The 115343-nt window shown below is 59.2% G+C and carries 91 protein-coding genes and 21 pseudogenes (1 of these 112 running past the window's edge); 45 read left to right on the plus strand and 67 right to left on the minus strand.

Going from position 1 to position 115343, the window contains the following annotated elements:
- On the plus strand, positions 1 to 1286 hold a 1286-nt coding region (gene groL, locus NKH78_RS25395; protein ID WP_352884558.1), incomplete at its 5' end, for a chaperonin GroEL.
- A gap of 645 nt (positions 1287 to 1931) precedes the next feature.
- Here groL and NKH78_RS25400 read toward each other — a convergent pair.
- Entirely contained in the window at positions 1932 to 2669 is a 738-nt protein-coding gene (locus NKH78_RS25400) for a helix-turn-helix transcriptional regulator (protein WP_352708899.1), read from the minus strand.
- A 954-nt stretch (positions 2670 to 3623) separates the two neighbouring features.
- On the opposite strand from NKH78_RS25400, the gene NKH78_RS25405 reads away from it, so the two are divergent.
- Entirely contained in the window at positions 3624 to 4436 is an 813-nt protein-coding gene (locus NKH78_RS25405; RefSeq protein ID WP_352884559.1) for a hypothetical protein, read from the plus strand.
- Between the two features lie 146 nt (positions 4437 to 4582).
- Here the strand turns inward: NKH78_RS25405 and NKH78_RS25410 are convergent, their stop codons facing one another.
- Both NKH78_RS25410 and NKH78_RS25415 read right to left on the minus strand, forming a co-directional pair.
- The gene (locus tag NKH78_RS25410) at positions 4583 to 4861 is read right to left on the minus strand and encodes a hypothetical protein (protein WP_352884560.1); all 279 of its coding nucleotides are present in this window, start codon (positions 4859 to 4861) and stop codon (positions 4583 to 4585) included.
- On the minus strand, positions 4858 to 5928 hold the full coding sequence (locus tag NKH78_RS25415) for an acyltransferase family protein (protein WP_352884561.1): 1071 nt from the start codon (positions 5926 to 5928) through the stop codon (positions 4858 to 4860). Before NKH78_RS25415 ends, NKH78_RS25410 begins: the two co-directional genes overlap by 4 nt.
- 67 nt (positions 5929 to 5995) lie before the next feature.
- Between NKH78_RS25415 and NKH78_RS25420 the strand changes: the two genes are divergently transcribed.
- The 3 genes from NKH78_RS25420 to NKH78_RS25430 are packed head-to-tail and all read left to right on the plus strand — an operon-like array spanning position 5996 to position 7852.
- Positions 5996 to 6586 carry a hypothetical protein gene (locus NKH78_RS25420; RefSeq protein ID WP_352884562.1) on the plus strand — a complete coding sequence of 197 codons (591 nt, stop codon included), beginning with the start codon at positions 5996 to 5998 and terminating at the stop codon, positions 6584 to 6586.
- Between the two features lie 59 nt (positions 6587 to 6645).
- Complete coding sequence (locus NKH78_RS25425) at positions 6646 to 7152, plus strand: hypothetical protein (RefSeq protein WP_352884563.1); 507 nt, start codon at positions 6646 to 6648, stop codon at positions 7150 to 7152.
- 1 nt (position 7153) lies between these two features.
- Positions 7154 to 7852 (plus strand): transglycosylase SLT domain-containing protein, encoded by a 699-nt coding sequence (locus NKH78_RS25430; RefSeq protein WP_352884564.1) that lies wholly within the window; start codon positions 7154 to 7156, stop codon positions 7850 to 7852.
- 42 nt (positions 7853 to 7894) lie between these two features.
- On the opposite strand, the gene NKH78_RS25435 is transcribed toward NKH78_RS25430, so the two are convergent.
- Together NKH78_RS25435 and NKH78_RS25440 are read right to left on the minus strand one after the other, a co-directional pair.
- Positions 7895 to 8227 (minus strand): hypothetical protein, encoded by a 333-nt coding sequence (locus NKH78_RS25435; protein ID WP_352884565.1) that lies wholly within the window; start codon positions 8225 to 8227, stop codon positions 7895 to 7897.
- A gap of 145 nt (positions 8228 to 8372) precedes the next feature.
- The gene (locus NKH78_RS25440) at positions 8373 to 8825 is read right to left on the minus strand and encodes a helix-turn-helix domain-containing protein (protein ID WP_352884566.1); all 453 of its coding nucleotides are present in this window, start codon (positions 8823 to 8825) and stop codon (positions 8373 to 8375) included.
- Positions 8826 to 9632: 807 nt separating this feature from the next.
- Here NKH78_RS25440 and NKH78_RS25445 point away from each other — a divergent pair.
- From NKH78_RS25445 to NKH78_RS25455, 4 genes and pseudogenes are all read left to right on the plus strand, one after another.
- On the plus strand, positions 9633 to 9890 hold the full coding sequence (locus tag NKH78_RS25445) for a hypothetical protein (RefSeq protein WP_352884567.1): 258 nt from the start codon (positions 9633 to 9635) through the stop codon (positions 9888 to 9890).
- Between the two features lie 989 nt (positions 9891 to 10879).
- Positions 10880 to 11164, plus strand: a pseudogene (locus NKH78_RS32695) (DUF7146 domain-containing protein); the annotation flags it as partial.
- 31 nt (positions 11165 to 11195) lie between these two features.
- On the plus strand, positions 11196 to 11630 hold the full coding sequence (locus NKH78_RS25450) for a toprim domain-containing protein (RefSeq protein ID WP_352884568.1): 435 nt from the start codon (positions 11196 to 11198) through the stop codon (positions 11628 to 11630).
- Positions 11631 to 11844: 214 nt separating this feature from the next.
- A pseudogene (locus NKH78_RS25455) lies at positions 11845 to 12098 on the plus strand (diguanylate cyclase); the annotation flags it as partial.
- A gap of 368 nt (positions 12099 to 12466) precedes the next feature.
- Here NKH78_RS25455 and NKH78_RS25460 read toward each other — a convergent pair.
- Positions 12467 to 13828 (minus strand): DUF7986 domain-containing protein, encoded by a 1362-nt coding sequence (locus NKH78_RS25460; protein WP_352884569.1) that lies wholly within the window; start codon positions 13826 to 13828, stop codon positions 12467 to 12469.
- An 869-nt stretch (positions 13829 to 14697) separates the two neighbouring features.
- On the opposite strand from NKH78_RS25460, the gene NKH78_RS25465 reads away from it, so the two are divergent.
- From NKH78_RS25465 to NKH78_RS25475, 3 genes and pseudogenes are all read left to right on the plus strand, one after another.
- Positions 14698 to 14949, plus strand: coding sequence for a hypothetical protein (locus NKH78_RS25465; protein ID WP_352884571.1), 252 nt, complete (start codon positions 14698 to 14700; stop codon positions 14947 to 14949).
- A gap of 40 nt (positions 14950 to 14989) precedes the next feature.
- Entirely contained in the window at positions 14990 to 15388 is a 399-nt protein-coding gene (locus tag NKH78_RS25470; RefSeq protein WP_352884572.1) for an NUDIX hydrolase, read from the plus strand.
- 399 nt (positions 15389 to 15787) lie between these two features.
- Positions 15788 to 15900: pseudogene (locus NKH78_RS25475) on the plus strand (LysR family transcriptional regulator); the annotation flags it as partial.
- A gap of 72 nt (positions 15901 to 15972) precedes the next feature.
- Here NKH78_RS25475 and NKH78_RS25480 read toward each other — a convergent pair.
- From NKH78_RS25480 to NKH78_RS25505, 6 genes and pseudogenes are all read right to left on the minus strand, one after another.
- Positions 15973 to 16548 carry a flavin reductase family protein gene (locus NKH78_RS25480; RefSeq protein ID WP_352884573.1) on the minus strand — a complete coding sequence of 192 codons (576 nt, stop codon included), beginning with the start codon at positions 16546 to 16548 and terminating at the stop codon, positions 15973 to 15975.
- Positions 16506 to 17924: an FAD/NAD(P)-binding protein gene (locus tag NKH78_RS25485; protein ID WP_352884574.1), complete on the minus strand. Its 1419-nt coding sequence runs from the start codon at positions 17922 to 17924 to the stop codon at positions 16506 to 16508. The genes NKH78_RS25480 and NKH78_RS25485 overlap by 43 nt, the downstream gene beginning before the upstream one ends.
- Positions 17921 to 19095: pseudogene (gene ssuD, locus NKH78_RS25490) on the minus strand (FMNH2-dependent alkanesulfonate monooxygenase). Before ssuD ends, NKH78_RS25485 begins: the two are co-directional and overlap by 4 nt.
- Positions 19096 to 19128: 33 nt before the next feature.
- Positions 19129 to 20376, minus strand: coding sequence for an SfnB family sulfur acquisition oxidoreductase (locus NKH78_RS25495; protein ID WP_352884576.1), 1248 nt, complete (start codon positions 20374 to 20376; stop codon positions 19129 to 19131).
- Positions 20373 to 20696 (minus strand): annotated as a pseudogene (locus tag NKH78_RS25500) (ATP-binding cassette domain-containing protein); the annotation flags it as partial. The pseudogene NKH78_RS25500 and the gene NKH78_RS25495, both read right to left, overlap by 4 nt.
- A gap of 80 nt (positions 20697 to 20776) precedes the next feature.
- Positions 20777 to 22186, minus strand: a complete 1410-nt coding sequence (locus tag NKH78_RS25505; RefSeq protein ID WP_352884577.1) for an ABC transporter substrate-binding protein — start codon at positions 22184 to 22186, stop codon at positions 20777 to 20779.
- Positions 22187 to 22520: 334 nt separating this feature from the next.
- Here NKH78_RS25505 and NKH78_RS25510 point away from each other — a divergent pair, with 334 nt between their 5' ends.
- Positions 22521 to 23330, plus strand: a complete 810-nt coding sequence (locus NKH78_RS25510) for a Crp/Fnr family transcriptional regulator (protein WP_352884579.1) — start codon at positions 22521 to 22523, stop codon at positions 23328 to 23330.
- Between the two features lie 19 nt (positions 23331 to 23349).
- On the opposite strand, the gene NKH78_RS25515 is transcribed toward NKH78_RS25510, so the two are convergent.
- From NKH78_RS25515 to NKH78_RS25530, 4 genes are read right to left on the minus strand one after another with little or no spacing between them, the layout of a single operon-like run.
- The gene (locus tag NKH78_RS25515) at positions 23350 to 24306 is read right to left on the minus strand and encodes a HEAT repeat domain-containing protein (RefSeq protein ID WP_352884580.1); all 957 of its coding nucleotides are present in this window, start codon (positions 24304 to 24306) and stop codon (positions 23350 to 23352) included.
- Between the two features lies 1 nt (position 24307).
- The gene (locus NKH78_RS25520) at positions 24308 to 24541 is read right to left on the minus strand and encodes a 4Fe-4S dicluster domain-containing protein (RefSeq protein ID WP_352884581.1); all 234 of its coding nucleotides are present in this window, start codon (positions 24539 to 24541) and stop codon (positions 24308 to 24310) included.
- A gap of 10 nt (positions 24542 to 24551) precedes the next feature.
- On the minus strand, positions 24552 to 26288 hold the full coding sequence (locus NKH78_RS25525) for a fumarate reductase/succinate dehydrogenase flavoprotein subunit (RefSeq protein WP_352884582.1): 1737 nt from the start codon (positions 26286 to 26288) through the stop codon (positions 24552 to 24554).
- Positions 26281 to 26586 carry a gamma-butyrobetaine hydroxylase-like domain-containing protein gene (locus NKH78_RS25530; protein ID WP_352884583.1) on the minus strand — a complete coding sequence of 102 codons (306 nt, stop codon included), beginning with the start codon at positions 26584 to 26586 and terminating at the stop codon, positions 26281 to 26283. Before NKH78_RS25530 ends, NKH78_RS25525 begins: the two co-directional genes overlap by 8 nt.
- Before the next feature lie 236 nt (positions 26587 to 26822).
- Here NKH78_RS25530 and NKH78_RS25535 point away from each other — a divergent pair, with 236 nt between their 5' ends.
- Positions 26823 to 27293 (plus strand): GAF domain-containing protein, encoded by a 471-nt coding sequence (locus tag NKH78_RS25535; protein ID WP_352884584.1) that lies wholly within the window; start codon positions 26823 to 26825, stop codon positions 27291 to 27293.
- Here NKH78_RS25535 and NKH78_RS25540 read toward each other — a convergent pair.
- Positions 27265 to 27699, minus strand: coding sequence for a hypothetical protein (locus NKH78_RS25540; RefSeq protein WP_352884585.1), 435 nt, complete (start codon positions 27697 to 27699; stop codon positions 27265 to 27267). The two genes, NKH78_RS25535 and NKH78_RS25540, sit on opposite strands and share 29 nt — an antisense overlap.
- Positions 27700 to 27757: 58 nt before the next feature.
- Here NKH78_RS25540 and NKH78_RS25545 point away from each other — a divergent pair.
- Positions 27758 to 28564 (plus strand): annotated as a pseudogene (locus NKH78_RS25545) (EAL domain-containing protein).
- 171 nt (positions 28565 to 28735) lie between these two features.
- On the opposite strand, the pseudogene NKH78_RS25550 reads toward NKH78_RS25545, so the two are convergent.
- The 4 genes and pseudogenes from NKH78_RS25550 to NKH78_RS25565 all read right to left on the minus strand — a co-directional run.
- Positions 28736 to 29343, minus strand: a pseudogene (locus NKH78_RS25550) (ISKra4 family transposase); the annotation flags it as partial.
- Between the two features lie 320 nt (positions 29344 to 29663).
- Positions 29664 to 30095: an IS1096 element passenger TnpR family protein gene (locus NKH78_RS25555; protein ID WP_352884700.1), complete on the minus strand. Its 432-nt coding sequence runs from the start codon at positions 30093 to 30095 to the stop codon at positions 29664 to 29666.
- A complete protein-coding gene (locus NKH78_RS25560) occupies positions 30025 to 30255 on the minus strand; it encodes an IS1096 element passenger TnpR family protein (RefSeq protein ID WP_352884702.1) in 231 nt (76 codons plus the stop codon). The genes NKH78_RS25555 and NKH78_RS25560 overlap by 71 nt, the downstream gene beginning before the upstream one ends.
- A 233-nt stretch (positions 30256 to 30488) precedes the next feature.
- Positions 30489 to 30854: a transposase gene (locus NKH78_RS25565; protein ID WP_352884586.1), complete on the minus strand. Its 366-nt coding sequence runs from the start codon at positions 30852 to 30854 to the stop codon at positions 30489 to 30491.
- 946 nt (positions 30855 to 31800) lie between these two features.
- Between NKH78_RS25565 and NKH78_RS25570 the strand changes: the two genes are divergently transcribed.
- Positions 31801 to 33099, plus strand: coding sequence for an ATP-grasp domain-containing protein (locus NKH78_RS25570; RefSeq protein WP_352884587.1), 1299 nt, complete (start codon positions 31801 to 31803; stop codon positions 33097 to 33099).
- Between the two features lie 326 nt (positions 33100 to 33425).
- Positions 33426 to 33648, plus strand: a pseudogene (locus tag NKH78_RS25575) (transposase); the annotation flags it as partial.
- A 113-nt stretch (positions 33649 to 33761) separates the two neighbouring features.
- Here the strand turns inward: NKH78_RS25575 and gfa are convergent.
- The 10 genes and pseudogenes from gfa to NKH78_RS25625 all read right to left on the minus strand — a co-directional run bounded on the left by gfa (position 33762) and on the right by NKH78_RS25625 (position 45217).
- The gene (gene gfa / locus NKH78_RS25580) at positions 33762 to 34337 is read right to left on the minus strand and encodes an S-(hydroxymethyl)glutathione synthase (protein ID WP_352884588.1); all 576 of its coding nucleotides are present in this window, start codon (positions 34335 to 34337) and stop codon (positions 33762 to 33764) included.
- 67 nt (positions 34338 to 34404) lie between these two features.
- Positions 34405 to 35524, minus strand: a pseudogene (locus NKH78_RS25585) (S-(hydroxymethyl)glutathione dehydrogenase/class III alcohol dehydrogenase).
- Positions 35525 to 35593: 69 nt separating this feature from the next.
- Positions 35594 to 37045, minus strand: a complete 1452-nt coding sequence (locus NKH78_RS25590) for an aspartate ammonia-lyase (RefSeq protein ID WP_352884589.1) — start codon at positions 37043 to 37045, stop codon at positions 35594 to 35596.
- Positions 37046 to 37105: 60 nt separating this feature from the next.
- Complete coding sequence (locus NKH78_RS25595) at positions 37106 to 38422, minus strand: aspartate aminotransferase family protein (RefSeq protein ID WP_352884590.1); 1317 nt, start codon at positions 38420 to 38422, stop codon at positions 37106 to 37108.
- A gap of 92 nt (positions 38423 to 38514) precedes the next feature.
- Positions 38515 to 39057: a flavin reductase family protein gene (locus NKH78_RS25600; RefSeq protein WP_352884591.1), complete on the minus strand. Its 543-nt coding sequence runs from the start codon at positions 39055 to 39057 to the stop codon at positions 38515 to 38517.
- Between the two features lie 49 nt (positions 39058 to 39106).
- The gene (locus NKH78_RS25605; RefSeq protein ID WP_352884592.1) at positions 39107 to 40288 is read right to left on the minus strand and encodes an acyl-CoA dehydrogenase family protein; all 1182 of its coding nucleotides are present in this window, start codon (positions 40286 to 40288) and stop codon (positions 39107 to 39109) included.
- A gap of 154 nt (positions 40289 to 40442) precedes the next feature.
- A complete protein-coding gene (locus NKH78_RS25610) occupies positions 40443 to 41327 on the minus strand; it encodes a branched-chain amino acid ABC transporter permease (protein WP_352884593.1) in 885 nt (294 codons plus the stop codon).
- 9 nt (positions 41328 to 41336) lie between these two features.
- On the minus strand, positions 41337 to 42041 hold the full coding sequence (locus NKH78_RS25615; protein WP_352884595.1) for an ABC transporter ATP-binding protein: 705 nt from the start codon (positions 42039 to 42041) through the stop codon (positions 41337 to 41339).
- Positions 42042 to 42057: 16 nt separating this feature from the next.
- Positions 42058 to 43221, minus strand: a complete 1164-nt coding sequence (locus tag NKH78_RS25620; RefSeq protein ID WP_352884597.1) for an ABC transporter substrate-binding protein — start codon at positions 43219 to 43221, stop codon at positions 42058 to 42060.
- A 130-nt stretch (positions 43222 to 43351) separates the two neighbouring features.
- Positions 43352 to 45217 (minus strand): branched-chain amino acid ABC transporter ATP-binding protein/permease, encoded by a 1866-nt coding sequence (locus NKH78_RS25625; RefSeq protein WP_352884598.1) that lies wholly within the window; start codon positions 45215 to 45217, stop codon positions 43352 to 43354.
- 186 nt (positions 45218 to 45403) lie between these two features.
- Here NKH78_RS25625 and NKH78_RS25630 point away from each other — a divergent pair.
- From NKH78_RS25630 to NKH78_RS25640, 3 genes and pseudogenes are all read left to right on the plus strand, one after another.
- Positions 45404 to 46680: pseudogene (locus NKH78_RS25630) on the plus strand (IS701 family transposase).
- Between the two features lie 220 nt (positions 46681 to 46900).
- Positions 46901 to 47521: a hypothetical protein gene (locus NKH78_RS25635; RefSeq protein ID WP_352884599.1), complete on the plus strand. Its 621-nt coding sequence runs from the start codon at positions 46901 to 46903 to the stop codon at positions 47519 to 47521.
- A 461-nt stretch (positions 47522 to 47982) separates the two neighbouring features.
- Positions 47983 to 48897 (plus strand): MurR/RpiR family transcriptional regulator, encoded by a 915-nt coding sequence (locus NKH78_RS25640; protein WP_352884600.1) that lies wholly within the window; start codon positions 47983 to 47985, stop codon positions 48895 to 48897.
- A gap of 29 nt (positions 48898 to 48926) precedes the next feature.
- Here the strand turns inward: NKH78_RS25640 and NKH78_RS25645 are convergent, their stop codons facing one another.
- Positions 48927 to 50093, minus strand: coding sequence for an NAD(P)/FAD-dependent oxidoreductase (locus tag NKH78_RS25645; RefSeq protein ID WP_352884602.1), 1167 nt, complete (start codon positions 50091 to 50093; stop codon positions 48927 to 48929).
- A gap of 597 nt (positions 50094 to 50690) precedes the next feature.
- Here NKH78_RS25645 and NKH78_RS25650 point away from each other — a divergent pair.
- A complete protein-coding gene (locus NKH78_RS25650) occupies positions 50691 to 51812 on the plus strand; it encodes an aminomethyl transferase family protein (protein WP_352884603.1) in 1122 nt (373 codons plus the stop codon).
- 381 nt (positions 51813 to 52193) lie between these two features.
- The gene (locus NKH78_RS25655; protein WP_352884604.1) at positions 52194 to 53108 is read left to right on the plus strand and encodes a MurR/RpiR family transcriptional regulator; all 915 of its coding nucleotides are present in this window, start codon (positions 52194 to 52196) and stop codon (positions 53106 to 53108) included.
- A 26-nt stretch (positions 53109 to 53134) separates the two neighbouring features.
- Here NKH78_RS25655 and NKH78_RS25660 read toward each other — a convergent pair whose 3' ends face one another.
- From NKH78_RS25660 to NKH78_RS25670, 3 genes are all read right to left on the minus strand, one after another.
- A complete protein-coding gene (locus tag NKH78_RS25660; protein WP_352884606.1) occupies positions 53135 to 54022 on the minus strand; it encodes a MurR/RpiR family transcriptional regulator in 888 nt (295 codons plus the stop codon).
- A 106-nt stretch (positions 54023 to 54128) separates the two neighbouring features.
- Positions 54129 to 54818, minus strand: coding sequence for a cysteine hydrolase family protein (locus tag NKH78_RS25665; protein ID WP_502899844.1), 690 nt, complete (start codon positions 54816 to 54818; stop codon positions 54129 to 54131).
- Complete coding sequence (locus NKH78_RS25670) at positions 54808 to 55578, minus strand: N-formylglutamate amidohydrolase (protein ID WP_352884608.1); 771 nt, start codon at positions 55576 to 55578, stop codon at positions 54808 to 54810. The genes NKH78_RS25665 and NKH78_RS25670 overlap by 11 nt, the downstream gene beginning before the upstream one ends.
- A gap of 350 nt (positions 55579 to 55928) precedes the next feature.
- On the opposite strand from NKH78_RS25670, the gene NKH78_RS25675 reads away from it, so the two are divergent.
- From NKH78_RS25675 to NKH78_RS25710, 7 genes and pseudogenes are all read left to right on the plus strand, one after another.
- On the plus strand, positions 55929 to 57242 hold the full coding sequence (locus NKH78_RS25675) for a glutamine synthetase family protein (RefSeq protein ID WP_352884610.1): 1314 nt from the start codon (positions 55929 to 55931) through the stop codon (positions 57240 to 57242).
- Positions 57243 to 57274: 32 nt separating this feature from the next.
- Positions 57275 to 58354, plus strand: coding sequence for a GlxA family transcriptional regulator (locus tag NKH78_RS25680; protein ID WP_352884611.1), 1080 nt, complete (start codon positions 57275 to 57277; stop codon positions 58352 to 58354).
- 43 nt (positions 58355 to 58397) lie between these two features.
- Positions 58398 to 58553: pseudogene (locus tag NKH78_RS25685) on the plus strand (arginase); the annotation flags it as partial.
- Positions 58550 to 59534: pseudogene (ocd, locus tag NKH78_RS25690) on the plus strand (ornithine cyclodeaminase). The pseudogenes NKH78_RS25685 and ocd, both read left to right, overlap by 4 nt.
- A 252-nt stretch (positions 59535 to 59786) precedes the next feature.
- Positions 59787 to 60278: an Lrp/AsnC family transcriptional regulator gene (locus tag NKH78_RS25695; protein WP_352884612.1), complete on the plus strand. Its 492-nt coding sequence runs from the start codon at positions 59787 to 59789 to the stop codon at positions 60276 to 60278.
- Positions 60279 to 60412: 134 nt separating this feature from the next.
- Positions 60413 to 61337, plus strand: a pseudogene (locus NKH78_RS25700) (aldehyde dehydrogenase family protein); the annotation flags it as partial.
- 1084 nt (positions 61338 to 62421) lie between these two features.
- Positions 62422 to 63650 (plus strand): annotated as a pseudogene (locus NKH78_RS25710) (ATP-grasp domain-containing protein).
- Positions 63651 to 63739: 89 nt separating this feature from the next.
- Here the strand turns inward: NKH78_RS25710 and NKH78_RS25715 are convergent.
- From NKH78_RS25715 to NKH78_RS25745, 7 genes are all read right to left on the minus strand, one after another.
- Complete coding sequence (locus NKH78_RS25715) at positions 63740 to 64594, minus strand: aspartate/glutamate racemase family protein (RefSeq protein WP_352884613.1); 855 nt, start codon at positions 64592 to 64594, stop codon at positions 63740 to 63742.
- Positions 64591 to 64983: a DUF4147 domain-containing protein gene (locus NKH78_RS25720; protein ID WP_352884614.1), complete on the minus strand. Its 393-nt coding sequence runs from the start codon at positions 64981 to 64983 to the stop codon at positions 64591 to 64593. The genes NKH78_RS25715 and NKH78_RS25720 overlap by 4 nt, the downstream gene beginning before the upstream one ends.
- Before the next feature lies 1 nt (position 64984).
- Complete coding sequence (locus NKH78_RS25725) at positions 64985 to 65953, minus strand: 2-hydroxyacid dehydrogenase (RefSeq protein WP_352884615.1); 969 nt, start codon at positions 65951 to 65953, stop codon at positions 64985 to 64987.
- Positions 65954 to 66020: 67 nt separating this feature from the next.
- Positions 66021 to 66920, minus strand: coding sequence for a succinate--CoA ligase subunit alpha (sucD, locus tag NKH78_RS25730; RefSeq protein ID WP_352884616.1), 900 nt, complete (start codon positions 66918 to 66920; stop codon positions 66021 to 66023).
- Positions 66921 to 66932: 12 nt separating this feature from the next.
- The gene (locus NKH78_RS25735) at positions 66933 to 68117 is read right to left on the minus strand and encodes a malate--CoA ligase subunit beta (protein ID WP_352884618.1); all 1185 of its coding nucleotides are present in this window, start codon (positions 68115 to 68117) and stop codon (positions 66933 to 66935) included.
- Between the two features lie 13 nt (positions 68118 to 68130).
- Entirely contained in the window at positions 68131 to 69096 is a 966-nt protein-coding gene (locus NKH78_RS25740) for an HpcH/HpaI aldolase/citrate lyase family protein (RefSeq protein ID WP_352884619.1), read from the minus strand.
- A gap of 24 nt (positions 69097 to 69120) precedes the next feature.
- Entirely contained in the window at positions 69121 to 70311 is a 1191-nt protein-coding gene (locus tag NKH78_RS25745) for an aminotransferase class V-fold PLP-dependent enzyme (protein WP_352884620.1), read from the minus strand.
- Positions 70312 to 70358: 47 nt separating this feature from the next.
- Between NKH78_RS25745 and NKH78_RS25750 the strand changes: the two genes are divergently transcribed.
- The gene (locus tag NKH78_RS25750; RefSeq protein ID WP_352884621.1) at positions 70359 to 70799 is read left to right on the plus strand and encodes a hypothetical protein; all 441 of its coding nucleotides are present in this window, start codon (positions 70359 to 70361) and stop codon (positions 70797 to 70799) included.
- 166 nt (positions 70800 to 70965) lie between these two features.
- Here NKH78_RS25750 and NKH78_RS25755 read toward each other — a convergent pair whose 3' ends face one another.
- The 5 genes and pseudogenes from NKH78_RS25755 to NKH78_RS25775 form a co-directional block, all read right to left on the minus strand.
- Positions 70966 to 71586 (minus strand): response regulator transcription factor, encoded by a 621-nt coding sequence (locus tag NKH78_RS25755; RefSeq protein WP_352884622.1) that lies wholly within the window; start codon positions 71584 to 71586, stop codon positions 70966 to 70968.
- An 83-nt stretch (positions 71587 to 71669) separates the two neighbouring features.
- Positions 71670 to 73002, minus strand: a pseudogene (gene glyA, locus NKH78_RS25760) (serine hydroxymethyltransferase).
- A gap of 42 nt (positions 73003 to 73044) precedes the next feature.
- Positions 73045 to 74103: a phosphoenolpyruvate carboxylase gene (locus NKH78_RS25765; RefSeq protein WP_352884623.1), complete on the minus strand. Its 1059-nt coding sequence runs from the start codon at positions 74101 to 74103 to the stop codon at positions 73045 to 73047.
- On the minus strand, positions 74043 to 75791 hold the full coding sequence (locus NKH78_RS25770; RefSeq protein WP_352884624.1) for a phosphoenolpyruvate carboxylase: 1749 nt from the start codon (positions 75789 to 75791) through the stop codon (positions 74043 to 74045). Before NKH78_RS25770 ends, NKH78_RS25765 begins: the two co-directional genes overlap by 61 nt.
- 154 nt (positions 75792 to 75945) lie before the next feature.
- A complete protein-coding gene (locus NKH78_RS25775; protein WP_352884712.1) occupies positions 75946 to 76158 on the minus strand; it encodes a hypothetical protein in 213 nt (70 codons plus the stop codon).
- Here NKH78_RS25775 and NKH78_RS25780 point away from each other — a divergent pair.
- A pseudogene (locus NKH78_RS25780) lies at positions 76136 to 76280 on the plus strand (IS6 family transposase); the annotation flags it as partial. The gene NKH78_RS25775 and the pseudogene NKH78_RS25780 sit on opposite strands and share 23 nt — an antisense overlap.
- Before the next feature lie 363 nt (positions 76281 to 76643).
- Here the strand turns inward: NKH78_RS25780 and NKH78_RS25790 are convergent.
- Positions 76644 to 77030, minus strand: a pseudogene (locus NKH78_RS25790) (IS110 family transposase); the annotation flags it as partial.
- A gap of 704 nt (positions 77031 to 77734) precedes the next feature.
- Between NKH78_RS25790 and ltrA the strand changes: the two are divergent.
- The 5 genes and pseudogenes from ltrA to NKH78_RS25815 all read left to right on the plus strand — a co-directional run bounded on the left by ltrA (position 77735) and on the right by NKH78_RS25815 (position 82385).
- Positions 77735 to 79165 carry a group II intron reverse transcriptase/maturase gene (gene ltrA / locus NKH78_RS25795; protein ID WP_352884626.1) on the plus strand — a complete coding sequence of 477 codons (1431 nt, stop codon included), beginning with the start codon at positions 77735 to 77737 and terminating at the stop codon, positions 79163 to 79165.
- 50 nt (positions 79166 to 79215) lie between these two features.
- Positions 79216 to 79821: pseudogene (locus NKH78_RS25800) on the plus strand (site-specific integrase); the annotation flags it as partial.
- An 11-nt stretch (positions 79822 to 79832) separates the two neighbouring features.
- Positions 79833 to 80465 (plus strand): tyrosine-type recombinase/integrase, encoded by a 633-nt coding sequence (locus NKH78_RS25805; RefSeq protein WP_352884627.1) that lies wholly within the window; start codon positions 79833 to 79835, stop codon positions 80463 to 80465.
- Positions 80462 to 81397: a tyrosine-type recombinase/integrase gene (locus NKH78_RS25810; RefSeq protein ID WP_352884628.1), complete on the plus strand. Its 936-nt coding sequence runs from the start codon at positions 80462 to 80464 to the stop codon at positions 81395 to 81397. The genes NKH78_RS25805 and NKH78_RS25810 overlap by 4 nt, the downstream gene beginning before the upstream one ends.
- A complete protein-coding gene (locus NKH78_RS25815; protein ID WP_352884630.1) occupies positions 81390 to 82385 on the plus strand; it encodes a tyrosine-type recombinase/integrase in 996 nt (331 codons plus the stop codon). The genes NKH78_RS25810 and NKH78_RS25815 overlap by 8 nt, the downstream gene beginning before the upstream one ends.
- A 716-nt stretch (positions 82386 to 83101) precedes the next feature.
- Here the strand turns inward: NKH78_RS25815 and NKH78_RS25820 are convergent.
- Complete coding sequence (locus tag NKH78_RS25820) at positions 83102 to 83341, minus strand: hypothetical protein (protein ID WP_352884631.1); 240 nt, start codon at positions 83339 to 83341, stop codon at positions 83102 to 83104.
- A gap of 367 nt (positions 83342 to 83708) precedes the next feature.
- On the opposite strand from NKH78_RS25820, the pseudogene NKH78_RS25825 reads away from it, so the two are divergent.
- Positions 83709 to 85369: pseudogene (locus NKH78_RS25825) on the plus strand (MFS transporter).
- A 502-nt stretch (positions 85370 to 85871) separates the two neighbouring features.
- On the opposite strand, the gene NKH78_RS25830 reads toward NKH78_RS25825, so the two are convergent.
- The 14 genes and pseudogenes from NKH78_RS25830 to NKH78_RS25895 form a co-directional block, all read right to left on the minus strand.
- Positions 85872 to 87047, minus strand: coding sequence for a M24 family metallopeptidase (locus NKH78_RS25830; protein ID WP_352584676.1), 1176 nt, complete (start codon positions 87045 to 87047; stop codon positions 85872 to 85874).
- Positions 87048 to 87099: 52 nt separating this feature from the next.
- Positions 87100 to 87400: pseudogene (locus NKH78_RS25835) on the minus strand (IS701 family transposase); the annotation flags it as partial.
- Positions 87401 to 87542: 142 nt separating this feature from the next.
- Entirely contained in the window at positions 87543 to 88757 is a 1215-nt protein-coding gene (locus NKH78_RS25840; protein ID WP_352884632.1) for an ATP-grasp domain-containing protein, read from the minus strand.
- A 623-nt stretch (positions 88758 to 89380) separates the two neighbouring features.
- Entirely contained in the window at positions 89381 to 90445 is a 1065-nt protein-coding gene (locus NKH78_RS25845; RefSeq protein WP_352884633.1) for a Gfo/Idh/MocA family protein, read from the minus strand.
- 198 nt (positions 90446 to 90643) lie between these two features.
- The gene (locus NKH78_RS25850) at positions 90644 to 91687 is read right to left on the minus strand and encodes an aldo/keto reductase (RefSeq protein ID WP_352884634.1); all 1044 of its coding nucleotides are present in this window, start codon (positions 91685 to 91687) and stop codon (positions 90644 to 90646) included.
- Between the two features lie 64 nt (positions 91688 to 91751).
- On the minus strand, positions 91752 to 92537 hold the full coding sequence (locus NKH78_RS25855) for an aspartate/glutamate racemase family protein (RefSeq protein ID WP_352884635.1): 786 nt from the start codon (positions 92535 to 92537) through the stop codon (positions 91752 to 91754).
- 848 nt (positions 92538 to 93385) lie between these two features.
- Entirely contained in the window at positions 93386 to 95305 is a 1920-nt protein-coding gene (locus NKH78_RS25860) for an HAD-IA family hydrolase (RefSeq protein ID WP_352884636.1), read from the minus strand.
- Positions 95306 to 95607: 302 nt separating this feature from the next.
- The gene (locus NKH78_RS25865; protein ID WP_352884637.1) at positions 95608 to 96630 is read right to left on the minus strand and encodes a hydroxymethylglutaryl-CoA lyase-like TIM-barrel protein; all 1023 of its coding nucleotides are present in this window, start codon (positions 96628 to 96630) and stop codon (positions 95608 to 95610) included.
- A gap of 46 nt (positions 96631 to 96676) precedes the next feature.
- On the minus strand, positions 96677 to 97480 hold the full coding sequence (locus NKH78_RS25870; RefSeq protein ID WP_352884639.1) for an SDR family NAD(P)-dependent oxidoreductase: 804 nt from the start codon (positions 97478 to 97480) through the stop codon (positions 96677 to 96679).
- A 115-nt stretch (positions 97481 to 97595) separates the two neighbouring features.
- The gene (locus NKH78_RS25875; RefSeq protein WP_352884640.1) at positions 97596 to 98372 is read right to left on the minus strand and encodes an SDR family oxidoreductase; all 777 of its coding nucleotides are present in this window, start codon (positions 98370 to 98372) and stop codon (positions 97596 to 97598) included.
- 224 nt (positions 98373 to 98596) lie between these two features.
- Positions 98597 to 98989 carry an ATP-binding cassette domain-containing protein gene (locus NKH78_RS32700; protein WP_502899848.1) on the minus strand — a complete coding sequence of 131 codons (393 nt, stop codon included), beginning with the start codon at positions 98987 to 98989 and terminating at the stop codon, positions 98597 to 98599.
- 84 nt (positions 98990 to 99073) lie between these two features.
- Positions 99074 to 99469: an oligopeptide/dipeptide ABC transporter ATP-binding protein gene (locus NKH78_RS25885; protein ID WP_352884642.1), complete on the minus strand. Its 396-nt coding sequence runs from the start codon at positions 99467 to 99469 to the stop codon at positions 99074 to 99076.
- A 228-nt stretch (positions 99470 to 99697) separates the two neighbouring features.
- The gene (locus NKH78_RS25890) at positions 99698 to 100471 is read right to left on the minus strand and encodes an HpcH/HpaI aldolase family protein (RefSeq protein ID WP_352884643.1); all 774 of its coding nucleotides are present in this window, start codon (positions 100469 to 100471) and stop codon (positions 99698 to 99700) included.
- A gap of 396 nt (positions 100472 to 100867) precedes the next feature.
- Positions 100868 to 101213 (minus strand): annotated as a pseudogene (locus NKH78_RS25895) (DDE-type integrase/transposase/recombinase); the annotation flags it as partial.
- A 208-nt stretch (positions 101214 to 101421) separates the two neighbouring features.
- On the opposite strand from NKH78_RS25895, the gene NKH78_RS25900 reads away from it, so the two are divergent.
- From NKH78_RS25900 to NKH78_RS25935, 8 genes are all read left to right on the plus strand, one after another.
- Positions 101422 to 102564 carry an amidohydrolase family protein gene (locus NKH78_RS25900; RefSeq protein WP_352584740.1) on the plus strand — a complete coding sequence of 381 codons (1143 nt, stop codon included), beginning with the start codon at positions 101422 to 101424 and terminating at the stop codon, positions 102562 to 102564.
- Positions 102565 to 102576: 12 nt separating this feature from the next.
- Positions 102577 to 103029, plus strand: coding sequence for a Rieske (2Fe-2S) protein (locus NKH78_RS25905; RefSeq protein ID WP_352884645.1), 453 nt, complete (start codon positions 102577 to 102579; stop codon positions 103027 to 103029).
- Between the two features lie 242 nt (positions 103030 to 103271).
- A complete protein-coding gene (locus NKH78_RS25910) occupies positions 103272 to 104858 on the plus strand; it encodes an ABC transporter substrate-binding protein (RefSeq protein ID WP_352884647.1) in 1587 nt (528 codons plus the stop codon).
- 7 nt (positions 104859 to 104865) lie between these two features.
- Entirely contained in the window at positions 104866 to 105816 is a 951-nt protein-coding gene (locus NKH78_RS25915; protein WP_352884648.1) for an ABC transporter permease, read from the plus strand.
- Between the two features lie 8 nt (positions 105817 to 105824).
- Entirely contained in the window at positions 105825 to 106649 is an 825-nt protein-coding gene (locus NKH78_RS25920) for an ABC transporter permease (RefSeq protein WP_352884649.1), read from the plus strand.
- Positions 106642 to 108279, plus strand: a complete 1638-nt coding sequence (locus NKH78_RS25925; protein ID WP_352884651.1) for an ABC transporter ATP-binding protein — start codon at positions 106642 to 106644, stop codon at positions 108277 to 108279. The genes NKH78_RS25920 and NKH78_RS25925 overlap by 8 nt, the downstream gene beginning before the upstream one ends.
- 714 nt (positions 108280 to 108993) lie before the next feature.
- Positions 108994 to 110424, plus strand: coding sequence for a M20 family metallopeptidase (locus NKH78_RS25930; protein WP_352884652.1), 1431 nt, complete (start codon positions 108994 to 108996; stop codon positions 110422 to 110424).
- A 553-nt stretch (positions 110425 to 110977) separates the two neighbouring features.
- Positions 110978 to 111970 carry an IS481 family transposase gene (locus tag NKH78_RS25935; RefSeq protein WP_352884653.1) on the plus strand — a complete coding sequence of 331 codons (993 nt, stop codon included), beginning with the start codon at positions 110978 to 110980 and terminating at the stop codon, positions 111968 to 111970.
- Here NKH78_RS25935 and NKH78_RS25940 read toward each other — a convergent pair.
- From NKH78_RS25940 to NKH78_RS25955, 4 genes are all read right to left on the minus strand, one after another.
- The gene (locus tag NKH78_RS25940; RefSeq protein WP_352884654.1) at positions 111967 to 113388 is read right to left on the minus strand and encodes an aldehyde dehydrogenase family protein; all 1422 of its coding nucleotides are present in this window, start codon (positions 113386 to 113388) and stop codon (positions 111967 to 111969) included. The genes NKH78_RS25935 and NKH78_RS25940 overlap by 4 nt on opposite strands.
- Before the next feature lie 114 nt (positions 113389 to 113502).
- On the minus strand, positions 113503 to 114477 hold the full coding sequence (locus NKH78_RS25945; RefSeq protein ID WP_352884655.1) for an aldo/keto reductase: 975 nt from the start codon (positions 114475 to 114477) through the stop codon (positions 113503 to 113505).
- A gap of 186 nt (positions 114478 to 114663) precedes the next feature.
- Positions 114664 to 115020 (minus strand): non-heme iron oxygenase ferredoxin subunit, encoded by a 357-nt coding sequence (locus NKH78_RS25950; RefSeq protein WP_352884656.1) that lies wholly within the window; start codon positions 115018 to 115020, stop codon positions 114664 to 114666.
- Between the two features lie 21 nt (positions 115021 to 115041).
- Positions 115042 to 115343, minus strand: partial view of an NAD(P)/FAD-dependent oxidoreductase gene (locus tag NKH78_RS25955; protein ID WP_352884657.1) — the 3' end only. 916 nt of this gene lie beyond the right edge of the window; only the last 302 of its 1218 coding nucleotides appear in the window; its start codon lies beyond the right edge, outside the window; its stop codon occupies positions 115042 to 115044.

A 115343-nucleotide genomic window follows, 5' to 3' on the forward strand; every position in this document is an offset into this window, starting at 1 on the left:
ACCTCGCCGTCGCCGACGTCGTCGCGACGCTGATCAAGAACGCCAAGAAGATCAAGACCTCGGAAGAGGTTGCCCAGGTCGGCACCATCGCCGGCAATGGCGACGTGTCGGTCGGCTCGATGATCGCGGAAGCGATGCAGAAGGTCGGCAATGAGGGCGTCATCACCGTCGAGGAAGCCAAGACCGCCGAGACCGAGCTCGAAGTCGTTGAAGGCATGCAGTTCGACCGCGGCTATCTCTCGCCCTACTTCGTCACCAACGCCGAGAAGATGGTTGCGGATCTGGAAGACGCCTACATTCTTCTCCACGAGAAGAAGCTCTCCAACCTGCAGGCCATGCTGCCGATCCTCGAGGCCGTCGTGCAGACCTCGAAGCCGCTGGTCATCATCTCGGAAGATGTCGAAGGCGAGGCCCTGGCCACGCTGGTCGTCAACAAGCTGCGCGGTGGCCTGAAGATCGCTGCCGTCAAGGCGCCGGGCTTCGGTGATCGCCGCAAGGCCATGCTGGAAGACATCGCCATCCTCACCGGTGGCCAGGTCATCTCCGAAGACCTCGGCATCAAGCTCGAGAATGTCGGCCTCAACATGCTCGGCCGCGCCAAGAAGGTGTCGATCTCCAAGGAGAACACCACCATCGTCGACGGCGCCGGCAAGAAGGAAGAAATCCAGGGCCGCGTCGCCCAGATCAAGCAGCAGATCGAGGAGACCACCTCGGACTACGACAAGGAGAAGCTGCAGGAACGTCTCGCCAAGCTGGCGGGCGGCGTTGCCGTCATCCGCGTCGGCGGTGCGACCGAAGTGGAAGTCAAGGAAAAGAAGGACCGCGTCGATGACGCCCTCAACGCGACCCGTGCCGCCGTCGAAGAAGGCATCGTTCCCGGCGGCGGCGTCGCCCTGCTGCGCGCTTCGCTGGCCATCACCGTCACCGGCGCCAACTCCGACCAGACCGCGGGCATCGCAATCGTGCGTCGCGCGCTGCAGGCTCCGGCCCGCCAGATCGCGGCCAACGCCGGTGCGGAAGCATCGATCGTTGCCGGCAAGATCCTTGAGAACAAGGGCGCGACCTTCGGCTTCAACGCCCAGACCGGCGAATATGGCGACATGATCGCCATGGGTATCGTCGATCCGGTCAAGGTTGTGCGCACGGCTCTGCAGGACGCGGCCTCGGTCGCCGGCCTGCTGGTCACCACCGAAGCCATGATCGCCGAGGCTCCGAAGAAGGAGTCGGCTGGCGGCGGCATGCCTGGCGGCATGGGCGGCGGCGGCATGGGCGGTATGGGCTTTTAAAGGTCCTCGCATGTCGACAATTTCGAAAGGGCGGCAAGGAATGCCGCCCTTTCTTCGTGCCCATTGCGCCGGTTGTCGGCGACCCGCAAGCCGGGGTATATGCCCGCCAAGGGTTGTGCTTATGTTTGGACGGATACTGCCTTTTTTCCTGGGGCTGGCTTTACTGTTGGGCAGCGGCTGCGCGCGCAGCGATGATGGTACGGTGGTTATTCCGCGATCGCTTGATGCGAGGCGATTCTTTGACAAAGAGCCGCCATCCCTGCAGCAGCCACAGATCGAAACCAGCGTGTTTCCGGTTGCGCCACAGGAGCCGGAAAGGCTCGAACCGCGCCGTACGGCAAGTCTCAAGACATCAAACAGACGTGCATCGCGGGTCGTAAGTCCTCCGCTCTCCTCTTCCGAGCCGCACAAGCTGCTTGTCTGCAAGAACGTCAGCGAGCCCGGCAAGCGGTACCGTATGGTTTGCGAATAGGGCACTTGGTTTGGCCAGCATTCTACCCTCAGAGGGTCGCGGCGCCTTTCCGGATGAGGTTGTCCAGAGCGACGTCCCCCTTCTTTCCTCATGATCCAGTCATTCTATCATTCCCAGCTTCACGAAACCGAACGAATTTGCCGGCGGCTTCCCGCGAAGCGCTTGGCTAGCGATCAGAACCGTCTTTGGAAGAAAAGGCCACGCTCGGCCGCGATCGCAACCGCATGCGCCAAGCTTTTGGCACCCAGCTTGGCCCGTGCCAGATCAAGATGAAATCGGACCGTGCGAGGGGATAGCGACAGTATCTCTGCGGTCCGTTTGACCTTCTCTCCCCTCGCGTACCATTTCAGGCATTCGATCTCTCTATCGGAGCATACCGTCTGATGGCGTGGCCTTCCTTGGATTCGACCGATAGCATTGTGAAATTCGCCGGCGAGATGCTGGAAGTCGCGAACCTCGGATTTGAGAAACGCCTGCCACGCCGCTGCGTTCTCGTTGCTCGTCACGCTCAGAATGCCGCGGTCGCCGTCGACACCCCTAACTGGGAACGTGACGCCATGCTTTCCGGCCCCATGTTCCCTCGCTTCACCGAAGAATGTCCGCACAGCCTTGTCCGATAGGTCGATCTCCTTCCAATCAACCAATGTCACAGCACGCAGCCCGCAGGGAAGCACGGGATCGATTTCGAAAAAATCCTTCTCGATGTAGCGTTTCACCCAGTCAGGCGAATAGGTGGTCACGTAGAACGGCTTACTCGGTTCCTCATAAACCGGCCTGACGGTAAGAAAGGCCGCCGTCTCCAGGCCGTAACTTTCGACAATTGTGTTCAGAAGGTCCGTTGCGTCCGCAGGAGAGGCAACTGCTCGAATACCCTCAGTCATGTCATCAAAATTTGAGTCAAATTGCGCCATACCCAGCTTACCTCCTTGCTATCGACGTGCCTCTCCAAGCCATTCGCGCGGGCTATTTAACTAGGTTGCTCCTCGCTGGATTCCAGCGTCTCGCGACCTGTCAAAAGTGACAGGCGAAACCGCCAGTATACTTAGGTTGCAACCCCCTTTATTCCAGATTGCATGGCCACAACCGGCGTGGAGGAAACGCCTTGGATACGATCGTACTTTCGTCAAACGATGTGGGTCGGCGGACTAACCCTACGCGTGCCTCGCGCCGTGCATCACATCGGAGTTCCGGAACGACCGACCACGAGGTTTGCCGTTTCTGTTCGGAGCTGGAACAATTAGACGCTGATAGGGATGCTCTCTTTGCTTTGTCCCCTCCACCTGTGCCGGGCAACCCTGCGCAGAGCAAGCAGTTCTTCACAAAGCTGAATGCGATTACGTCTCGCTATTTGGCGCTCGAACAGCGGCTTCGAGAGGCTCGCAGCGACATTAGGCAAGGCTACCCACGAAGCCGCTGAGTTCGTCCAGTCGGATGCCGCTGCATAGCGCGCATTCAGAGTATCGATTGCCTGATGGTACCAGCCCTTGCCGAAATCCAGAAAGTCAGACCGCCCCGCGCCAACTCTACACCGAGGCCCCTACCCGGCCCATCGTGCACCGATCCGGATACGAGCACCCTCCTCCCCTCGCTGGATATGAGTCAGAGACACTTGCACGGCGATTTGCAAGATAGTTTATTGATTCAATGAATCTGAAGAGGAGTGATTCATGGGAACCAGCAATCAACTTGTCGTGCACCTATCGCGGCGTCGACGGCTGCGACCTGGGCCAGACCGCGACGCTGGGAAAGCAGACGTGGCCTTGTCGCCATGGCATGGCTCGTAACCGCCACCTTGAAAAAATGGGTTGTCTGCTCGCCGATCCGGAAAGACGAGGCTATCGTCCGGGCGTTGTGCAACCAGCGAAATGGCCGACGTCGCCGGCGAGAGGCTGAAAGCAGGCGTAGCCGTCACCCTCCCCGATGATCCCGATCGTCGCATCCCCCTCTACGCCCAGATCGGGCGCGAGGCTCGCAAAACCCATCGCGGCATTTCGGCCAGCCCCTTCCAGATGCCTTGGCTCTACCGGAAATCCTCACCTGCGAAACCCATGACCCTCGAGGACGATATGCGTACCTTTCGTCACATCCTCCCCATCGTCGCATCCGCGGCCTTGCTCGCCGGTTGCGCCGGGCGAGTGCCGGATGCTGCACATTCGGCCCCGCGTGGACACGTTTCGGCTACGGACGCCTATTGGAAGCCCGATCGGGTCAGTCGCAGCCGGCAGGAATATGCGCCTGACTGGGGCCGCTTCCCGCCGCTCATTACCCAGCGTACCGGCTACCCAACCGAAGCTCAGGCGAATAACGCCTTGCGCCGCTCGCATTGGAGCTCTGTGCCCGTGCGCACGCTCATCACGAAGGAAGGCATCAAGACGATCTCCGTCCCTGCGGAAGCCCCGGACACGATCGCTGCAGGCGTTCGCGTCTTTGCCTGCCGGCCAGGAGCGCTCAATGGCTATACCGGCCGCGTGCAATATTACGACGGCCCCGTCGTCGCCTGCGCTTCCGACCTCCTGTCTGCCGATGGTCGCGTGCTCGCCCGAGTACCCCTCAATTTCTACTACTGGCAGCAGGCTTGGCGCGTCCAAGACCCGAGGCCGTCCTACAAATCCGTCCCGTGGGCTTATCAGGAACCCTCGCCACCCAAGAGCAAGGGCTGGTTCGGCAACCGCTACTAAGCGGCGGCCGTCACACTACCGCGCGTGTCGGCAGGCCAGATGCGCACAGAAGCCGACGGCCCGCGGGTATCGTGCATTCAGGATTCCGGGGGATCGAGCGGTACGCTGCACAGCCTCCCAACACCGTAGCTACTTCACGGTCGAGGTCATCTACCGGTTAGGTTCTGCTCTTCTGCTGGGGGCTCGCATCGCACGAACACCTCCAGCACTTGCGCGATATCTACCCCTGACGGCGATCCGTTGCGCACCATACCCCTCGATACCGCCGAGCGCATGGCTCCAATGACGCAGCATGCCGCGACCAGCGCTGCCAGGGCATCGCCGTCGGTCTCGGTCAATAGCTGCTCCGCAAGCGCCCTCGCTCCTCGCGGAATTTGATCGGCATCTTCACCACCAACCGACCACTGACGATTTTCTTCTGTCACGGCGACACCTCCCGGACTGTTCGATTTGACCATTGGCGGCCGAGTTGGCGGAGCGGATCTCCGATCGCCGCTGTCAGCACATGAGACAGCCCGATCGCAATCACGATCGAGAGCGTTGCCGTCGCCGGAGCGCCCAGGAATTGGCCAAGGGACCAATTGAACATTGCCAGCACCGGCAGATGGATCAGATAGAGGGCATAGGAGATGTCTCCTAGGTGGCGCAGCATCCGCCCCGGCCAGTTCACAGAATCATTCCGCAAGGTCGCCCTTGTCACGATCCACCCGCACATCAGCGCCAGTGCGGCAGTCGCCACGCCATGTGTCGCCGGCGGCAAGATCGACAGCATGAAGGCCCCGGCCGTCATCCAGAACCCCGCTTCCATGTTACCGATCGCCCGCAGGTGTTCCGCCAGTCGTGGCCACGCGCTTTTGCCCATGGTTGCTCCGATCGCCAGCCCGACCGCGATTGCATCGATGCGGAACGTCCAAAGCGTCCCGCCCCATGGCCGCAGCGTGAACGTCCCGACCACGAGAACGAGTCCGGCCAGCGCGACGAGCGCCCGTCGCGGTAGCAAGAACACCAGGAGCGGAGCCAGTAGATAAAATTGCATCTCGGCGGCGACCGACCAGAATGGCCCAAACGCAAAGGCGTTCCCGCATCCTGTAGCGCCACCGAAACAGGGCGCCCAATGCGCATTCGAGATGAAGGCAAATGCCGCCTTCGCGTCTGCAGGCTCAACGCCGCTTCCCGGGATGATCAACCCGATCGAGAGGAAGGCGCCGACGCACCAGGCTAGCGGCACGATCCGCATAGCACGCCTGACATAGAAAGCGGAGGCCGCCTCGAGCGCTCCGAACTCGAGCCGCAGGCTTCGCAATGAGCGTTCCACCAGCAGGCCGGAAATCACAAAGAACAAGTCGACCCCGACGCTCCATGCCGGCGCAAACAGCAGAGCGGCGCTCGTCCCGCCCTCTCCGAAGACCGGCCCGACATGCGACAGCACCACCAGCCCGATCGCCAGACCACGCAATTCATCCAGCCCCGATAGGCGAGCTTCCTGGTTCATTCAAATATCACGCTCGACAATCACTAAGACATTGATTTAATCATAATGAAGAAAAGCGAGACAAGGAATGCACGAACGCCTGACATTTGTCGCAGTCGCGACTGCCCTTACATTGGCGCCCCACGCTTCGGCTCAGTCGCTCACGCATGATCCGAACGCCTGGCGCGCCGTCGCCTACGCCGATCTCGAGCTCCCGAACTCGGAAGCTGTGCCCTACGCCTCCCTATGGGCCGACCGGCTGAAGAAGAACAACGACGCCTATATGGCCAAAGGCGATACGCGCTTTGCGGTCGCCAACGCGCCGGCTTCCGAGAGTCACATCGTGGTGCGCAGCCCGACCAAAACCGTCGTCCTCTCGGTCCTGCACACGCTCACCGGCTGCTCGCCGATCCGCACCGATCCTGTCGGCAATGCCACGCTGAAACGATGCCCCATGCGCCTGGCGATCTATCAGAATGGTCGATCCACGGTCGCTGACGCTGGCTCCGGCTGTTTCATCGAATATGGCGCGCAACCGAATAACGTCCGCCCCGACCTCGCTCGGAATGGTGCAATGGGTGCATATGATGTTCAGGCCAAAAGCATTCGCGCCGGCATCGTATTCGAAGGTGAAATCGCCCCGGAATGCCAATTCCGGGTCCCTGTCCCGCAGCCCTAGGGGAAGCCGCGATCCCCGGTGTGTTTCCGGCAACCTCGATATTCGGAAGGAGCGCAACCATGATCGACATGGAAAACCTAACCTTATTCAGTACACCAGCCTGCCACCGGCCATCGCCACCGGATCAAGGCTTCCCTCACGGCGCGCGATGCGCGGCCTTGACCGCGGCTCCTGCCGGCGGCCGCGGCGGGATGACGTTCAGGAGATCTGCCATGGCCAGCCCGACAATCTTCACGACTCTAGCCGTCTTGATCTCGCCGGCAATCGCGCAAGCGCTTGATCCGCTCAAGGCTCCGCAGGGATCATATGTAGCGTCTACACACAGATGTGCCGATCTCGACCAAGGCGTGGGCGCTCTCGAACTTGCCGAGTTTGACGGCGACGCAATCACCGTCGGCGCAAGCACCTGCAAGATAGCAGGCACCCGTCATGCAGGCGATGCGTTCCAAGCCTCATGTACAGAGCGTGGCAGCTCCCCGGTCATCACGCCGATGAAGATTACGCGCCCATCCAGCGACGCGCTCTCCATCAATGGCACCATCTATAATTTCTGCCCGGGGAAGTAAGATGCTGCGTAACTTCCCAATACTCCTCTCCGCGCTCCTGGTCGTCGGACAAGCGCCTGGTGCACAAGCGAATTCCTTTGACCAGGATACAAATTCTTGCGACCTCAATGACAACACGACCTTGCGTTCGCTTTGTAAGAACGGAGCGGGTCTGCCGAGCTATCCGTCCACGCAAGTGATGATGGAGCGCAGCCCGAACATCGCCAATATGATTGTAGACGCCGCGAACAAGTATGGCGTTGATCCCAAGCTTGCTCTTGCCGTGTCCGCTCACGAAGGCGCGATGTCAGCATGTGCCGGCTCCTTCAGTGGCGTTCTTGGACCGATGCAGCTTACGGGGGCGACCGGCCGTGCCTACGGAATGGATCGGGGCATCTTGTCCGAAAACATTGAAGGCGGCGTAATGACGCTTCGCGATGCCGTCAAATCGTGCGGCGGCACGTCAAGTATTCGCTGCCTCGCCGATCGTTACAACGGCAGCACTGAAAGCCAGCGCCGTAACTGGACGAACGACGTAAACCGCCGCTATGCCGGCCTCAATTCGGCCGGTCAATCCATTCCTCAGGGATGCGGCGCGCAAGCGGTCTGCCAAATGGGACCAGGCGACTTTCAGACGCCCAACGGTGGTGACACAAAACTCGCTTCATCCGCTCCCGGTCCCGCCGGCAGCGACATCAACGTTGCCTCTGGTCAGGTGTGACCCCGTCTCCCCATTGAGGGCCACGCCGTCGGCCAGCCGCCTTCAATGGGAGAGATTGCGCGACGAGAGCTTTCCAAATCCCCGTTTCAGATGGCTTGCCAGCTCCTGGCGCACATCATCAGGCCATTGCTCCATCCCACCGCAGTTCACTTCGGCCGCAACCAGCGACCAGTACAGCAGATCCGCGTGTCGTCCTTCGAACAGGGCCGCCACGATGAACTGTCCGATCACCAACGTGATCGTCTCGGGCTTGCCTTTCTTCCGCAGAAATTCCGAAACCTCTTCCACCCATGGTTTCGGGTGGCAATCGACGAACGCCGCCGCTTCCTTATAGAGCGCATTGTCTCCTGCGACTTGCCAGATATTCGCTTGCATCGTGAACCCTTCAGCAAAATGATGCCGTTGCATCGACGCTGGCGGATTTTCTAATGCCAGTCAAAGAAATATAAAGCAGATTTTCAGTCTATCGTAGCAAATGAATCTACGCCGATTGTTTAGAAGCGTCTAGATTTCTTGTATGCTACTGTCTTGTCCTGCGTCTCTTTTTGGCCGGAGGTAGCTGCTTCTTCTCGGAGGTTGCCCCAGCGGGGATGGCTGCCTCTTTCAAAGAAGGTACACCACTGAATTCCGTCATCGAGCGCTTCACAGCACGCGTGGCCTCAATATGCCGCGCAATCTCGTTGAAGTTGAAGCCGAACGTCTCGACGTCCCGCTTCACGCTGTCGTCGTCACCAGTACGCCCAATGAGCGTCCACACCGGCACCTTCAGGTGCCGTGCCAGCCGCTCCAGGGTGACGAATGTCGGGTTCCCCTTCCCCGTCCGCAACTGGTAGAGCGTGCCGCGCGATAGCCCCGTAGCGTCGGCAAAACTCGCATAGTCCGGGTACTCGTTCTCGATTTGGCGAAGTCGCAGGGCGAGCAGGATCGAAAGCCAACCATCGCTGTCTTCTGTCTTGTTTTTAAATATCGGCACGGTTGCACTCCTGCTTATCGGTCGGAATATGACGGCCATTTTTTGTAAAATGTCTAGTGCTCAGGCTGTTAGCCGAAACGATGACTCATTGCCCCTATTAAAGTGTCGCGGCATCCTCCCCATACTCCCGCAAAGTGACGGCGTACAGCTTTTGGCCGCCGCCAAATCGTTCCCGAGCACGATAGCATTTCGATCTGCATGCGCTGTTGAAATGAATAATTAAATGATCCAGTTTGGATGGCCTGGTCATCCGATTTATGAATTTGTCGTGTAACACCGCATCCGGAGGGACAACCCCTGTTCTCTGCCCCTGCGGCGGGCAGGCCCTGCAATCGTTGCCCCATACCATTTCGAATGACCTGGTTCAGATCGACCAGACGCGAAGCCTCGACGCCGCTGTTCCAAGAGCGTGGATGACTTCCCGGTAGCGTAACGATGTTAGGCGGCTGCGCAGTTCGCGCTTCGCACTGCCGATTACGCTCAAAACGGGCCGCAAGGCTTGGCTCCGCGGAGTCGGCGAGGATCCAATCTCTATCCCTGTTCGGCCTGGAAACGGCGCCGGGTAATACGCCGCACTCTGAAGCCGGCCAAAAGCGGCACCATGCCCCAGCCGTCGAAAAACGCTTGATCCATGAGGAGCATCCTATCTCTATTGACCATTATAATGACTCACCTGATATGTGATATTGTAATGATCAACATCGAAATAGGAGGGTCTGTGTCATGCTCATGAGGTTCGCGTTCGCAATTTTCGCCGGCGGCGTGCTCGCTTTCTTCGCCCTGCCCGATCAGGAAGCCGGCCTTCGCATGCTCAGCTTTTCCACTGCTTTCTTGATCCTGTCCCTTGCCGCCGTCTGTGTCATCGAATTTCGAACTCACAGTATCGGACGTTATCGTCTTCGCTCGTCGTTACAGCCGTCGCGCTGTGATGACGATCTTCCTTTGCATGACGCTGCAAAGTTCGAGCGCTCCGCCTGGTCGACGTCCGGCGTCAACCCTAAGGATCCGAACGTGGTTTGGCAGTACCGCCTCAACGATCAGCGCCTTGGCCGCCTCAAGCTTTAACAGGCCTGCCGTACCAGGATCTGCTCAATCACGCGCACAGACGGTCGTCCTGTTCCGTCAGGTCTGCGATCTCCTGATACGGTAGCCCAAAATGATTCGACGCTTGCGCACGGCGGCGTCCCGAATTCCCAAAAGGCCGATACCGAGACGCCAAGGGGCGCCGCCAATGTGCCGATCGTCTGAAGGTCGGGTTCGCGCGCCCGCGCGCAGTGATAAAGCGTTCCTGCGCAGACACCACTATGCTGCGGTTCGCACGCAAGTGGTTCTCGTAATTACCTGATGCAACGGCTCCTGGTCGCCAATCTCGAGGTTTGCGAATGGCGCTCTCAGCGATGCAGGCTTCGGCCACCCGGCCGAGGCGATCCTGCGGTCACGAGAGCTAAGTCCTGGCCCTTGCTCTCTTGTCCCAGATGCCGGATGCCCAGCGCGGCGGGCGGCGCGAGGAAAACCCCCTCGCCTTCCTTTCCCCTCCTTTACACGTTGATCGGCGGGTATCCAGCCGCCCGGCCCGAAGGTTCTCGCCGCTGTCCTCGTTCGGCGCGAAGAACCGTGCCCCGAGAAGGTTATGCGCCATTGGTCGCACGAGCGCGGTTATGCCATCTGCTGGGAACTGGTCAGCCGGAAGCCCATTCGGCGCCGGAGTCCCGAGGCACGCGCCAGCGGTGCCGCAACCTTGCGAAGAGGTTGGAGCACAACGTACCGCGGTTCGCGGACCTATTCCATGCGGGAGAACGCGTGAAGCGCCCCGGCTATTTCGCCGGGGATGTTCGACGCGCTATCAGATCATTCTATTGATCCGATAGCGGCTTGGCGGCATTATCAGGCCCATGACAAAGGTGTCATGGCCAAGCGCTGCCCAGGTATATCGCGCCTTGGGAGGATTCCCGGCGCGCGGGAGCTACTTGTGCCGTTGCCCAGTACCAAGTCACGGGCAAGGGAAAGGCGACCGCCATCCCTCCCTCTCTGTTCGTGACGGGGATTATCGTCTTATGCTCCACTGCTTTGCGGGCTGCGATCCCGTCGACATCGAGACCGCCCTTGCGGACCTGGATTTGTCGAAGCGCGCGGCCGAGCCTCTGCGTCGTGTTCGTCCGGCTGCGCCCAAAACCACGGCAGCGGACGCGCTCGCGCTCTGGTCGGGAGCGATTGCGCTCGCCGGCACGCACGGCGAAGCTTATCTTGCCTCTCGCCGTCTGCCGGCGACGTTGCCAACGTTGCGCTTTCTGCCGGATTATCGATTGGGAAAGAGGCGCTTTCCAGCGCTGGTGGCTGCTCTGCAGGCCCCAGGACCGTTCGATCTGTTCGGTGCAGCTCACCCTCTTGCACCCGACACGGCCAGAAAAGGCGGCGCTGGACGAGCCGCGCCGCATCATCGGCCCCAGCCGAGGCTTTGCCTTGCGGCTCGCCCCAGCGGCCGACATCCTTGGCATTGCCGAAGGTTACGAGACCGGCCATGCCGCAATGCTGCGCTACGGCCTGCCCGTATGGTGCTCACTAGGAGCGCCCCGCCTGCCTTTCCTTCAGATGCCCGCGAGCGTAAAGCGGGTCGTCGTCTTCGCCGATCCAGACAAGCCCGGCCTTAGCGCGGCCGAACGCGTTCGCGAAGCCAACCCTGGGCGCCAGGTCCTCATTCACAGACCGCCCGATGATCGCGATTTCGCGAAGTTGTGGGAGGACGATCCGACCTCCGAGATCTTATCCCTGGATCTTCTGCTGCGCAAAACACTCGCCACCACCTGAAGTCTCGGCGGCCAGCTTGCCGTCACCTGTAATCGCCGACCTAGCATCACTTGTTCTGGCGAAGGGTGAGGCCGCGCGCATCGGGACCTACTCAACCCTATGCAGCGGGCCGCGAGCGCCGGATGGCCGGTAATTTCCTCTTAAGCTCGGCCCTCTAAAAATTGGGCATAGATGAGATTTTAGGAAGCTTTCCCATCTGTACGATACGCCCGTAATGGCGGCGGCGTATGACAGCTTCGATCGCCTCCGCTACGCGAACCAAGCGTTTCGTTCGGCGTTTTTCATTGAGGCCGATCAGATGCCATTTTGGTCGGATCTGATGCGCCACAATTTTCACGCCGGCAGAGGCACCGTTATCCGCGAGCGGGATTTCGAACCCTGGTTGGTCTCCACGCAGTCGAGGCGCGGCAAAACGGTTTCAGAGCATTTGAGACGCACCTTGTAGACGGCCGCTGGCTCTGGATGACCTGACCGACACCCAGGTGCATCATTTGGTGAGCATGCTCGCCACGGAACCGGAAGTGGTGCGCGGCATGACCTTCGCCAACATCCCCCCAAAATGTCATGCCGGCTGATCGTTACGCGACCGTTGCAGACCTGCCCGAATTGCGTGTCTGACCACGAGGATCCGAGGCCGATTTTGTGAAGCCAGTTGCTGGGGTGGCGTTTCACATGCCCTTTGTGTGGAGGCTGTGCCAAGTCAGTGGCGAGCACGACGATCTCCCCTCCCCTTTCCGCTTTCCGCCAATATCGCAACGCGGCTCTTCGAGGCGAAAAGCTGCTCAACAACCTGGACGGCTCCAGTACATTATAGGGACGCAGATATACGGTAGCGATTATCGGCGAAGATTTTCGATACCGAGTTCGGCCCAGATCCATCGGAAATTATAGGTCGCCATGGGATCGTGGGGGTCAGGCTGGCTTGAAGAACGGTTTTCAAGATATTTGAGCCATTCGGCGGCCTTCTTGCGGCCATTGGCGGTTTTGATGGCCTCGCGCGGGGAAATATTACCCAGCATTCCGACGGGCTGATCGAGGGTTTCGCGATACTGTTTGTCCAAAAACTCATGAACGACTTTTGTGGCGATCTCGGGAGGCAGCTCCGGACCAGCCGTATCCTTGTCACGGACCGGCCTTTCGGCCATCATTTGCTCGACGGTACGGATTTCGGTGAGCGGCCTTCCAACCAGATCGTTCAGCGCCCCCTGCATCAGCGCCGTTCCTTTTTCGGCTCGGGCGGCGGAATTCGTCGACAGATGCAAGGTGCGACCCTTCATTTCGACATTTCCGAGAACCCGCGCGCCGTCCTCCATGGTAGTGTCCCATGCGAGGTTCCCAGATTTGCCGGCCTTGAGCCTTCCCTTCGGGATGTCGCCAAGCCAGTTCCAGAATTTCGCGTTCTCCTGCCGCAGAGCCGGGACTGTCTTCAGCCGGGCGGCAACGTCTTTCTGGGTGACCCCGGATGCCAACGGAAAGCGGACATCGTGGAAGACGATTGCGTCACCGTCGCCATTCTCGAAGGTGGTCTGCTCCATCCGCATTCTCCGGTCCAGGCAGTCAAACAGCCATGAGAGGGTAAATACCGGCGCGGCCTGTTGAAGTTCTTCGTTTGTTGGTACGGGCAGTTTTTTGGACCGCGCCTTGCCAAAGATCGCCCGCAAACCATCGAACAGCGCGTCGGAAGCTTCCGGCGTGAACGGCAGCAATCCTCCGCCAATGATGTTTTTGCCCGTGACGGGAACGATCCTGGCTGCAACCCGATCCCATTGCTGCAATGTCTTCGTGGCAGTGCCCTCGCTGACCAGGACAGGATCTCCGCCGCGGATGAGATCGCGAGCCATCAGCGATTTGCCCGACACGATGTCGCTGACTTCGTAGAGGCTCATGACCGACGTCCGGAGCGCCTTCATATAGGTTTTCGCCTGGGCGCCTTCCTTCCAACCGCGCCGCTTCAGATACTCGTCGACGATATTGCCGCCCTCGACGTCGAAATCCTGAGTGAGGAAATCCTCGAAGGCGCAGCCCCAAAGCGTCATTGCCCAATGATCGCCGAGCATCTCGGCCAGATCATCGAAGTCCATGTTGCTGGCGTCGAGAATCGGCCCGAAATGATCGTCGAGAACATCTTCGAAACAATCGCGCCATTCGTCGCGGGAGAGGAACTTCATCAGACCCTTGAGGTCGTGGCTGTTGGGCATGGCCTTTTTCCACTTTTCGTCTGTGCTCGGCGATAATTCTCGATACCGTCGGCTGGCTGACTTCGTAGAGCCGCGCCATTTCAGCGGCTGACTTGCGTCCGGACAAGACGCTCTCGGCGATTTCCAGCCGTTTCTTTGGATTGAGCGTCTTGCGGCGGCCGCCGATCCTGCCTCGGATCGTGTCGGGTTCCAGCAATGCCACCTGGCCGCCAGCCACTCGACATGAAGAAGGTCCATGCGGCGATAAAACTCGTCGGTGCTGGAACGTCACCAGCTGAAGCCGCAAAGCAGCGCTGCCTCGGCCGCTCCATCGTTTTTGAAATGCGCCGATTGGGGGTCGGGCGGCGATGGCCTGGGCAATCGCGGCGATGCTCGGCCCGATCTTAGGCGGAACCATAGACGAACTGTTCGGCTGGCGAGCGATCTTCGGCGTTCTCGCGGCCTTGGCGTAGCCGTCCTGTTTCTTTCGATGCGGGAGCTGAAAGAAACTGCATCACTGTCGTCCAGGCCGACCGGGACATTATCTCAGTTCATACTGGCAACTTAGTTTCGATCCGCTTTTGGGCGTATGTCCTTTGCATGGGGTTTTCGACCGGAACGCTCTACATATTCCTGGCTGGCGCGCCTCTCGCCATTGGCGGATCAAGCGCAGTGCTTGGCCTCTATATGGGCATGGTTCCTGCCGGCTTCATTTGCGGAAGCTACCTGACCGGTCGTGTTGGGGCCCGAGTACCACGAGGCGCGCTCTTGATATCGGCTCGCCTGCTGACTTGCGCTGGACTGTTGGCTGGCCTCATCCTCGCATCTCGGGGCGTCACGCACGCGCTCGCATTCTTCGGCTCTTGCATGTTCATCGGCATCGGCAACGGTTGACCTTGCCCGCCGCGAACATGGGCGCGATGTCGGTGCGCGACGGTCTGGCTGGCACCGCAGCCGGGCTGGCCGCAGCCATGTCTATTGGAGGCGGAGCGTTGATCGTTTCGATCGCAGGCCTGTTCTTGGAAGGCGCGGTCGCGGTTGAAATGCTTATAAGCGGGATGTTCGTCGCCGCATTGCTTGCATTGTTGGCTGCGATATTTGCCGCTCTGGTGGAGCGGCGGCGCTCCAGGTCAGTTTTGTAGTAACGCTCAAATTGCGTTCGATATCGACGAGGAGATCAAGATGATCCGCAAAAGAGTGGCAGCGAGCGCCGTAGTCCTCCATGAAGAAGGACGCCTCCTGCTGGTCCAGCGCGCTCATCAGCCCGATAAGGGCTGCTGGACGCTACCCGGCGGCTGCGTGGAAGCCGGAGAAACCCTGGAACAAGCCGTCATACGTGAAGTCGCCGAGGAGACAGGATTGGCTATCCGCGTTGTGCGGGAGGTCGGACAACTCAAGGTGCCGGATGGCGACAGCGGCGTCTACGAGATTCATGATTTCCTTGCCGAGAGGATCAGCGGCGAGGCGATCGCTGGCGACGATGCCGCAGATATTGGATGGTTCGCCAAGGAGCAACTTGTAGACCTTGTGCTTACACCGGACTTGCTGCTCTATCTGAGGCGGTATGGCGTCTATCCGTAACGCTTCATCGGCGGGCCAATGCCAATTTCGCTCCCACCGAAATAAGAAGTTCAGCGCACCTTTGTGTTCGCGATTTGCTCTCCCTTGGCGTTGTTTAGCGGGAAACCAACGCTATGCCCTCAGCAGCAGACGTGATCAAATGTCCGCCACAAGAGCGGTATGGCAGCCGGGGCTGCGGGGAACTCAGTTCGAATTGGAAGATTTCGGCTGGCTCGACCGCCGGATCGAGCGAGCCTCGGGTAAACGAGTTTCGGAGGCGACACGACAGGGTGCGTGACACCCTCTTGGTCCGGCTCGCCGCTGTCGTAGGTCCGTTCAACGCACTCGCTGACGAAAGGATCGAGGACGCAGACCGCCCGAATGGCAAGGTGTCGCATGCCGATCCAGTTCTTCCTGCCCCGCTATCCCGACGTCTGCCTGGATATGACTTGAGTGACCGGATCGTGAACTTGGTGGACGAAGGTTTCGACCTTGCCCTTCGCGCGATGGCGCGCCGTGGCCCAATGCCAGGCTGATGGCGCTTTACATCGCTCCGCGCGGTTTAGCTTAATCCAGCTGTTTGAAAGGAGCCGAACCCAACAAGCTCACGACGATCCGTATGCGCCGTGATGATAGATCAGCGCCGGGCCGGGCTCTCCGCTCACTACATGCCGGACGCTGCCGAGGATCAGCGCGTGGCTGTGGCGAATAATAGTGTCCTCAACCGTGCAGTCGACCGCGGCAAGCGCCTCGTCGAGTGCCAGTGCGCCGCTTGCAAGGCTGGACCAGCGAGCGCCCTCGTAGCGCGCCGACCCCTTCAGGCCACCGCGCCCGGAAAAGCGGTCGGCAATCGCGATCTGGTCGGCACGCAGCACATTCACGCAGAAATGCCGATGCCGGCTGATGGCTGCCCAGGTAGACGAGTTCAGGTTGATGCTGACAACCATCACCTCTGGTTCGACCGATAGGGAATGGGCGGTGGTAACGGTTGCGCCCGTCCGTTCGTCGCCAACGCCTGCGGTAACCACGGAGACAGCTCCGGCCAAGTGTCGCATCGCAAATTTCAGCGGAATCCGGGTTTCCACCAGGGGAACGCGTTCGGTCAGTGTCATCTGGACAGCCTCAAGTGTTTGCAGCGTCACGACGCCTTGCGACGCAACGCCGTTTGGTACCCCAACCATTGGAGAATTTCGACGGCGATGCGCTCGGCATGCGCGGTGACTTCGGGAATTCCCATCAATTCGCCAACGCTGCCGCGCGCCAGTGGCCCGCTGACGAAAATGCTATCGGTCGGGCGCCCGGATGTGCCGACCGCACGGCCTTGGCTGTCGGTATCCAAACCAAGACCAATCGGATCGAGCCGGACCAATCCCATCCGCGCGAGCGCCGCAATCGCCGTGTTGGTCCGCAAGATATCGGCGTGCGCCGGTCCGGTCGTCACGATCACACTGTCGAAAGCATCGACAACGAGGCTGCGTTGGCCACGCAGCCGCTGCCTGACGCGAATGCATCCGTCTACCTGTTCGGCGCCGACAATCGATGCGGCGCGATAGGAAAGCCTGCCCTCGGCAGCGCGGCGATCGAGCACGGCCGCGATCTGTGGCGCAACGCGGAAGCGATGCACATCCCACAGCGCGCGAAGATGACGCACAACCTGGCGCTGCTCGGCTAGCGGCAAGGCCTGCCAGATGGCCTGTCCCTGACGCCGGACGGCATCGAGCACCGGGTGCCAGTCTTCGCCCTGACGCTTGGCATCAAGAATCGTGGCCCGGATGCGCTTGAACAGTGCCGTTGCGCTGCGTGAAGGAAGGGTCGTGAAATCACCGACTGGATCGGCCGGTATCGAGGCGTGGCTGCGCGAGCGATAGCCATGACGTGACAGCGCGACAATGTGGCCACGATGCCCCTTGCGGTCGAGGGTCGCAATCACGTCCGCCGACGTCAGTCCGGTGCCAACGACCAGGACACGGTCGTCGCGGCCGATCGCTTCCAGCCTCTCGAGATCATAGGGATTGGCCACCAGCCCGGCTGTGCCAGCCACGGACTTCAGGGGCATCGGCAAGGCCGGCGGCGGATGCGTCGTCGCAATCACCACGGCGTCGGCAGCGAGCGTCCCGCCATCAGCGAGGATCAGACGGTAGCCCTCGCCGGTGCGCTCGACCGATGCGACGGCGGACCTGACATGGCGGATCGTTTTGCTGAGCAGAAAGGGCTGGAGATGGGATTCGACATAGCCGCCGAAAACACGGCGCTGCGGGTAGATCGCGCCGTTGGCGGCAATAGCCTCGACATCCCCCACAATAGCGCTGCTCTGCTGCAGCCAGTCGGCGAAGTGGCTATCCTGGCCGGAGATCAGCGTCATCCTCGAGGCCGGCACATTGATGCGGTGTGAAGGATCGGTCGTCGAATAGGCCAGACCATAGCCGAGCCTTTCGCGCGGCTCGACGACCACGATATCGGATGCACTGGCCGGCAGCAGCCGCGCCAGATGAAACGCAGTCGCCGCACCTGAAAAGCCGCCGCCGACAATCGCTATGATCGGTTCGCTGGCGCTCAAGACTGGCTCGCGCGCAGCGACGACGGGCGATGGTCGCCGGCCACCGTTTCGCCGAAGGGGCCCATGTTAACCGCCGTCGGCCGCGTCGAGATTTCGTGATCGAGCGGCAACAGCGGCAGCACCAGTTCGCCGAAGCGATAGGCTTCCTCCAGATGCGGATAGCCGGACAGGATGAAGGTATCGATGCCGATGCGCCGGTATTCGTCGATGCGCTCCGCCACCGTCGCCGCATCGCCGACCAGAGCGGTGCCGGCGCCGCCGCGCACCAGGCCGACACCGGCCCACAGATTCGGACTGATTTCCAGCTTGTCGCGGCGGCCGCCATGCAACCGGCTCATACGCGACTGGCCAACCGAGTCCATGCGCGCGAACACCTTCTGCGCCTCGGCGATCGTCTTGTCGTCGAGACGGCTGATCAGGCGGTCGGCATCGGCCCAGGCTTCGTCATTGGTTTCACGGACGATGACATGCAATCGGATGCCAAAGCTCACCGCGCGTCCCGCCTTCTCGGCAAGGCCGCGCACATGGTCGACCTTTGCGGCGACATCGACCGGTGGTTCGCCCCAGGTCAGATATTTGTCGATCTGCTCGGCGGCGACCGCATTGGCCGCCTCCGACGAACCACCGAAATAGAGCGGCGGATGCGGCGTCTGCACAGGCGGGAACAGCAGCCTTCCGTCCTCGATGCGGAAGTGCTTGCCTTCGAAGGCAATGGTCTCGCCGCTGAGCACGGCCTTGTAGATACGAGGAATTCCCGCGTCACCTCATAGCGCTCGTCATGGCTGAGGAAGATGCCGTCGCCCTTGTTCTCGACCGGGTCGCCGCCGGTGACGACGTTGATGAGCAGGCGCCCGCCCGAAATGCGGTCGAGCGTCGAGGTCATCCGCGCCGCGAGCGTCGGCGACTGCAGCCCGGGACGGACGGCAACGAGGAAGCGGAGCCGCTGCGTCAACGGCGCCAGCGCCGACGCCACGACCCAGCTGTCCTCGCAACTTCGGCCGGTCGGCAGCAGCGCGCCGTAATAGCCGATGGCGTCGGCGGCCTTGGCGACCTGGGTCAGATAGGGGAGGTCGACCGCCCTGCCCCCCTCGGAGGTGCCGAGATAGCGGCTGTCGCCATGGGTCGGGAGAAACCACAGGACCTTGATCCTGTCGGGGATGGCAGTGCTCATGAACAGTCCTTTGTGACTTTACGGCGTTCTCGCTCAGCTCCAGGCGTGGAGCGGCGGATTGACGTCGTTCAGGTAATAGTTGCCGAGGATCGCGTATTTCCAGCGCACCGGATCGTGCAGCGTGTGGGTGCGGGCGTTGCGCCAGTGCCGGTCGAGATTGTGCTCGGCCAGTGTGGATCGCGTGCCGGCGAGTTCGAACAGTTTGTTGGTGGCGTTGATGGCGATCTCGGTGGTGAGGATCTTGGATTCGGCAACCGCGATCTGCGCTTCCGCGACGGTCTTATCGTTCGGATCGGCCACGGCGCGGTCGACCGCCAGCCCGGCCTTGTCCAGAACGGCCTGCGCCGCATTGGCCCGCAGGCGAAGGTCACCGACGGCCTGGATAGTATAGGGATCCTGCCAGGCATGATCGACGCCGCTGTCGATCCACGCGCGCGACTTGGTGCGCACGAAGTTGACGGTTTCGTCGATCGCCGCCTTGGCGATGCCGAGATCGACCGCGGCCTGGATTATCTGGAAGATGGCGCCGTCGGCCGTCGGCCGGTCATAGCCCTTGTAGCCCGGGACGAGATGCGTCTTCGGAACCTTCACATTGTCGAGCAGAACGGTGCCGGACAGTGTCGTCTTCTGGCCGAAGCTCGACCAGTCGTCGATGACCGTCAGTCCGGGCGCGCCGCGATCGGCGATGGCATACCAGGCCCGGCCCTCGTCATCGAGCGCCACGATCGGCACCAGATGGGCGAGCAGCGCGCCGCTGGAATAGAATTTCTGGCCGTTGACGACGACATGGTCGCCGGCGTCGACGAACTTCGTCTCAAAATCGGCCGCCCGCTTGGAGCCGAATTCGGAGAACGCGTTGCCGAACCGCGTGCCGGACAGAACTTCGGCGAAGAGCAGCTTCTTCTGCGCTTCGTCCGAGACGGTGCGGATGGCTGCGACCACGCCGAGATGGTTCTGCGGAATCTGGCCGAGCGACGGATCGGCCGCCGAGATGATGCTGATCACCTTCGACAGCGTCACATAGGAGAGCTCCGGTCCGCCATAGGCCTTCGGCACGTTGATCGACCACAGGCCGCTCTGCGAAAACGCATCGAGTTCTTCCTTCGGCCAGACGCGCTCGCGATCCCGCCTTGAAGCATCCTTGGCGAACTCGGCAGCCAGTTTTTCCGCCACAGCGATCGCCTCGGCGTCGGTCTTGATGACATGCGCTTTGGCCGACGGACGATCGACCGGAGGCACGGCGACGCGAGCGTCGGACGGCTGCTTGGATTGGATGGTCATGCTGCTGTCTCCTTGGGAAAGTGTTGCGGTGGCAGCGGCGCGCCGCCGAGATAGTAGGTTTTGATGTCGGCGCGCTGGCGCAGGTCGGCGGCTGATCCTTCCAACACGCTGACGCCGTTTTCGAGCACGGTGGCGCGGTCGGCATATTTCAGCGCGACCGCCGAATTCTGTTCGGCGACGAGGATCGACAGGCCTTCGTCGCGGTTGAGCCGCTTCAGGGCGCTGCAGATTTCGTCGACGATCAGCGGCGCCAGCCCCATCGACGGCTCGTCCAGCACGAAGAGTTTCGGCCGCGACATCAGTCCACGGCCGATTGCCGTCTGCCAGAGAATGAGGCAGGTGGCGAGAGATCCTGTCCGGCGCAACCAGCGCCCAAGGTGGAAACGCGTCATGGCCAGCCTCAATTGCTGGCCATGATCGAGGCCTTGGCGGCAGCAAAATCCAGCACCTTGCCACCATGATTGTTTGCCCATTTCTCGGCATTTTCCTTTAGCAGGAAGGCGCTGACCTCGCCGCCGTCGGCACGCACGAACCAGGCCTGATTGCCGAGCAGCTTGATGCCGCTTTCACGGTCCTGGGCATAAAATACCCGGATCGATTTGCCCTCACCTTCGATGGCCTTGAGCGCCTTGAATGCGTTTTCCGGCGACGCATAATGTCGCACGAGCGGCTCACCCTGGATCCAAATCTCGGCAACACGCTTGGGATCGCTGATCGCCTCACCGGCAGCATCCTTGGCGTTCAAAGGCAGCTGGGCGTAGTTCTTGAGCGCGGCATCGTAGCCGAGCCCAGATGCCTTGAATGCGGCCCTTATGAACCGCTCGTCGACAAAGCTGTTCACGTCGAGCGACTGGTCGGTCTTTTTCAGGACCCTCAAAGTGTCGATCGCGGTGGCGACAGCCTGGCGGTATTCCGGCTTCCAGGTTAAATCACGGGTCTGAAGCCCGAGCGGTCCATGGAACAGGTAGTCGACCTCGGCTTCGACGCCCGTCACCTTTGCGATCAGTTCACTGTATTTCTCCGGCTCCTTGGCGATCAACTGATCGGCCTCGATTGCGGCGCGAAGATAGGCAACAACGATCTCGGGATATCTTTCGGCATAGTTGGCATCGACCAGAGCACCGTGGAAAGTGGGCGTCTTTGCCTGCGATCCGTCATAGATCTTGCGGGCGAAGCCGCGCCAGGGGAAGAGTTCGGCAAATGGGACAAAATCGGCATGCGCCTCGATCTGGTTTGCCTGCAGGGCCGCGCCGGCAACTTCAGGCGCCTGGGTGATGATCTTCAAGTCGCGTTCGGCGTCCCAGCCCTGTGCCTTGACGGCACGCAGCAGCATGCCATGCGAGGTCGATGCGAATGGAACGGAGATGGTTTTGCCCTTTAGCTGCGAGAGCGACTGGATGGGCGTAGCGGTCGGCACGACAATGCCGTTGCCGCTGCCGTTCACGCTGCCGGATAGCACGGTGATGAACAAGCTCTTTCTTCCGGCCTTGATATGGGCGAGACCGTTGAACGAGCCGGGGAAATCCGCCATCACGCCGAAATCAAGCTTTCCGGCGATCTGCTCATTGGTGATCGGCGCGCCGCTCGTGAAGTTCTTCCACTGAATATCATAGGTGACGTCTTTATACTTGCCGTCGTGCGGCAGGTATTTGTCGAGCAGCTTCAACTCACGGATCAGCAATCCGCCCGTGGCGGTATTGATGGTGGTGTCCTGCGTGCCAATCGCCACGCGGATGGTTTCGGCATCCGCGGCAGACGCGAAGCCGGCCGCCACAAGGGCAAGGGCAGCCAAATTTGTCCGAAAATTCATGGGTCCTACCTCGTGATTTGATGCCGGCATACGGCGGCTGGGATTTGCCGACGCAGTGGCGATTGCCAACCGCTGTCCCGCAAATTTATGTGCCGATCGGCTGAAGGCATAAGCAATTACTTGCACGATTTCGGAGCCGGTCTTGGACCGCGGACATCCGGCCGGTTTTCGCGCGGATTAAAAATCGTTTGTAAAACAAGTGGTTAGATGCGCCGTTCGAAATTAGAGCACAAGAATCATCTACGTCAGGCATGAAAGGCGCAACTATATTCCTTTTTTGTCTATAGAATTTATATACTTTTTACGCATTTTCACGACGTGCAAGGAGCCGGATATGAGCCTCGAAATGCTTTCGACCGATTTCGAAGCTGAGCGTAAGAAACATGAGCCGGTGCTCGAACTGCCCGAGCAGGTCGTTCTTCCCGGCGATCGGGCGCTCTTTCTCAGCGAAAGCGTGGAAGGGCTCGACGACGGCGCGCATTTTCTCGATACCCTGACATCAGAGGAGTGGGCGAAACTTAGGGCGCATGGCCGACGTCTCGCTTTTGCGACCGGTCAGGCGATCTTCACCCAGGGCGATAGGCACGGTGGCATTTTCATCATCGAAAGCGGCAAGGTTCACGTGTTCTACACGGCACCGTCAGGACGCGAAATCACCCTCGCCTACTGGACGGTGGGGCATTTCATTGGTGGTCCCGAAATGACCGGCGGTGGAACCCATATCTGGTCCGGAGAAGCATTGAGTGAATGCCGGATGCTGTTCATACCGGCCAATGCGTTGAAGAAGCTCGTCGTCGAGCTTCCGAATTTCGCGCTCTGTCTTCTGCAGGGGCTTGCAGCGAAGGGCAGATGCTATTCGACGATGGCTCAGATGCTCGGCACGCGTTCGGTGATCGAACGTCTGGCGCAATTCCTGATGAATCTCGGCAACCTTCATGGCGTCCGCGATGGACGGGCAATCGTCATCAATGCCAAGGTGACGCATGACCAGATTGCGGCCATGGTCGGTTCCACACGCCAATGGGTGACGATGATGATGAAGCGCTTCCAAAAGGAAGGGCTGGTAACGGTGACGCCGCGCCATATCCGCATCGAACGCCCTCACGCGCTGAAGGAAATGGTTTCGAAGCGCACGGCCGGGTGAGGCCGCGTTTCGGCTTCCACTAACCGAGCCGCGTTAGCGCCCAGCGAACGGTCTTGCGTACGTCTGGATCGGCGTCGCCGATATGCGCCATGAGAGCATCCCGCGACGATGGATCAGCGATTTCACCGAGCGCCGCCGCAGACTCCTTGCGCAGCGAGGCCATGTCGCTCGTCAACAGCTCGGAAATCTCCCGTACCGCCGATTGCGCCTTGAGCTTACCAAGCGCATTCAGGCATTTTTGCCGAACCTGCCAGTATTCGTCGGAAAGGCCGGCGCTCAGTCCGTCGACGGCCGAGGTCTGGCCGATACGAACGAGCGATTCGGCCGCCGCTGCCCGCACCTGCCAGTTCTCATCGTCGAGGGCAGCCGTCACGGCGGCAGCTGCGGCGGGCTGGCTCGTGAAAGACAAGGCGTTGACCGCAACCGACCGAACGGTGGCATCGGCGTCGCGCGTCGCGGCGATGAGGGACGGCAAGGTCTCTTCCAGCTTCAGATAGGCGACGACGCCGAGCGCCTGTGCGCGCACATTGGCATCTTCATCCCGCATCGCCGCCAGAGCGGGGCCGAGTGCCGCACGCGAACGCAACGCTTTCAGCCCGCGAAAACCGGCAGCCCGGACGAAGGCGCGCACATGACTGACGAGCGGCAGAATGGATGCAGCGGCCGCCGGATCCTTCAGTTCAGCAAGGCTATCGGCTGCCGCCTGGGCCACCGTCAAATCCTGATCCGCCGCCAGACGGGCAAGGCCCGCAGCCCCCTCAACGGTGTCGAACTCGGACAGTGCGATCGCCAGTTGCAAACGCACGGTCGCGTCGGGGTCGGCAACGGCAGTCAGGAGATGCGGCAGCACATCCGCGCTCGCCGTCTCGGCAAGGTCGATCACGGCAAGCCGTCGCACGGCCGCGTCTGCATCGTTCAGACGCTCGCCGATTTCCTCGATGTCGCCAAAATCTTCGAAGGGATCGAATCCAGGCATGTCAGCGCAACAGATACGGGATGTTGACGGTTACGGCGCCGGTCGGACAATCCTTCTCGCACGGCATGCAGTACCAGCACTCGTCGAATTTCATATAGGCTTTGCCAGTGAGCTCGCTGATGCGCAGGACATCCAGCGGGCAGACATCGACGCAGACTGTGCAGCCCTTGTCGGCGATGCATTTTGCCTCGTCCACGACGACGGGAACGGTTGTGGGTGAAAGCGCAAGCGGCATGGCTTCCTCGTCAGGCTTGATTGGAAACGCGCAGACGGTCATAGGCCGTGCGCTCGTCGTTCTCGATCGGGATGATGTAGGGTTGGATTGGCCGCTTCTCAGAAACCAGGCGGCCGTCGACCTTGCGGATAAGTGTATGGCAGAACCAGTTGTCGTCATCCTTTTTGGGATAATCGACGCGGTTGTGATAGAGCCCCCAGCGGCTCTCCGTCCGGAAGAGCGAGGCATGGGCCGCCATGTCGGCGCAGTCGAGAATGGACGACACTTCGAGCGAACGCATCAGTTCATGTGCGTCGCGTGCGACAAGGGCGGTTTCGAGATCATCCCTGACCTCCGCAAGCCGCGCCTGGCCGATCTGCATCCTGGCCGTCACCTTGGGCGGCTGCAGATAGTCGTTGACCAGGCGTCGGGCCTTGTATTCCAGCTGGTTGGGCGGGATGCCGTCCTCGCGCCGCGTCGGTGCGAACACCCGCTCGCGCTCCGCCTGAACGAACTCGCTGTCGAAATCCGCAAGGTTGGTTTCCGGCGCGACTTCGGCAGCGTGCTCGCCGGCGACGGCTCCATTGGTGAAGGCGCCGAGCATATAGTTGTGTGGCACGCTCGCCATGTCGCCCGCGGCATAGAGGCCCGGCACCGTGGTCCGGGCGAATTCATCGACGAAAACGCCCGACGCGCTGTGACCCGAACAGAAGCCGATTTCGGAAATGTGCATTTCGATCATCTTTTCGCGGTAATCGGTGCCCCGCGCCTGATGGAACCTGCCACGCGACGGGCGCTCGACGTTGTGCAGGATCTCTTCGATCTCGCCGACCGTGTCGGCATGAAGGTGGTTGAGCTTCAGGAACACTGGCCCCTTGCCCGATTGTAGTTCGTTGTAGAATTCCTGCATCATCTGTCCCGACCAGTAGTCGCTTTCGATGAAGCGATTGCCTTCATTGTTGGCGGTATAGGCTCCGAAGGGGCCGGCGACGTAGGCGCAAGCCGGACCGTTGTAGTCCTTGATCAGCGGATTGATCTGATAGCATTCGAGATTCGCGAGCGCGGCACCCGCGTGATAGGCCATGGCATAACCATCACCGGAATTGGTCGGATTCTCATAGGTTCCGAAGAGATAGCCGGAATGCGGCAATCCGAGCCGGCCCGCCGCCCCCATGCACAGGATCACGCTCTTGGCGCGCAGCACGAGGAATTCAGCCGTGCGCGTGTTCACCGCAGTGGCGCCCGCGATCCTGCCGTTCTTGGCGGTCAACAGGCGCGTTGCCATGAATCGGTTGGAGACCAATATCCTTTCGCGCCTGATCTGCCGGTAGAGCGCCTTCTTGACGGTATCACCATTCGGCATCGGCAGCACATAGGTTCCGAGATGGTGGACCTTCTTCAGGTCGAAATCGCCATTGGCGTTCTTCTGGAAACGGATGCCGAAACGGTCAAGTTCCTGGATGATGTCGTAGCAGCGCGAGGCATATTTGAAGACCGGAGCCTGATCGACAATGCCGTCATTGGCGATGGTGATCTCCTTGGTGTATTGCTCGGGCGTCGCATATCCCGGGACGACGGCGTTGTTCAGCCCGTCCATTCCCATGCAGATAGCTCCGGAACGCTTCACATTGGCCTTTTCGAGCAGGACGACATTCAGAGCGGGATTTTTCTGCTTCGCCTTGAGCGCCGCCATCGGTCCGGCCGTGCCGCCGCCGATCACCAGCACATCGCAGGTGACTTCCGACAGCCCTTCGACAAAATTATCCATTCTCGTTCCTCAAGCCTGAGAATTCGGCGATTTCGCGCAAATAGCTCCAGGGATAGATGCCCCGGTCATGACCATCGGAGAAAACCAGACGTATGGCATATGAACCGATCGCCTCTGCGTTCGCCACGGTGACGGTCTCGAACGAATGTTCGTCGCCCTCAATGTCTGCCCGGACCTGCTGCGCCGCCCGGCTTCGTGCTCGCAGCACGGACGCCGGGATGAGCGAGACCGCACCGTCATCCCATGTAACGGAGAGAAGGCTGCGCGCGACAGTGACTTTTAGCTGAAGAGGTATCACGACGTTCCCTGATGGTTCGCCCCATCCTAGGGAACAGCGGAACATGGACACGCAATAAATTGCCTGCGTCCAGCAGGCTTATTGAAACCGCGATAAGTTCGGCTTGCCACATTGCGTCTGAGGGGGCTTCGAACCGACAGCCTCGCCTTTGCATTTACCTGAAAAATCGGTGGACCGGCAACCGCCTTTCCCGGGCCATCTGCATGGCAGCAGCCGTTATCTTCTGGCTCTGATCAATGGGTCCTGGCCCCGGTTTGTCAGAGGCGAAAGATAACACTTATAAAGAATTACCTGACACTGTCATCGCGTACGCTGCGTCTCCTCAGAGGGATTTCGCCAGGAATGCCTGCAGGGTGCTCAGGAACGCGGATTGGCGGGTTAAAGTGCTGCATCTCCAGAATCTCGAAATGATCGCCAGGGGCGAAACGATCGAAGCGACGACGGACCGTCTTTGCCACCAGATCGAGAAACTGTTGCCGGGCGTCCGGTGTTCCGTTCTGCGCGTTGACGGTAACGGCTTGTTGCATCCCCTCCCAGGTTCCAGCTTTCCGAATGAATATATGGCTCTTCTCGAAGGCCTGATGATCGGCCCGCTTGTGGGCTCCTGCGGCAGTGCGGCATATCTCGGAAAAGCCGTGGCTGCGAAGGACATCGCGACCGACCCGCGCTGGGTCAGCTTCAAGGAGCCGTCCTGGCGCTGGGCCTGAAGGCCTGCTGGTCGAGCCCGATCTGCGACGCAGAGGGCGCTGTGCTCGGCACCTTTGCCCTGTACTTTCCGGAGAAGCGCGGCCCCACCCCGCGCAGGGGAATCGCATATGGCGATTTTGGGGTTGAGTTTAGGCTGAGAAAGGATTCTTTGGAGAGGCAGTTGAGCGCGTCGTAGTCCTTCAGCGCGCCGGAGCGCCCGCCGGCATCGAGAGCACGGCGCGTCATATTCTCGACACTCTGGCTGTGCCCGCCGATTGCGACGGGCACATGATCCTGGCACAGGCTACCATCGGCGGCGCAGTGCTGTCGGCGGGGGACGTCGATGCGAAAAGCGTGCGCCAAAACGCCGATTTCGCGCTCTACCACGATCCTGATTGCGCTGCCGATTCCCGGCGAGTACAGCACGAAGCCGCCTCGCGAAGTTTCCTTGGCGACCCGAATCGAGGTGATCCGCGATGTCGACGTGGCATTGCGCGAAGGCCGGATCGACGCGTTCTATCAGCCGATCCTGCGGCTCGACACCAGCGCGATCGTCGGCATGGAAGCCCTCTGCCGCCTTCGCAAGCCGGATGGCGAGGTCGTTTCCGCCGCTGCTTTTCACCAGGCGACGTCCGATGTCAGCGTCGCTTCGAATCTGACGGAACGCATGATGGCGATTGTCGCAGCGGACGTACGCTCGTGGCTGGATCAAGGTATTCCGTTGCAGCATGTCGGCATCAACATTACCTCAGCCGATTTTCATAGTGGCACCCTTTACGCGCGTCTCGAATCCGCCTTCGGCCGCGAGAATGTTCCGTTGAAGCACATCATTCTGGAGGTCACGGAGTCGGTCTATCTCGGCCAGCGCGATCCGGTCGTCGCTCGGGAGATCAAGGCGTTGCGGGCCCATGGCCTGCGTGTCGCACTCGATGATTTTGGAACCGGCTTCGCTTCGCTCACGCATCTGCTGACGGTGCCGGTCGATATCGTCAAGATCGACAAATCCTTCATTGATCGCCTTGTCTAGGGAGATCCGAGCCTGGCGATCGTCGAGGGCTTGGTCGGCATCGCTCACAAGCTCGACATCCAGGTCATCGCCGAAGGCATCGAGAACGAAGCCCAGGCCGTCTTACTTGCGGAGATCGGGTGCCAGTTGGGTCAGGGGTATCTGTTTTCGCAAGCGGTACCACGTCAAATAGCGAAAGGCCTTCTGAAGCGGTTCGGGCGACCACCTGCTGAGGAGACTAGGGTAGCGAGCGACATAGCGAACCCAATCGACCTGATCGCCTGACAGAAATCCCTCCCTGGGGGCGGCTTGAAGAGGCCGATGCTGCGGCGCCCCGCAGAGAAGTGTCCGAAGAGGAGACAAATATGCGCATGCCATCCGCGTCACAGCTTATTCGCAAAGCTTTTGGTCGCACCGGGTCCGGGCAATCACCGGCAGGCCTGGCTAACCTCGCCAGACGATGCGGCCATCGGGAACAGGCAGGTTCATCCAGTCGCGCGGACAGGCATCCTGCATGAAGGAAACCCGCTCTTCGGTCAGTTCCCGCTCGATGCGCCTGGCGGCCTGCAAGGCGTGCTGCCGAAACGTCGTGGCGTTGGCGCCGCTCTCGAGGGCAGCACATCGGCCAGCAGCTCGGCCGCGGCGGCATAGGGCACAAGCGATGCCCACCGCGTTTCCAGATAGAGGCGCTCGGGCGCAATGTGGTCTGGGATCAGTTTCCGGAGTGGAGAGATCGTTGCTGGACCGTTTCCGCCGACCGAGTGCGGCACGTAGTATCGGGGGCTTTTCAGGCGGACGCCGCCGAACAGGGTATGGAAGGTGATGGGATAGCTTCCCTTGCTACGCAGGCGACGCCCATCCAGCTCGCGGTTTTCGCTCAGCCAAAGTTCCACCTGCGTCTCCACCATCGCCTGCTGTAATTTCGTAAGAAGGCCTTTCGCCTCCGAGAACGACAGACCGAGATCCTCGGCGCCCTTCGTGACCTTCACCAGATCGGCGACGGTTTCGGTTCCGATCGTCTCACCATCGTCACCCATAATCTCCAGAACCAGCCGCGCCCGCATCTCTTGTCCTCGCAATGAGTTTTCCAAAATGACCGGTGTGGAAATGATTGCGCCCGTGACGCCCGTTTCTCCTCTTCGGCCTTGCCGGAAACACTCATAAGGACCATCAGTTAGCACCCGAAAACGTTTGGCAAACCGACATGACCTCGATCAGCAGGCCGCAAACGCCAGCGCAGGCCTTGCTTTCGGGCATCCGGCACACTCGCGGTGATGATGCCGCCCTTCTGGCGGCCAATCTTCTTTCGAAAGATCAGGTCGCCAGGCCCGTCACATCTGCTGGAGCATGAGGATCAGATGTTCGCTCTGCCGCAGGCGATCATTCACTTTCCGCCGCTCGAACGACTGGCCCAGCAGTGTAGCTCGGCCTTTGATCCGAAACAGCAATTCCTGCAATTCCCCAGCGCGGTCCGCATCATCGAGGACCGTAAGGACCGGGTGTCGCCGATTTCCGTGATGAATTCCAATGCTGTGGCGAGATCCTCCTCGAGGTCAGGCCCGAGCGCCTCGTCCCTCTGCCACATCCAGGCTTCTGGTCCACCACAATCCTCAGGCGGACATTTGCCGTCGCCGCCCGTACACGCCGGATAGTGAGCGCCGTGTTCGACAGGCCGGCGCTCCTCTAGCCGGACCTCGTGCTCCCAAGGGATGTTGAGGTCGTACTCGTACAGGAACCGGCTGCCGTTACGCAGTTGCAAATTGCCAAGTGTGACAGCCGGAGAGCGGGCACCGGCCTCCCACGAGCCGTACCGCACCGTGAATGACGAACTGGTAAAGGTGTATGCCTTCCCATCCCATCGCGACCTGAAGGACGCCATGAAACTCGCGTGGCGTCATCGTCGAGGGAACCTGAAACCTACGCCACACCATCGGGCTCACGTCGTGCAGCCAGATGCGGAATTGCAGGATGGAAATCTCATCCTCCTAGGCTGCCGCCTCTCCGGCAGTTTTCGTCGCTGCCCGTTTTGCCCTTTTCACATCCGCCGGCCCCGTCGAAATTCAATGGTTACGACATACTCCGGTCCAGCCCGCCCCACAAATCCTCATGCTTCCGGTGCACAGCCGAACTTGCGCTTTCCAGCCGATGTCGCGAATGACTTTTGGCAGCGCCTCGATCCGGTCGACCTTGTGCCGGCCGATGCGCGGCCTCATCCTGTAAGCCCAGGCGCCCTCGACCAGCGCGCGCCGGCATGAGTGTTGCCGGTCTTGGTGATGCCGCCGCGCCAGACGGTCTCACCACTCGATTGTTCTCCGGGGACCAGGCCGAAATAGGCCATGAGCTGGCGTGGGTTTGAGAAGCGTGTGAAGTCACCGACCTCCGCGACCAGCACCACGGCATTAATCAGCGCGATGCCGCGCATCGCCTGCAAGGAGTCAACGACCGGGCGCTGGTTCCATTCCGGGAGCAGGCTGAGTATCTGTTCCTCGACCTGCTGCAGGCGCCGTTCCGCATCCATGACGGCATCGACGTAGTCCTGAAATGCGATCTGCTGAGCGGGATGGTCGAAGGCCAATGTCGAAAGCCATCGCCGGTAAGCCTTTCGCCAGGCCGTCCCACGTCATGCTTGCGCCCGTGACGCAGCAGAACTTGAAGATGTTGGCGCGCTCGCGTCACCACCTGTCGCACGACGCTGCGCAGCCGGATCAGGTCACGCATGGCTTCATGATCGGCGTCGGGCACCCACACAGGCGTCAACTCTCCGGCCCGATTGAGGCGGGCGAGCATGGTGGCGTCGCGGCGGTTCGTCTTCACCCGATCGCCAGGCTTCCGCGGAATCAGCGACGGCGCCACTACGTCGCACCGATGGTCGAGGCGCGTGAGTTGGCGATGAACGCCATAACCGCACGGGGCCGGCCTCATAGCAAAACGCCAGCGGCTTGCCGGACCGCCCGAGACGATCGCACAGCTTGCTCATGGCATCAGCGTCATTGGCAATCTCGCCGAGATATTCCACCGACCCAGAGCGTCCGCTCTCCGCCACCGCGATCGAGATCCGTTCCTTGTGAATATCCAAACCGACAAATCTGATATGTTCCATATGGCCCGTCTCCTATGCATGAGGCTCTGTGCCGGCTAGCCGACTCAACCCTCGTACCGTTGCATATCGGATGACGGGCCACCCTCAGGCCCAGCAATCATTGGGACTAGATAGAGGGCAGGTTGCACGTATCGGCCATTCGCCGTAGCGGCAAGATCGGATGAGGCTGTGTTCGCCATCCATGACGCGCTGGCGGGGCCGGATTGGCCAGGACAAGCTGGAGGAACTGTTGGCCGAGGTCGTCTCCAGGAGACGCGTATGAGCCCCACTCTGGCGTTGTAACAAAGGCGTCATATAACTTTACGGAACCTTTGCGGTCGCAAACTGGCGGCCATGATACACGTCGCCCGTCCGAGGGATCTGTCGAGGCTAAACTGTTGCACATGGTCCGCTCGCCGCTCGCAACTCGGAGTTACGACCAATGGCAGCAGGAGCCCTCATCTTGGTTGAAGGCGATACATTGGGTACCGGGCTGCTATACGTTCAAGCGGCCCGACGTCTTCGCCTTCACCCAATCGTTCTGTCGGCTGATCCGAGTCGGCACGGTTACCTGGCTGCGGAAGGGATTGAGGTAATCCACGCCGACACAAGTGATCTCGATGCCTTAATCGCCGAATGTTGTCGGCTAAGTGCAAGGTATAACATTGCAGGCATTACGAGCTCCGAAGAGCCGTTCTATGCGACGATTGGCAAGCTCTGCCGGCATTTCGCCCTACCCGGGCCGAACCCCACGTCTGTCGAGCGATGCTGCAACAAATTCACTCAACGTCAACTTCTTTCGCAGGCGGGACTTCCGATTCCTGCTTATCGCTTGGCAACCAATGTGGCGGGCGCAATAAGCTCTGCCGCCGAAATCGGGCTGCCGGTGGTTCTCAAGCCGGCCGTGGGCACTGGAAGTGTCGGCGTCCGACTGTGCTGCAACAACGATGAGTTATCTGACCATGCGACCCATCTCTTGGGCGGGGCGCGCATGCATCCTCCTGGTACGTCTTCGCCAAACCTACTTGTCGAAGAACTGGTTCAAGGCCCCCAATACATTGTTCATATGATGGCAGATGAGGTCATTGGAATTGAAGCCGCTGAATTCAGACCACCTCCCCATTTCGTCTATCATGAATTCACCTTTCCGGCGTTGATGACTGATGGTGAACACGAGCATATTTCCGATGTATCGCTAAACTGTTTGCGAGCGCTAGGCCTTGGCTGGGGACCAACAAACATTGAATTCCGTTGGAGCACGCTCGGACCAGTGATCATCGAAGTCAATCCACGCATTGCAGGCGCTCCCGAGCCTCAGCTGGTTCAGCTGGCATGCGGTGTCGATCTCATTATGGAGCACATCAAGCTTGTCATCGGTGACGAATGGGACTTGCGCAAGACTCGTTCACATTCTGCGGGCGTTCGATTTCTGACTTCTGACGGCGATGGGGTCCTGGACTGGATCCATGGCGCCAGTCGGGCGGCGGCTCTATCGGGTGTCGCTGAGGTCAAATTGTATGTTGAACCCAAGACGCCGATCGTTCGGACAGGCGATTACCGAGACGTGATGGGCCATGTCGTCGCCGCTTCGCCCAGTCATGCTCGGACCCAGATGATACTTCGGCGTGCCGCCGAGGCAATTGGCTGGTCAATGACCCCATTTCCGGGACTCGACGAACCGGACGAGCGTGCAGGACCTTGCCTCGCCGCGCGAGCACAGGCGACGCCAAGCAATACGTGATGCACAGAAATCTCTTCGAATGTTACAACGTTACTCAATCAGAAAGTCGCGGTACCGGGAGGATTCGCGCTGGTCGCGGATTGTTTGGATGCTGCTTGGCAGATATCAGTAAGTATCGGTGACGTGGGCATGGCCGAGGTAGGTGCTAAGCGCGAAGACATAGCGGCCGAGTCGCAATCATGGCGGAATTGCTCCAGAGAACGCACGGCAAAAGTGTGCCAAGGCCCATCTTCCTTTGCTTGCGGCTGCGTCTTCTGAGCAACCTCCGTTTGCTTACAGCTGCAGAGACTAATCTAAGTGTCCGCTCCAAAAAGATGCGGGGCGCTCTGCAAAAGATCGGCAAGTTCACGATTGAGATCGTCAAGCGGTCGGACAGCGCCAAAGGCTTCGAAGTCCTGCCGCGCCGATGGGTCGTTGAGCGGACCTTCGCGTGGCTGGGCAGATGCCGAAGGCTGGCCAAGGACTTCGAGCGATCCATCGAATCCGCACCGGCCGGGGTCTTCATCGCAAAACATTCGCATGCTCACCCGATGGCTCGCAAGGACCTGAAAACACGGCGGTCATTCCGATTCAGACATGAGGACTGGCCACTTCTCACACCACGCTCATATTGTCGAGGGGCCGGAAACACGTCCGGCCCCAAACCTGAAATCTCACGACTGTCAGGCCGGCAAGGCTCCAGACTTCTTCGCAGTCCACGTCGCGATGAAATCCATCAGGCCGGGATTGAGGCAGTCATAGGGTTCCAACCCGATCCCCTTCAGCTGCGCGCGGATGCCGTCCATCCGCTTCGGGTCGACACCGGATTCAATGATTGACGAGACAAAGGCGGTGAAGCCCGGCGGCGACCAGCCGTCCTCCTCGAAGCGCTCGGGATGGATGAAGGACAGGCCCTTGAACGCATGGTCGCGCTCGACCGGCCCATGCATGTGGACGCCGCAGCCGGTGCAGGCATGACGCTGGATCAGCGCGCTGGGGTCGACCACTTTCAGCTTGTCGCCATTCTCGGTGACGGTGACGGTGACGGCGCCGGTGCCGGCCACGGCAACGACCGAGAACACCGCGCCCTCCGGCTTCCAGCATTTTGTGCAGCCGCAGGCATGGTTGTGGGCGATCTGGCCCTTGACCTTCACCTTGACTGGCTTGCTGGTGCAGGCGCAGACCAGCGTGCCGCCGGCAAAGCTTGCGCTTTCCCTGGGCAGCCCAGTGTCGATTTTCGGATGCAGTTTTTCCGCCATTCTTTTTTCCTCCCAGTTGTGAACCACAGAGGTCGCAGGCCGGTTGGTCGGCGGCTTGTGGTCTTCCTCAGTAAACGACGACGCTTCGGATCGACTTGCCCTCGTGCATGAGGTCAAAGCCCTTGTTGATGTCCTCGAGCTTCAGCGTGTGGGTGATCATCGGGTCGATCTGGATCTTGCCGTCCATGTACCAGTCGACGATCTTCGGCACATCGGTGCGGCCGCGCGCGCCGCCGAAGGCGGTGCCCATCCAGGTCCGGCCGGTGACCAGCTGGAACGGCCGCGTCGAGATCTCCTGGCCGGCACCCGCCACGCCGATGACGACCGATTTGCCCCAACCGCGATGCGACGCTTCGAGCGCCTGCCGCATCACCTTGGTGCTGCCGGTGCAGTCGAATGTGTAGTCGGCGCCGCCGATCTGGTCGGCGCCGCGCTTGGTCATGTTGACGAGGTGGGGAACGACATCGCCGTCGATCTCCTTCGGATTGACGAAATGCGTCATGCCGAATTTCTCGCCCCATTCCTTCTTGTCGTTGTTCAAGTCGACGCCGATGATCATGTCGGCGCCGGCAAGTTTCAGACCCTGGATGACGTTGAGGCCGATGCCGCCGAGGCCGAAGACGACGGCCGTCGCACCTTGCTCGACCTTGGCCGTGTTGATCACCGCACCAATGCCGGTGGTGACGCCGCAGCCGATGTAGCAGATCTTGGGCGTCGGGATTGACCTTGGCCAGGGCGATCTCGGGCAGCACGGTGAAGTTCGAGAAGGTCGAGCAGCCCATATAGTGAAAAATCTTGTCCTTGCCGATCGAGAAGCGCGACGAGCCGTCGGGCATCAGCCCTTGCCCCTGCGTGGCGCGGATCGCCGTGCACAGATTGGTCTTGCGCGACAGGCAGGACGGGCACTGCCGGCATTCCGGCGTATAGAGCGGGATGACGTGGTCGCCCTTCTTGACGCTAGTGACGCCCTTGCCGACATCGACGACGACGCCGGCGCCCTCATGGCCGAGGATGGCCGGAAACAGGCCTTCGGGATCGGCGCCCGACAGGGTGAACTCGTCGGTGTGGCAGATGCCGGTCGCCTTGATCTCGACCAGCACCTCGCCTTCGCGCGGACCCTCGAGTTGCACGGTCATGATTTCGAGAGGCTTGCCGGCCTCCGTTGCCACTGCTGGGCGAACGTCCATCACCTGTTTCCTTATTTTGATTGGGGCGGAATTCGCCGCCTCGCAAAGACTCACGACTCCAGCCGGCTGTTATGATGCCAATCGTGATCGGGTTGGGCGGGTCAAAAGGTGCGGATCGGCGGTTTGCGCGATGAGATCCTCCGAAAGGTCGGGCTGCTCGGCCAGGACTTCGCGAATAGTTTTGCCGGAGGCTAAGACCTCTTTCGCAAGCTCCGCTGCCCGCTCGTAGCCGATCACAGGCGTCAGTGCCGTTGCGACAGCGGTACTGGCTTCGAGATGTTTGCAGCAAGTCTCTGCATTGGCAGTTATGCCCACGACGCATTTCGTGCGTAGCACATCGACGGCATTGGTCAGAAGCTCCAGCGAGTGCAGTATGTTGTAGGCGATGACCGGCTCCATCACGTTCAACTGCAGCTGCCCTGCTTCGGAGGCGAGAGTGATTGTGAGATCGTAACCGATGATCTGGAAGGCGACCTGGTTGACCACCTCCGGCACTACAGGATTGACCTTTCCGGGCATGATCGAGGAACCGGGCTGAAGCGCTGGCAAATTGATTTCGTTGAGGCCGCCACGAGGGCCGCTGGATAGCAGCCGCAGATCGTTGCAGATCTTCGAGAGTTTCGTGGCCGTCCGCTTCAGCATTCCAGAGAAGAGCACGAAGGCGCCGGTATCCCAGCATGCTTCGATCAGATTTCCGGCCGAGACCACGGGCAAGCCGGAAATCGCGCGCAACTCCGTGACAGCCGCCGCCTGATAGTCGGGGTTCGTGTTGATGCCCGTGCCGATCGCCGTGCCACCGAGGTTTATTTCATGGAAGAAGGCGGAAATCTCACCGAGACGGGCTACGTCTTCGCGCAGCGTCGTCGCAAAAGCCTGAAACTCCTGGCCCAGCGTCATCGGAACAGCGTCCTGCAACTGCGTCCGGCCAAGCTTGATCACGTCCGAAAAGTTTTCGGCCTTGGCCTCCAACTCCTCCGCGAGCTGCTCCAAAGCTCGCTGCAGCGCCCCGCGTGAAAGAAGGATCGCAAGGCGGATCGCCGTCGGATACACGTCATTTGTCGACTGAGCGAAGTTCACGTCGTTGTTGGGATGTAGCTTCTCGTATTTTCCCCGTGGCAGTCCCATGATTTCCAAGCCGCGGTTTGCGATCACCTCGTTGATGTTCATGTTGGTCGAGGTGCCGGCGCCGCCCTGAAACACATCTAGCGGGAATTCGCCAAGATGCCTGCCCGCCGCGATTTCCTCGCAGACCTGGCAGATGACATCGGCCTTTTGCTTGTCGAGATCGCCGAGCGCGGCATTGGCGCGCGCCGCTGCCATTTTCACGTAGGCAAGCGCCTTGATCAAGTTCGGAAAATGGCTGATCCTTATACCCGAAATGGGAAAGTTGGCGATCCCTCGCGCCGTCTGCGGACCATAGTACGCGTCAGCGGGAATGCTCACAGGGCCAAGCGGGTCTTTCTCAATTCGCTCGATTTGTGGAGCGTTCGTCACGATGGTAACTCGTGTGTAAACCGGCATTGTTGCAAGGAGTGATTCGTCCAGCTGATGATAGGCAGAACACGGGCCAACTTCTGCACTTCACCAGCCCGCAAAGGACGAGATCAAGTCGGTCGAAACCTTCCCAGCGGCGACATCTTGAAGAGCTTGACCAATGATAGCGATGCCTTCGTCGGCTTCACTTTTACTCAATGTGAGCGGTGGTGTAAGTTCTAGGACGTTTGAATTTGAGCCGACATAGTACATGACGAGCCCGAGCTGAAACGCTCTGTAAACGGTGAGAGCCGTCTGGATTTTGGCTGGAGTGCGACGCACGCGATCGGCTACTAGCTCAATTCCAATCGCAAGTCCTTTGCCGCGCACATCACCGACCAACTCCCACTCGTTGCCCTGCTTGGCAAGTGTCTCTAACATATGAGAGCCGAGCTCTGCAGAATGGCTCACTAGCTCATCCCTTTCGATTGTCTCAAGGACCGCCGACGCTGCCGCCGCGCAGATAGGATTGCCGTGTAACGTTTGGTAAGAGAACGTTGGAGAGTGATTCATTATGGGCTCTGGACCCACGATTGCAGACATCGGTAGGCCTCCGCCCAATCCTTTGCCAAAGACCACAATATCTGGCTCGATCCCGGAATGTTCGAAGGCGTGTAGAAGTCCGGTTCGAGCCAGGCCAAACTTGACTTCGTCACACACCAGAAGAATCCCATGCCGACGGCAAAACCGTTCGATCTCGATAAAGAAACCGACAGGCGGCACTAGCAATCCTCCATCGCCCTGTATCGGTTCTATAAAGAAGGCAGCAACTTCTTCCGGACGCATGTCCCCCGAAAATACCTGCTCCAGATAGGACAGCGTAGCGTCACTTGCAGCTGCCGGATCACCTGCCGCGTAGCTGTCCGGATAAGGCACCAAGATCAGGCCGCTGAATTTCTCCGCACCTTTGAGCGCTGGATGGCCCGAAACGGCCATGGAGCCGCTGGTGCCACCATGATAGGCGCCCTTAAACGCCAATATTCGGCGGCGTCCGGTGGCTGCGAGAACCATTCGAGCAACAGTTTCATTAGCATCCGAGCCGGAGTGCCCCAACCATACCCGGCCGCGGCAGCGCTCGGGAACTAGCGACAAAAGCTTCTCTGCAAGGAGCACGCTGGGTTCGTTTGCGGACGAGAGATAGCTTGCACCAGCTTGATCTGCAGCCGCCCGCGTAATTGCGTCGCGAACGGAAGGATGAGCATGCCCCAAGCTGGCAGCGCCCCAAGATGCCGAAAAATCGAGAATCTGGCGACCATCAGCACCTCGCAAATACGACCCTTTTCCTCCGACGATTGCCTGAGGAAAGAACCGAAGCTGGGCCATATTCGAGATCGAATTGCCTTCGCGTTGATAAAGATCAATCACTGGTCGTCCTTTCCGAAACTGATCGCGGCCGTCGAGAGGCGCCAGTGCGTTCGCCATTACGTTATACCCGGAACCGCGCTTTGCTTCGGCACCTAAAACACCATTTCTTCCAAGATCATCTGTACGTCGGCCGGTCGACGTATCAGCTCAACGAATTCCATCGGCTTGTGGTACCGGCGACCTTGCCAAAGCAGCGAATTGTGGGAATCGCCCTCTCCAAGCTGCACGTCGGTGACGACGCCGATCAAGATACTGTGCGAAAAACCGTCGTACGTATGGCTAAGTTTGCAATCAAGCGCCATCGGCGCGCCAACAAGCAGCGGTGCGCCGGTTTTGCCCGCAGCCCAATATTTCTTCTCGAAACGATCTGAACCTTTTTGAGATTGAAATCGACGCGCTACATTGGACAACGCAGGAGACAGCAAATTTACGGCGAAGATACCTCGCCGCAAAATCGTGTCGTGAGAACTGGCTGACTTGTTGACGCAGACAAGAACAGACGGCGGATCGAAGGATAAACTGCAAACCGCAGTGGCGATTAGGCCGCTGGGAAGGCCATCTTCTTCAGTCGTGATGATATTGACGGCCCCGGCGAAACGGCCCATCGCTTCCCTGAACGCATCGTTCCTGTCCACGTCTGTCCTCCGTAGCTTTGACTATCTGAACTGATCGCAGATTGAATTTTCAGAAGCCTGCACTTACCTGGTCAAGCTTCAGCAGCGCCCGGGCATATATCTCGCGCCCGATGTCGCCATTGATATAGGCATGACGTGTGCAGGTCTCGATGTCGCGCCAGATCCGCTGGACCGGATTACTGAGCATGAAAACCGATGCTCCGCCTATGTTCAGCAGCAGGTCTACGGCCTCGCGCACGCGTTTTTGCGCAACCGCCGCGTCAAGTCGGACGCGAGCTCGCTCGAGATCGGTCATGCTCATACCGTCGCTGACCGAGCGATCGATATCGCTGGCCGCGCGCATAGTATGCAACCGTGCGGAGTCGATAAGGCCACGAGCATCCGCCAGGTTTAGCTGGTAGCTTGGGGACTGCCTCGCATCTGTATACAGGGATGTCACAATGGGCTTGCCGCGCTCGAGATTCTCCAACGTCAAATCGAAAGCTGCTTCCACCATCCCGACAGCCGCAGAACATATGCCCAACGGAAGCGCGGTTATGAGCGGCGCCCGATAGAGAGGTTCGTCAGAATGGTCCGAGCGACTGAATCCGGAAATCATTTCGCTGATGAGCATCGTCCGGTGTTCCGGCACGAAAATATCTTGTCCCACAAAGGTATTGCTCCCCGTCCCTGCCATCCCAGCGACATACCATGTGTCTTCGATCTTCAGCTCAGACGTCGGCACCAGTGCAAGCCGTACGTCGGTCAGAGCCCCGTTGGCATCTAGGACCGCGGAGCCGACGAAGCTCCACTGCGCTTCGAAGCATCCGGACGCCCAAGGCCATTTGCCTGTCAATATCCAGCCCCCCTCAACCGCGGTGGCTTTCGCGGTGGGGGCCCATTGACCGATGACGACCGCGCGAGGATCCGAGCCAAAGACGTCTTCGCGGGTCTTGTCAGGCATGAGCCCCATCAAAGATGCGCTGCTATTGGCGACCATGGCGAGCCAACCAGCCGCACTGTCGCCGCGGGCCAATTCCTCACAAATCTCGCAGTATGTTTGGATATCAACCTCGTGACCACCGCAGCGGCGCGGCATTAAACTTTGTAGAAAGCCGCCACTTCGAACCGCCGCAGCACTCTCCTGCGCAAGCCGTCTGTTTTTTGCTGACTCCTCCGCATTTGCACGCAAAAGCGGTCGGAGTGCGCGAGCATTGCGTACCAGCTCGGCGCTAGTTAGTGTTAAGTCCATCACTATTCTCCTCCCTTGATATACCCACACCGTCGTGCACATTGATGATGTTGCTCAACGGTCTGAAGCCTATACCGGCATCAGTGATTACTCGTTTGCCATCGGTACTTCTCACATCCGGGCTGGGTCCTACCCAGCACCCAAGTGGACATATTCACGAGCGAACACCGCGTACGGCTGGCAGCAGACCATCGGGCTTGACAAGCAACAAAAGGACTACCGCTAAAAGGACGATCGCATCCCGGTATGGCGCGGTACCAGTGGTGAGGAACGGTTCTGAACCGACCTCCAACGCCCCGAGCACAAACCCGCCTAGCACGGCTCCTCGCAAAGAGCCCAGCCCACCGATGATTGCAGCGATGAAGGCCTTCAGGACCGGAGTAAAGCCCATGAGCGGATCTACCGAGCCACGCTGCGAAATCCACAACACCGCGGCAATACCAGCAAGAAGGCCTGATATCGCGAAGGACGTTGCAATGACTGTGTTCGCGCGCAAACCAAGCAAGCTGACCATGATGAAGTCTTCGGATGCGGCGCGCATGGCAACGCCCAAGGTGGTCTTGCGCAAGAAAATGTCGAGCCCGATTAGAGCCAGTGCCGTCAGAACAATGGATGTCAGCGGAACCATACCGATTTGAAACCCTCCGAAAGCGAGGGTTCCTGACATCCATTCCGGCAGAGCGACCGCCCTTCCGCGAGCAGAAACGCCGTTTTGAAAAAGAACCTTGCAAATGGTACTTACGCCAAAGCTTGTAATCATTAGCGTCGTCACGGACGCGGACCGCATAGGACGGAACGCTATTCGATCCATTAATACCGCAGAGAGCGCCGCCCCGAGACAGGCCACTAGAAGAACTACAGGCAGCGGCAAGCCAAACGAAAGCGATAGTACGATGAGGTAACCTGCAATCGTCATCAGTTCGCCATGCGCGAAATTAATGAGTCCAACGATCGAAAAGACGATCGCCAGCCCTAGTGCCAGGAGAGCGTATATTCCACCCAGGCTAAGAATATTAACCAGGTACTGGACGAATTCCATGACGACCTCCTAGATTGCCAGATACGCCTGCCGGACAAGGTCAGAGCTGGCGAGTTCAGATGCCGTACCACTTAGAGCAATACGGCCGTTGGCTATCACGTAGCCCCGATCGGCCACCGACAGAGCCAACTCGACATTTTGTTCAACAAGCAGAATGGTAAGCCCTTCCTTCCGCAGGTCATCGATCAGCTCGTAGACCCTGTCTATCGTCTGAGGTGCGAGACCCAACGAAGGTTCGTCGAGCAGGAGCAGGTTGGGCTGGCTCATTAAAGATCGAGCGATCGCCAGCATCTGCTGTTCACCGCCTGACAGGCTCCCGGCCTTTTGATCGATGCGCTCGGCAAGGATGGGAAAGCGGGAGAGCATGTTATTGCGGCGTGCTCGAAGCTCATCACCTTTCGCGAACGCCGCTCCTCCCAAATGCAGGTTTTCGCCTACTGTAAGATGAGCGAAAACGCGGCGCCCCTCAGGGGTCAGTGCTATTCCCTTCCGGCTGATCACGTCCGCGGGCAGGCCGGTGATTGGCTGACCTTCGAGCAAGACCTGGCCCTCGGCAGGTGGGATGGATCCGGCGATGCCGGCAAGAATCGAACTCTTGCCGGCGCCATTAGCGCCAATGAGCGTGACAAGTTCTCCGTTTCCAACGTTTAGATCGACGCCATGGACGGCCTGCACGGCCCCGTAGCGTATTTTTATTCCCTCGACACGAAGCATTGGCGTTCCTACCAGCTTAAGGATTGGGGATTTCCTCCTTCGTCGGTCGATATAGCTTCACAAAGGTCGGCTTCCCCCCTTCGATGCGGATCATCGCAACATCGCGAAGAGGAACACGCTCCGTGCCGGCGTATGTGACTGTGCTTAGGACGGTCTGCACATTTTCGAGGCTAGCCAATGCGTCTCTGATCTTTGCCGGCTCAAGCGATCCAGCTTTGCGGGCCGCGGCGTCGAGCAATTGTGCCCATTCGTATCCTGAAGCCTCGTATGAGGTTTCCGCGTCGTGACCGGTCTCTTCCTTGAACCGCTTGTTGAACTCTTCCATCCTGCTGCCAGGGGTAGGAAAGCCCGCGGACGAGTGCACAACGCCGTCGACAGCTGCACCTAGTCCGTATACGGTCGGAGTGCCGATGGCATCAGAGACGATAACGGGAACCTTGACCCCAGCACCGCGCAACTGCTTGATGAAGGCTGGGAAGTCAGGCTCATACGCCGTCGTCATGATAACGTCAGGCTGCGGTGCCAATCCCTTGATTTGAGAAACCACGGCAGAGAAATCCGGCTGCCCCATCGAGTAAGACGCTTCGCCGACAACGCTCCCCCCCTTTTTCTTAAACGTCTCGCCAAAATAGTCTGGGAATTTGGACGTATAGGCGGAGTCTGGCGACTTCAGAAGAAAGGCCGTTTTGTAGCCGGTCTCTGCAGCATAGCTGGCGAGCGCGGCAGATTGAACCGTGTCGGAAGGATAGGAAATAAACATATAGTCGCCGACAGCAGGTGTCAGGCTGGGCGAGCCCGCCAGGTTAAGCATCGGAATGCCCGCTGCTTGTCCGATTTGTCCCGCTGCGATCGAAGGATCGGCATCGGCCGGGGTAATGAGAAACTGAGCCCCGTCCTCGATCAATTTCTGGGCCGCGTTGACGGTAGCCGCGGTGTCGGAGCGGGTGTCGATGACTTCGAGAGTGACCGTCGCCATGCCCCCAATGCCGCCCTTGGCATTGAGATCTTTGATGCCTAACTTGAAGCCGGCCAGGCCGGGTTGATCAAATGGTGCCAAGGCACCGGTGAGGGCCATTGCAGCCCCAATCTTGTATTCAGCCGCCGACGAGTGTCCCGCGCCTGATGAAAGCGCGATCGCAGCAAGGCCCGCAAACGCAGTTGCATATCTTAGCTTGTCCATTTTTAAGTTCCCATATGAGGTTTGAGCAATGCTTCGTTTTCCGAAGTCTTATCTAATTGTTCTGGCTGCGAATATTTTCCTTTTGTACCATTCAATATCCTTCAGACCGACTAACTCAGAGATACGATCTCTAGGACGCGCTAGCGCCGATGACCTGCACCACAGAGCCTGTTTCGACCTGAGTTTTCTTCTCGACCATCCTTTTGCTTCCGAGATAGGCTGATATCACGGCAGGGTCGGTCCTGACGGCGTCTGCCGTGCCCACGGCGATGCGCTTGCCCCGGTCGATAACGACGATGGTGTCACTCAGCGACATTATAAGATGCAAGTCGTGCTCAACTACGAGAATGCCCACGCCTGTGTCTGCGCACAGTGCGGCCAACCTGCCCATCAGCTCCTTGGTCTCCGCCGGATTCATCCCCGCCGCGGGCTCGTCAAGAAGGAGGAATCGGGGACCCGTTGCAAGCGCGCGAGCGATTTCTACGAGACGTCTCTGTCCGTACGGAAGGCTGCCGGCAAGCCGGTCCCCTAACATTTCCAGGCCAAAACGCGCCAGGGCGTCATTGGTGCGCCATACAGCTAGAGCCGTGTCGGCCGCACATGCCTCGGCGGCAACAAGGACATTCTCCCGAACGGTCATGTCTGAAAAGACACGAAGGTTCTGGAACGTCCTCGCCAAACCTGCGCGGGCAATCAGGTGAGGCTGCCTATTTTCGATCAAGTCCGAGCCAAGCGCCACATGACCTGCACTGGGTCGTAGCTGGCCAGTCAACAGATTGATCAAGGTGCTCTTCCCAGCGCCATTCGGACCGATCAACCCTGTAATAAGGCCAGCTTCAGCCTTGAAGGTTACCCCGTCGACGGCCCTCACACCGCCGAAATGACGAGACAGCTCATTCGCCTCCAAGGCGTGCGCACCCTTTGGTGCCTGAAAATCTTGCGATCCTGGAAGGAGCTTACTATCGCGCCCTTTCAAAGGGCCCCATGCTTTTGCAAGCTCGAGTTCCCGGCCACCAACCAGACCAGTGGGCCTGAAAAAAAGAACGAGGATCATGGCCAGGGAGGCACCAACGAGAGGCAGTCCGTACAAGGCCGGGACTGACAATCCGAGGATATTACCCCCGCCCTCTAGCGCCCTCAGAAGCTCCGTGACTGCGGTGATTACTATCACGCCCACCAGAGCACCCGAAACAGAACCGAGTCCCCCGACGATCAGCATAGAAATCAGCAGAAAACACGACTCGAAGTAGAAATCCTTGGGGCCGAAGGCACCTAAAAACTGAGCCAACAACGCGCCGGCAATCGACAGAATCGTTCCACTCAACAGCCATGCCTTAAGTCGCGCCTGGCGAACATCCACGCCTACTGCCGCCGCGGCTACTTCATCTTCGCGCGTGGCTCGGACGGCGCGACCAGTCCTTGTATCCCTAAATGTTCGGGCGACCGCGATCGACAGCGCCGCCACGGATAGAGCAACCACAAGCGTGGTATTGCGGGGCACGCCGTAAAATGTTTGGCTTCCGCGCGTAATATCCTTTGTCGCTACCAGAACCGTGTAGACGATAATCTGCAATGCCAGAGTGGCGATGGACGCGGCCGAACCAGACAGGCGCCGGATAACGAGGCCGCTCACGCCTGCCAAAATCAGCCCGGCGACGGCGGCTACAATCAACGACGACCAGACTGAAAGACCATAGCCGGCCATCCACGCCGGGAGATGAGGAAGTGCTGTCCGTTGAACAACAGGGCTCATCGTGAGGATGCCTGCTGTGTAGGCACCTACTCCCATGAAAGCCGTGGGACCGAATGAAACTATACCTGTGTTGCCGGAAAAAACCTGCAAACCCACGCAGGCGGTGACCACGATTGACATCGATGTCGCGATACGGGTTCCATTCGCACCAAACAAAACACCGGCCAAGATCCCTACCGACACCAGGATTACGGCCAGAGCCAGCGAATCCATCGTCACAGCCTTGATGCGGGAATTGACCATTCCGTCTGCTCCTCTGCGGAATTGCGACTATTGGACAGGTCAACCTTCATGTCAATATCATTACATCATTCTGTCATATGAAAAATTGTGCAGAAGAGGCTACAGCCGTCTGGTTGCGGTCCTAGCACTACTTTGGCAGGTTTTTAGCGGCGGGCGAGTTTTTGGAATTCCCAAGAGAGAGTTTGCGTGATTCATAGGAGGTCGGCTTGTGGAGGGCCGATCAATGGATGCGGACTGGCAAGCCGATCTCGAGCACTGGCTTCAACCGTTTTTGGCAGGTCTTTCGCATCCAGCTCGGCGCCGGATGTGTCCGCTGTACATTGCTGGTCTGATCGGGCCGGGCGACCGTAAGAGCGTACAACCGATGGCCGCGCGAGCGGGCGATGTCGGCTACGATCAGCTTCATCATTTTGTCGCGGCAGGGGTTTGGGACAGCGCTCCGCTCGAGGCCGCCCTGCTGAAGGAGGCAGATCGCCTGGTCGGCGATGAGGCGGGTTTTCTCGTCATTGACGACACAGCGTTACCGAAGAAGGGACAACATTCGGTTGGTGTCGGGCCTCAATACGCTTCGTCGCTTGGCAAGACGTCCAATTGCCAATCACTGGTGTCGGTGACCCTCGCCTCGCGCGAAGTGCCAGTGATGGTGGGCCTTCGGCTCTTCTTGCCCGACACCTGGACGAATGATCCCGAGCGGATGATGCGGGCGCGCGTCCCGAAGGATCGACAGGTCGCTCTGACAAAGCCGGAGATCGCCATCGAAGAGACCGATCGTGTCATCGCCTCCGGCGTGCGTTTCGGCTGCGTGCTTGCCGACGCGGGTTATGGGTCGAGCAGCTCTTTTCGTCAGGCTTTGAGTGAGCGCGGTCTGCTGCGGGCTGTAGGACTATCGCGACGCCAAAACGTCTATCCGGCCGATTGATCTGATCTTCCCGGTCGCGACCACCGGCAGGCGCCGCCAATATCACATCCCGGACCAGCCGCCGGTCTCTGCCGAGGTGATGCTGTCTGGTGAGAGATGGCACAAGATAAGCTGGCGGCGCGGCACTAAAGGTCGGCTGACATGCTCGTTTGCGGCTCGACGTGTCCGCGTTGCGGATGGTCATAAGCACCGGATGCTCGACAATCGCATGCAATGCATGCCAGGCGAGGAGGTCTGGCTCGTCGGCGAACGCCGGTCGACTGGCGAGCAAAAATACTATGTGTCGAACTTACCGGCCGATGCGAGCCTCAAGATGCTCGCCGCCACGATCAAGGCGAGGTGGGTCTGTGAGCAGGCACATCAGCAATTGAAGGAGGAACTCGGCCTCGACCACTTCGAAGGCCGATCATGGACTGGATTACATCGACACGCCTTGATGACCATGATCGCCTACGCCTTTCTCCAAGCCCGCCGCCTCAAAGCAGCGGGACGGAAAAAAAAGAGTCGGCGGACCACCGCCACAACCGAGCATGCCGGCTGTTAGACAAGCCATTCTCGATCTCTTCACGCGGCCTCCACCCCGGAGATGTCCTCACTGTGAAAAGCTGCTCGCAGACGCCGTCAAACCTAAACTGCCAAAGTAGTGCTAGGATTGTCTGCGATTCTCAGCCGATATTGGTGAACCGTCTACTTTTCTTCCATCGGAGCTGGTGTTTGAAGAGATATTGACACGCGCAGAGGCTGCAGCTACCCTCGAATAGCTTTTGAGTATGATAGCGGTTGGTCAACTTCCTGCCGCCCACAACTTGTATTTCGGAACGAGCCTTCAGCAAGGCTGGTTCCGTCATCCCCTCTTAACAATCACGGTGGATAAAGGTATTCCGATGCGGTCTTCCGTTGCTCCAACTTACGAAAATCGCGTGCTCAGCGCCTATGAGGGTGAAATCTTGGGGGAAGAATTCTTTAGCGTTCTTGCTCAGAAGGCTGACAGCGATCAATCTCGTGTAAAGTTGCGCAATTTGGCGGCCATCGAGCGGCTCGTTGCAGAGGCGCTTTTGCCAGTTGTTACTCGTTACAATCTTCAACCAAATAGCAAAGTATTGCTTGCCGAAAAGGGACGCCGCGAAACCGTTGAGTACGCAGAGCTTAGTTGGCCTGAGTTTGCAGAAAAGCTAAAGAAGCTATTAGAGCCATTCGTTCGTGAATTTGAGACCCTGCTTATAGAGGCGCCGGTTGAAGACCGGCCCTATATCCAGTTACTCCTTGACCACGAAATCGCGCTTTTCGCGTTCGCCCAGGCGGAAGGTGAAGACTCAAGCGATGGTCAGATTCATCTGGACAACTTTCTACAACGGCATAAAGCTCTTTTGCACAACGAAAGCTGAAAACCTTCAGACGCAGAGAGCATGCTATTCGCAGGGCGGCTTGAGCACATCGCCTCGATCGGTCCTCCCTGGAGTTGGGCGGTGGCGTGTCTCGGCTCCGCTGGCCGCGGTTGGCCTCTGGAACGACCAAAGCCTTCGCGTCGCATCTCTTACATCGCCCCGGCAGCGCCCTCTCGATGACTCACACCCGCCGCAGACCGCCGGAAGGGAACAGGTCGACTTGGTGATGGACTGGCGACCGGTGTGACCCTGCAGGTGGGCTCAAACGCCCGGGGCAACCTATCTTGGCCGCGATCCGCCCGACGATATGGAGGGTTCCTTCTCGTAGCCTAAAACCTAGCGTCGCGCGCGCGGACGCACTTTGGTGGCTTGCCACCGTGCATTATTCAGACAGCCCACGAACATATTCACAATGAGGAATTTTGTAATATTCTCTTCAGCAATCTCAGTTGGAGGACACGATGAACGTTAGAGATATGCTGCTGCACGGGGCCATTTCGTTGACACCATCAGAGGAGCGGATCGTTCAGGTGCTCCTCACCGACTATCCTGCAGCCGGGCTAGGCACTGCCACGAGTCTGGCAAAGCGCGCCGGTGTCAGTGATCCGACCGTGGTTCGCCTTGCCATGAAGCTCGGTTTCGAAGGGTTCCCTGCCCTCCAACGGCGATTGCTTGCAGATGTTGAAGCAAGATTGCATTCGCCCTTGCTTATGATGGAAGCCAAACGGCCTGACATGGGGACGAATAGCGAGCAGGGAGCTGCGATCGCCTACATGCATTCGGTGGCCAACAACCTCAACAAAGCGCTGACATCAACCCCGTTGGCGTCATATCAACGGGCAGCCCGCCTGATAATGGATACAAAGGGCAAGGTCGTCCTGCTCGGCGGGCGCTACAGCCGCTTTATCGCGGGCATGTTAGCAGCCTATTTGTTGCAATTTCGGCCGGACATCATGCATATCGACGCACTATCGGCGCAAAAGACGGACGTGTTAGTCGACTTGGGAAAGCGCGATCTCTTGATCGTGTTCGACTATCGCCGATATCAGCTGGACGTTGTTGCGTTCGCTCAATTGGCCGCGGCCCGCCGCGTTCGCATTCTTCTGTTTACGGACCCCTGGTTATCGCCCATTTCCGAGTTTTCAGAACTAACGCTGACCTGCCCAATCGAGGTCAATTCGCCCTATGATACGATGGCGTCATCGGTGGCACAGATCGAGGCCGTTGTCGCTCAAATCCTTGCTTCCATGGAAAAGCGGACGCGCGAACGTATCGAGGAATTGGAGGAGATCCGCCTCCAGGCGAGTGCATCGCTGGACAACGCGCGTCTCCTCGAAGATGAAAGGCCCGAGCTGGCATCCAAGGCGAGCAAATAGCCCGCCATGGATGCAATGCGTTGAGGACGTTAAGCGAAGCGATGCAGTGAGAACTTCCTGAGTAGTTCCTGACGTTGACCCAACGCCCATTTTGCGACGACTTCGCCCATTGCAGGCCCAAGCTTGAAGCCATGCCCGCTCGATCCGGTGATCACGAAAGTTCCCTTTGCACCGGGAATCTCGTCAACGACGGGAAGGTGGTCAGGGCTCATATCGTACTGACAGGCATAGCCGGGACGGATGCCCAATTCGGCAATCTCAGGAGAACGGGACATGATATGTTCAATCGCCCAGACCGATTCCTCTTGCGTGATCGTTCGGTCCAATTGGCCCGCGACATCGAGGCGATAGTTCATGCGAGAGTGTGCTTCTTTAAGCTCATCGTTCTCGACGCCGGTGCCACCGCCACCCCAGGTCCCGACCAAAATTGTATTTTCGCCTTCCGGCCGTGCATAGCAGTTCGTGGTTTCATCGACCCAGCAGTGCGGAAGTAGCTTCCTTGCGCCACCGGGCGCATCCATAACTGCCATGAAGTGCCGTTCGATAAACGTCGGCAGGTCAACGCCAAGCTTAGCCACGAGCGCTTTTGACCAGACACCGGTCGCAAGAATGACGCGACCGGTAGAGATGACGGTTCCATCACTTAGCGTCGCTCCAGTCGTGTTTCCATTTGTTACTTGAATTTCGGTTACCGAGCGGCCTCCCATGAATTTAACGCCATTCGCGCGAGCTCGATTGACCAATTCGTTAGTTGCGCCGTAAGGGTCGCAGTGTCCCGATTCATCTTCCCATGCGGCAAAAGTGATCCCCTCCATATTGAAATGGGGGAGAATTTCTTGCGCCTGCTCTCCGGTCAGCCCCTCGATTCGGCTTCCTTCATCGTCGCGGATCCGTTTAACAATCTCGCGATTTACGGGTTCGTGCTGAGGGCCGCAAACCCACAGGCAGCCAGACTGATGAAAAGCGCCGGGGAGGTCCTTTAGGATCTCGATCCCGCGTTTTGCGAGCAAAGATAACTCGCGATCCCCATAGAACGCGTGGCACACGGCGGACGACGAGCCTGTCGGCCCGGAAGCCGGATGGTCGGACTCGACTTGGATAACGTTCAGATTCTGTCCCGACAGATAATAGGCTGCACCCGCACCCGCAATTCCCGCTCCCGCAACGAGTACGTCACAGCTCAATCTTTCGCTCATTTGATGCTCCCTGTTACAAGAAAAAGCCCGACCGGCTATCTTATCGATGCGGCCACTTCCGGTACGGCGGGGTGGCGGAGGGCCAGGACGACGATTGCCACCGGCTCGCGATCAACTTCCTCCGAGCACGCCCTCTGCGCAAGGATCGCCCTCCCGCCTTGGCCAAGCAGTCCACTTTAGGCTGACTGAGCAGCGAAATTAATGTGGAATTTTCTTCCTGTCTACAGCCAACTTCGGTCCTTGAAGAAATTATTTCAGTCCACAACACTCGAGTTTCTCTTCCAGCGTCGAACCTTCCGGCTCGTCCGACAAGCCAACCCGCACCTGTTCTATCGCGAAGCCGAGGCCCTTGGTTCACCCAACGCCAAGCCGAAAGAAATTTTCCATCCACGCCACACGGACGCGTTATTGACAAATAATTTTCATCAACTCATGCTTTGGGAGACAGCAGGTTCGTTGCACGCGGAATGGACGCCCGATCGAGGACATGCTGCCAGCGTACGAAGCACCGGAAATCAACGGGTCCCGTTCTGGTAACGGTGCCGGTGCCGCCGGTCGGCCGACAAGGATGGTCAATTGTGAAGTTTGGAGGATAAAATGGAAAAAAGAACTGCATATCATTCGATATACGAGAAGCTTGGGGCCCCGATGATTGACTTTGGGGACTGGAAGGTCGCTTCACACATAACTTCTACTGACGAAGAATACATGATGATCCGCAACAGTGTCGGCTTTGCTGAGTATGACTTCCAGAGCTGTTTTGGGGTGTGCGGACCGGAAGCGTTTCAATTCATACAGGAAATCATCGTAAACGATTTGGGAAAGATTAGCCCCGGCGGCACTCTCTACTCAAGTATCCTTGATGACAAGGCAAGTCTTATCGACGATGTGATCGTGTTTTGGATTAGCGAAGATCGGTTTATAATACACGGTGGAATTACTCGAGACGCCTCGCGCAAGTGGATTATGGAGAAGGCAGACAGTCGAAAAGTCTGGGTTACGGAATTGTCTAATACGTTCCTTTCCGTACAGGGTCCAAAGTCAATCCATGTGCTTCAACAGACCGTGGACGTCGCAGATCTAGAGCACAACCGCTTGACACAGGTTGATTTCGAGGGTGTTCCAACCACGATTGCACGGGTGGGGTTTTCCGGTGAACTGGGTTACGAGGTCCATTTCGGGCCTGAGTATGCTCACGGCATGTGGGAGAAATTCACTGCCTATTGCGCGAAGTACGGTGGTGGCCCGGCCGGTCTGATGGCCGCCTTTCCGATCGCGGTTGATAAAGGCTTTCTGTTCGGCGCGGACTTTTATGCGGGTGGGTCGCCTCTTGAGTATGGTCTTGGGTGGTCCGTAGCTTTCGACAAGGGCTTCTTCCATGGCAGAGATGAGATGTTGCGCCGCAAGCAGGCAGGGCTGCGCACCAAACTCGTAGGAATAGAGGCCGATGTAACGGAGCCTCAGATAGCGGGAGGTTCGAAACTGAGCTGTGGCTCCAAAAAGAACGTTGGTGAAACGACGATCGGCTGGATCAGCCCACTGCTCGAACGCAATATTGGGCGGGCATGGGTCAATAGCGAATTCGCCCAGCCTGGCACGGAGTTGGAGGTTCAATCGAACGGCGGTCCCAAGAAGGTGAAAGTCACCACCAGCTACCGATTCTTCGATCCCAAAGGGGAGCGCGTGAGGGTAAATCCCCGCGAGATGCTCAACGTCTGATCGAGCGCAGATAGGCAGCTCGCCGCCGTCCGAGCATGGGGCCTCGCAAAGCAACGTTGCTTGCAGGCCCCAGTGGCGCCCTTGCCCTGTCGGCCTCTCACGAGAGAATCGCACCCTGCGGAACTCCTGCCGTAGTCGGCATCCATAGCCAGCTTCGCAAAGGTCCATCCGCAGATCGAGGTGGAGTCATTCGACCAGGGTCTTCAGTCGAATCGCCCTCGTAGGTGAGCCGGTTTGTGTCCGCTATTCGCCGGCCTTGATACAAAAGCTGTGAAGTTTCTTTCTCGATCTGGTTCACCCGATCGATTAAGAATTTGACATGTTGACGCACTTCAAGATGATTTGTAATTTCCTCTTCATGGGAATGAGGGGAGCTGATTGATGCAGTTTCGAGATATGCTGCTTCAAGGGGGTTTTTCGCTGACCCCGTCGGAGGAGCGCATTGTTCAGGTGCTACTCACGGATTATCCGACGGCCGGCCTAGGCACAGCAACAAGCCTGGCGAAGCGTGCTGGGGTCAGTGATCCCACTGTGGTTCGTCTGGCCATAAAGCTCGGCTTTGAGGGTTTTCCCGACTTTCAGCAGCGGCTGCTTGCCGACATCGAAGCGCGATTGCATTCCCCATTGCTTATGATGGGAGCAAAGCGCCCAGAGTTGAGCGCAGACAGTGAACAAGGCGCAGCTATAGCCTACATGCATTCGGTTGCCGGCAGCCTCGACATGGCGTTGACGACCACTCCGCTGGCTACATACGAGCGCGCAGCCCGACTTGTCATGGATTCCAAAGGGAAGGTCGTCCTGCTCGGAGGACGCTACAGTCGGCACGTCGCCGGAATGTTGGCGAGCTACTTATCGCAGTTTCGAGCCAACGTCGGCTACATCGAGACCCTGTCCGCCCAGCAGCTGGATCTGTTGGTCGATTTAGGAAAGAGAGACGTTCTGATCGTCTTTGACTACCGCCGCTACCAACGCGACGTGGTCGCATTCGCCGAACAAGCGGCCGCCCGCCACGTCCGCATTCTTCTGTTTACCGATCCATGGGTGTCGCCGATCTCCGACTTCGCAGAAGTTACCCTTTCCTGCCCGATCGAAGTCAGTTCGCCCTATGACACGATGGCACCGGCAGTGGCGCAGATCGAAGCCCTCGTCGCTCAGATCTTTGCAGCCACGGGTGAGCGGACACGCCGCCGTATTGAGGAACTCGAACAAATCCGTCACGAGAGCAATGTGACACTTAACGAGGCCCGCGTGCACAAAAATCAGAGCAACGGGGCTTCTCGCAAAAAACTCCAGTAGCCGGCCCGAAGAGCAACTTCGCTTAGCTATGACTCCCGCGCTGGTTCTCTCTGATGCGAGACTGAAATCCTCAACGAGTCCCATTTCTTTATCCGCTGGCTTGCCTGGGACCAATTCGCTTCTGCGACCCAGGTTATCAGTGCCTCGATCAACGCGAACGCGGCAACATTGCTGTCAAATGCAGTCTCGTTCTCAATGTGCAGCGCGATGACTTCCGATGCATATTTCGAGATCGGCGACATCCATCGATCCGTTATCAGGATGATCTTCAGCCCACTGTTCTTTGAAGCTCTTTCGGCGAACTCCTCAAGAGACCGCTGGTACCTTCGAAAATCGACAAGGACTAACACATCCTTCTGCCGCATGCGCAGTATATACTCAGGCCACCAGTCGTCCTCAGACGATACTTGGTGAACACCGGCTCGGATCTGTTTCAAATGCCTAGATAAATACTGAGCGACGAGATCGCTGATGCGACCGCCCAATGTGAATATGTCCGATTTTGGATCAGAAAGAAGCGAGCCCACCCTTTCAAATTGGGCGGCCGTGATCGCTCCGGCGGATGCCTTTAGCAACTCGGTAGATTTTTGGATGAAGTTATCAAAAAACTCGTCCGTTATATCACTTTTGGTTGGCCTCAAATCAAGCGGAGACTTCTGCCCTTGTCTCAGCTCCTTGATAAGTTGTTGTTGGAACTCCTGCAGGCCCTGATAGCCGAGTTTACTCACGAAGCGCGAGATAGAGGGGGCAGAGACGTTTGATGAGGTGGCAATGACCTGGATTGGCTCAAGCCCGGCAAACGGATAATTTGACAGAATTAGCGCAGAAAGGCGCCGCTCTGTGGCGGTCAAAGAGCCTGCTGCTTTCCTTATCTGCTCCCTTACGGTTTCGCCGGGAACTGCGCTATCGGTCATGATCTCTCCAAAGCCGGCCACCCCGCAAACGCACTGCTGTTTTTAGTATGCGGGAGTGAGACTCGGCTAGCAAGTTCCAGCCCTGCGCCACTACAATGAGATGCTGCTAACCAGCACTGGGCGTTAGCGCCCCGGGGGCGTGTTCCACACCTTGTATTTCGGCAATGAGCTCTTGCGTCGTGATCTGACGACAATAGCCCTTGATCGCCCGTAGCGAGCTATCATGGCGTTCCTGGGTATAAGTCAGGCATGCATCTGTAACCTGTGTGACGAGATAGCCCAGGTCACAGGCGTCCCTGATCGCGCCCTCTACACACTGGTCGGTTACCAACCCCGCGAGTACGAGCTGTTTAACACCGAGATTGCGCAGTATGTAATCAATATTTGTGGAAATGAAGACCGAAGATGACGTCTTGGGCAGAACTATCTCATCACCCTGCACAGCTATCTGCTCGATTACCTTTCCGTCCCACGAGCCCTTCGGGACATGGAACCCGGTTATCTTGTAGTCGAGAGATCGGTCTCGACCATCGGCGGTCAAGCTCTCGATCGTTGTGTACATTACTTCAATGCGCGACTTCCTGAAGGCGGTTTGCAAAGCCTGCATGTTGGGAATGACCCGAGCCTCAAGCTCGCTGAAAAACCAGCCGTACTTTGCTGCAAAATCGGTTTTCGGAAGCCCAGAAAATTCGGCTCCGTCACGGTGAGCACTGAAATTTTGGACGTCGATAAAGAGTAAGGCCGATTGCTCCGGCACCAAGGGCACATTGCGAGTAAGGCTCATTTCAGTTCCCATCCAAATAGTCTTCGATAGACGATGCGACGATATCGGCCCAGCGCTTCTGGCCTTCAGGCGTCCTGAGATGATCATTTCGGATCTCAATCAGGCTGTTGTTCAAGCCACGTGTTTCGCAATGCCGCGGCACAAACCAATCCGTCGAGTCGTTGACCTGATAGGGCTCATTCATGCCCACGCTTAAATGCGGATACCTGCGTGTAACAGAATCTCTGAGGCGCGCTGACGTGTGTGTGTCAAGCCGGAAGAGGAAACCGATATCCCACGGGCGCCAAATGTTGTTCATGCGAGGCGTGAAGCTGTGAATCGATATCGCCACTGTGTGTCCGCCCTCATCCAGACGTCGACTAATCTCTGCGTGAAAAGGCTCGAAGATCTCGGCCACGCGAGCCGCGCGATCGGCAGAGTCGACTTTCTGATTGCCGGGTATTCTGATCCCATCGCTTACTGCAGGAATAGCATCGAACGCCTCCGGCGGTCTGTTGCAATCTATAACCAGGCGGCTATACGGCTGAAAGACAGCCACAGCATCTAGCCGCCGCGCCAAAAGCCGCGCTACTTCGGCTGCGCCAATGTCCCAGCCAACATGATCGTCCAGCACCTCGATAGAAACGCCCAGATTTCGGAGCGCGGCGGGGATCGCCTGACCAGCATGTTCACACACCAGGAGCACAGAACTTGAACCCTCGGGGTTCATGACCTCAAACGGGGCCGGATCGCCCTGCCCCAGCAATCGTAGCGTATCGTAACCCTGCTTCATGCCACTATCTGTCCTTCGAGAGAGCGATGGGCTTGGTGGACACCTGAGCCACCAAGCATTGAGATTTTTAATGACCCTGGGGCCAACTCTCTGAGGAATCCCCCGCCGCCCCGCTCCCACCGTTCGCCGTAAAAGAGGACGAGATTTCATTTTCAATGTCAATTCAGTATTTGTGATTGACAAAAAAATTTCATTCAGGTTCTCTGCGCTGAAGACGACATGGTCGTTTCGAGACAGGCGATTGCAGTGGTGGCATAAGGCCGCGGAGCACTGGCGAAAGTTATGGATGGTCTCGACTAATGTGAACCACGATCGCATTCCTGCTGGGCCCAACGTTTTGAAGGACACCAATGATTTCGAACCCCCTCATCTTCGCAGCTACGTCCGATATCGCTGGGAGAACACGTGGTAAAGCGTTTCCAGTTTCGGAACTGGATAAGCGCATGAAGCGTGGAATCGGCTGGACGCCGACGAATGTGATGATTACCTGTTTCGATGCGATCGCTCCAAGCCCCTTTGGCTCACTCGGCGATTTGCTTCTGATCCCTGATCCTGAGGCGCGCGTTGAGGTCGACTTCACAGACGGCGGCCAGATTGAGCGTTTCATGTTGGGGGATATCACCGACCTCGACGGCCGCCCATGGGATTATTGTACTCGCTCGCTTCTCAAAGCGGCACTTGAGCGGCTCCGATCTTGCGGCGGTATCCAGCTCGTGAGCGCTTTCGAGCATGAATTCCAGATGCTCGACACCAGTGAGGTCCTTCCCGACGCCTATAGTCTGCGTGGGTTTACTCGCCGGCGACAGTTCGGTGAGGCTTTAATGTCGGCTCTCGCCCTGGCCGGGCTGAAGCCCGATACCTTCATGAAGGAATTTGGGCCAAATCAGTACGAGGTTACCAATGGCCCTGCTCAAGGGCATCACTCTGCCGACCAAGCGGTAATTCTTCGGGAGCTGACCCGCATGGCGGCGCAACGCTGCGGTGAGCATGTGACGTTCGCACCGATATTAGACCCCGCCAGCGTCGGTAACGGCGTTCACATCCATATGAGCTTCCTGGATCAGAATGGCTCCCCGGCAACGTACGACGAGAAAGATCCGTTCGGCATGTCCCAAATTACCGGGTCATTCATTGCCGGCGTACTCAAATATCTCGACTCCATCGTTGCGCTGACCGCGCCGTCCGACATTTCCTATCTGCGATTGACGCCAAACCGCTGGAGCGCGGCATATAACAATCTTGGCTTCCGCGATCGCGAGGCTTCAGTCCGAATCTGTCCCACGACCTCCGCAGATCCCGAGAAGATCGCCATGCAATATAACTTTGAGTACCGTGCGGCCGATGCCGCCGCCTCCCCACATCTGGCCTTGGCATCGATTCTCCATGCAGGTGCCCAAGGCATCGAAGACGGGCTCCCCGCACCTCAGGTAACTCAGGAGAACTTATCCGTGCTGTCCGAGGCCGAGCTGTCTGGCCGCGGCTACAAGCGGCTCCCACAATCCCTGGAAGAGGCATTGCAGCGTTTTGAGCAGAACGACGTTGTAACGCGTTGGTTTCCGACCGGCTTTGCCTCGATTTATACCGCGCACAAGCGTGCCGAAATCGCGCATCTGGGCGATCGCGTCGTCAAAGAGCGCTGTTCCGCTTATTCAAAAGTGTACTGATAGCAACAAGGCACTTCGCGAAAGGCGTAGAGATGCTGAAGATGAAGGCAGCAGACCGTCTGTTCAGTCTCTATCTAGAGCCTGGCTTTTCACTACAGGCTTTTTCTTCTGCAGTCGAGGCCTTACGGCTCGCCAACGAAGTGCTCGAATCGGAGATTTACGCTTGGCGAGTTGTATCTGACGACGGACACCCTGTGAGATCGAGTTGTGGATCTACGATCTCGGTTGATACGTCGCTCAAGGAGGAACGCGGCCTCCTCGGCAAAACGGGCTGGTCCCCCTCAGTCGCCGTAATTTGCGGGGGTAGCCACCCACTTACCGCAAATCGCGCCCTGCATGGCTGGCTGCGCGAATGCCGGGCTAGGAAACTGTTTCTGGTCGGAATCGCGAGCGGGGTCTTTAGCATCGCCCAAACTGGTCTGGCAGATGGACGAAGATGTGCAGTGCACTGGGAACAGTTCCCGTCATTCGTCGAACAATTTCCAAGTGTCGCTGCTGTTCAAGCGGCTTATGAGATCGACGGCGACACGTACTCCTGCTCGGGTGGAGATGCTGCTTTCGACATGTTTGTGCAGTTTGTCAGAGAAGATCATGAGCCCCTTATCGCCAACCGGGTTTGCGAGAAGGCGGCCGCTATGAGGGTCCGCCAACCTGGAGATCGTCAGAGACTACCTCTGCATGCCGGTGCGGCCATTCACCATGACGGGCTGTTGAAGATCATCGAGCAGATGGAGAGGCATCTCGACGAGCCAGTAGCGCTCGAAGACGTGGCTGCCTCCAGCCGCTTGTCTCGGCGCCAAGTTGAGCGGATCTTTTCGAAACAAATAGGACGTTCGCCTGCCAAATATTATCTCGAGATGAGACTTGAGCGCGCTCATTTGCTTATCTTGAACTCGCAACTCCCAATCGTCGAGATCGCGATGGCCTGTGGTTTCGTCTCGGCCTCCCACTTTTCAAAGGCATATCGTGACAATTATGGACTGGCTCCACGCGAGGCTCGCTCGGAAGCCGTAGAACGCCGGCGGAGCGGGCACGGACTGTTCGCTGCGGCCGCTCCCGCACCATTGCCGAAGGCGAGGTCATCAATCGGGGAAATGGTGCATGCAAAGTGATTCACGTTCCGGAAACTAGCCCGGAGGCAGCAGCTAGTGATCAGACAGCGGCCTGGTTTCGAGCCTCGACCTGGTCGAGCTGGACCCCTTCCTCGACGAGCGCGGCCGCACGGCGACCCTGATGGTCGACCTCACCGCCAGCCTGATGGGCCGCCGCATCATGGACCGCCCGACCCGCCATTCCGGAAGGATTGCATGACCCAGCCTTCCCGCCTTGCCATCGTCCCCTTCGTCAACGTCGACCGCATGATGAAGCTTGTTCTGACCATCGGCGTCGAGCGGTTCCTCACTGAACTCGCCGCCTATATCGAGGAGGATTTTCGTCGCTGGGAGCTGTTCGACAAAACGCCGCGCATCGCCTCGCACAGCCCTGACTGCGTTATCGAGCTGATGCCGACCAGCGACGGCCACCTCTACGGCTTCAAATACGTCAACGGCCACCCGAAGAACATGCGCGAGGGCCGCCAGACGGTCACCGCCTTCGGCGTGCTGGCCGATGTCGGCTCCGGCTATCCGATGCTCCTGACCGAAATGACGATCCTGACGGCGCTACGCACGGCGGCCACCTCCGCCGTCGCGGCCAAATATCTGGCGCCGAAGGGCTCGCGCGCCATGGCCATCATCGGCAACGGCGCCCAGTCGGAATTCCAGGCCATCGCCTTCAAGGCGCTTCTCGGCATCCAGCGGCTGCGGCTCTACGACATCGACCGCTCGGCCTCGGAGAAATGCGCGCGCAACCTCGCCAGCAAGGGTTTCGACATCACCATCTGCGCGACCGGGCAAGATGCGGTGGAAGGCGTCGACATCATCACCACCGTTACCGCCGACAAGCAATGCGCCACCATCCTAACCGACAACATGGTCGGTTCCGGCGTTCACATCAACGCGGTCGGCGGCGACTGCCCCGGCAAGACCGAGCTGCCATCGCGACATCCTTCTGCGCTCCGACATCTTCGTCGAGTTTCCACCGCAGACGCGTATCGAAGGCGAGATCCAGCAGCTCGCCCCCGACCACCCGGTGACGGAGCTGTGGGAGGTGATGACCGTCAAGGCGCGCTATGTCCGCGACCAGCTCCAGGCCACCGGCCTCTATGAGGAGCTCGACCTGCTCGCCGACCCCGACGAACCGCGCGACCTGTTCGGCATGCTGCTCAGGGCCGCCATGCATCCGGCGGCTTGAGGGAACCCGCCCAAGGCGTCTGGTCTTACTGTCCCCGGCCAGTCGGCAGGACACCTTCAATCAAGTATTCTCTATCAAACAATCCACAAGGCGTTGTTGGTCAATACTGGTCGCGCTAATTGTTTATAACCTCGGGCTTGAAGCGGATCTAAACCAAGGTCTGCACTTTGATCGCCCCTCTCAAACTACAAACTTGTGGCAAACAGACTGGCCTCACGACCCGATCGCGGTACTAGGAAAAAGTGGACGGTGATGACTGCTGCGAAACTCGACGCGATCGACCTCAAAATCGTAGACGCCATACAGCGCGACGGGCGTATCACCAAGCTGGCGCTGGCCGACAAGGTCGGCCTGTCGCCGACCCCTTGCTGGATGCGGCTGCGCAAGCTGGAAAAGGCCGGTATCATTTCGGGCTATCACGCCAGGATCGCCATGCGTTTGATCGCCCCGATTGCCACCGTGCTGATGGAGGTGAGCCTGACGAGCCACCGGCAGGCCGATTTCGACCGCTTCGAACGAACCATCCGCGACCTATCCGAGATCGTCGCCTGCTGGTCGGTGGGCGGCGGCGTCGACTATGTGCTCAAGGTGATGGCGCACGATATCGACGCCTATCAGCGGCTGGTCGACGCCTTGCTCGAGCGCGAGATCGGCATCGACCGCTACTTCACCTACATCGTCACTAAGACGGTGAAGGACGAGACCGTTTTGCCGCTGGCCGACCTGTTGCCGCCGCAATTGTAACGGGACCCTTGTAGAATTCCTCTTTCCCGGGGGCGCGCAATAGAGAGACTGTCTCTGCGGCTGGCATCCAAACAGGCTCTCCGTCTGCCTATTGCGAAATAGTTCCCGTATCAGTTCGATCCGGAGCCTCGATCATGTCCGCGCACCTGGGCCGCCCGCACCGCCATGAGGAGCTCGACCGCCTCGCCGCCGACCGTCGATTGCTGCGCGAGCTTGCCTATGTCGACGGCCATTCGACGGTGAACGAGGCTGCCGAAAGCTTCGAGGTCACCGATCCGGCGACTGGCGTCACGGTTGCCTTCGTCGCCGCGCTCGACGCCGGTCCGACGACGAAAGCGATTGAGCGACGCGGCTTCGCGCGCCTTTCCGGCCTAGCGAGCCCTGCTGCCGCAGGAGCGCTCCAGGATATTGCGAAAATGGTTCGAGCTGGTCCTCGCCGCCAAGGACGATCTGGCGCTGCTGATGACGCTGGAACAGGGCAGGCCGCTAAAGGAATCGCTTGGCGAGATCGACTACGCCGCTTCCTTTGTCGAATGGTACGGAGGACGCAAAGCGCCTCAACGCCGAGAGCGTCACCAGCCATCTGCCTGGCGCCGAGATGATGGTGCGGCGCGAGACGCTCGGCGTCGTCGGCCTCGTCACGCCGTGGAATTTTCCTGCCGCGATGCTCACCCGCAAGGCCGCCGCAGCGCTTGCCGCCGGCTGCACCATCGTCGCGCACCCGTCGTCGGAGACTCCGCTGTCGGCGCTGGCGCTGGCCGAGCTTGGCGAGTGCGCTGGCCTGGCCGCGGGCGTCTTCAACGTCATCACTGGCATGCCCGCGCCATGTCGACGAATGTGCGAGGAACCCGCGTTCGCGCCATGAGCTTCACCGGCTCGGTCGAAATCGGCCGGCTGGTCGCCGCGCAGAGCGCGCCGATGATGAAGCGGCTGGTGATGGAGCTCGGCTGCCACGCGCCGCTGATCGTGTTCGACGATGCCGATGTCGACGAAGCGGTGAGCATCGCCATCGATGCTAAGTTCGCCACCTCCGGCCAGGACTGCCTTGCCGCCAACCGCAGCTTGTCCGGCAGTCGAGAAGCCAACGGCGCGCCTCCGGCAATGCCATCGTTGCAGAAAGCAGTTCGTCCAAGGAGTGAACCAAGACGCCACGATCACGTAGGGCCTCCACGAACATGTCGTGCTCCTTTCCGGCGCGTTCCATCCAAGGCACGTCGTCGAAAAGAAGCCCTTGCAGTTCCGCGGCGTGAGGCGGTGGAGGCTAAGGCCTGGCCGGTGCACCAGTACTTCTCGCAGCCGGGCGACCTCGGAATGCACACCCAAGCTCCTCATGGGGTTGCGTCGCCCTCAGAGTGGCTGTGGGCGCAGGCCCTGTCTCGTTGACCGCAAGGCAATCGCGCCAGGTGGGCGGTCATGGGATCGGCCGGAGCGAAGGCGCTCCCCCCGCTCGCGTCCCCACCCAAAGTTGCAAGAAGGATGCATCGGCGATTGAGGACATCCCACATTGGGACGTAAGCAAAACGCACATCGTCCGGCGTCGCCGACGAGCCGCAGAATAACGACCCGCAGGCATCGGATTTGGCAGTCGCCTGCAACTGTTGGAAGCATCTCGTGGCGGCGAAGCCCTCAGGCCAATCATCGGTACAGACATCGAACGGGCCCTCCTCTTGGCCAAACGTCACCGTCTAAACAGCAAGAGCGATGCCAAGCGAAAAAGCGATGGAATTTCAATATTTCCGCCTTTCCGTTACGGCCAAAATTTTGTCGGGCGTTTGACAATCCAATTGAGTTGCCAGAGGCACGATGTCTTCGCACAGAGGTGTCATCCGCCAGAATTTGATGCACGTTCCGCTCCGCCGCCTGTGGGCGACCAGGTCTTGCTCGGCGGCTGTCGGCGCGGGCAGTCGGAAGCGTAGCTCGCCGCTGCCCGACTGGATCGGCTCCCATGTGCGCATGTTCCAACCTGACCAGCAACTCGCCAAGTCTAAGTTTGCGACAAAACCTTCAAACTCATTTTACAGAACCTTTACGGCCGGAAATCACTGACAATGGTACGTTCGCCACCAAGTCAGTTACGGCCAAAACTGATTACCGTTTACGCTCGGACCGTCGCACAGCACGCAGCACGGGGTCACAAGAGCCAATGGCAAGACGAGCGCTCATCTTGGTTGAAGGCCATGCGATGGATACCGGGCTGCTGTACGTCCAAGCGGCCCAGCGTCTTGGCCTTCATCCAATTGTCGTATCGGCTGAGTCAGCTCAGTGCGATTATCTCGCGACTGTAGGGATCGAGGCGATCCGCGTCGATACAGAAGATCTGGGGGCGCTGATCCGCGAATGTTCCCAGTTAAGTACGACCTATGACATTGCTGGCATTACGAGCGCCGAGGAGTCTTTGTATGCGACAGTTGGGAAGCTTTGTCGGTATTTTGATCTGTCAGGACCGAACCCGCATCGATTGAACAATGCTGCCACAAGTTCGCTCATCGTCAACTCCTCGCGCGGGCTGGGGTTTCTGTGCCTGCATATCGCTTAGCAGAGAATGCGAGGGACGTAGAAACCGCTGCCCTAGATATCGGCCTGCCGGTGATTCTTAAGCCAGCCGTCGGCACTTGCAGCATTGGTGTTCGATTGTGCCGCGACGACGATGAGTTGGCCGAACATACGACCTATTTGTTGGGTGGCGACCACATATGGCATTCCTCGCCGAGGATGCTGATCGAGGAATTCGCAATAGGCCCCCAATATACCGCTCACATAATGGGAAATGAGGTCATTGGAAGTACCGCCGCTGACTTCGGCCCGCCACCGCATTTTTTCTATCGTGAGTTTGCCTTTCCGGCCTTGCTGACTGACGACGAGCATGAGCGTATCGCTGACGTTTCGCTGAGATGTTTGCGAGCTCTCGGGCTTGGCTGGGGGCCAACGAGTATTGAACTCCGTTGGACGGAACGTGGCCCGGTCGTTATTGAAGTCAATCCGCGTCTTGCTGGCGCGCCGGATCCTCAACTGGTCCAACTGGCTTACGGTGTCGATCTCGTCACCGAGCATCTCAAGCTTGTCATCGGCGACCAATGGAATTTGCGTAAAAGGCAGTCGCAGACTGCGGCCGTCCGGTTCTTAGTTCCTGATAGTGATGGCATCCTCGATTGGATCGATGGCCACAGTCGGGCGGCGGCCCTATCAGGCGTCGCCGAGGTCAAATTGTATGTTGAATCCAAGACACCGATCGTCAGGAAAGGCGATTACCGAGATACGATCGCACATGTCATTGCGGCTTCACAGGGGCTTGCTCAAACCGAGGCGATACTTCAGCGTGCGGTCGACTTAATCGATTGGTCGATCACACCATTCCCGAACCGACCTTCGTAGAATAAGAAGAGCTGCTTGCAGCAACCGCACGATCGCGACCCCACCGCCTGAGCAACCTGGACGCACACGTCCGCGGAACCGGCAGCCGTTCAAACGTGGCCATAGTGCTCGCGATGAACGACGACTGAAAAGGCGTAGTCGAGCAGGGTACTCCAAGAGAAGACAGGCAACCTCACTTCATGTTGCACAGAGCGTGCGAACGACTGAAGACCTGTGCAACTGAAAATCAGTGCGCCCAGGTCGGGGTTCTTGGAGACGAAGTCTTTACACGCATTAACGAACTCGGCTTCGGCGCGTTCGAAACTGGCGGTCGGGACCGCCGGCCGCTTGCCTGCGCTCCACAAATTCTCGAATTCCGAGCACGAATAGTCCTCGCATGCGCCCATGAACGCAAGGTTTGACTCTGGATGGATTCCGACACTGAGGAGATGGTGCTCGGTCAACTGACGAACAAAGGCACAAACGATCCCAACTCGTTTCGTGCTTTCGATTAGCCGCTGCGCCAGAGGCACCTGCAAAAGGCTCGACATAAACACGGGCACCGATACTTCGGCCGCCACTTCTTTCTGGAAAAACGCGAAGTTACCGCACTCAGCAGAGATGGCTCGGCACCCCATACGTTCGAGCCGACGTGCGGCCTGCAGTATGGGCTTTAGGCAAGCGGACTTATCTACCTGAAAAACGAGTCGGTCGATATCAACACCTTCGACTACGTCATATTGGATCGGAAATGGATACGCACTTGCGTTCCGCACATCACCGGGAAAGCCAGGGTATACCTCGTCGAGAAGCATGATCCCAAGACCCATACCACAAGCGTATGTGCCCGGTTGGGCACGAATGACGTCGATCCCAAAGTCGCGGTTTCCGTTGAGCGCGATCTTGTCGACGAGCTCAATGCCTGACGGCGGAGCACACATTAGAGCCGAGCCGCCGCCGCTCACCAAAAAACGAGAACCAGATCGCCGTGTTGCGCGCGCGAAACCGCGCGTTCGGTCGCGGCTGCGCCCGCAATGCTGCCTTTATCGGGTATCGGGTGTCCGCCGGCAATCACCTCGACACCATAGACCGGTTCAACATTCTCGCGGTTCGTCAGCGCAATGGCTGTCGCCAGCCTGTCCCGGGCAAAGGGCATGGCGGCCCGCGCCATCGGACAGGCTGCCTTGCCGAATGCGACCAGAATGATCCACGACGCCTGCTCGAGCGTGGCACTGCGTTCGACAAGTGCCGCCGCCACCGCTTGCTCGGGATTGGCCGCGGCCACGCCCTCGCGAAACAGCGCCACCGCTTCCTGCCGAAGAGACTTGAGCAGGCTGCCGGATTGGGTGATCACTTCAGGCTACCTTGTCCGGCGTCGGACGGCCCTCCATGAAGGCGGTCAGGTTCTCCACCGCCTTCATCCCCATTGCTACGCGTGTTTCTTCGGTAGCGGAGCCGAGATGCGGAAGCAGCACTGCATTTTCCAGCCGCATCAGCCTTTCGGGAACCAAAGGCTCTTCGGCGAAGACATCCAGCCCCGCGCCCGCAATGGAGCGGTTTTCGAGCGCATCGATGAGCGCATCCTGATCGACCACGTCGCCACGCGCCGTATTGATCAGGAACCCGCCGCGCTTCATCGCAGCGATACGCCCGGCGTCGATCAGGTGGCGATTTTCAGCGCCGCCGGGGCAATGCAGCGACACGAAGTCCGATTGCGCCAATACGTCCTCGATGGTTGGCAACTGGCTTGCTCCCATCGCGCGGACCTGGTCGTCATCGACCGGTGAACGGTTGAAGAAGACGATCTTCATGTCGAAGCCGAAATGGGCGCGCTTTGCCATTGCCTTGCCGATGCGGCCCATGCCGATAATGCCGAGCGTCTTTCCCGAAACCTTGGTTCCAATCATGTGGGTCGGGCACCATCCCGTCCATTCGCCGGCCCGCAATTGCCGCTCGCCCTCGCCCGTGCGTCGGGCAACGGCAAGCAACAGGCTGATGGCGATGTCGGCCGTGCAGTCGGTCAGCACGCCTGGCGTGTTGGTCACGACGATGTCTCGCTGCCGCGAGGCTTTCGGGTCGATATGGCTAAAGCCAACGCCGAAATTGGCGATCAGCTTGGTGCGTGCGTCCTCATCGGGAAAGACCGAGGCGGAAAGCTTGTCGCTGATAGTCGGCAGGATGGCGTCGAAATTCAGGAACGCGGCCTTGAGTTGCGTTGGTGTCAACGGGATGTCGCCGGCGTTCAAAGTGGTGTCGAACCGCTCCGCAAGGATTTGCTCGACGACGGCCGGCCAACGCCGGGTCACAATTATGCGCGGCTTCATGAGATTCCCTGCTGATTGAAGGCGGGTCAGCGGCCAGCGCTAACCCTGATTGGGCGGAAGCCGGGGATTACGCCGCTTTCTTGTGTTCGGCGAGCACACCGGCTACCGTCGGTCCGAATGCGGCCGGCGTCGGCACGATGACGACGCCGGCGTCGCGTAGGATCTCGACCTTCTCCTGCGCCGACTCGCCAAAGGCAGAGATGATCGCGCCGGCATGGCCCATCCGCTTGCCCTTCGGTGCCGAGAGGCCGGCAATGTAGGCGATCAGCGGCTTCTTCATGTTCCACTTGGCCCACTCGGCCGCTTCGGCTTCCTGCGGTCCGCCGATTTCGCCGATCATCACCACCGCATCGGTGTCCTCGTCCCGCTCGAACAGTTCCAGCATGTCCTTGAAGGAGGATCCATTGATCGGATCGCCGCCAATGCCGACGCTGGTCGACACGCCGATGCCGAGAGCCTTCATCTGGGATGCGGCCTCGTAGCCGAGCGTGCCAGAACGGCCGACGATGCCGACCCGGCCGGGCAGGTAGATGTTGCCTGGCATGATGCCCATCAGCGCCTGTCCGGGCGTGATAATGCCGGCGCAGTTCGGCCCGATCAGCCGCATGCGGTCCTCGAAGCGGTAGCGCCGCATGTAGCGCTTGACGCGCATCATGTCCTGCGAGGGGATGCCGTCGGTGATGCAGACACAGAACTTGATGCCGGCATCCGCCGCCTCCATGATCGAGTCGGCGGCAAAGGGCGGCGGCACGAAGACGATGCTGGCATCGGCTCCGGTTTCGCGGACCGCGCCCTTCATGGTGTTGAAGACGGGAACGCCCAGATAGGTGTGTCCGCCCTTGCCGGGCGTCACGCCGCCGACCACCTTGGTGCCGTAGCGCTTCATGTCCTCGGCATGGAAGCTGCCGATCTTGCCGGTAAAGCCCTGCACGAGGACGCGGGTGTTCCGATTGAGCAGAATTGCCATATTTTCCTCCCGTCAGCCTGCTTTTTTCATCGTGACCGCTTGCCACGCGGCAACCGCCTTTTCGGCCGCCTCGGCCAGTGTGTCGGCGACGATTACATCCTCACCGGAATCGGCCAGGATGCGCTTGCCCTCTTCGACATTGGTGCCGGCAAGCCGCACGACGAGCGGAACGTTGACGCCGACCTCGCGGATCGCCTTGATGACGCCTTCGGCCACCCAGTCACAGCGGTTGATGCCGGCGAAGATGTTGACGATGATGGTCTCGACATTCTTGTCGCCCAAAACCGCGCGGAACGATTTCGCAACGCGCTCGGGCGAGGCTCCACCGCCGATGTCGAGGAAGTTCGCCGGCTCACCTCCGGCGATCTTGATCATGTCCATCGTCGCCATGGCGAGGCCGGCGCCATTGATGATGCAGCCGATATTGCCGTCGAGCCCGACATAGGACAGGCCGCGGTCGCTGGCGAAGGTTTCGCGCGGATCCTCCTGCGACTTGTCGCGCAATTCGGAGATTTCGGGACGACGAAACAGCGCGTTCTCGTCGAACGACATCTTGGCGTCCAGAGCCATCAGATTACCGTCACGCGTGACGACCAGTGGATTGATCTCGAGCATCGAGGCGTCGTAGTCGCGAAACACGCGGTAGCAACCAAGCAGCGTTTCGGTCGCCTTGCCAATCAGGTTGTTCTCGAGACCAAGGCCGAAGGCGATCTCGCGCGCCTGGTACTGCTGCATGCCCGCGCCAGGGTCGACGGTCGCGCGAATGATTGAATCAGGCTGCTTTTCGGCGATCTCTTCGATCTCCATGCCGCCGGACGCAGAGGCGACGATCATCACCCGCTCGGCCTTACGGTCGAGGACAAAGGCGAGATAGATTTCCTGGCGAATGTCGACGGTCTCTTCGATATAGAGCCGCGACACCAGCTTGCCACGCGGCCCAGTCTGATGCGTCACCAGCCTTCTGCCCAGCATCGCCTCGGCGGCATCGCACACTTCCTGATCGGACGCACAGATGCGGATACCACCGGCCTTGCCGCGCGCACCGGAATGGATCTGCGCCTTGACGACCCATTTGCCGCCACCGATCTCACTGGCACGGTATGTCGCCTGCTCGGGGCTATAGGCCAGACCGCCGCGGGGAATGTGGACGGAATAGCGCGAGAGAAGTTCCTTCGCCTGATATTCGTGAATGTCCATGTCAAGTTCCCCTTCAGACGTGTGCGGCAGTGCGCGGCTGCGCCGACCGCTCGATGGCCTCGTGCGTCACTAGGACGTTGCGCGCCATGCGTTCCGATGCGGCGTCGATCATTTTGCCGTCCAGCGCCGCGGCGCCCTTGCCCTGGTCTTCGGCTTCCTTGAGCACCTCGATGATCCGGCGGGCGCGTGCGACTTCTTTGTCGGGCGGCGAGAACACCGTGTTGGCAAGTTCGATCTGTGAGGGATGGATCGCCCACTTGCCTTCGATACCAAGGGCTGCGGCGCGCCGGGCGGCCGCCATATAGCCATCGGGATCGGAGAAATCACCGAACGGACCGTCGATAGCGCGCAGGCCATAGGCCCGGCAGGCAACCGTCATGCGCGACAAGGCCGCGTGCCACTGGTCGCCGGGATAATCCGGGTTGAGGCCGCCGATGTTGACGGTGCGTGCCTTACAGCTGGCTGCATAGTCGGCAACCCCGAAATGCATCGCCTCCAGCCGTCCCGGGAAGGCTGCGATCGCCTCCACATTGGCCATGCCGAGCGCCGTCTCGATCAATGCCTCAAGACCGACACGCGTCCGAAAGCCTTTGGCCATCTCGATCTGGTTGACCATGGCCTCGACCATGTAAAGATCGGCCGGGACGCCGACTTTCGGTACCAGGATCGTGTCCAGCCGGTCGCCGGCCTGTTCCATCACCTCGACCACGTCGCGATACATGTAATGCGTGTCGAGGCCGTTGATACGCACCGAGACGGTCTTGCCCTTGGCGCGCCAGTCGATGTCGTTCAGTGCCTGGATGATGTTCTTGCGCGCTCGCTCCTTGTCGGGCGGGGCGACGGCGTCCTCGATATCGAGAAAGATAAAGTCAGCGGCGCTGTTGACCGCCTTGTCGATCATCTCGGGGTTCGATCCCGGAACCGCGAGTTCGCTGCGCTGGAGGCGCAGCTTGCGAAGATGGTTGATGGTATGACTCATGATCTTTTCCTCCCGATTGACCTATCATGCCGCCTTGGCGAGCGTGGTTTTCTCCGACAGGCGGAAATGCTCGATCGCCGCGCCGACACCTGAGCCCGGCGCGAGCTTTACCTCGCAGTCGAGCAAGGCCATTTCGGCGGCCGATAGCGCGCCGCAGACCATCACTTCGTTCAGCCAGCCGAGATGGCCGATGCGGAAGACCTTTCCGGCGACCTTGTTGAGGCCACCGCCCAGCGACGTGTTATAGGCCTGGTGGGCCCGCCGAACGACAGCGGCGCTGTCGATGCCTTCAGGGACCAGGACGGCACTGACCGTGTCGGAATGCCACTTCGGCTCCTTGGCGCAGAGGCGCAGGCCCCAGGCATCGACGGCCTTGCGCACACCCCCGGCTAGCCGGTGATGGCGGGCGAAGATGTTTTCGAGGCCTTCCTGGGCGATCAGGTCGAGCGAGGCGCGCAGACCGCGCAGCAACTGGGTTGCCGGCGTGTAGGGAAAGTAGCCGGTGTCGTTGGCCTTGATCATGTCGTCGAAGGAGAAATAGCAGCGATGGTGCTTGGTGGACTTGGCTGCCGCAAGCGCCTTCTGGCTGACGGACAGAAAGCCCAGTCCGGCGGGGAGCATGAAACCCTTCTGCGATCCGCTGACGGCGCAGTCGACACCCCACTCTTCCTGACGGAAATCGATCGAGCCTATCGACGACACGCCGTCGACGAACAGCAGCGCGGGGTGGCCGGCAGCGTCGAGCGCCGCGCGGATGGCGGCGACATCGCTGGTGACCCCGGTCGCCGTTTCATTATGCGTGCAGAACACCGCCTTGATCTGGTGCGCCTTGTCGGCCTGCAGCCGCTCCGCGTATATCTCGACGGGTACGCCAGTTCCCCATTCGCAATCGATGGCATCAACGTCCATGCCGAAGCGTTCAGCCATGTCGATCCACAGATGTGAGAACTGGCCGAAGCGCGACATCAGCACCTTGTCGCCCGGACTGAGCACGTTGGTCATGGCCGATTCCCAGCCGCCGGTTCCCGACGAGGGGAAGATGAAGACACGGCCGGTCTCGTTCTTGAAGACTTTCTTCATGTCCTCGAACAACGGCAGGGTGAATGAAGGGAAGGTGGGTGAACGCATGTCCTCCATGGACACGTTCATTGCCTGCCGGACCGAATCCGGAACATTGGTCGGTCCTGGGACGAAAAGTTGATTGTATCCGGCCATGACTGCTTCTCCTCAGCTCGGCTTGGCAAAGACCCGGATCGGGCCCAATGTCCATTTTCTCACGAGGAACTCTATTTTCTTGGTGCGGCCAGAAAAACACCTGCCCGGATAGAAAATTTCACCGCCCGGCATTGAAAAAAAACCGCTTGGGGAGGCCGAAAAAGAGCGAACGGATAGGCTGGACCTACCCGGCGGACCGGGCTTGCCCGCAAGCGTTGCCGGCGCCGGCCATGGCGATGGTCAGACACGATATTTGTGCAGATTTGCGGCAATCGGGAGTGCGTTCCGGGCAACAGGTCAATGGCGTGGCCCCAGATGGATTCCGGCTACAGCCGACCACATCGCAATGGCAGCGGCATCCGCTGCATTTCCAGACCAACGCCAGCTCCGCCGTTGCGGTTAGCCGGCTACTGATGGGCATTCTAAATGGAAATGCGAAGCACTGCGGGTCTCGGCGCGCGCTGGCCTATATCGCGGCAACAACATAACCCCTTTCGGACCGACATGCTGTCAAGTAAAGGCTGTGCTGCGGCGCACCAATGCCTCGGGCTGCACTGCGATAGACAGGTGCCCGCAAGGTGAGAGGTTTTCTGCCTGATGCGCGAGCGCATCATGGCTAAACAAAGCAGCGGAGCGCGGCGCGTCTCGATCAGCCTATTGGGAATTCATCTGCGCACCGCGGTTCCTCTCGCTGGCATGAAGCGCCACGGCCATGGCGCGGTTGCGCACGTCAAGTTTGTCGTAGAGGTTCTTCAGATGATACTTGACGGTGTTTTCGGAAATTCCGGTGCGGGTGGCAATCTGCAGGTTGGTCCAGCCATCGGCCAGGACTGCAAGCAGTTCTCGCTCCCGCAGGGTAAGCTTCGAAAGCGGCGTATCGTTTATTTTCGAGACGTCGATGTAGGGGATGCAGATGCGGCCCTGCGCGACGACGAGCAGGGTGTCGAACAGCATGCAGGGATCCTCGCACTGGTAGCAGAAGCCTTGCGCACCGAGACGCACGCACTGTTTCAGGATCGCAATGTCGTGCTCGTTTGAAAAGATCACGATGCGCGGATTAAGCTGGCGCTTCCGCAACTCGGCCAGGACCTCGCCGCCATTCATATCGGACAGTTTCCAGCCGATGACAGCGACATCGAAAGCGGGCGTGGCGGCAGATACCGCCTCCAGGAACGCCTCGCCGGTCTGGACGCCCAGGACGAGTTCGAAACGGTCATCCCTTTTGATCATGTCGCCAAGCGCAGCCAGGACCAGCGGATTCCGCTCCGCGGTCATAACTCTGAATCTATTCACTTCAACCATGGGCGTATCATCAATCCCGGCACATCCAGGCTCACCATACTACATGCCCCACGCAATCACTTGCGGCTCCTACGCGACCCAAATCGGTCGTATATCGGGAATCTGCGCACCAGCGCGCCGACCTCCTCGCGAACCTCCCGCTCGATCGCCGCGTTGCTGTCTTCTCCGTTGACCGACAGCCCGTCGACGACCTTCATCGTCAGTTGGCCCACCAGGCGGAAATCCTCGGCAAGAAAGCCGCGTGTCGTGCAGGCGGGCGTCCCCAGCCTGACTCCCGACGTGATAGCGGGGCTTTGCGGATCGAAGGGAATGCCGTTCTTGTTGCAGGTGATGTGAGCGCGGCCAAGGGCTGCCTCCACGGCCTTTCCGGTAAGCTGCTTGCGGCGCAGGTCAACAAGCATCAGATGCGTGTCGGTTCCACCCGAGACGATGTCGACGCCGCTCGCCGCGATGGTTGCCGCCAGCATCTTGGCGTTGGCGACGACGTTTGCCGCATAGCTCTTGAACGCAGGCGTCAGCGCCTCGCCGAATGCAACCGCCTTGGCGGCGATGACATGCATCAGCGGTCCGCCCTGCAGGCCGGGGAACACCGATGAGCTGATCTTCTTACCGATCTCCTCGTCGTTGGACAGCACCATGCCGCCGCGCGGCCCCCGCAGCGTCTTGTGTGTGGTGGTGGTCACGACATGCGCATGCTGGAGCGGATTGGGATGGGCGCCGCCGGCGACGAGACCGGCAAAAATGCGCCATGTCGACGAACAGCTTGGCGCCAACCTCGTCGCAGATGCCGCGAAATACCTGGAAGTCGATGATGCGAGGATAGGCCGAGCCGCCGGCCAGTATGACTTTCGGCCGGTTCTTGAGTGCAAGGTCGCGGACCTCGTCATAGTCGATCCGCTGGTCTTGCGGCCTCACGCCGTAGGAGACGACATTGAACCATTTGCCGGACTGGTTGACCGGAGAGCCATGGGTCAGGTGCCCGCCGGCGGCGAGATTGAGCCCCATGAACGTGTCGCCCGGCTGCATCAGCGCCATGAACACCGACTGGTTCGCCTGGCTGCCGGAATTGGGCTGGACGTTGGCATAGGAACAGTTGAACAGCGCCTTGGCGCGATCGCGTGCCAGGTCTTCGACCTCGTCGACGTACTGGCAGCCGCCGTAGTAGCGCCGGCCGGGATAGCCCTCGGCATACTTGTTCGTCAGCACCGAGCCTTGCGCCTCAAGCACGGCCTTCGAGACGATGTTTTCCGAAGCGATCAGTTCGATCTCGTCACGCTGCCTTTGCAATTCGCGATTCATCGCCGCGTCGACGGTCGGGTCGGATTCGGCTACGCCTGCGTGGAAGAACTGACCAACGCTGCCGAGGCCCGGTTTTGCGGGAATGTTCATGAGGATCCTCCTTTTCAAGCGCGACAGCGCCGTCCCTAGTTTCTAGCCGGTCCATCCAAGGCCGGCGGATATGCAGTTGATCGACAGCAGAAGCGCATTGATCGCCCGCTTCGGACTTGGTGCCGCAGTGTCTTGTGTTCGGACCTCGTGCAGCAGCTTGACCTGAAGCCGGTGGATGTCGTCCATCTGCGGACGAATACGGTCGAAGTGACGCTTGAACGTCGGGAAGCGGGTCGACAGATCGACTCGTCCGGTGATCTCCCCGATCATCCTGCGCGTCAGCTCATACTCGCTGGCGATCTTCCTGTGGATGCGCTCGCCGGTATCGGGTTCGCTGACAAGCCCGGCGTAGAGGCGACCGATCTCCATGTCGGCCTGGTAAAGCGTCTTGTCGACCTCATCGACAATGAGGCGGAAGAAGCGCGAGCGCTCGAACATCTGCTTCAGCAGGTCCACGCCATGGTCGCCGCGCACTGTGACAAAGGAATTGAGCGCGCTGCCGATCCCATACCATCCGGTCAGCAGATGGCGGTTCTGGCTCCAGGCGAAGACCCATGGGATGGCGCGAAGATCGGCGATGCTGCTGGCGCCGAACCGGCGCGGCGGCCGCGATCCGATTTTCAGCAGTGCAAGTTCCTCGACCGGGCTTGCCTGGTTGAAATAATCGATGAAGCCGGGCTCGTTCATAAGGCTGGCGTAAGACGCCTGCGACATGCCGGTCAGTGCCTCGAGCGCCTCTTCGAACTCCGGAATGTCCTTCAGTTCGGCCTCGTCGGCCGACTTGACGCTGTGGGCAAGCACGCTCGCCGCCAATATCTCGAGTTGATAGAGGCCCGTCCCGCGATTGGCGAATTTCGATGACACCACCTCGCCCTGCTCGGTCACGCGCATGACGCCACCGACCGTTTGCGCCGGCTGTGCTGCGATCGCCCTGCCGGTCGGCGCGCCGCCACGGCTGACCGATCCACCGCGGCCATGGAAAAAGCTGATCTTGATCTTGTTTTTCTGGCCGGTCCGGGTGAGGCGCTTCTGCGCCTTGCTCAGTTCCCAGTTGGAGGCGAGGAACCCGCCATCCTTGTTGGAATCCGAATAGCCGAGCATGATTTCCTGGCGGTTACCAAAATCGCGATCGAGCGGCGAACGATCGACGTGCCGAGCAACCGGTCCATAATCTCGGGAGCGGCCCGCAAGTCGCCGATCGTCTCGAAAAGCGGCACGACTTTGAGCCTGATCGTGCCCGATCCGTCGAGCGCGGTTGCCAGACCGCAATACTGGGCGACGAGATAGACGGCCAGGATGTCCTCGGGCGACTGCGTCATCGACAGGATGAAGGCGCCAATCGACATGCTGCCGGTGCCCACCGCGGCATCGCGAATGACGTCGAACACATCGAGGAGCTCGCGGGCCTCCTCGGTAAGCTGGTTACGCTTTATCTCGAGCCGCTCGCCGGCATGAAGGCCTTCGCGGATGCGCGCCGACCATTGCGGGGTTCCCGGGCGGGGTGCCGTCGATTGCGCTGGGGGGGCCGCGGCAAACAGTTCGGCCAGGACCCGGTTGACCACCGTCGAGTTCTGTCGGATCTCGAGCGATACGGTGCGGAAGCCAAAGCTGTCGAGCTGCCGCAGCAGCGGCTGAACGAACCTCTTGGCGATCAGGCTGCCGCCGATCCGATCGAGCACGTTCGACAGCGAAAGTAGATCCTTCCTGAAGGCCTCTTCGTTCGGGCAGGCAACGCCGCTCCCCTGACCGCGCAGCGCCTCGAGCCGGCGCAGCATGGCGGCGGCGAACTGCCGAAGCGGCTCGTCGGAATTCCTTGCCGCGATCTCTTGCCCCGCGCCGCTCTTTTCAAGCGCGACCGCCAACGCCGGCCCAAAGACCTCTGGGATGTCGACGACGTTCGAGCTCGCGCTCAGCACCGTGACCAGACGCCGGACCTGTCCCTGATACCACTCGATCGCGGCGCGGCGGCATTCAGACAGCGCGAAGGCGGTAATCTTCGCCGTCACATAGGGATTGCCGTCGCGGTCGCCGCCGATCCACGAACCGTAGCGCATGAACGGCGGCGCCTTGAGATCATACTGTGGATAGTGGCGCCGCAATGCGCTCTCGAGCGTCTCGTAAAGCCGTGGCGTCGCCTCGAAGATCACCTCCCGAAAGAAATGCAGCCCCCAGGCGATCTCGCGCTCGACGGACGGCCGTTCCAGCCGTAGCTCGCCGGTCATCCACAAGATCTCGATCTCGCTCTTGAGATCGCGGATCAGCAACTCGCGCTCGCGCGGCGCCCATCTTTGCTGTTCCAGCTCGGTCAGCTTGCGGTAGATGCGGCGGTGGATTTCGAGCACCGTGACGCGCTTGGCCTCGGTGGGGTGCGCCGTCATCGTCGGGCCGACGTAAAGACCGTCCAGGGCCCCCCGTACGGCCTCCGCCGAGTAGCCGCGCGCGGCTATCTGGCCGACGACATTGGAAAACGATCCGACGACCTCATCGGAACCGCCGGCCTGTTCAAGTTCACGGCGCGAGCGCATCGCGGCGAGTTCGCTGGCTATGGCCAGCAACTGAAACCAGATTCCGCTAGCCTGCAGGGCGGCAATGCGCCGCTCCTTGGCCAGCGTGTCGAGATCGGCCAGCCCGTTGAGCACCTCCGCTATGTCGGGCTCGCGCTCGTTGACAACCGACAGCAACAGCCGAAACAGAAGGCTTCGCACATCCTCGCGGAAACTTATCGGCCGGCTTTCCTCCAAGGCGTCACCCTGTTCTTCGTATGAGTGGTGGGCGTGTTCCTGGAGCATGATCATCTTCGTGCCTGTGCGGCCGCCGGAGTGCTAGGGGTCTACTCACTTTCCTATTATGAATTTTATTTTCATAACAATGCATCATGAACACTGCAATTGACATCTTTATTTAGCCCTATGGAACGCCCAAACGGGTAGAGTCGCCATTCATTCAGGTAGCGCCCGCATTGGACGATTGGTGACCGGAAAGATCGGCCCGCTGCTGGAAGCGATCGATATCGGCCCCACTTTCGGGTAGGGCGCGGGTGGGCACGATCAGGCCGGCCCAGTTCGGGAACGGGTATGACGGTAGCCGGCTCTGCGGCCCGATCGCCGGCAGCTCCAAGAAATCCCCTCTCAGCTTGACTGAGCGCGGCATCAGCATCGACCATTCGACAAACTCATCGCCGGGTCGTCCATTTTTCGTCGTTGCTGCTCAAGCCCTTCAACCGACGCAAGCGGACGGCCGGCGGAAAATGGCATGTGGACGAACCTATCAAAGCCCGCAGCCATTCACTCAATGAACGGTTGGAAGCAAACGCCGCCTGAAATCCGTCATTCGATCGGCCTTTCTGCTGTCATCAAAAAATTTGCGACAAGCCCATTGCAGGCGTGGACCTACTGCGTTTCGGCTGCCTCCTGACCGTCAAGGAATTCAACATCAGACAGATTATCGGCGTCCTCGTAGCTCACCAGCACAGCCGAAATCTCTCCCGCCAGCAGCTTGTCCTTGCTGAGCAGTCCGGTGTCCTCGAGCGCCTCGAAATCCGGCAAGTCGCGCAACGTATCGAGACCGAACTCCAGCAGGAATTCTTTTGTGGTGACGTAGGTGTAGGGTGCGCCAGGTGTCGGGCTGCGCGGTCCGGAGGCGACGATTTCCCGGGTGCGAAACAGTATGGACCGAGACTGCTGTTCCTCGGTTTTCGGTTCGACGAAGCGCATCGTTGGCCGTTGCGCTGCCTCGACGATCGCCTCCGCATCCGCTGCGTCGTTCTTCTGCCGCTTGATGAACGCTTTGACATAGCGAGGTGCAATCAGCTTCGGCTGATGGCCAAGCCGGACCATCTCGCGCGCCCAATAATTGGAACCCGCGCACGCCTCCATCGCCACGACACATGCCGGATGACCCGCCATGAATTTGCAAAACTGCAAGCGCGACAGCTTCTTGCGAAATACGACTGATCCGTCAGCTGCCGCCCCGTGCAGTTGAAAGACGTTCTTTGCCAGATCGACCCCGATGATGGTAACCTTTTCCATGGATGCCTGCCTCTCCTTGCGTGGCGCTAACACCACAAACTTGGCACATCGCGATGCCGTCGGAGAAGGCTGGCATCCACCCCATCTGGAAACCATCAGCCAAATGAGCGATGATCCGCTCATCAGCCTGCCAGCCGTGGCACGCTGATCAGCCCGGCCCCATGCCGGAGAGCGCGGCGACCAAGCCGTCAGCTACACCACTCCCTGGGAGTACGTCATGCCAAGCTGATGATTGCTTGTGGGTGCAAGTCCCATCCGGCCAAAGCCGTAGCGGGCAAGCCGGACCGAGTCTTGCGGGCGTCGCGGCAACGCGGGGTCTGAAGTGTAGACAGGAGCCATGCGGGGTGCGGGAATGAGCCTCGAAAGGTGGATGTTCGCGGAGGCCGATGTGTTCCCTAGTCACGAAGGCAATATGAGCATCGTCGTTACGCGAGACGATGCCGCTCCGTCGGGGTCGATGGCCGATCACGCATGGAAGGTAATCATCGGAACATGAGAGGCCCGACCGGGTCCGCTGGATTGGTCTCCAGCGGGGGACAGCAGCAAGGTACTGCCAGAGCTGCCGTTCGAGCTGAGGTCGGGAGTCGGACTGGTTCATAGTACCGGTGAAGCCGTCGAAGGAAACGAGGCGAGTGGAGGGAAGGGACCGGCCTGAGGGGAGCCTGCGCGAGGAGGCCAAGGTCCGGACACAGAGCCGGGTTGCCTTGCCGCTGACCCTCGAGCGGGTGAACGCGGCGGCCAGGCAGGCTGCCCAAACCCGGTTCACGGTCCTGCTGCATCACGTCGACGAAGAAGCCCTTTACCGGGCGTTTCGGCGACAGAAGCGACAGGCGAGTGCTGGGGTCGATGGGATGACCGTGGCGAAGTACGAAGAGGGGCTGACGGATAACATCCGTGATCTCTGCGAACGGGTCCACACCGATCGCTACCGGCCACAGCCGGTGCGGCGGGTCTACATTCCCAAAGCCGATGGCGGTAAACGGCCTCTCGGAGTGCCGGCGCTGGAAGACAAGATCGTCCAAAGCGTGGTGGCCGAGGTGCTGAGTGCTGTCTACGAGGTCGACTTCCTGGGATTCTCCTACGGCTTCCGGCCGGGGCGGAGCCCCCACATGGCGCTTGATGCCCTGCATACAGCGATCATGAGCCAGCGTGTGAACTGGGTGCTCGATGCCGACATTCGCAGCTTCTTCGACTCGGTCGACCACGAGTGGCTGCTGCGAATGGTGGCGCACAGGATCGCTGATCCTCGTATCCTACGGCTCATTGGGCTGTGGTTGCGGGCTGGCGTCCTTGAGAGCGGCGAGAAGCAAGAGACGGACAGGGGTACCCCGCAAGGGGCGGGCATCAGTCCGCTCCTCGCCAATATCTTCCTGCACTACATCCTCGATCTCTGGGCCCACCAATGGCGTCGTCGCCATGCACACGGTCGCGTTGTGATCGTGCGTTACGCTGACGACTTCGTCATGGGCTTTGAGAAGAAGGCCGATGCAGAGGAGATGCTGTTGGCCCTCAAGGCGCGGCTGGCCGGCTTTGGCCTGACACTCCACGAGGACAAGACGCGGTTGATCGAGTTTGGGCGGTTCGCGGCCCTCTCACGACAGCGGCGTGGCGAGCGGCGACCCGAGACCCGAGACCTTCGCCTTTCTGGGCTTCACCCACTACTGCGGGCGGACCCGGGATGGCCGGTTCATCGTGAAGCACAAGACGGAAGGGAAACGCCTGACGCGCAAGCTGACGGCGCTGCGCCAGGATGCCTGGCGGCTCATGCACGCGCCAATGGCTGCGCAGCACAGGTGGTTCGCCGCCGTTCTGCGTGGACACTACGGCTACTACGGCAGGCCGCACAACTACCCAGCGCTCAACGGATTCCATCGGCAAATGCGCCGGATATGGCTACGGTGTCTGAGACGGCGCAGCCAGAAAAGCCGGCGCATGGGCTGGTCGGAGTTCGAGACCCTGACGGCGCGCTTCCCCCTGCCAACTCCGCGCATCACTCGAACTTGGGCGCAGGCACGGATATGACGCGGGTTACCCTCGGGAAGAGCCGGGTGCGTAATGTGGCTTCGGTAGAGATGTGGCGTCGGCCGCCGCGGACCAGAGGCGGCAGGCCGGTGAGGACGCCGAGCGCAACATAACAAACTGGATATAGGTGATCGGATTTCCCACCTCACTGGAGATCCGAGGCATGTTCGAGGACTTATTCAACTACCCGAAGGTCGTAGCGCGTCACCATGACGGGCGCGAGGCCTCGAAGCGGCTGCGCTATCTCAAACATCTCGCCGATCAGCGTGCGGCTCGTGAGACTTTGCTGCGCACGGCCCGCGAGTTGCTGGTCATTGCGGAGCGGCTGGACCTGTCCGGCGGCAGGTGCGTCAGGCAGGCCGAGATCGACGCGGCCGCTCAATCTTGGGCCCGATACCAGCACGCGCGAAACAGAGCCTGCGGTGAGAAGTGGTCACGGCGTTTGTTCCATGACGTCGCCGCAGCGTGGCTTTGCTTTCTTGGTCAGCTTGAAGAACCGGCTCCCAACGAACCGAAGGCCCATTGTGAAAAGGTTGACGACTTCATCGCCTATCAACATGATGAGCGTGGCTTGTCGGCGAGCACCCTAGCCAACCAACGCTGGCAGGTAGAGACTTTCCTCGAACATTTAGGCGTCGAAAAATCTTCGATCGCCGACATCACCGTTGCAGACGTAGACGCTTTCCTCGACGTAAAGGGTCGTGGCGGGTGGTCTCGGGTGTCGGTAGCGACGAGCGCGCACGCCCTGCGCGCGTTCTTCCGCCATGCTCAGCGTCGACAATGGTGTTGCCCCGGAATCGCCGCAGCGATCGACGCGCCGCGACTGTTCAGGGAAGAAGCTTTGCCGATGGGCCCGGCTGGCCCGATGTCCAGCGGCTCCTTGAGAGCACGAGGGACAGGACCGCGCGTGACGTCCGTGACCACGCGATTCTAAAGCTGCTCGCGATCTACGGACTGCGAAGCGGCGAAGTCCGCGGTCTTTGTCTCGAAGACATCGATTGGACGAGAGAGGTCATCAAGGTGACCCGGTCCAAGCAGCGCAAGACGCAATACTACCCCTTGGTGACCTCCGTCGGCGACGCTGTTGTGAGTTACCTTCAGCTGGCGCGCGCCCGCTGCCGTCGCCATGAGGTCTTCCTCACCCTCAAGGCCCCGTTCCGGCCGCTGTCGGCGAGCGCAGTGTACCATGTGGTTGCAAGCCGACTGAGCGCCCTGGGCGTTCAGTCGATGCATTTTGGCCCTCATGGACTTCGCCACGCCTGCGCCACCCACCTTGTTGCGCAAGGTCTGAGCCTGAAGGAGATCGGGGACCATCTCGGCCATCGCAGCGCCTTTGCGACCCGCACCTACGCCAGGGTCGACCTTGCCGGACTGCGCGAGGTCGGGGCGTTCGATCTGGGAGGACTGGCATGATCCTTTCAGAAATTATCGCCAGCTTTGTCGATCACCGGCAAGCAATCGGAATGCGCTTCCGCACGGAGGTGCGCACGCTCAAGTCGTTCTGTCGCTTCGTCGGCGACAGACCTCTGACGGAGGTGACGGCCGACCGAGTGTTGGCCTTTCTTGCGGGACGCGGCCCGGTGACCCGTTTCTGGGAACGAAAGCATTCTGTTCTGGCGGGCTTCTATCGGTTCGCGATGGCCCGGGGGCATACAAACATATGGCCGTTGCCACGCGCCGTCCCCAAGCCGGCGGAAGCCTTCGTTCCCTATATTTACTCCCGCGAGGAGATCGGTCGTTTACTCGACGCCGTCGTCCTGATCGACCATCCTGGCTGTCCTATTGATCCGGACACATACCGAACGCTCCTGCTTCTCCTTTACGGCGCGGGGCTTCGCCTTGGCGAGGCACTGTCCCTCACCTTAGCCGACGTCGACTTCGAGGAAGGGGTCCTGTGCGTCCGCGAGAGCAAGTTTTACAAGACCAGACTGGCTCCGATCGGCCACGACCTCGTGCGCATCTTATCCCAGCACGCTTCTCGCCGCCGCGAAGGCCAGTCTGCAGAATCCCTCTGGTTCCTCACGCGCCAGAGCGCCCCTGTGACCCTGCAACACGCTGAGAGGGTGTTCTGCCGATTACGCGTCAAAGCGAATGTCGTGTGCGCCGGCGCCGGGCCGCGACATCAGCCTCGATTGCATGACCTTCGTCACAGTTTTGCAGTTCACCGCCTCCTCTCCTGGTATCGCCAAGGCGCCGACGTCCAACGGCTTCTGCCCAAGCTCTCCACCTACCTTGGCCACGTCAACATCTCGGGCACGCAGCGATACCTAACCCTAACCCCGGACCTTCTGCGTGAGGCCAGCGCGCGCTTCGAGCATTACGCCATGGAGATGCCCAATGCGTGACGAGGCGCTCCTTGGCCCCTGGATCCGGCGGTTCCTACTCGAACACGTGGTTGCCGAACGCAATCTCGCCCGCAACACCCAGCAGGGTTACCGCGACGGCTTATGTCAGCTTCTCCCGTTCGTTGCGAAGCGGGTCGGCAAGTCTATTGATCGCCTGAATGTCGTCGATTTATCGGCCGAGCTAATCCGCGCCTTCTTGACCGATATCGAAGTGACGCGTCGATGTTCGATCGCCACCCGCAATCAACGTCTTGCCGCCGTTCGGGCGTTCGCTGGCTTTGTCGGCGAGCATAGCCCCGTCCACATCGAATGGTCGGGCCAGATCCGTTCGATCCCGTTCAAGAAGACCGATCAGGCGGTCGTTCCTTACCTCGAAAAGGCGGAGATCGACGCCTTGCTCGCCGCTCCAGATCGGCGGACGGAGCAGGGTCGGCGCGACTACACCCTGCTGCTGTTCCTCTACAACACTGGTGCGAGAGCGTCAGAGGCGGTCGGCGTCAAGGTGGCGGACCTGGACCTGAACGCCCCCAGCGTCAAAATCCATGGCAAGGGCGGCAAGCAGCGATACTGCCCGTTGTGGACCGCCACCGTCGTCGAGTTACGGGCACTCGTCGCTGACGGAGCCCCTTCTCGATCCGTCTTCCTCAATCGCTGCGGCCAACCCATCACTCGCTTCGGGATCCATACCGCCGTTGAGCGTTATGGCCTCAAGGTCGTCGCCAAAATGCCGTCCTTGGCGACAAAGCGCGTAAGCCCTCACTCCATCCGCCACACCACGGCGACCCATCTCCTGCGCGCCGGCGTGGACATCAACACAGTCCGCGGATGGCTCGGGCACGTCTCGCTGGACACCACGAACGTCTATGCAGAGGTCGACTTCGAGACCAAGGCTAAGGCGCTCGAAAAATGCGAGGCGCCGAGTCTCGGCAAGATCCCAAAACGATGGCGTGATCAACCGGCGCTGATGGACTTCCTTCGGTCCCTGTAACCCGCTTTGTTATGTTGCGCTCGGCGTCCTCACCGGCCTGCCGCCTCTGGTCCGCGGCGGCCGACGCCACATCTTTACCGAAGCCACATTACGCACCAAATGTGTTCGAGCACATTTGATGCGGGAAATCCGCCCGCCCGGATCTGTGAGGGCGAAAGCCGAATGGCTGAGCTACTCGACCACGATCGAACATGGTCGCGTCTCGCGAAAAGGCATCGCCCAGCAAAGTGCCCTTTGATGGAGCATGGTGAGTGAAACGACAAGCGAGAATCCGGGCTCCCAAAACTATGCACCTTGGATGATTTGGTTGAAGCAAGACAAACCGGCCCGGTCTGTTTAAGGCGGCTCTCGGCCGCTAAACTCTGGTTAGAGTCCATCTTTGCTTCTTTGGCGGAACCTAATGCTTCCCGCCGGCTGGCGAGATGAGCCCCCAATCGTTGATACGATCTGCTTGGCGTCCAACGCGAGTTCAGCCGGCTTTTGCGCTTATGTCGGAGCGCCAAAACCGACCGTTATGTCGGCAGCGCCTTAATCAATTTGAACGGGAGATGCCGGATTGGCTTTGGAAGCACGTATGCGACAGCCCCGGCCAGTACGGAAAGGCATGAGGCGCCGGCCACACAATGTGTGAAGGCAGCTTGACCGGGCGTATCAGACATCTGCCAGGGAAACCGGACTTGCGCCGCGCTTCGCTACTGGGATTTTCTCGACGAAAACTAGCGCGCCGATTGTTTTGTGGCATATGTGGCGACGGCGCAGAGGAAAGCCAAAGCAGCGGTGTCACACGCCGTTCGAGACGGCCCTTTTGCGAACAGTACGGCACCCGCAAGCTGCTCCGCTTCAGCAGAGCCTGCGCGAATTCCTCTTTCTTCGCAGATCCGATCATAGACCCGCTTCAGCAACGCGAGGTCGTCAGGGTAGGCTATGCCGCTTGGGGAGTTTTCCGAATTCGTCATCGCTCTCTCCCTGTTGTAACGCGAAGCGCGACGATCGCTCAACCGACGATGCCCTTTGGCTCCTTATCGTCGATGTAAAGGGTCCTACTTCCTTTTTGGCCAAAGGCATAGAAACAAACGAGGTCGTCGAAGAAACATTGCGCCCGAGAACTCCGGGATAATCTGGTCCGATGGATCCCGCTCCGTGGCTCTCCTGCTGGCGCCGTGCAGGTATTGGTCGGCGGCAAGAGCTCGATGTCCCGCTCGAAGGAGCGTCGACGCGTAAAAAATTCGCGATTGACATGATCTCTTAATTACCAGCCACCACGATCCAGTCGAGATTGCATCCGAGACACCTGCCAATATTCGGAAAGCAAAGGCTCGCAAAATGAGTAGGGTGGCTGGATCAAATGAAGATTTGGCTGCACCAACGACGTTTGCACCGCTGAGGAACCCGACCTTTCGTTCGATCTGGCTCGCCACGCAAGTCTCGAGCCTCGGCTGGTTGATGCAGACTGTTGCCATCAGTTGGCTGATGGCTACCATCTCGACTTCCGATCTGATGGTTGCGCTGGTGCAGGCTTCATCGAACCTGCCCGCTTTCATTTTATCCGTGTTCGCCGGAGTTCTCGCCGACAATTTCAGCCGGCGCCGGGTCATGTTCGCCGGCCGCTGCCTTATGGTGATTGCCTCCGCGATGCTGACCGCGTCCGTGGCGCTGGGCTTTGTCAATCCGTGGATGATCCTCGGCTTCAGCTTTTTGATCGCATCTGGTGGCGCTCTCAACGATCCCGCCTGGCAAGCGTCTGTCGGCGATATCGTGGACCGACGCGATGTTCCCGCGGCCGTTACCTTGCTCTCCGTCGGTTTCAACACTGTAAGGACCGTGGGCCCGGCAGTCGGCGGCATCGTGGTTGCCTCATTCGGGCTTATGACGGCTTTCGCCGTGACCACGCTCACCTACCTGGTCCCTCTGGCCACCATATGGCGCTGCAAGTGGAAGGTTCGTTCTTCGCCTCTGCCGCGTGAGCCGATGAGGACGGCGATCTATGATGGGCTGCGCTTCACGGCGATGTCATCGGAAATCAAGGCGGCGATCGCTCGCGGAACCCTCTTTGGCCTGGCGAGCATCGCCATACTCGCGCTGCTGCCGCTGGTTGTCCGCGATCAGCTGGGAGGAGGACCGCTCGCCTACGGCGCGCTCATGGCGGGCTTCGGGACCGGCGCCGTCTTCGCTGGCATCTCCAACAGCACATTCAGACGGAGCTTGTCGCAGGAGCGGCTGATGAGGCTCTCATGCGTCGCCTGCGCGGCGTGCTCGCTTTCCCTGGCACTGACGTCTTCGGTTGCGGTGGCAGCAATTGCGCTCGCGTTGGGCGGCGCGGGCTGGGTCACCGCCTGGTCCCGGGTTGGCGTGAGCGTGCAGCTGGCGAGCCCGCGCTGGGTCGTGGCGCGCACGATTTCGATCTACTATGCCTTGATAGACGGTGGCATCGCGGCCGGCAGCTGGGTGTGGGGCACGGTTTCCCAGAACTATTCGCTGACCTGGGCGCTGGAGGGCTCCGCCGGAGCCCTGCTGCTGGTCGCCGCAGCCGGCGTTCTGTTTCCTCTTCGCGAGCGCCGGAGTCCGAGCCCGATCCTTTGGAGGAATTCGACGCCCCAGCTGTTGCTCTCAATTTGAAGCCGAGAAGCGGCCCGATCGTGGTCAAGGTCGAGTATCTGATACCCGAGCAAAACCTTGAGGCCTTCCTCGACCTCATGCGGCAGCGCAGGCATGTCCACAGCCGCGTCGGTGCTCGGAACTGGACGCTCCAGCGTAACCTGCAGAAGCCACTGCAATGGACAGAAACATTCCGCACGCCGACTTGGACGGATTACCTTCGCCTCAATCATCGTCTCACGGAAGTAGACAAGGAACTGGACGAGCGTGTCTTCCAGTTGCACGCGGGAGAGGAAGCGCCTCAAATGACGCTTTCGATTGAGCGCCCGACAAGCTCGGCCCGCAAACCCTATCAGTCAATCCTTCACCTTCCCCGTCATCGAGCCTGAGCTTCCAATATCTGGATAAGGAGGCTGAGGGCTTCGACATTCCGAAGACTTCAGGCCGCGCGCATCGGGACATACTCAACCCCATGCTACGGAGGACTGGGCCGCGAGCGCTGGATGGCCGGTAATTTCCTCTTAAGTTCGGGCCTCTAAAAATTGGGCATAGATGAGATTTTAGGAAGCTTTCCCATCTGTACGATACGCCCGTAATGGCGGCGGCGTATGACAGCTTCGATCGCCTCCGCTACGCGAACCAAGCGTTTCGTTCGGCGTTTTTCCATTGGCCGACCAGAAGCCATTTTGGTCGGATCTGATGCGCCACAATTTTCACGCGGGCAGAGGCACCCTTGTCGGCGAGCGGGATTTCGAAATGTTCGACTTGGCGGAATATTCGAGGCTTTGGCTGCAGCCCGCGCATTCGCCCGGCTCGGGAGCGGTGTCCTTGAGCTACATTAGCCAAGAAGTGGCGGAACGGCGACTTTGTTGCGCGAGTTGTAGTGGTGGTTCATGCGGGACGCTCAAAAAGGGTGCGCGGGAAGGCGCTCATCAGCTCCGCGCCATTTTCGGTTACCCGAACGGTATCGCTCACCATGTAGATTTCGCCGCGCTCGACGAAATTAGACTGGAAGTGGAAAGTCATGTTGGACACGATCTCGGTGTCATTGCTGGTCGTCAGGCTCGGGCCGTCGAGGAAGTCAAGACCAACGGAGTAGCCGATGCGCCCCTCTTTCGTGAGGCCGTACGGCCGGATAGCCGCTTGGAACGCGCGCGCCACATCGGCGCAGGTCGCGCCCGGGCGCATCGCGTCGATGGCAGCGTGGAATCCCGCCATGCCACCCTCGTGCCGATGCTTCAGGTGCGGTGTCGCCGGGCCGAGATGAGCCATCCGCGTCAGTGGAGCCGGGTACCGGTGCCGGCTAGCGGAAAACTCCAGATAATACTGCTGCCCGGCTGCAAATACATCGTCCATCCATATCTGGTGTGGCGCATTAGCGAACTCGCCACCTCGGATGTATGGTGGAAACGGCGGCGGTCCGCCGAAAATGCTCTCTGTCCCCGCGCAGAGCACCGACATGATTGCGGCAGCTGCCTCACAATGCCGCGCGCCGACAGCGATCTTGTCCATGCCAGCAAGCATTGCCCGGTCCGCGATCGCAGCTGCCTCGGTCATGTACAAAAGCTCGCGCTCGGACTTGACCAGCCTGCATTTCGATACCAAGCCGCCACCATCAAGCGGCACTTCAACTCCCAACGCGCCGATAAGCTTGTGGTAGGCTTGCACGCCCAGTCCAGACACTTCGACGGCTACACGCGCAGATGCGCCCATCTTGTCCTTGACGAACTGGCCGATCATTTCCCACGCACTGGCGTCTCCGGAGCCGCCGACATAACTTTCGGCATATGCGACAACCCGATCCTGCGGAAGCCAGCATCCGGCGTCGGTAGCCGTGTCGGCGTCCATCTTGCGCAGGATGAAATACGGGTCGTCATCCAACGTCACGAGCGCAGCCTGCGGTTCGGCATCGGAAAAGGCGTCATACCCTAGTAAATAGCATTGACTCGATCCCGAGCTGACCACCAGCGCGTCCATCCCAGCATCGGACATCAACGCACGCAGCTTATTGACCCGAGCTCGATACTCCGACGTCTCAAACGACTGCACAATGTTCTGGCCGTTCATACAGAACGTCCTCTCCTAGTTTCGTTATCCGTTACCAGCTTGTCCAAGGTCCAAGGACCGCATCATCTGTCGGGAGGTTCTCGACAACATCTCTCGCACGATGTCGCGAAGTCGTCCGAGTCCCAGAATGGCTTGTGCCGCCACGGGCCGGGATTACCGGCCCCTCAGCGCGCATCCAATTTGTCTTACGGCGCTCGCCACCCAGCAAACCCTTCAGGAAAAGGCTCGCCGACGCCGCAACTCGGCCCTGCGTGAACAGTCCGCGCATACCAGCTTTCTGTCACGCAGCACTATGCCCACAGTTCCAGCGTGGTCTTGATTGATGCACCCGTCATCCATGTCCTCCGAATCATGGCGACCTAAGCCGCCGCGTCCCCAATCGAGCCCAGCTCTGGATTCGCAGCCAGCTAAAGGAGCACGATGCCACTCTAACGCCTATTGATCCCAGCATCGGCATGTGAGCTTCGAATCAAATACTTCTTGAGTCACTTTCCACTATCGGTCCTCAATGGGCGTGATGGACCAATGAATCAAGTCGACGGCATGCTGAAGTATCGCCTCGGTGCGAGGAAGACTGGATGAAGCGGCGATGACATGTCCCAAACAGTCTCGAAAATCGCCTTTTCTAACAATCGGCGCCTTGGGTTTAAAATAAAATTTGACTTCAGAGACACCTGATATCGCGGCCGCCCGACTGTCGCCATCGATCCAATTGAGGATGCCATCGCGATCAGCAACCAGGAATCGCGCGGCCGCAGTCTTGGAATGGCTTCTATTCAAATTCCATTCGTCACCGGTGACAAGCTTAATGTGCTCCGTGACGAGATCGATACCGTAAGCCAATTGAACCATTTGAGGACCGGGCGAACCAGCAAGACGCGGATTGACTTCAATGACGACTGGTCCACACTTCGTCCATCGGAGCTCAACGTTCGTTGGCCCCCAGCCAAGGCCGAGAGCGCGCAAACAGCTCAGCGAAACATCGGCGAGACGCTCATACTCGTCATCAGTCAGCGGTGCCGGGTAGGTGGACCCACGATACACGAAATGCGGTGGGCCGTCGAAGTCAAGGGTGCTAACCCCAACGAGCTCATTGCCCATTATGTCAATGCAATAATGTGGGCCTTGTGCGAATTCTTCGACCAGTATCCTGATCGCCGCGCCGCACTGCCCGCCCAACAAGGAGTTCGTATGTTCGACTACCTCATCGGCAGTGCGGCACAATCGGACGCCGACGCTACCGCTGCCCACCGCAGGCTTAACTATCACCGGCAGTCCGATCTCCGCGGCAGAATCCTCTGCGTCCGCTGCATTGGCGGCCAAGCGATAAGCAGGCATCGGAACGCCTGAGGCCGCGAGAAGTTGACGCTGAGTGTACTTATCGCAGCATTGTTCAATAGCTTCCGGGTTCGGTCCAGGTAGATCGAAGTGGCGACCGAGCTTGCTGGCTGTCGCGTAGAACGAATCCTCAGCACCTGTGATGCCAGCAATGTCATAGGTCGCTTGGAGCCGGGAACATTCGCGGATCAGCGCATCCAGATCGTCTGTATCAACACGGATTGTCTCAACCCCTTTCGCCGCGAAATAGTCATACCGAGTTGGATCAGCCGAAAGGGTAATTGGCTGAAGGCCAAGACGCTGAGCAGCCTGGACGTAAAGCAAACCCGAGCCCATTATCGAGCCTCCAAGTAGAATCAGCGCTCTTGCCATTGGCTGTGAACCCCTTCTGTGCGTGCCGTGCGGCGGTCTGGACGATTCTCGGCCTCTGTGTAGCCACGCTTGGGAGCCACGCTTGACCTCGGACCTTGCACGGAGGCTAGCATCGTCAACGATTTTGCGATGTTAAGAATCTGCGAATTTTTGTTTCGAGTTTTGTTGCAACGGCTGCCGTTCAAAGCTTTGTGTGCGTCTTTGCAACGAGCCGCTCCGGCGCGGCGATCAGGCCTGTATTGGGTTGGCTTCGCGTTGCTTCGGCCTCGAGCCTGTCAAGAAACTGGGCCGGCCAAGGCGGTCAAATCGTTATCAGGAGAACCTGAAGGAGAACAATCTCGCCCTTTTCAATCCGCTACGCCCCTTCATATTGGGCAAAAATGCGCGTCCTCGCCGAGCTGTGCCAGCTTGGCCGAGCCGCAGCACGGGCAGGTTGACGGTGCGGCGATGATGGCGCACTCACGCGGACGACCTGCCGTTATCCGACGCCTTAGCTCCCGGGCCAAAGATCTTCGCTAAGGGCTCCTCCATCATCCGCCTCATGAAAGTGGATTTGAATCACCCGCGAACACCGTCGTCACATCACAATGATTCATCGATCACAAGGCGCGCTCTAGCCTTAGTCAGCGGTCGATTTCGGGCGTGCTATTGATCGTTTCGACCGATATCACTCGCCCCGTCGTCGCCGACGTGATCGCGGCCTGCATGAGAGCGAGACTGCCAATATTGTCACGCCCCAGGCTGGCGAACGGTGCGACCGTGCCGGTCTCGACGGCGCACGCAAAGGTCGCCAAGCTTTCTCTACGTCCGAACGATGCCATCGCAGGAAGGTCGATCGGCACTACGGGGTGGCCGCGCTTTCGGATACTGACGTGATCGCCCCCCAATGTGACATCACGGTCACCGCGGCAGGTCCAGATGATCTCGCCCTCGGCGCATTCCAAATGCCACTCGCCGCCATACGGCGTCTCCACTCCACCACTAAGCCAATTGCCGCGATAAGTGACGACGGTGCCTCGATCGAAGATGATCGTCGCAGCCGCTGCTGGGGGCTCTCTGAACGAACTCCCTTGCGGCTGCCAAGCGGTACAATATACCTGCCGGGGTTCCTGCCCGAGCACCATACGCATCAAGTCAAAGTGGTGGATACCAAGATCCTCAAGAAGGGGCTGTCGTAAGGCGTAAAAAGGTTCATCGGCCGGCGTACAGTTCAGGAACCGCCGGAATTCGATGTGGACTGCACCTACCGGCCCGAGTACTTGCTCTCTGACAAGCCGGGCAGCACTGATAGCTGCAGGAAAGAAGCGGAAGTTCTGGCTGACCATAAGTGTTAGGTGGTAACGGTCCGCCAAATCAGCGAGGCGCTCCGCCTCGACGGTCGTTGAAACAAACGGCTTCTCCACCAATACGTGCTTCCCGGCCTCCAGAGCAAGTTCAACGAGAGAAGCATGGGCCCGGACGTCCGCCGTAACCAAGACAGCGTCGGCATCGATATTCGAGAGTGCTGCCTCCAAAGTTGGAAAGCACCGGTCCGGGCAAGCCCCCAGCCGCAGCTCCACTCGCTCCAGCGCCTCAGGATTCGGGTCGACCCAACCTACCGCCTCGATTTCGGGGACATAAGGTACGGCCGTCTCAGCCCAGTCTGCACCCCATTCACCAAGCCCAACCTGAACTATCCTAGTTGGCATGGTACCACCTCCTATTTAGACTAGAATTCAATCCCGGCGACGAGGAACTGACGCATGCCGTCTATGTCGGCCATGGCAAGCACCTGCCGGCGCGCGTCAGGGCATTCCTGGATCTCCTCGCCAGACCGTGCGTCTCTAAGGGTAAGCCGCGCGTTTAAGGGACACTCGGCCCAGGAGAAGCCAGATAGATTTGAGCGATTACGGCACGAAAGGCGCCGGACGCCGGCCAGCACCTTGCCGCTCAAGCATCCAACCGGGATACTCGGAAGGCAGCGCGCTGACCTCATCCAGCCTGGCGAGATCGTCGGCGTCGAGCTTCAATCCGGTGGCCGCGAGGTTCTGTTCGAGCTGGTCCATGCGGCTGGCGCCGATGATGACGCTCATCACGAAAGGCTTGGCCAGCAGATAGCCGAGCGCCACCGTGGCGACGCTGACGTCGTGCTTGGCGGCCATCTCGCGCATCACGGCGACCGCCGCCCAGGCGCAGTCCTCATTGACCGGCGGGAAGTTGAAATAGGCACGGCGGCCTTCGCCATTGCTCGGCGCGCCGGGACCGTATTTGCCGGAAAGCAGGCCGCCCGCCATCGGCGACCAGACCATAAGGCCGAGCTTTTCCTCGTTGAGCAGCGGAACGATCTCGCGCTCGAGGTCGCGCCCGGCGATCGAGTAGTAGGATTGGACTGTCTCGAAGCGGGCAAAGCCCTTGCGTTCGGCAATGCCAAGCGCCTTCGCGATGCGCCACGCTGCCCAATTGGAAAGGCCGACGTAGCGAACCTTGCCACTGGCAACGAGGTCATCGAGCGCCCGCAGCGTCTCGTCAATCGGCGTCACCGTGTCGTTGCCATGCAGCTGGTAGAGATCGATATGGTCGACTTGCAGACGTTCGAGGCTGGCATCGACCGAATCCATGATGTGACCGCGCGACGAGCCACGCTGGTTCGGGCCCTCGCCCATCGCCCCGTGGACCTTGGTGGCGATGACCATTTTTTGCCTGTCGACGCCGAGATCCCTCAGCGACTGGCCGAGCAGCCGCTCGGACTCACCGTACGAGTAAACGTCAGCGGTGTCGAAGAAATTGACGCCGGCGGCCAGCGAGCGCGCGACGATCTCGTTGACGCCTTTCTGGTCGAGGCTGGCGATCCCGTGCCATTCAGCGTTCTCCCCGGCGGCGCCGAAGGTCAGTGTGCCGAGGCAGAGTTCGGAGACGAACATGCCGGTATTGCCAAGCTGGTTGTAGCGCATGATGGAATTCTTCCCGAGAGAAGGATTGAATGACATGACGGAAATAGGAGCGGGCCGTGTCGTTTCAGACGTGGCCATAGTGCTCGCGATGAACGACAACTGAAAAGGCGTAGTCGAGCAGCGTACTCCAGGAGAAAATAGGCAACCTCACTTCGCGCTGCACACAGCGTGCGAACGGCTGAAGTCCTGTGCAAACGAAAATCAATGCGCACAGGTCGGCGTTCTTGGAGACAAAGTCCTTACATGCACTAACGAACTCGGCTTCGGCGCGTTCGAAACTGGCGGTGGGAACCGAAGACCACTTGTCTGCGCTCCACAAATTCTCGAATTCCGGGCACGAATAGTCCTCGGATACTCCCATGAACGCAAGGTTTGACGCCGGATCGATTCCGGCGCTGACGAGATGGTGCTCTGTCAGCCGCCGAGGGAAGGCACACACAATCCCAACGCGTCCCGTGCTTCCGGTCAGCCGCTGCGCGAGAGGTACCTGCAAAAGGCTCGACATAAATACAGGAACCGATACTTCGGCCGCCACCTCTTTTTGGAAATACGCAAAGTGAGCGCACTCAGCAGCGATGGCTCGACACCCCATACGTTCGAGTCGACGCGCGGCCTGCAGTATGGGTTCTAGGCAAGCGGATTTATCCGACTGAATTCCGAGCCGATCGAAGTCGACACCTTCGACTACGTCGTATTGGACGGGGAATTGATACGCACTTGCGTTCCGTACGGAGCCGGGAAAACCAGGGTATACCTCATCGAACAGCATGATCCCCAAACCCATACCACAACCATATGTACCCGGTTGGGCGTGAATGACATCTATCCCAAAGTCGCGGTTCCCAGACATAATATGACTCCCAAGCTAAGAATGTAATGGCCATCGTGAGTAAGAATTAGCGCGCCGTTCGTCGCCATTTCTGCTGAGGAGCGACAGTAACTCTGAGCTAAACTTCGTCCGGCCCATCCGACAGTTGAAACAGGCATACCGCATATTGTATGTTAGAATGGTCCAGTGCTGCACCGGGCGGAAGCCATAATCCATGAACACGTCATGCAACGCATATTTCTCCATCAAGGTGCGGATGAATTGAAGGGAGCACTGTCCCCCATGATAAGACCGTCGCCAAAACCTGTCGCTTTAAGGAGTTTCAAGAGTCGTGCCAACTGCGCAGAAATATCCTTTGAAAGAGTTTTACGCCTGTTGCTCAATGGCTTGAATGTTCAAATATGACAGCGCAACGAAGCCACGTGGAACACGACCGTGTCTCAGACTCGACAAACCCGACAGTAAGTGTCGGTCGCTGGCCTCAACCGATTCATGTTGTCCGAGGCCGAGGGCCCTGCCCAAGCCGGCAGTTAACCCTAAGCTCAGTGTAGGTGCGCGGCAAAGAGATGTTGAGGATATTGTGGCGGAGCTCGGAATGGCGTTGTCACGTTGTTTGAAATGTGGCCGCATGAGGCCGACACCGCGCTTTTCAGGCAGGCCGTGCACTCACGTCTTCCACGCGGAAGGATCGTTCGGCCTCCTCGATTCCTTAAGTTCTTCTTCCGACCTGCACACAGCCACCGACTGGGTGCGTGCCGACGACTTCATCGAGGTGCCAGACATCGTCTTTCGTCGGCGCCAACCATGCTGCCGCGTTCAACTGCTGCCGCCTCATCCGCTCCGCGATTCTCGCTCCAAGCCGCCCAAACCTAGTCTGTTTTATTGGAATGCGTCGTCGACCGAAGGTGTGGAAACAAACTGCCGTCGAAAAGTTGATTAAGGTTCTTCGCGACAAAATCGGCAGCGCCGCTTTCGTCTTGACGCAACTCGCCGCAGCTGTTGAGGCCAGTCGTTACCAGAAGTGCGTCGAGCCCTGCAGCCTTTGCGCCCTTGATATCCGTATCAACCTGATCGCCGACCATCAAGAGACGGTCGCTACCAGCCCGAGTGATGCACTCTTCGAAAATCGCTCTTCCTGGCTTGCCCATAGTCTCTACTGAGATTGGAGGGGCTCCGAAAGGCGCTAGTCCAGCTTTAAGCATTGGCCCTATTATGCCTGGTCCAAAGACGAGTGTGCCGTTTTTGCCAGGATAAATGATGTCCGCGTTTGCCGCTATGATACGGGGCATTTCACCCGTCTCGATCAGTCTGCGTTGAAAGGTCGACAGGATGTTATCGGCAGCCCGTTTAAAATCGAAACCTTCATCATCGAGCACTACGAGTGTGTCGAATGTCGCGGCCGTATCAGCGCAATGAAGATTTGGATGCTTACCCAAGATCTCAAGCGCAGCGTGTGCACTGCCCACATAGGAAACTAGCCGCCCGGACGCCAGCTCTTCGAGTACGCGATGCCGCGCAACACCTCCCGCGAAGACGATACGGTCGACTGCCGGAATCGGAAGTCCCGCGCCGCGGAGACGCGCTAATATCGTTTCCTCCGACCCACTGCTGATATTCGTCACGATGTAGTATGGCTGACCGGACGTATTAAGTCGGGCCAAGATATCAGCAGCGCCAGGCAGGGCTTCATTTTCGCTGATCAGGACCCCGGTCGCGTCGAAAAGTATCGCGTCATAGCAATCTGCCAGTGTCTGGGGAGGTGGGCTTTCGAGGACCGCGGTTGGAGGACAAGCCGATTCCGTCCTTGGCTGAACCGCGCGCGCCTTAGAGGGCGGAAAGTAGCCGTGACGCACGACCCTCGCTTCGGGTAGTATGCTGGCCGCGCACGCCTCGGTATACGCCCAGGCCAGCCACTCGCATAAGATCGCCAAGTCTTCTGCCTCGACCGTAGGCCCCGCCCATATCCGAAATCCGGGCGGCGCGTCACCGTAGCTCCAGATGTCAAAAGCCGCGCCTTCGGCTTCGAGTAGACGGATCATCTCCGCAACGATTTTGCCGTCGTCCTCTTTCTCGCCGGCAGCGTGCTGCTCTCGCACAAGCCGAAGAGTAATTGAACAGGTGGAGCGTGCTGCCGGATTGGTGCAAGTCCAATCGATCCAGGGAGTAGAGTTCACCCAGTCGTCCATCACAGCATAATTATTGGCAACCCTTTTCAGAAGTGCTGGTAGTCCACCGCACGCTTCGGCCCAGTCGAGCGCGGAATGGATATCCTCGACGGCGAACATGCTGGGGGTTGAGATCGTGCGGCCGCCAAAGAACGCCTTGTTTACAGATCCGTCGGCGTTGTGCAGTCTCATGAGCCTGGCTACGGGCTTACGTCCGCTGGCTTTCAACCGTGCCTGGGCCCGAGGCGAGAGTGCGATCATGCCATGGCCGCCTTCGCCCCCAAGCGCCTTCTGCCATGACCAGCACAGAACATCGATCCGATCGTAGTCGATGGGACTCGTAAAAGCTGCCGAGACGGCATCTGCGATCACAAGCCCGGCACGGTCAGGAAGAATCCAGTCAAGATCCGGTGGACAGACGCCGCTGTTGGTGCCGTTTAGCACTAGAACGATGTCGTGAGTGGGGTCGATCCCGCTCGTGCTCGGAAAATCTCCGAAAGCACAAATGTGACGGCTTTGCGGGGCAAGCGCTAACGTATCGATCTCATTTGCCCAATACTGCGAGAAGTTGTCTGACAAGAATGTCTCGACTGGAAACGGGCCAAGCAGATTTTGTAAGGCCATGCTGCAGGCCCCAGTGCCTGAACCGGGCACGATTCCGCAGAGCCAGCTATCGGGCAGCTCTAGCAAAGAGGCCATGCGCCTGATTACTTCTCCTAGCCTTTCTGCTCCCTCGGAGCTCCGGTGACTCCGTCCAACATAGCGCAGCATAGTTGGGTGCACGCTCCAGCCGGGATGTTTGCGGCAAGGACCTGATGAAAACCGTGGATCGGACGGGGGGGCCGATGGTTTTGCTACCGCGTTTGGCAGGGTCATGGCTTCCTCCAAGTTGGGAAAAAGGGGCACCTCGATAGAGATATCTGCGATCAGGCGATGTCCTGCGCCATTAGAGCCGACAGCTTGTCATCGGCAAAACTCATCCGTTCATCGGCGCGAAGGTCCGAGAGGCGGCTGATGATCGCGGCCTCAGACAAAGCCCCGCCTTCACAAAGCTTTTGAACATAGGACGGATGGATGAAGTTTGAGCCTGCGAATTGATATGCCGCGCTGCTGCCCCAGCCATACCGTTTTCGCAGTGGATCGAAGTGACGCAAGACGTGCTCGATGAGTGCCCGTTCCGTGGATGTTTCGAGGTGAGTGAAAAGCGGTAGGAGCTGCTCACTAGCCGTATTTCCTGCGCCCCGGCCCATGCCGCCCATGGTGCAGTCTATCCAGGTCGCTCCCGCCGTCGCGGCGGCCACTGAATTGACCAGAGCATATCCGCGGTTGTCATGGGCATGGAATCCAATGTCAGGCTCAATTCGGTCGGCAAACCGGCTGATTAATTCCTGAACGCGGGTCGGCTTCATAGAGCCAAAGGAATCGGCAAGATAAAGCACATCGATGGTGTCGATCTGCGTTACCTCCTTCAGGCACATTTCAACTTCTGCAGCATTTGCCGCATCGAGCTGCATGAGATTCAAAAACACACGGAAGCCCCTGCGAGACAACTCAGCGAAAATGTTCCGGCAGGCAGCCAAGTTGCTATAGTGCGCCGCCACTCGGACGGTCGTGATATGCCCTGGCTCTAGTCCTTCTGTCAGACGGGTCACGGCAGGGGCTATAGGCAGTTCGCTCGCAAGCACATCCTTGGCATCGATCATCACGCAAGCCTTGATCAGGAGACCGGCAGCCACCTGTTCGGCCTTAGAACTCGTCACACTGGCGAAATATCCGTGGCTCTCAGGCTTTCCGACGAGCCCCAGCTCGATCATGCGCACTGGGAGAGTGTTGATAGTAGCGATATAGTCCGACACCAGTTCCGGCGCGAAATCCCAATTTGTGTAGTAGCCACCGTCGCGCAAGGTGCAGTCTAGCAAGTTCACTTCATCTGGTATTGTGTTTAACATTGCCCAGCCTCTTCAAAATACCGCCACAACATCGAAGCATGCTGCATCAGCTCGCGGCATAGCCCCCATCTACATAAAGAATCTCGCCTGTTACGAACGATGCAGCTGGGCTCGCGAGGAAAATGTAAGGCCCGAAATACTCGGGCAGATCGCCGCGGCGGCGCATCGGAGTGAGTTCCATTGCGCGGCGCTGATAAGGGCTATCGAGATTAGGGTGCACTCCATCCATGAAGTTGTTGATGAACCCAGGTGCGACGGCGTTCACACGAATACCCTTATCGGCCCATTCTACCGCCATGGTGCGCGTTAGTTGATTGACGCCTCCCTTACTCGCAGCATAGACAGCGAGGCCCGGTATGCCGAGCGAACTGGCGACCGAAGAAGTCATGATGATGCTGCCGCCTTGTTCCAGCATTGCCTGGGCGGCAAACTTCGCACAATAATAATAGCCCCGCAGATTGGTATCGACGATTTCGTCCCATTCGGGCTCTTCAAATGAATGCGCTGGCTTAATGATGTCGGTACCTGCGTTGCAGACCATCACATCGATCTGCCCGAACCGGTCGACCGTGCCACTGATCAGTGCCTTGCAATCGTCGTGCGACCGCACATCGGCGCGGATAGCCGTCACGTCGATTCCTTGGCCCGCAAGTTCGGCCTCTGCTTCGGTCAGCTCTTTAACATTGTGCGAGGAAAGGACTATCTTCGCGCCCAATCGTCCAAAGCAGGCGGCGAGCGACTTCCCTAGACCGCGACTCGAGCCTGAAATGCAGACTACCTTGCCATCAACTCCGAAGAGCTCTTGGTATCCTTCTGCACCAGTCGCAGAATTATGAGCTGTATCTGACATAGAGATTACCCACACCAGCTATGAATACACGCATGTGCGATTGAACGGCCGAGATCGATGGCGGTTCTGTTTGCGTTGGTTTCGTTCATGGATGGCTCCTAGCGCGACGAATTGTTCAGACGGTTGCACTCAGCCCACCATCGATGACGATCAGGGTGCCGCTTACATAGGCCGCGCGAGCGCTGGCCAAGAATGCAGCAACTGCCGCGAATTCCGAGGGATCGCCAAGGCGCCGGGCCGGGGTCCTATCCTCAAGCGCACGGATGGCTTCGGCGTGGTCTCCGAGGCGATTGGCTTCGTGGATCGCGGTGCTGTGTGCTCCAGGAGCGAGCACATTTACGGTGATATTCTCACCCGACAATTCTTGTACGAGCGTGTGGCAGTAAGGCACTAGCCCTGCTCGTGCGACACCCGACAACGCGAAATGTACCGGAGTCCGTACAATAGCCTCGGAAGCGAGCATCAATATTCGCCCCGCCGGCGAGCGCCGCAGATACGGCAAGGCAGCCGTAACTAGATTTATCGAAGGTAAAAGCACCCGGTCAAACGCGTCGTCGAAATCCTTGGGCGTCATGGCCGAGGGCGGCCCGGCAGAAACGCCACCGCAATTCGTCACCAAGATGTCGATACACCGAAAATGCTCCGCTGTTTCTGAAACCCAAGCTGTTGCATCCGCGCAGTCAGTTACATCGGTCGCGCGCGCCAGCACTTCGGCGCCTTTGCCGCGTAACCGATCCACGGCTCTTTCTAGCCGCCCCGAATCCCGCCCACAGATGGACAAGCGGCAGCCTTCGTTAGCCAGTTCCTCGGCTGTGGCCAAACCTAGGCCGCTGGAGGCGGCCGCGACCATTGCCACCTTGCCGTTAAGCCCTAGATCCATCTTTTGCCCCAATTGACATCGCCACGCTGCTTGGCACCCTTGCAGGCAGCCAAGCATGTGCCATGCCAAACGAAAAATCCGCTTAAAACAACATACTAGCCTGCTGATAAAACGTTGGTTTTGTTCTTACGTCGGATTCCCTACATTTATGTCGTATGCATGCCGATACGCATTCCGGTTCTGAAGACAGCGTTGGGTAAGCAACTTAAGTTTTTGCCCCAGGCGAATTAGATTAGTCACGTAAGAGATCGGCCCTCACGCCACACTGGGCTGCGTGCCGCTCCATCGCTACCGAAGCTCGCCGCGCCATCATCACGAAACTGTCGAGCAATTCGAATATGCCAAAGGAGGTCTTCTGCATCGCGTACAGCAGCATGGCTTTGGCGTTGGCCCCTGACCATCGCGGATCGCGTCTCTTGGTGTGGTGTAAAGTGACGGCGCGGTTGCTGCGCTTCCCCGGCAGGTGCCGGAAAGATCAGGGTGCCCACTGCCTGCCGGCTGCTGCTAACAGCCGGCTGAAGGCCGATGATCGTGCGCGCAATGGTGGATTTGCCAGATCCGCTTTCGCCAACGAGGGCAAGCGTCTCGCCCTTGCGGATTTCAAAGGAGACGCCGCAGACAGCGTCAATGAATGGGTCTGCCCGTGGTGAGCGCCTTCAGCGACCCCTTGGTGCGGAAGCGGACGCGCACGTTCCGGACACTCAGCAGCGCACTCATGCCGCAACCATCCCGGCTCGATCGAGCAGATGGCATCGCGCGACCTCGCCAGGCGTCTCGTGCACGCAGCGATCGAAGGCGTGAGGACGCCGCGGGCTGAAGATACATCCCTTTTTGCTTCCGAGCAGGCTGGGGACCTCTCCCGGGATCGTCGGCAAATTGCGCGTCCGCTGTTTGATCCCTCCAGGGGCGCACCAAAGCAGCGCCCGAGTGTAGGGATGGCCCGGACTATGAAAGATGTCCCGCACCGCCCCCTGCTCCAATACCTCCGCCAGATACGAGCACCACCGCGTCGAGCTCGCCGCCACACTTGGCAGCGACGAGTGCGCGTCCAGAATGACCGCTCGGGCGATCGCAGCCAGCGCGTCATCGGGCGCGATTGCAAAGTTCATCGAATCAAGAACCTTAACCCGACCAAAATCCTAGAAACGCCCTTCACCTCGATTTGGGAATACTTGGATATGCGTGATTTTTGGCGGTAGACCCGAACAGGCAACCTGGACAGAGAAGCATCCGCCTGATCTCAGTTGTATAAAACATGAAGTTTTGCGCGGATATCAATCATCCCGACAGCCACCAAGATCTCCCAGCATTCGAAATTAGCTGAACCAAACAGCAGTCTACGTAACGAGGAACGCGTCGTGGAAATCTTTCGCTACAGCGCGACCGCCGTCCAAAACAAAACTGGAGTCGGTTCCGTAGGTGAACAAGCTGAGGCCAAGCTTTTGAAGCCGCATCATATAGTCTATGGATGCGACATCACTACCCGATGCTATACCGTACTTCTTAGCGGCATTCGCGACTGCCTGACAGGCATCCAGCAACTCCGGCGTCAGCTTTCCTGGTTCCATACCCAAGGAAAGGGCAAGGTCTGCCGGGCCGATGAAAAGCGCGTCGACACCAGGCGTTGAGGCTATGTCGTCCAGATTGTTGAGGGCCTCTCGTGTTTCAACCTGGAGTACGATGGCCAAGCTAGAGTTCGCATCCTTGCGATACTCCGCATCATTTTGGTAATAGTTAGATGCTCTCCACGCTCCAGATCCGCGCTTGCCCGCAGGCGGATATTTTGCGGACGACACAGCTTCGATGGCTTCGGCACCGGAGTTTACCATCGGCACCATGATGCCGTTCGCACCATGATCTAACGCGGCTTTAATGAGTTCAATCCTGTTCCAGGCGACCCTATAAAGTACAGGCATGCCGTATCGTTCGGTCGCTGGAAGAATATGTAAAAGTGCGTCGGGTGGAATGGGTGCATGCTCGCCATCCACCAGAAGAAAATCTAGGTTTGTCTGCGCCAGCGTCTCTGCGACGATCACATGCGGAATGTGCATCCAGCCGCCGATTTGGGCTTTTCCTGACCTGATCGTTTCAGCCAACGTATGTTTTGCCATTTCTCGAACCTTTGCGCACCCAAGTGATTTGTTCTCGCGGGGACGCTGGCAAATTTCTTCCCTTAATAACATATACAGTTTGTCCAGAAGTTGCCTATCACACCAATGCGATGTTCGCTGTTAATACGGGGCCACGCTGGCGGAGGGGCGCATCGCCCAATACTGTAGCGCGGAGCGTCGGTCTCGGATCGTGAAAGCCACGCGCGAGGCGTGTCGGCGCGGCAAAGCCCCGGACGGTTTCGGCGGGGCGCGGTAGGCCGCAGATTGGCGTTGTCACGTTGTTTGAAATGTGGCCGCGTTAGGTCCCATCGCAGACCAACCGCTCCACAGCACAGATTCGAACCCATCGACACCAGGTGCCTGAAAAGCGCGGTGCCGGCGGCAGGCCCTGCTTCACAGCAGGCGCCTGGCCGCCTTGGTGTTGCGGCGCGTCTGGACGATCTCGTCGAGCACATATCCCTCCTGATCAACCGCTCTCCACAACCAGCATTTCTGACCGGTGATGCGCACCACGACTTCATCGAGGCGCCAGGCATCGTCTTTCATCGGCGCCTTGCCGCGTATGCGGCGCGCATAATCAGAGCCGTGCTTCCAGCACCATCACATGGTTCCGTAGGAAACGACGATCCCGCGAGCGCAGCATTTCCTAGACATCGCGCAGGCTCAGATTGAAGCGGAAGTAGAGCCAGACAGCACGTGCCACGATCTCGATCCGATGCGTGGTTCTTGTAGGTGGGTGCACTCAAGGTCATAAGGCGCGCTGCTGCCTCAATTTCCTTATGGTTGCCCCCGCGGGGGGCTGAGCGGGCCCTGTATCAACGCCGAGCATTGCATTGGTGTGATGGCCAACTTTGGGGCGAACTGTATATTTCAATGAGCTGACAAAGATGCCATCGTCCTGACAAGCACACTCACCTGCGTGCGCTTCATGCTCCCGATTGAGAACACGAATGGAGAAAAAGATGAATTCCGGGTTAGTCAAGAGCAGTCGGAAAAAACTCACAATTGTGGACACCGATGTCCACCACTGCTACCGGACAAAATCGGAACTATTTCCTTATCTCAGCAAGTTCAATGCTGAGCGTTTTGCGGAGTGGGGCTTCGGTGGCATTGAAATGGACCCCCACGCCTCTAGCGGAGGATATCACGGAACTCGGGTGGATTTTGAAACGCAAGAGAATGGCGAAATATTAGGTAGTAATGGCGACGCGCAGAGTTGCGGTAAGCTGTTGCTAGACGCACATGGTATCGATTTGGGGGTTCTTACGGGCGGCCCTGCGCAAACGGCGAGCGCGCTCGCCGACGTCGACTATGGGAGTGCTCTGTGCCGCGCTTTTAACGACTACTCAATGGAGCATTGGATCGCCAAGGATGCGAGGTTTAGACTTAATCTCGCCATCAACTCGCAGGACCCCCTTGGGGCAGCGGCTGAAATCGATAGGCTTGGCTCACATCCTTCCGTTTGCGGAGTCATGCTCAGTTGTGGTGCACCTCGGCCCTTTGGCCAGCGCTTTTATCATCCGATATACGAAGCATGCGCCCGACACGGATTAGCGGTGACGATGCACTTCGGCTCAGAAGGAACGGGCATCAATCCGCCGCCCTCGGCGGCCGGATGGCCAAGTTACTATATCGAAATGCGTCTGCTGCGTCCGCCATCTTATGCTGTGCACCTAGCGAGCTTCATCTTCGAAGGTGTGTTCGAAAAGTTCCCGACCTTGAAAGTGGCGATGGTCGAAAGCGGATTTGCCTGGGTGGCGCCCCTGATGTGGAAGATGGATCTCGATTGGAAGGGACTTCGCCGGTGGACTCCATGGGTAAAAAAGCTGCCAAGTGAGTACCTGATGGACCATTTTCGTTTTGGCACCCAACCATTGGATGAGCCCGCCGATCCGGAAGCGCTAAAGCAGATTATCAACTGGATTGGTGGTTCACGAACACTGATGTTTGCGAGCGACTTCCCGCATTGGGATTCGGATGATCCGATGATGACGTTGTCCGACCAGCCAGAGGATCTGCGCCGACGCATCTTCGCAGAAAATGCCATCGAGACATACAAACTGTCGCTACCAGCAATCTCTCAGGCCGCGTAGGGAGAGGTACCGGTGCCCAAGAAATATGAAGTTTGTTACGCAGACGAGATCCCGGTCGGCGGACGACGCATTGTCGATATAGCAGGCCGGAGTGTCGGGATCTTCAACGTCAACAACGAATACTATGCCGTTCGCAACAGCTGCCCACATAAAGCCGCGCCTCTGTGTAGAGGAATTATCGACGGAATGGTCAAGGGCGGAACGCCAGGGCAGTTCGAGTACGAGCAAGAAGGCGAAATAATTCGATGCCCTTGGCATGGCTGGGAGTTTGCGATCAAAACCGGCCAGTCCGTGTTCAATCCACATAAGATTTACGTGCGCGGCTATCCCGTGAGCGTGGAGGTAAAGACCTCAAACTGCGCCGAGGCCGATAGCATGGAGGAGGATCCATCGGTCGACACCTACCGCGTGTCGGTCGAGGAGACCAACGGTAACCGTCGACCTACTCTCTACATACACCTTTAGGTTAGAATGGGGCCTTCTCCGGACCAGCGCAGGAAGAACGGCTCGACCTCCGCCGGAAGAGCGAAGCGCTGTCGCGATAGCCGATCTCGATCAAAGGAGCCAGTCCACATGGACGGCGATCGCTTCCGACGTTCGCTGGTGTGATTGGCCACCTTGACGGATCGTACCGTAACGGCAACTAGACTACTTCGTGCGGCTAGCAAGTATAAACCAATTAACGCATGGAAAAAAGGGGAACTAAGATGATTGACGAAATGGGTTTTCTCAGTGAGCGCGTCGCGAAAGGTAAGCTGTCCCGACGCGAGTTTCTAGGTCGGGCGGCGGCGCTCGGCGTCAGTGCAGCGTTTGCCAACAACCTGCTTGCCACGGCCGCAAGGGCAGAGGGGCCTATGAAGGGGGGCTTGCTCAAAGCCGGGGTGGAAGGTGGATCAGCCACAGACAGTCTCGATCCAGCGGCAATATTGGGATCAGTAACTCAAATCTTCAGCCGTCAGTGGGGTGAACAGCTCGTTGAGCGGGATCCAGATGGAGAATTGCGGCCGCAACTTGCCGAGGAATGGGGCGCCTCGAAAGACGCCAAGGTCTGGACTTTCAAGATCCGCAAGGGCGTGCAGTTCCACGATGGCAAGGAAATGACGCCCGCCGACGTGGCGGCCACCATGGAACGCCACTCCGACGCTAATTCGAAGTCGGCCGTGCTCCCCCTCATGCAGGGCATCGACAAGATTGCCGTCGACGGCCAGAACGTGGTCTTCACGCTCAAGGAAGCCATAGCCGACTTTCCGTTCATAATGAACTCACACCTCCTGGTGATCCAGCCGAATGGCGGCAAGGACAATCCGACTGCAGGCATCGGTACCGGTCCGTACAAGATCACGGTCAACGAACCGGGTGTTCGACATGGTGGCGAAAGATTCGCCAGTTACTGGCGCGACGATCGCGGCTTTGCTGACCAGGTCGAGATCATCATCATGAACGACGCGACGGCCCGCACCTCTGCGTTGCGGAGCGGGCAGGTCCACATCATCAACCGAGTTGATCCGAAGGTGGCTGAACTCCTCAAGCGCTCTCCTGGCATCACGATTCGTAACGTTGGCAGCCGAGGCTTCTATACTTTCTATTGCCTTAGCGACACAGCCCCCTTCGACAACAACGACCTGCGGCTTGCACTAAAATACGCCATCGACCGCGATGAGATAGTTCAGAAAATCCTCGGGGGCTACGGCTCTCTCGGCAATGACACACCGATCAACAATGCCTATCCACTGTTCACCAAAATTGGGCAGCGCTCGTACGATCCGGATAAGGCAGCCTTCCATTACAAAAAGTCCGGGCATTCGGGGTCGGTACTCCTTCACACGTCCGACGTCGGCTTTGCGGGCGCGGTGGACGCTGCTCAGCTTTACCAGCAGAGCGCGGCGAAAGCAGGAATCACTATGGAGGTTAAGCGGCACCCGAGCGACGGCTACTGGTCCGACGTTTGGGGCAAGGAACCATTCGCGGCATCCTATTTCGGCGGCCGGGCGACGCAGGACATTACGTATTCCCTCCTGTATCAATCTAAAGCGCCATGGAATGAAACCCGCTTTTCCAACGAGAAGTTCGACCAAATGCTGCTACAGGCACGCGGCGAACTCGATGCGAACAAGCGCAAGAAGCTCTATGCCGACATGGGTCAAATCGTCCACGACGAAGGCGGCTCGATCATCCCGGTGTTCAACGACTTCATCGATGCCACTGGGCCGCAGGTTGGCGGCTGGGTCGCCGATGGCAGCTTTGAACTTATGGGTGGCGGCTACGCCCTCTCCAAGTGCTGGCTGCAGGCCTAGACGGACCATGATTCTGAGCCTCATTGCCCAGCGCATAGCGCTGGGCCTCCTGCTGTTAATGGCCGTTTCAGTGCTGATCTTCGCCGGCACGCAGATCCTGCCGGGCGACGTCGCGCAGTCCATCCTCGGCCAGTCGGCCACCCCGGTCGCGCTCGAGAATCTCCGCAAGGAAATGGGCCTCAACGATCCGGCCTATGTCAGGTATTTTCACTGGCTCTTTGGCATCATCCATGGCGATCTGGGCACCGCGCTGACCAGCAAGCTCGATATCGCCACCTCGATAAAGGAGCGGCTTTGGAACACCTTGTTTCTGGCCTTCTGGGCGGCGATCATCTCGGTCCCGCTTGCCATCATCCTCGGCCTCGTCGCCGTGCGCTACCGCAACGGGCCAATCGACAAGCTGATCTCCGGTTTTGCGCTGGCGTCCACTTCGCTGCCGGAATTCTTCATCGGCTATCTCCTGGTCTATTTCTTTGCCGTGAAGTTCCAGATCTTCCCAGGCACTTCGATGGTCTACGATGGCATGCCCTTCCTCGACAGAATGCAGGCGATCGCGCTGCCCTGCACGGCCCTCATGCTGGGCGTGCTGGCCCATATGATGCGCATGACGCGTGCCGCGATCCTCAACGTGATGCAGTCGGCCTATATCGAGACGGCGGAACTGAAGGGGTTGACGGCGTTTGAGGTCATCCGTGAGCATGCTTTATTCAATGCCCTAGCGCCCATCATCAATGTCGTGATCCTGAACCTCGCCTATCTCGTCGTCGGCGTCGTGGTCGTCGAGGTGATCTTCGTCTATCCGGGTATGGGGCAGTATCTCGTCGACCATGTCGCCAAGCGCGACGTGCCCGTCGTCCAGGCCGTCGGCCTGATCTTCGCCGCCGTCTATATTTTCCTCAATGTCGTGGCCGACGTGACGTCCATTCTCGCCAATCCGCGCCTCAGGCATCCGAGGTAAGGAGCGCCATGTTAAGACGTATTCCCATCGGAGCGCTCATCGGCCTTGTTATCACCACCCTCTTCTTCCTGGTGGCGATCTTTGCACAGTGGATCGCCCCCTACGGCCTCGGCGAAATCGCCGGCGGCGTCTGGGAGCCTATAGCGGCGAAATGTCTCTTCGGCACCGATAATCTTGGCCGAGACCTGCTCTCGCGCATGATCTATGGTGCCCAGACGACGATTATGATCGCGGTTCTGGCGACACTGCTTTCCTTCTCGATGGGCGCAATCCTCGGCTTCACCTCTGCGGTGGTCGGCGGCTGGTTCGATATGTTGATGTCCCGTTTCGTCGACCTGCTGATGGCGATCCCGACGTTGATCTTCGGTCTCGTGGTGCTTTCGGTGCTGCCTTCGACGCTGGCCACGCTGATCCTGGTCATGGGTGTGCTCGACTCGACCCGCGTCTTCCGTCTCTCGCGCGCGATCGCATCGGACTTGAACGTCATGGATTTCGTCGAGGCCGCCAAACTGCGCGGCGAAGGCAAGTGGTGGGTGATCTTCGCCGAGATCTTGCCCAATGCGCTCTCGCCGCTGGTCTCGGAACTCGGGCTGCGCTTCATCTATGCGATGCTCTTCCTCTCCGCTCTCTCCTTCCTCGGCCTCGGCGTGCAACCGCCGGCAGCGGACTGGGGCGGCATGGTCAAGGAGAACAAGGATGGCATCGTCTTCGGCATCCCGGCGGCGCTGATCCCGGCTGCGGCGATTGCCGCGCTCGCCATCTCCGTCAACCTGGTCGCCGACTGGATCCTGAACCGCACCACCGATCTCAAGGGAGGGCGCGGCAATGGCTGATGTTCTGCTCGACATCCGCAATCTTCGCATTGAGGCGACCACCTATCCGCCCGGCGAAAAGCCGATGACGATCACCATCGTCGATGACGTATCGCTGAGGCTCGAAAAAGGCAAGGTGCTGGGCCTGATCGGTGAATCCGGCGCTGGCAAATCCACCATCGGCCTCTCGCCGATGGGGTATGGCCGCGGCGGCGTGCGCATCACCGGCGGCGAGGTCATCCTCAACGGCCGCGACATCCTCAAGCAGGGTAAGAACGGCATCCGCAAACTGCGCGGCCATGAAGTATGCTATGTCGCGCAATCCGCGGCGGCGGCCTTCAATCCCGCCCAGCGGCTGATGGACCAGGTGGTGGAAAGCTCGCTCAAGCACGGCTTAGCCAACCGCGCCGAGGCCGAACGCCGGGCGGTGGCGCTGTTCCGTAAACTCAGCCTTCCCGACCCGGAAAATATAGGCAGGCGCTATCCGCACCAGGTCTCCGGCGGACAATTGCAACGCGTGATGACGGCCATGGCGCTCTGCGCTGAGCCGGATCTGATCATCTTCGACGAACCGACCACGGCGCTCGACGTGACGACGCAGATCGACGTGCTCGCCGCGATCAAGCAAGCAATCCGCGCTACCGGCGTCGCGGCGCTCTACATCACCCATGATCTTGCGGTCGTAGCGCAGGTGGCCGACGACATCATGGTGCTGCGCCATGGCAAGATGGTCGAGACGGGCACCGCCCATCGGATCATCAAGGAGCCAAAGCAGGCCTATACCCAAGCGTTGGTCTCCGTGCACCATATCGAGCACGAAGAGAAGCATCCGACGCCGAAACCGATCCTATCGGTGAAGAACGTCACGGCCGCCTACGGCAACGGCATTTTAAAGGTGTTGAAGAACGTCTCGGTCGATATCCATCCCGGCCAGACGCTGGCTGTGGTCGGCGAATCCGGCTCTGGAAAATCGACGCTGGCGCGGGCGATCACCGGCCTGCTGCCGCCGCAGCAGGGTGAGATCAGCTTCGAGGGCCGTAAGCTTTCCAACCGACTCGGCGGCCGTACCAAGGAAGACCTCCGCCAGCTTCAGATGATCTACCAGATGGCCGATGTGGCGATGAACCCGCGCCATACCGTCGGCACCATCATCGGCCGGCCGCTAACCTTCTATTTCGGCCTCAGGGGTGCGGCGCGCGACAAGCGGGTCAAGGAGTTGCTTGCGGAAATCGAGATGGGTACCGGCTTCATCGACCGTTATCCTGCAGAACTCTCGGGCGGCCAGAAGCAGCGCGTCTGCATTGCGCGCGCGCTGGCCGCCAAACCCAAGCTGATCATCTGCGACGAGGTGACATCGGCCCTCGACCCGCTGGTCGCGAACGGCATCCTGAAGCTGTTGCTGAACCTCCAGAAGATCGAGCAGGTCGCCTATCTCTTCATCACCCACGACCTCGCCACGGTAAAGTCGATCGCCGATTCCATAGCCGTCATGTATCGCGGCGAGGTGGTGCGGTACGGTTCGAAGAGCCAGGTGCTGACGCCGCCGTTCGACGACTATACCGATCTCCTGCTGTCGTCCGTGCCGGAGATGGAACTCGGCTGGCTGGAGAAGGCGACCGCCGGGCGGAGGATGGCGAGTGCGGGGAATTAGCGATGTGACTCTTCGCGATACCACCAATTTAATGAGGTTCCCCGCGTCGGTGCCTCCCTCCACCCGCGCAACCTTGCCCGGCTTTCGAGCCGGGCCTTTTCAGTCGAATCCGCACGCGACAAATTGCCGTTCCGAGAGAACGCAATGACGCAATGGTAAGCCGGTCGCGCGTGAAGACATCGTGGGTGACTACGCAACGGGAGGCAGCACGATAGTGACGAGCATTCTCACGGCGTTGCTCGAACCCGCACTACTGGCGTTGCGGCGTCGATGCCCCTCCGGATGAATTCGGCTACGGCATTATAACGATGCGTGATCTAAGCTTTGCAGGTGTACTGATTTGGCACTGTCAAGTAGGACCGAGATCAAAGCAGATTCTGCGTTAGCGTTCCTGTGAGCTTGTTGGACTCCGCCGGCTCGCCTGACAAAAGCAAAGAACCGGATTAGTTAGCGCAGACGCGCTCCTTATCTCTGTGTGCATCAGGCTGCCACGGTCACTAAGACACTTGATGGTGGCGTTGTACTGATGCGATTTTCTGCGATCTGCATCTATCAATGCGTTGGCGCTCGATGCTTACTTTGCTTGGCGGAACCGAGTTCATCGAGAGAACCGGATGTAGATTAACCGGGCGTGGCTCTTTAGAGAGCAGACTAATTCTAACAATCAGTACCTACCCGCTTGAACGACAGAGTGACTCAGGGAATTCAGTAACTATGGAAAATGACCCTCTCAGCCTTGATGAAATCGTCCGTCACGTGAATGCGAAAGCTGCCGACTACTGCGCCTTAAGCGACCGCATCTGGGCAATGCCAGAATTAGCATTTGAGGAGCATCGCTCGGTTGCAGAGCACATCGCTATGCTCGAGCGCGAAGGTTTTCGCATCACCAGGAATGTCGGCGGCATCGCTACCGCCTTCATCGCCGAGTTCGGCGAGGGCAGCCCCATAATCGGCATTCTCGGAGAATACGATGCGCTTCCCGATCTTGCTCAAGTCTCGAGTGCAACGGAGCCCAGCTCGACCGAGGGTGGACCAGGTCATGGCTGCGGGCACAATCTTCTCGGCGCTGGCTCGGCGCTTGCAGCAGTTGCATTAAAGGACGCGCTCGCAGCCGAACGTATTGAAGGTACCGTGCGCTTTTACGGCTGCCCGGCAGAGGAAGCTGGAGGGGGTAAGGCCTTTATGGCCAGAGCCGGCGCCTTTAACGATCTCGATGTCGCCTTCTGCTGGCATCCGGCGGTGGTTAACGAAGTGCTAACAAAGTCCTGCAACGCCGCAAAGTGGGCTCGTTTCTCCTTTACCGGTCGCGCAGCGCACGCGGCGGCGGATCCACATCTGGGGCGCAGCGCGCTCGACGCAGTCGAGCTAATGAATGTTGGCGTCAACTACATGCGCGAGCACATGCCCTCAAACGCTCGCGTTCACTATGCCATTATCAACGCTGGCGGTGAGTTCCCTAACGTCGTGCAGGCGTATGCCGAGTCATGTTATTCTATTCGTTCTCCGAACTGGGAAGATGCTGAGCGGGTGTTCGCGCGCGTGCAAAAGATTGCAGAAGGCGCTGCGCTTATGACCGAGACATCTGTTAAGGTGCAAATCACTGGCGGCTACTCGAACATTTTGCCTAACAAGGCGCTGTATGATGTTATGTACGAGAACATGCGCCGTGTCGGCCCGCCCCCCTTTGATGGGGCTGACTATGAGTTCGCCAAGCAGCTTCGCAAGGTGGCGCTTACGGATGAAGATGCGCTGGCCAGCGTCGCGGGTCGCGATGTTTCGCTTAAGAACAACCTTCTCCACGATAGCCTTCTACCGTTAGGGACAGACCAATTCGAGTTCGGCTCGACAGATGTGGGCGACGTCAGCTGGATCGTGCCCACTGTACAGTGTCAAACAGCCTGTTTCGCCATTGGCACGTCCTTCCACAGTTGGCAGCTGGTCACTCAAGGCGATCTGCCGGCGGCCCACAAGGGGATGATATTGGCTGCCAAGGTCATGGCTTCTACGGCGGCAGATTGCATACGCAATCCAGAGATCATCGCTCGTGCAAAGGCGGAGTTGAAGCAACAAACGGGGGGGCGACCATACCTCTGCCCAATACCATCGGACGTCACGCCCAGTGATTTGCGTGGGAAGGCGCTATAAAGCCGAGCTCTCAATATTCGCTCACGCGCACAGCATCGCAACGGGATACAGGGAAGCGCTGGCCGAACTGCTCCCTTATGCGCAAGGCACAGGCGGTGCCTGGTGACGAAGGACCCGAGGCGGACGTAAGAGTCTGTCTTGAGAGCCGTAGAACCGTAGAACCGTCGTTGTGACCACGAGCGAATAGAGCGCATCCGCTGCGGCGCCATGACGTCTATCCGAAACAATCGACGCACGGTGTATCTTCGTATCCGTATGGGGGCCGCCTCCTACTTTGAGGCGTAGTATCCGCAAACGATTAAGTGGAAGCTATCCCCCCCGCCCCGACACGGAAACGGACACCGGCGGAATGGGAAGATCCCGCGTCAGGCTTCGTGGGCGGACTTCGTCGTCCAGAGCTCGCCGCAGTTTCATGCATTCCCTTGCTCACCACATCGCGACCGGCTGGATGGAATTTGCTCCGCTAATGGGTCGCGAAGGGACGCTGTTGCTTTAGATGTTTGATCCCAGACTTTGATGGGGCATCCTTACCTTCCGAATCAAAGGATGCGCTATGGGCCAAGTTCTGCATGGGAGCGCCACAACGACAGAGGCGGTCCGTCGAGCGATACAGCATAGTCAAGAGAGCCTGAGGACGCTGGCCAAGCGCTACGGGATCAACCAGAAGACGGTTGCAAAGTGGAAGAGGCGAGCTTCGGTCGCCGATCTGCCGACTGGTCCGAAGGAACCGAGATCGACGGTGCTCTCGATTGAGGAGGAGGCGGTCATTGTCGCTTTCCGCCGCTACACGCTGCTGCCGCTCGACGACTGCCTCTATGCGCTTCAGGCGACCATCCCGCACCTGACACGGTCTTCATTGCATCGCTGCCTGCAACGCCATGGCATCGGCCGGCTCCCGGATGTCGAGGGCGACAAACCGGCGAAGAGGAAATTCAAGAGCTACCCGATCGGCTACTTCCACATCGACATTGCCGAGGTCAGGACCGAGCAGGGCAAACTGCACATGTTCGTCGCTATCGACCGCACCTCGACGTTCGCCTTCGTCGAGTTGCACGAGAAGGCCCCCACCGCCGTCTCTAAAGAGTTCCTGCTCCGGCTGATCGCGGCCGTGCCCTACAAGATTCACACCGTGCTTACCGACAACGGCATCCAGTTCACCACCCCCGGTGCCGGTGGCTCGGCGGTGCCGCTGATCAAGGAGGCAATCGCCAATGGCGAGATCTTCCGCGCTCACGCCTTCGAATACGCCTGCGCCAGGAACGACATCGAGCACCGCACGACCAAGGCAAGGCATCCGTGGACCAACGGCCAGGTCGAGAGAATGAACCGGACCATCAAGGACGCCACCGTCAAGCGCTTCTACTACGAGAGCCATGACCAGCTACGCACCCATCTCGCCGACTTCGTTGCCGCCTACAACTTCGCTCGCAGACTCAAGACCCTCAAGGGTCTCACGCCCTACGAGTTCATCTGCAAGGCGTGGGCGTCACAACCGGAACGCTTCACCCTCAATCCGCTCCAGCAAATGCCGGGACCGAACATCTAGTAGCCCGCGATCGCTTTTGTCTCTAAGAAGTCTTCCATACCGAATCTTCCCCATTCACGGCCATTTCCCGACCTCTTGTATCCACCGAATGGCGCGGCCAAATCAGGAAACACCCCTTGAATGTTGACACTGCCCGCTCGAATCTGCCGAGCAACGTTGCGAGCACGGTCTACCGACCCAGACGTAACGTAGCCGGCAAGACCGTACGGGGTATCATTGGCGATGCGTATCGCGTGCGCCTCATCCTCGGCCTTCATCAGCACCAAAACAGGGCCGAAAATCTCTTCCTGCGCGATTGCCATATCGGACGTTACATCCGCGAAAATGGTTGGTCGAACATAATAGCCATTATTAAGGCCCTCTGGCAGGCCTGTGCCGCCCGCGACCAACGTCGCGCCGTCTGCAAGACCCCTTTCAATCCACGCTTGAATTCTCTCCCACTGAGTCCGATTGACGACGGGGCCGTGGGTGGTGGCTACGGCTCGCGGATCCCCGACCTTCATCTGGTCCACAGCCATTTTCGCTATGCGCGCGGCCTCCCGCATCTTGGCTGCGGGGACAATCATTCGACTGGGTGCGTCGCATGACTGGCCAGTATTGAGCATCATGTAGGCGACACCGCTGGCGACAGCCTGCTCAAGATCTGCATCATCCAAAATGATATTGGGCGACTTTCCGCCTAGTTCTTGGCTGACACGCTTGACGGTGGCGGCAGATCGGATGGCCACGTCTACGCCCGCGCGCGTCGAACCAGTGAAGGACATCATGTCGATGTCAGGATGCTCGCTCATTGCAACACCAACCTCAGGCCCCAAGCCATTGACGAGGTTGAATACACCGCGGGGCACGCCAGCCTCATGCAAAATCTCTGTGAAGATCAATGCGCAACTTGGCGTAAACTCAGAAGGCTTCAGGACCATGCTGCAGCCAGCCGCGAGCGCTGGCGCGACTTTGGCCCCGATCTGGTTCATGGGCCAGTTCCACGGCGTAATCATCCCCACTACACCAATCGGTTCTCGCACGATCAGCGACGAGCCGATTGTCTCCTCGAAGCTGTACTTCTCAAGAACACTGCGTATCGTTTCAAAATGGGCCAAGCCCGCTGCAGCGTGTTCTCTGTCTGCAAGCCCCAAAGGTGCGCCCATTTCGTCGGAAATGGATGCCGCAATGTCTGCAAACCTTGAACGGTAAACATCGATAACTCTTCCCAGGAGTGCGAGGCGCTCGTGGCGTGATGTGTTGGAAAAGTCGTTGAATGACCGTTTGGCTGCATCGACCGCCGCATCTACATCAGCCTTCGACCCGAGAGCTATCTCATACATTGTCTCTTCGTTTGCAGGATTGACTACGGCCATTCGGTTCGGCGACGCGGGCTCTGTCCATATGCCATCGATGTAGAATTTCATGCGCTGAACCATTAACCGCTCCTAAGTTTGATCGAATCTTTTGGGAAAATCAAAGACCGTCCGCGATTGAGATTGGCTTGGATGTATCGCGTAGCGCGCTCTCGCTGCCGTCCCCGTCGCCTATAGCTAAAGTCCTGAAACTGGATGTGGCACGTACGGCGCCTCGAGTAATTTGACCTCATCTTCCGATAGCTTCACGCCGACGGCCGCGAACGCGTCTTCGAGATGTTGCGGCTTCGTCACGCCGACGATGGGTGCAGTCCCCACCGGCTTCGAAAGCAGCCACGCCAAGGCAAGCTGCGCATGAGGGAGGCCCCGTGTTTGCGATAGCGACGTAAGACGGTCGACGACGATCTTGTCCGCTCCTTGCGTTCCGGCGTAATTACCCGCGCTCAATTCGTCGGTCCGCCCGCGAAGGGTGTCTGCCTCTTCCTGCCAAGGGCGCGCGAGACGCCCCCCCGCAAGCGGACTCCACGGTAAGACGCCAACACCTTCGCTCTCGCACAGAGGGAGCATCTCGCGTTCTTCCTCGCGATAGAGGAGATTGTAGTGCGGTTGCATGGAGACAAAGCGGGTCCAACCATGATTGCCAGCGAGTTGGAGCGCTTTGCAGAATTGCCATGCAGCCATTGAGGATGCACCGATATACCGAACCTTCCCGGATTTGACGACGTCGTGTAGTGAGTCGAGCGTCTCTTCGATCGGAGTAGCGTCGTCCCAGCGATGGATTTGGTAAAGGTCGATATAATCGGTGTTGAGGCGGCGCAGGCTCCCCTCCACCTCCGCCATGATCGCCTTGCGTGAAAGGCCGCGTCCGTTTGGATCGGCCCGCATCGGGTAGTAGACCTTCGTCGCGATCACCACCTCGTCGCGCCGGGCATAATCATGGACAGCTCGGCCCAGAACCTGCTCACTCGCTCCGTGGCCATACGTGTTGGCGGTATCGAAGAAATTGATTCCACCTTCGATCGCCTGCTTGATGATTGGTCGGCTCTGATCCTCGCTCAAACCCCAGCGCCGCTCAGTTAAGCCGAAGCTTAAACAGCCAAGACAGATCCGAGAAACCTTGAGGCCGGTCCTTCCAACGTTGACGTAATCCACCCCGTTCCTCCCCAACTTGAGCTGGTCGATGCAACCCAAGGCTTACACGACCGAAGCGACGTCACAGATCTCCGATGGCACCTGGTGCGAAAGACGATGCCGTCTGCCTGAGGACTAGCATGGCCACTGGAATACGTGCGCGGGCACCAACGTACAGCGTGTTTCGGCCCCAGCTCTGGCGCGACTTCACGCTACGGGAAGACGCACCAGGACCTGGCCGCTTTCCACCTTCGTCTCGAACACGGTGATCGGGCAGTCAGCCGGGCCTTGAACCACTTCACCCGAGGTGATTTCAAATTGAGCACCATGCAAAGGGCACTCGATAAGGGTCCCCTCCAGCCAGCCGTCGGAAAGGAGAGCGAACGCGTGTGAACACACGTTGGTGGTCGCATATACTTTGTTGTCGATCAGGTAAATAGCAATCCGTTTATCGTCGATTTCGACCGGCGTTACGGAATCCTCTTGAAGATCGGAAAGGGCGCAAAGAATTATCCATTCAGAATTTTGCGGCGCAGTATCTATGTTCTTTTCTGCTGTTGTCACAGTTCACTCCGATTGGCGTAATCAGCCAGCTGCCAGGTATAAGTCAGACGGATCGACTTCCTCGGCCCGGCTCATAATATCCGGAGATATGGGCTTGGCAGCCTTTGCGTCTCGCCGGAGCTGCGTCATGTCACGACCAGGGTTGACCCCCACGGCACTGACAAAACCTCCATGGTCATCGGTGCCAATCTCCAGCCACCGTTCGCTCGCGACGTCCCCGATGCGATACAGGCGCGTCGCGAGGGCTGGCAGTCCGAAGGACTGGAGGGTCACGCCGCACTGATCGGACCAGAACCAAGGTAGGTCCTGATACTGCGCATCCA

Source organism: Mesorhizobium sp. M0910 (assembly GCF_040319465.1).
In the GTDB taxonomy this organism is placed as follows: domain Bacteria; phylum Pseudomonadota; class Alphaproteobacteria; order Rhizobiales; family Rhizobiaceae; genus Mesorhizobium.

Excerpts from the sequence above, each read along its gene's own strand:
- NKH78_RS25400 (WP_352708899.1), bottom strand. The coding sequence starts at position 2,669 with ATGGCGCAATTTGACTCAAATTTTGATGACATGACTGAGGGTATTCGA.
- NKH78_RS25405 (WP_352884559.1), top strand. The coding sequence starts at position 3,624 with ATGGCCGACGTCGCCGGCGAGAGGCTGAAAGCAGGCGTAGCCGTCACC.
- NKH78_RS25415 (WP_352884561.1), bottom strand. The coding sequence starts at position 5,928 with ATGAACCAGGAAGCTCGCCTATCGGGGCTGGATGAATTGCGTGGTCTG.
- NKH78_RS25420 (WP_352884562.1), top strand. The coding sequence starts at position 5,996 with ATGCACGAACGCCTGACATTTGTCGCAGTCGCGACTGCCCTTACATTG.
- NKH78_RS25425 (WP_352884563.1), top strand. The coding sequence starts at position 6,646 with ATGATCGACATGGAAAACCTAACCTTATTCAGTACACCAGCCTGCCAC.
- NKH78_RS25430 (WP_352884564.1), top strand. The coding sequence starts at position 7,154 with ATGCTGCGTAACTTCCCAATACTCCTCTCCGCGCTCCTGGTCGTCGGA.
- NKH78_RS25435 (WP_352884565.1), bottom strand. The coding sequence starts at position 8,227 with ATGCAAGCGAATATCTGGCAAGTCGCAGGAGACAATGCGCTCTATAAG.
- NKH78_RS25445 (WP_352884567.1), top strand. The coding sequence starts at position 9,633 with ATGCTCAGCTTTTCCACTGCTTTCTTGATCCTGTCCCTTGCCGCCGTC.
- NKH78_RS25460 (WP_352884569.1), bottom strand. The coding sequence starts at position 13,828 with ATGCCCAACAGCCACGACCTCAAGGGTCTGATGAAGTTCCTCTCCCGC.
- NKH78_RS25470 (WP_352884572.1), top strand. The coding sequence starts at position 14,990 with ATGATCCGCAAAAGAGTGGCAGCGAGCGCCGTAGTCCTCCATGAAGAA.
- NKH78_RS25480 (WP_352884573.1), bottom strand. The coding sequence starts at position 16,548 with ATGGTTGGGGTACCAAACGGCGTTGCGTCGCAAGGCGTCGTGACGCTG.
- NKH78_RS25495 (WP_352884576.1), bottom strand. The coding sequence starts at position 20,376 with ATGACCATCCAATCCAAGCAGCCGTCCGACGCTCGCGTCGCCGTGCCT.
- NKH78_RS25505 (WP_352884577.1), bottom strand. The coding sequence starts at position 22,186 with ATGAATTTTCGGACAAATTTGGCTGCCCTTGCCCTTGTGGCGGCCGGC.
- NKH78_RS25510 (WP_352884579.1), top strand. The coding sequence starts at position 22,521 with ATGAGCCTCGAAATGCTTTCGACCGATTTCGAAGCTGAGCGTAAGAAA.
- NKH78_RS25515 (WP_352884580.1), bottom strand. The coding sequence starts at position 24,306 with ATGCCTGGATTCGATCCCTTCGAAGATTTTGGCGACATCGAGGAAATC.
- NKH78_RS25520 (WP_352884581.1), bottom strand. The coding sequence starts at position 24,541 with ATGCCGCTTGCGCTTTCACCCACAACCGTTCCCGTCGTCGTGGACGAG.
- NKH78_RS25525 (WP_352884582.1), bottom strand. The coding sequence starts at position 26,288 with ATGGATAATTTTGTCGAAGGGCTGTCGGAAGTCACCTGCGATGTGCTG.
- NKH78_RS25535 (WP_352884584.1), top strand. The coding sequence starts at position 26,823 with ATGGGTCCTGGCCCCGGTTTGTCAGAGGCGAAAGATAACACTTATAAA.
- NKH78_RS25570 (WP_352884587.1), top strand. The coding sequence starts at position 31,801 with ATGGCAGCAGGAGCCCTCATCTTGGTTGAAGGCGATACATTGGGTACC.
- gfa (WP_352884588.1), bottom strand. The coding sequence starts at position 34,337 with ATGGCGGAAAAACTGCATCCGAAAATCGACACTGGGCTGCCCAGGGAA.
- NKH78_RS25590 (WP_352884589.1), bottom strand. The coding sequence starts at position 37,045 with ATGCCGGTTTACACACGAGTTACCATCGTGACGAACGCTCCACAAATC.
- NKH78_RS25605 (WP_352884592.1), bottom strand. The coding sequence starts at position 40,288 with ATGGACTTAACACTAACTAGCGCCGAGCTGGTACGCAATGCTCGCGCA.
- NKH78_RS25610 (WP_352884593.1), bottom strand. The coding sequence starts at position 41,327 with ATGGAATTCGTCCAGTACCTGGTTAATATTCTTAGCCTGGGTGGAATA.
- NKH78_RS25615 (WP_352884595.1), bottom strand. The coding sequence starts at position 42,041 with ATGCTTCGTGTCGAGGGAATAAAAATACGCTACGGGGCCGTGCAGGCC.
- NKH78_RS25620 (WP_352884597.1), bottom strand. The coding sequence starts at position 43,221 with ATGGACAAGCTAAGATATGCAACTGCGTTTGCGGGCCTTGCTGCGATC.
- NKH78_RS25625 (WP_352884598.1), bottom strand. The coding sequence starts at position 45,217 with ATGGTCAATTCCCGCATCAAGGCTGTGACGATGGATTCGCTGGCTCTG.
- NKH78_RS25640 (WP_352884600.1), top strand. The coding sequence starts at position 47,983 with ATGAACGTTAGAGATATGCTGCTGCACGGGGCCATTTCGTTGACACCA.
- NKH78_RS25645 (WP_352884602.1), bottom strand. The coding sequence starts at position 50,093 with ATGAGCGAAAGATTGAGCTGTGACGTACTCGTTGCGGGAGCGGGAATT.
- NKH78_RS25650 (WP_352884603.1), top strand. The coding sequence starts at position 50,691 with ATGGAAAAAAGAACTGCATATCATTCGATATACGAGAAGCTTGGGGCC.
- NKH78_RS25655 (WP_352884604.1), top strand. The coding sequence starts at position 52,194 with ATGCAGTTTCGAGATATGCTGCTTCAAGGGGGTTTTTCGCTGACCCCG.
- NKH78_RS25660 (WP_352884606.1), bottom strand. The coding sequence starts at position 54,022 with ATGACCGATAGCGCAGTTCCCGGCGAAACCGTAAGGGAGCAGATAAGG.
- NKH78_RS25665 (WP_502899844.1), bottom strand. The coding sequence starts at position 54,818 with ATGGGAACTGAAATGAGCCTTACTCGCAATGTGCCCTTGGTGCCGGAG.
- NKH78_RS25670 (WP_352884608.1), bottom strand. The coding sequence starts at position 55,578 with ATGAAGCAGGGTTACGATACGCTACGATTGCTGGGGCAGGGCGATCCG.
- NKH78_RS25675 (WP_352884610.1), top strand. The coding sequence starts at position 55,929 with ATGATTTCGAACCCCCTCATCTTCGCAGCTACGTCCGATATCGCTGGG.
- NKH78_RS25680 (WP_352884611.1), top strand. The coding sequence starts at position 57,275 with ATGCTGAAGATGAAGGCAGCAGACCGTCTGTTCAGTCTCTATCTAGAG.
- NKH78_RS25695 (WP_352884612.1), top strand. The coding sequence starts at position 59,787 with ATGACTGCTGCGAAACTCGACGCGATCGACCTCAAAATCGTAGACGCC.
- NKH78_RS25725 (WP_352884615.1), bottom strand. The coding sequence starts at position 65,953 with ATGAAGCCGCGCATAATTGTGACCCGGCGTTGGCCGGCCGTCGTCGAG.
- sucD (WP_352884616.1), bottom strand. The coding sequence starts at position 66,920 with ATGGCAATTCTGCTCAATCGGAACACCCGCGTCCTCGTGCAGGGCTTT.
- NKH78_RS25735 (WP_352884618.1), bottom strand. The coding sequence starts at position 68,117 with ATGGACATTCACGAATATCAGGCGAAGGAACTTCTCTCGCGCTATTCC.
- NKH78_RS25740 (WP_352884619.1), bottom strand. The coding sequence starts at position 69,096 with ATGAGTCATACCATCAACCATCTTCGCAAGCTGCGCCTCCAGCGCAGC.
- NKH78_RS25745 (WP_352884620.1), bottom strand. The coding sequence starts at position 70,311 with ATGGCCGGATACAATCAACTTTTCGTCCCAGGACCGACCAATGTTCCG.
- NKH78_RS25750 (WP_352884621.1), top strand. The coding sequence starts at position 70,359 with ATGTCCATTTTCTCACGAGGAACTCTATTTTCTTGGTGCGGCCAGAAA.
- NKH78_RS25755 (WP_352884622.1), bottom strand. The coding sequence starts at position 71,586 with ATGACCGCGGAGCGGAATCCGCTGGTCCTGGCTGCGCTTGGCGACATG.
- NKH78_RS25765 (WP_352884623.1), bottom strand. The coding sequence starts at position 74,103 with ATGCTCGGCTATTCGGATTCCAACAAGGATGGCGGGTTCCTCGCCTCC.
- NKH78_RS25770 (WP_352884624.1), bottom strand. The coding sequence starts at position 75,791 with ATGCTCCAGGAACACGCCCACCACTCATACGAAGAACAGGGTGACGCC.
- NKH78_RS25775 (WP_352884712.1), bottom strand. The coding sequence starts at position 76,158 with ATGCTGATGCCGCGCTCAGTCAAGCTGAGAGGGGATTTCTTGGAGCTG.
- NKH78_RS25805 (WP_352884627.1), top strand. The coding sequence starts at position 79,833 with ATGGTGTTGCCCCGGAATCGCCGCAGCGATCGACGCGCCGCGACTGTT.
- NKH78_RS25810 (WP_352884628.1), top strand. The coding sequence starts at position 80,462 with ATGATCCTTTCAGAAATTATCGCCAGCTTTGTCGATCACCGGCAAGCA.
- NKH78_RS25815 (WP_352884630.1), top strand. The coding sequence starts at position 81,390 with ATGCGTGACGAGGCGCTCCTTGGCCCCTGGATCCGGCGGTTCCTACTC.
- NKH78_RS25820 (WP_352884631.1), bottom strand. The coding sequence starts at position 83,341 with ATGACGAATTCGGAAAACTCCCCAAGCGGCATAGCCTACCCTGACGAC.
- NKH78_RS25830 (WP_352584676.1), bottom strand. The coding sequence starts at position 87,047 with ATGAACGGCCAGAACATTGTGCAGTCGTTTGAGACGTCGGAGTATCGA.
- NKH78_RS25840 (WP_352884632.1), bottom strand. The coding sequence starts at position 88,757 with ATGGCAAGAGCGCTGATTCTACTTGGAGGCTCGATAATGGGCTCGGGT.
- NKH78_RS25845 (WP_352884633.1), bottom strand. The coding sequence starts at position 90,445 with ATGCCAACTAGGATAGTTCAGGTTGGGCTTGGTGAATGGGGTGCAGAC.
- NKH78_RS25850 (WP_352884634.1), bottom strand. The coding sequence starts at position 91,687 with ATGCGCTACAACCAGCTTGGCAATACCGGCATGTTCGTCTCCGAACTC.
- NKH78_RS25855 (WP_352884635.1), bottom strand. The coding sequence starts at position 92,537 with ATGTCTGGGAACCGCGACTTTGGGATAGATGTCATTCACGCCCAACCG.
- NKH78_RS25860 (WP_352884636.1), bottom strand. The coding sequence starts at position 95,305 with ATGGCCTTACAAAATCTGCTTGGCCCGTTTCCAGTCGAGACATTCTTG.
- NKH78_RS25865 (WP_352884637.1), bottom strand. The coding sequence starts at position 96,630 with ATGTTAAACACAATACCAGATGAAGTGAACTTGCTAGACTGCACCTTG.
- NKH78_RS25870 (WP_352884639.1), bottom strand. The coding sequence starts at position 97,480 with ATGTCAGATACAGCTCATAATTCTGCGACTGGTGCAGAAGGATACCAA.
- NKH78_RS25885 (WP_352884642.1), bottom strand. The coding sequence starts at position 99,469 with ATGAACTTTGCAATCGCGCCCGATGACGCGCTGGCTGCGATCGCCCGA.
- NKH78_RS25890 (WP_352884643.1), bottom strand. The coding sequence starts at position 100,471 with ATGGCAAAACATACGTTGGCTGAAACGATCAGGTCAGGAAAAGCCCAA.
- NKH78_RS25900 (WP_352584740.1), top strand. The coding sequence starts at position 101,422 with ATGGAGAAAAAGATGAATTCCGGGTTAGTCAAGAGCAGTCGGAAAAAA.
- NKH78_RS25910 (WP_352884647.1), top strand. The coding sequence starts at position 103,272 with ATGATTGACGAAATGGGTTTTCTCAGTGAGCGCGTCGCGAAAGGTAAG.
- NKH78_RS25915 (WP_352884648.1), top strand. The coding sequence starts at position 104,866 with ATGATTCTGAGCCTCATTGCCCAGCGCATAGCGCTGGGCCTCCTGCTG.
- NKH78_RS25920 (WP_352884649.1), top strand. The coding sequence starts at position 105,825 with ATGTTAAGACGTATTCCCATCGGAGCGCTCATCGGCCTTGTTATCACC.
- NKH78_RS25925 (WP_352884651.1), top strand. The coding sequence starts at position 106,642 with ATGGCTGATGTTCTGCTCGACATCCGCAATCTTCGCATTGAGGCGACC.
- NKH78_RS25930 (WP_352884652.1), top strand. The coding sequence starts at position 108,994 with ATGGAAAATGACCCTCTCAGCCTTGATGAAATCGTCCGTCACGTGAAT.
- NKH78_RS25935 (WP_352884653.1), top strand. The coding sequence starts at position 110,978 with ATGGGCCAAGTTCTGCATGGGAGCGCCACAACGACAGAGGCGGTCCGT.
- NKH78_RS25940 (WP_352884654.1), bottom strand. The coding sequence starts at position 113,388 with ATGGTTCAGCGCATGAAATTCTACATCGATGGCATATGGACAGAGCCC.